The following is an 84,195-nucleotide window of genomic DNA, read 5'->3' as shown; positions in this document are numbered from 1 at the left end:
CGCTACAGGATCGAGAATGTGGTGATCTGATCCTGATTACGGCAAAAAGTTCGATTTATTCAACAAAGCCGTTTGACTATTTCAACAGGAGCGACTTCAGTAATGACTTTATTTAAGCGGTCGACATTAAAATCTGCATTCGGGTCATTATTATAATTTATGACCTCATATTGTGTACTGTATTTAGCGTTAGTCCCGAAAGTGGCATTTTCGAACCAGCCAAGGTGAGTCACGCTGGTGACATAGTTAGCCCCGATAACAGTCGCATAGCCCGCAGTACTTGCGCTGGCAAAGTCCGGCAGAGAGAAGGGAAGGATCCCCGCAGGGGTTCCATCAAGGTTAAATACCTGCACGTTATTGGCGCCAGGCTGATATTTTCCCAGGTTTTCCGCGAAGTCGCGATAGTCCTGTACATCAATGTTCTCGTTCATTACACCGGCACTGGCATTGAATATGCAAAGTGATATCACTCCGCTCAATAATTTAACTTTCATATATTCGTGTCCTTGAAAATAAATCCATCTGATTTAAGTATGTTTATTTTTCTTTGATAGGGTTAATTAATTAGTTGACGTTGTAAATAGCCCATTAAATGAATTTAAGGTGAATTTGATGCTAATGAATTAGGTGTTCGTGTTAATTGTTTAGTTTTTTTTATTTTATGAAAAAAAGAGGAGTGGTGTTTTCTTGCAGGCAGTCTAGAGGGAATAAATTTTCTAATCAAACAGGATTTTGAAAATTGTTATTCATGTCTCTATAGTTTGATGATTTAAATAATAAAACAGAGAAAACGCTAAACATCTGCTTTGGTATGACGGACTTGTTTACCTCAATAATGTGCGTAGTCTACAGTTAGATGTGGCAGATGATGAGTCAGGTTAAGCAGGAAAGCTCAAATATTCTGATTCATCGGAATCCAACACAAACCGGTGGGTACCGGAAATAACAGGAGTTTCTCGTTCGTGTTAACCCTTTTGCATCTTTTGTCTGCTATTTCTTTGCTCGTATGGGGGACGCACATCGTGCGTACCGGCATCATGCGCGTTTTTGGCGCCAATCTGCGCCGTGTTCTGAGTAACAGCGTGGAGAAAAAGCCGCTGGCGTTTGTCGCCGGTATTGGCGTGACCGCACTGGTGCAAAGCAGTAATGCGACGGCACTGCTGGTAACGTCGTTTGTGTCGCAGGGGCTGGTTGCCCTGGCACCGGCGCTGGTGATTATTCTCGGCGCGGATGTCGGGACCGCCGTGATGGCGCGTATTCTGACTTTCGATCTCTCCTGGCTTTCTCCGCTGCTGATTTTCGTCGGCGTGGCCTTTTTCCTCAGCCGTAAACAAACCCGCGCCGGGCAGATGGGGCGCGTCTGTATCGGGCTTGGCCTGATTTTACTGGCGCTGGAACTGATTGTGGGCGCGGCAACGCCAATCATGCAGGCGTCGGGCGTGAAGGTTTTATTCTCTTCTCTGACCGGCGATGTGCTGCTGGATGCACTGACCGGCGCAGTGTTTGCCATTATCAGTTATTCCAGCCTGGCGGCGGTGTTACTGACGGCAACGCTTGCGGCGACCGGCGTTATCTCGCTGAAAGTGTCGTTGTGTCTGGTGATTGGCGCAAACCTTGGCAGCGGGCTGCTGGCGATGATCAACGCCAGTAAAATGAATGCAGCCGGTCGCCGTGTGGCGCTGGGCAGCACGCTGTTCAAACTCATTGGTTTAGTGATTGTGCTGCCGTTTGTCGGGCCGCTTTCCGTGCAACTGGCGCGTCTGGGCATACCGGATGAAGAACTGGTCATTTATTTTCACATGTTCTACAACCTGATCCGTTGTCTGGCGATGGTGCCGCTGACCGCGCCGATGGCGAAGATTTGTCAGCTGATGATTGCTGATGTGCCGGAAGACGATCCACGTTTGCGTCCGCGCCATCTGGACGTCAGCGCGATTGATACCCCGACGCTGGCGCTGGCCAATGCCGCCCGCGAAACCCTGCGTATGGGCGATGTAGTGGAACATATGCTGATCCTCAACCGGGAAGTAATGCACGGAAAACTGGCGCAGGATCGCGAGGTACGGCGTCTCGATGACGATGTCGATGTGCTGTATACCGCCATCAAACTGTATCTGGCGCAAATCAACAAAGAAGGGCTGGGCGAAGACGATTCACGCCGCTGGGCGGAAATCATCGAAATGGCGCTGAACCTGGAACAGGCCGGTGACATTATCGAGCGCATGACCGGCGATATCACCGCAAAATCTCACGCCACACGCCGCGCATTTTCACCGGAAGGGCTGGTGGAGCTGGAAGCATTGCATGAGAAATTGCTCGACAACCTGCGTCTGAGTCTGGGGGTTTTCCTGTCGAACGACCTGACCAGCGCACGTCGTCTGCGCCGCTCCAAACACCGTTTCCGTATTCTTGACCGGCGCTATGCGCACGCCCACGTCGATCGCCTGCATCAGCATAACGTGCAAAGTATCGAAACCAGTTCGCTGCACCTCGGGTTGCTGGGTGATATGAAACGTCTTAACTCGTTGTTCTGTGCGGTGGCGTATAACGTGCTGGATCAGGATGAGCAGGAAGATGAACAGCGTGAAAATAATGATGATATGAAGCGGGTATGAGTTTCTGGAGCGGGTATAAACAATGAACCGGACGCGAACGATGCGTCCGGTTTTTTTGGCTTATCAGTCTTTTTTAACCGGTTTACCCGACCAGTAACCGGCCAGCAACGAGCCGGAAAGATTGTGCCAGACCGAGAACAGTGCGCCCGGCAGTGCGGCCAGCGGGGTGAAATAGATTTTCCCCAGCGTCGCCGCTAAGCCTGAGTTTTGCATCCCGACTTCCATCGCCAGCGTGCGGCAGGTGGTTTCGTCAAACCCGAACAGCTTCCCGCCCCAGTAACCGCTCAGCAGACCAATGCCGTTGTGCAAAATCACCGCCACAATCACGATCAGGCCGACGGAACCGATAAAGCCCTGACTGCCGGCCACGACGGCGCTGATTATCGCCACGATACACACCATGGAAAACAGCGGCAGCAGCGGCTCGATGCGTTTCACGGTTTTGGTGAACAGATGATGAATAATCAGACCCGCTAAAATCGGGATAACCACGATCTGCAAAATGCTCAGCAGCATGCCTTCAACGTCCACTTTGATATGCGTATCAACGTACAGACGCGTCAGCAACGGTGTGGCGAAAACACCGACCAGCGTAGAGACGGCAGAAATTGTCACGGACAGCGCAACGTCACCTTTGGCGAGGTAAATCATCACGTTAGAGGCAGTGCCGCTGGCGACGCTGCCGACTAAAATCATCCCGGCGGACAAATCAGGTGGCATATGGAACAGTTTCGCCAGCACCCAGGCGGCCAGCGGCATCACCAGATAGTGCAAAAAAGTAGCGGCGGCGACCGGGCCCGGACGCGACAACACGCGTTTGAAATCACCGAATTCGAGGGTAACGCCCATCGCGAACATAATCAGCATCAGCAGGGTGGAAACATGCGGGCCAATCGGGGTGAACGTGCCGGGCGAATAATAGGCCGCGACGGATAACAGCACAGCCCACAGCGGGAACAGGCGGGTTATTTTGGCTAACATTGAGGATGATCCTTGTCTTTGTTGTTTTGCAAAAGGTACAGACAAAAAAAGACCGGGCACATGGCCCGGTCTTTTCAGATACCGCGCCCGTCGTTATTCGAATAGGTTGCGGTGTAGTGTTTTTACGACCTGATCGGCATCATTGCCCGGCACCAGGAAGCACAGGTTGTAGCTGCTTGCGCCGTAGCAAATCATGCGGATGTTGAACGGATCCAGCACGCCAAACACTTCTTTGCCGACGCCACAGGCCTGCGACAGCTTGTTGCCGATAATAGCGACCAGTGCCAGATTTTCTTCCACTTCCACGCGGCACAGTGAGGATAATTCTGTCAGCAGCGAAGTGGTCAGCAGGCTGGCATCGGAAGAGGTGGAGCCGGTGGTATCCAGCGTCAGCGCCACGCTGACTTCTGACGTGGTGATAAGATCCACGGAAATGCTGTGACGTGCCAGAATGCCAAACACTTCGGCGAGGAAACCGCGTGAATGCAACATGCTCAGGCTGTGCAGCGTGACCAGCGTTTGCCGGCGGCGCAGGGCAATTGCGCGGAACAGCGGCGGACTGTCGGTGGTATCGCACACTAACGTGCCGCCGCCCGATGGGTCTTTGCTCGAGCCGACAAACACCGGAATACCGCGGCGTACCGCAGGCAGTAATGTGGCCGGGTGCAGAACTTTCGCGCCAAAGGTCGCCATTTCAGCGGCTTCTTCGAAAGCGATACGATCAATGCGTTTTGCTGCCGGAACCAGCCGCGGATCGGTGGTGTAAATCCCCGGTACATCGGTCCAGATATCCACACGAACAGCGCTGAGCGCTTCACCCAGCAACGCCGCCGTGTAATCGCTGCCGCCACGGCCCAGCGTGGTCGTGCGGCCTTTGCCTTCAGAGCCGATAAAGCCCTGCGTGATCACCAGCGCGTCCTGCAGGCGCGGTTGCAGCTGTGAAACGGTTAACTCGCTCAGTGTCTGTGTGTCCGGTTCTGCACGACCAAAACGATCGTTGGTGCGCATGATTTTACGCACGTCGAACCATTCCACCGGCACGTTGCGCTGGCGGATGATTTCAACAAACAGAAGGGTAGACATCAGCTCGCCGTGGCTGACCAGTTCGTCGGTCAGCGCCGTTGATGTCGCGAGGCTGGCGGCTTCGGACAGCATAGCGATGTTTTCCAGCATGCGGCCCAGCTCTTCGCGGATCACCGTCGGATTGTCCAGACGGTCGATAATGGCATTCTGGATACGGCGAATTTCATCAAGCAGGAACGCCCGGCGCTCAGCTTCTTTGCCTTCGGCCAGCTCGACTAATAAATTGGTGACGCCCGCAGAGGCGGAGAGAACAACCAGACGCACTTCAGGGCGCGACAGAACGATATCTGCGCTGCGATTCATGGCGTCGAAATCCGCTACGCTGGTACCGCCGAATTTGGCGACGATAACGTTGCCCAGAGGCTGCGGGTTGGCGTTGCGGGTTGCTGCGTAATTCATGTAAAACCTCGTGTCAGGGTCGTCATACCAGACGGCCATCTATTCCATAAACTCTAAGAATTGGCACAAGGGGAGAGCGGGGAGGGGGCAGACGTAGAAATGCTACGATACACCCAGAAGCGCTCCACCTTGTCGACATCCTCACGGATGCCCGGTGACAACCCAGGGGATTCAGCCCCTGTAGCCGATCTTATGCCTGCCGAAGGCTTCAGACCTCGGCGTCGCTCCCCCTGATGTACCCTCGCAGGATTTCGGTTCCTCCGATACACTTCCTGGGCGACGCGCCTCTTCTGGCTCACGCGACACGCGCGCGAGTTAGGTGCTTAGGAATAACGGGTTCTCGCCTTTCTGTCAACGGCAACAGGCCGCTAACGCCACATTTTGAACGATTGTCATCTAATATTGTTCTCTGTCATTGTGATTTAGCAGATCTGACCTATCGCAAGAAAAGGCATCTCATCTCGGGAACTTCAGGATACAATCGGGACAGTTACCTCATATTTATTCTCAGCCTAAGAGCATTGCTATGAAAAATATCAATCCAACTCAGACCGCTGCCTGGCAAGCCCTGCAGCAGCATTTCGACAAGATGAAAGATGTGCAGATTAGCCATCTGTTTGCTGAAGATGGTGATCGTTTCTCCAAATTCTCTGCCACGTTTGAAGACCAGATGCTGGTCGACTTCTCTAAAAACCGTATCACGACAGAGACGCTGGACAAACTGCAGGCGCTGGCCAAAGAAACTGACCTTCAGGGCGCCATCAAATCGATGTTCTCTGGCGAGAAGATCAACCGTACTGAAGACCGCGCGGTGCTGCACGTTGCCCTGCGTAACCGCAGCAACACGCCAATCGTCGTGGACGGCAAAGATGTGATGCCGGAAGTCAACGCGGTTCTGGCGAAAATCAAAGGTTTCACCGAACGCGTTATCGGCGGCGAGTGGAAGGGTTATACCGGCAAAGCCATCACTGATGTAGTAAACATTGGTATCGGCGGTTCAGACCTTGGCCCGTTCATGGTGACTGAGGCACTGCGTCCGTACAAAAACCACCTGAATATGCATTTCGTCTCCAACGTGGATGGCACGCACATCGCCGAAACGCTGAAAGATTTGTCACCGGAAACCACGCTGTTCCTGGTGGCATCAAAAACCTTCACCACTCAGGAAACTATGACCAACGCCCACAGCGCGCGTGACTGGTTCCTGAAAACCGCGGGCGACGATAAGCATGTAGCGAAACACTTCGCGGCACTATCGACCAACGGTAAAGCGGTGAGTGAATTTGGTATCGACACCGACAACATGTTCGAGTTCTGGGACTGGGTCGGCGGCCGTTATTCACTGTGGTCCGCAATCGGTCTGTCTATCGCCCTGTCCGTTGGTTTTGATAACTTCGAACAACTGCTGAGCGGCGCTCACGCGATGGATAAACACTTCGCCAATACTCCGGCAGAGAAAAACCTGCCGGTTCTGCTGGCGCTGATCGGCATCTGGTACAACGATTTCTTCGGCACCGAAACTGAAGCTATCCTGCCATACGACCAGTACATGCACCGCTTTGCTGCTTACTTCCAGCAAGGCAACATGGAATCAAACGGTAAGTTCGTTGACCGTAACGGCAATCCGGTGGATTACCAGACTGGCCCGATCATCTGGGGCGAGCCGGGTACTAACGGTCAGCATGCGTTTTACCAGTTGATCCACCAGGGTACCAAAATCATCCCTTGTGACTTCATCGCGCCAGCTATCAGCCATAATCCGCTAAGCGATCACCACGCGAAACTGTTGTCTAACTTCTTTGCACAGACGGAAGCGCTGGCATTCGGTAAATCTCTGGACGTCGTCGAGAAAGAATTCGCCGATCAGGGTAAAAAACCGGAAGACGTTAAACACGTTGCGCCGTTCAAAGTGTTCGAAGGCAACCGTCCGACCAACTCTATCCTGCTGCGTGAAATCACGCCTTACAGCCTGGGTGCGTTGATTGCGATGTATGAGCACAAAATCTTTACTCAGGGTGCAATCCTGAACATCTACACCTTCGACCAATGGGGTGTGGAACTGGGTAAACAACTGGCGAACCGTATTCTTCCTGAACTGGAAGGCAGCGAAGATGTGACCGGCCACGACAGCTCGACCAATGGCCTGATTAACCGCTTCAAGAACTGGCGCTAATCCCTCGTCATCCTTCAGGTTGTTTCAGCGTTGGCTGCGTGAACTCACCCCGGTCACTTACGTATGTAAGCTCCCGGGGCTTCGTTCCCTTGCCGCCTTGATCCAGCCCCAATGATTTAGAGGGACAGGTCGAAATATTTCTAAATAAAAGGGTTAGCCTCAACGGGCTGGCCCTTTTTAATGCCGCTTTTCCGGCACAGACTCTGTGGTATTCTGCGGGTATTCATAACAAAAGTGGGATGTAGATCACATGGCAGGATCAAAACGCGCAATGATGATATCCGTCATTATGCAGCGAATCTTGAACGTTTTCTTATTGGGACTGGCCGCGATCCTGATGATTTTTATCGGGCGCGAAACCTATCATCTGGCGATGGTATTGTTCGTTAATAACGACCAGTCTTCGTCGTATCTGCTGATAGAGGGGATTGTGATTTACTTCCTCTATTTCGAGTTTATTGCGCTGATTATCAAATACTTTTCCTCGGGTTATCACTTTCCGCTGCGCTATTTTATTTATATCGGTATCACCGCAATTATCCGCCTGATTATCGTCGACCATAAAAGTCCTTATGACACGCTGGTTTACGCCTGTGCGATCCTCGTGCTGGTCGTAACGCTGTTCCTGGCAAACGGCGAACGTCTGCGTCGCGAATAAAACAGGCCATTACTGACCCGCATTCATGCGCTAGAATGCGGGGCAGATAATTCATTGGAGGTATGAATACCTTCATTACGGAGCCGTTGATGTCTGATTCCCATTCCTCTGAACAATCCCCAATCCACTGGTTTGACGACCCTTCGCAGGTCCCTGCGGATGTTGCCGACTGGCTGATGGAAATGGGATCCATGACCCGCCGGTTTGAAAAGCAGGGTGTTACCGTCACCGTAAAGCCACAAAACGAATGTTTTGTCAGCCGGGGGGAACTGGGTGAAAGTGAAGCGCAGCAGTTACCTGAAAGTGCCCGTTACTGGATCCGCGAAATTGTGTTGTTTGGCGATGCCGAACCCTGGCTGCTGGGCCGCACGGTCATCCCTGAAGAAACGCTGACCGGACCGGATCTGGCGCTGGTTGATTTAGGCACCGTCCCGCTTGGACGCTATCTTTTCAGCGGCAATAACCTGACCCGCGATTACATTCATTTAGGGCAATTGCAGAGTGAAAATGGTGACTTATGGGCACGTCGTTCCCGCCTGCGTTTGTCAGATAAACCCCTGCTGCTGACTGAAATTTTCCTGCCAGACTCGCCGGTACATCGCCCCGAGGGCAAAGTGAGTAAGGCATGAGCCAGACTAATCAACAAGGAGAGCAGAGAGTGTCAGGAAGTATGACTCAGGGCACATGGCGTGATTACTGCCGCCTGATGCGTATTGATAAACCGATCGGCTCGCTGTTGCTGCTGTGGCCCACATTATGGGCGCTCTGGGTGGCCGGTGGCGGAATGCCTTCGGCAAAAATTTTGCTGGTTTTCGTGCTGGGCGTGTTTTTTATGCGCGCAGCCGGTTGCGTGGTGAATGACTACGCCGACCGTAAATTTGACGGTCATGTCAAACGTACCGCGAACCGTCCGCTGCCAAGCGGTGCGATTTCCGGTAAGCAGGCGAAAATGCTTTTTGCCGGGCTGGTGCTGGTTTCGTTCCTGCTGGTTCTGCTGCTTAACCGCATGACGATTTTGCTGTCTCTTGCCGGGCTGGCGCTGGCATGGATTTATCCGTTTATGAAGCGGGTCAGCCATTTGCCTCAGGTCGTTTTAGGCGCGGCGTTTGGCTGGGCCATTCCGATGGCGTACGCGGCGGTGAGTGAAAGCGTACCGCTCAGCTGTTGGCTGATGTTTGCCGCTAATATCTGCTGGACGGTTGCGTACGACACGCAATACGCCATGGTTGACCGCGATGATGATTTGAAAATCGGTGTGAAATCGACAGCGATTCTGTTCGGTCGTTTTGACACGCTGATTATCGGCCTGCTGCAACTGGCGACGTTAATACTGATGGGCATTGTCGGCCATCTTTCCCAGCTTGGCGCGCCGTTCTACTGGTCGCTGCTGCTGGCCGCTGCGCTGTTTGTGCATCAGCAAAAGCTGATTGCTAAACGCGAGCGTGACGCCTGTTTCCTGGCTTTTCGCCAGAACAACTATGTCGGACTGGTGCTGTTCCTTGGCATTCTGATGAGTTTATCTGCTTTCAGCTTCTGAGCCTTTCAGGCAATAAAAACGCCCGGTCTTTTTATAAGCCCGGGCGTTTTGCTTTATGGCGTTACCGCAATGATTTTAACGTCAATCAGTGATCGGTATCGCGCACGTCCATTTTAGGCTCAGCCGGAGGTTCTGTCGGTTGCGGCAGTTCCGAAGGCATACCTGCGCTTTCAATGGTGAGCTTGATATCCGGCGTCATCAAATCGCTGAGCATGATGTAAATCTCTCGCGTTTGCTCCTGAATCGCATCACCGCTGTCACTGATATAGCCCTCAGCGCGTAACGTGCCGACGAGCGTCGAGAACACCGCTTTGTCGAAGAATTCTGGCGCATTGATACCGTGAAGTACGGACAAACGCTGCGCCATAATCCGGCTCTCTTTTTCCAGCGCACCACGGTTGATGCTTGGATTATTGGTGAGCAGGGAGAAGGTGATCGCGTAGCGTTGCAGCGTTTCACGCACACCTGCGGCCAGCAGTTGCAACGTGCGGATACGCGCCGGGTTAAGCGTCAGTTCGTCGTCTTCCAGATGAATGATTTGCTGACGAGCCAGTTCCAGCGTCAGGACATCCAGCACCTGCGGCAGCTCCGACTTATCGAAATACATAAACAGTTCAGCTTTGAGCATCGGGTAAATCAGCTCTACCTGACGCAGCAATTCAGCACGACTCACATGGCGGTGGTGCATCACGATACTTGAAATCAGCGACGGCAAAACCAGCATATGGTGGATGTTGTTGCGGTAATACGTCATCAGCACCGCTTGTTCGCGCGGCAGAACGATGATGTCGCCGATATTGTCTTTCTCGACCTGGAACTTGTTCATGTTCAGCGCGTGATCGAGCAGCTGATCGGCGCTCAGATCAGGCACAGTCGAATCCGCGTTATAAGGTACGTTACGCAGCAATTGCAGATAGCAGTCGATTTGTTCGATCAGCTGTTCGCGGGTCAGTGAGCGCTGTCGTGATGCCAGCAGCGCGGTACAACACAGGTTCATGGCATTGGCTGCCGCTGAGTTGTTGATACGCACCATGATCTGCTCTGCCAGATCCTGCACCGTTGGCGTCAGCCAGCTTGGACGTTGCGCTTCGATAGGATCGATTGCTTCACGCCAGGTCGGCACATTCTGGTTCAGGTACGTGGTCAGATGCAGCGGCTCACCGAAATTGACATAACCCTGGCCAAGGTTGCGCAGTTTGCGTAGACCATTGAGCATCTGGGTCAGGCTTTCTTTTTCTTTGGTCGCACCGCGCAATTCTTTAGCATACGTGCCCACTTCCATCACGTGCTCATAACCGATGTAAATCGGCACTAACGTAATCGGACGTGAACCGCCGCGCAGCATGGCCTGAATGGTCATCGCCAGCGTACCGGTTTTGGGTTCCAGCAGGCGTCCGGTGCGTGAACGACCCCCTTCGACAAAGTATTCGACCGAATAACCACGGCTGAACAACTCGCCCAGATATTCACGGAAAACGGTGGAATAGAGTTTGTTGCCTTTAAAGGTACGACGAATGAAGAACGCGCCAAGACGGCGGAAAATCGGACCGGCTGGCCAGAAATTCAGGTTGATACCGGCAGCGATATGCGGCGGCACCAGCCCCTGGTGATAGAGCACGTAAGACAACAGCAGGTAGTCCATATGACTGCGGTGGCAGGGCACATACACAATTTCCTGACCATCCAGCGCCAGCTGACGGACACGCTCAGCATTGTTGACGTTGATGCCTTTATATAAGCGGTTCCACGTCCAGCTCAGCACACGGTCCGACAGACGCACGGCCTCATAAGAGAAATTCGCCGCGATTTCTTCCATCAGCGCGATAGCATTCTGCTGGGCTTTTTCATGGGAAATTTTCTTGCTGCGGGCTTCGTCTTCAATCGCTTTTTCGATGGCCTTGGAAGCCAGCAGCTTATTGAATAAATCCTGACGAGCTGGAAGGCGCGGGCCAACTGCCGCCAGACGCTGGCGGGAGAAATGCATGCGCGCCACGCGTGCCAGTTTCTGAGCGATAGTTTTGTCTGTACCGTGTTCCGTCGCCATATAGCGCAGGGAAACGGTATTAGAGAAACGAACAAAACTGTCACGTCCGAGCCACAGCACGGCGAAGAATTTCTGGATGCCATTCAGCACGCGCAGATGCGGCGTATCATCCTGACCTTCCCGGCCCGGCGCACGACCAAACATCACGGAAACTGGCAGCATTTGAATGTCTAAATCCGGATTGTTGCGATGCAAATCCAGATAGTCGTGGAACAGCTTTACGGATTCCTGCTTCGGCGTGTAATAAGAGAATACGCGCGGGCCTTCAGCAATGAAAACATGGCTTGGCAGCAGGGTTCCGTCGATTTCCAGCGGAATAAGAGGGTCGGGCAGATTCTCGGCCAGACATTGCGCACGCAACGTCAGCAAGTCTGCTTTGGAGTTATAAGGCAATACGTACAAAATCGGGCGCGTCGGGTCTAAATGCAACTCGGTAACCGGATCTGAAGGTATGACCTTGCTCTTTACCAGCAATGAGAGTGGTAAATTCAATAATGTGTAATAAAGTCTACGCCAACCTGACATAAAAACGTGAAGCCTCTTGTTAGCAATTTCGCCGCAAGGATACCAGAAAGCTCAGATGAGATCTGTGGTGATGCGATACCATATAACAGCTAAAATGCTGCAAACACTCAAAGGATCAGTACCCGAAATGGCGAACCAAGTCACCGGATTTACCCGAATTTATAAAGCAGCCGGATATTCCTGGAAAGGATTGAAAGCCGCATGGCAAAATGAAGCGGCTTTTCGCCAGGAAGCCAGCGTCGCTATCCCGCTAATTTTGTTATCTTTCTGGCTGGATGTCAGCAGTATAGAACGTATCCTGCTGATTGGCTCCGTCGTGCTGGTGTGTGTGACTGAACTGCTTAACAGCGCCATTGAATCCGCGATTGACCGCATCGGGCCTGAGTTTCACGTCCTGTCTGGACGTGCGAAAGATATTGGCTCCGCCGCCGTACTTCTGACCATCATATTGGCGATTTTTGTCTGGGTCAGCATCTTTTGGCCGCGATGGTTCTGATCTGGAACCTGTATTCCAGGAATTGTCGTTATGCCCTGTTTTTATTCAATCTTAGGTTTTCATTGCCCGTTTAGCTGTATATACTCACAGCAAGACTGTATAAACAACCAGGGGGCGGAATGAAAGCTTTAACGACCAGACAACAAGAGGTCTACGACCTTATTCGCGATCATATCTCCACCACCGGTATGCCACCGACCCGCGCAGAGATTGCATCCCGTCTGGGGTTCCGTTCCCCGAACGCGGCGGAAGAACACCTGAAAGCGCTGGCGCGTAAAGGCGTTATCGAGATCGTTTCCGGTGCTTCGCGCGGTATTCGTCTGCTGATGGAAGAAGAAGAAGGTTTACCGCTGATTGGCCGCGTTGCCGCCGGTGAACCGCTGCTGGCTCAGCAGCACATCGAAGGACATTACCAGGTCGATCCGGCCATGTTTAAACCGAGTGCGGATTTCCTGCTGCGCGTCAGCGGGATGTCGATGCGTGATATCGGTATTCTGGATGGTGACCTGCTGGCAGTACACAAAACGCAGGACGTCCGTAACGGGCAGGTTGTCGTTGCGCGTATTGATGATGAAGTCACGGTCAAACGCCTGAAGAAACAGGGCAGTGTTGTTCAGCTGTTGCCTGAAAACAGCGAATTCCAGCCGATTGTGGTTGATTTGCGTGAACAGAATTTCAGCATTGAAGGTCTGGCGGTTGGCGTTATCCGCAACGGCGACTGGATCTAATCTGCGCTTAAGTTCTACGTTGCAGGTGCATTGGCCGCCTCTGACGCGCCTGTAAATATCAGTATCTCATCGCCCCGTTTTGGGGCGATATTGTTTGAAGCTGCTAATAAACTTTCCCGATAAAATCCTTTTTCTCACGTGTTATCCGCTGCGTTGCCTGTTTAGAGCAAATACCGGATTTGCACTCTCTGTGCTCTGAATTACCGGCCTTTTTCAGTCAGACAGATTCCAATTCCACGTTATATCCTGCTTTGGATTAATCCTAATAGTGGTTTTTATCCCTGTTTTGGGAAGACGAATCCGCATTCTCTACTAAGCTTTGAAGTGTTAAGGACGGGCTGCCAGCAAACGTGCAGCTCCACAACCCAAGGTAACAGGAGATATTTATCATGAATAAGGACCAAGCCGACGGTAACTGGAAGCAGTTCAAAGGGAAAGTGAAAGAACAGTGGGGTAAGCTGACTGATGACGACCTGACAGTCGTTGAAGGTAAACGTGATCAGCTGGTAGGTAAGATTCAGGAGCGATATGGCTATCAGAAGGATCAGGCCGAGAAAGAGCTCAAGGATTGGGAATCGAAAAACAAATATCACTGGTAACACGCGACTCCCCCTCGCGTATCAGTGACGTATCCTGAGTTATTGCTGCTCCTACCCGGAACACTTTCAGGATACGGGTACAAGGATGTACCCAACCTTCAACATCTTCCTTCTACACCTTAAATTATCCGTTCAGCTGCGTTAAAACCCTTCCGCTTTACGCCTTTTGAAATTCCATCAAAAACACCTGATTTCTCAGCGTTTTTTTACCACAATACTGTGGTCGTGTTCGCAATGATCGTGGCTGTCGCAGGTTTCAACAACTTTGCATTCGGCACATAAGCCATGTGCTTCAACGACCGAATGACGCAACTCAAAACCAGATTCAAGCGCCAGTTTCGCCAGACGTTCTTCAATGCCGTCTGTGGTTTTTTCCGTGACCAGCCCGCAGCGGTCACAGATAAACAGCGCTGAAGTGTGGCTCGGCTCTTCGAAATGATGGCAAAGCACATAGCTGTTAGCCGATTCAACCCGATGAATAAACCCTTGTTCCAGCAGAAAATCCAGCGCCCGGTAAACCGTTGGCGGTTTGGCCTGTGGTTCGCTGACGCGCAGCAGATCCAGCAAGTCATAGGCGCTGATCGCACCGGGTTGTTGCGCCATCAGTCGCAAAACTTCCAGCCGCTGCGGTGTAAGACGAACATTGCGCTGCTGGCAAAGTTCTTCAGCTTGTGAAAGTAATTTTTCCGGATTATTCAGGGTCATAGCAACATTCTCTGAGCGCAGATTGGGATAAATAGGCCACATCATGCAGCCATTCTTAATTTTATCATGCTTCAGCCAGATCGACGAATTATGCGCCGCTCAGCCCGCCATACCTTCCAGCGCTTTTTCCACATACAGGTAACCAATACCCATAATTTGCTGCTCGCGGCTTAGCGTGCCGGGCGCAATGTGTGTCGCCTGCGTTTTGACATGATCGGTTCTGTCAAACGGGTTCAGCCCGCTCTGTGCGCGGACGGCGTTCAGCCAGACGTCGCCGAATCCGCAACTGCGACCGTACAGATAAATACGGTTAATGTTCAAAATATTGAGGAAATTATACAGGCTCAGTCCCAGCGCCCGCGCACCCTCCATCACCTGCGCGCAAAGTGCCGCGTCGCCCTGATGAAACCGGTCAATCAGCTCCTGCGTGCCCGGTGTGCGTGGTGGCTGCAAAGGATTCTCTGTCACGATAAGCTGCCGGGCTTTTTTCTTCAGCGCCGACAGCGAAGCCAGCGTTTCCAAGCAACCGTAGCGACCACAGGCGCAGCGGCTGCCCTGCGGATCGACAATCGTGTGCCCGAGTTGCCCGCTGCCAAAAAGGCTGCCGCGATAAATCTGCTGATTGATCACGAAAGAAGATCCGATGCCGTAATCGACGTTGATCACGCAAAAATCATGCTGGTCGTTCGCGTGCTGCCACTTCTCGGCCAGCGCCAGCATGATGCAGTCGTTATCCATCAGGATTTCGGTTTGCAACTTCTCTTCGAGCAAATATTTAATCTCGATTTCGCCGGTCCACGGTGCTTGCGGCATGCGCTGAGACACGCCAGTAGTCGGATTCACCTGCCCGTGGATCGCCAGTGCCAGCCGGATTTTAAGGCCGGGGAATTTCTTCCGATACTGATGAAAACAGGCTTCGATCTGCGCCAGCATCGCTTCCGGCGTTTTGACCGCAATATCCGTCAGCTGGTAGCCGCTCAGCGGCAAAATCAGCCGGTTCACCAGAATGCTCTCGATGCGATAAGGCGTGATGTTCATGCACAAGATCGTGCTGTCATCCGTGGCGACCTGATAACTTCCTCCGCCAAGCCCGCGGGAATGCAAATTCACCGGATTATGGGTGATCAGTCCGTCGTTTTGCAGATCATCAAGGATCTTGCTGATAGCCGGGATCGACAGATGTGAAAGCCGCGACAGCGTTGATTTACTGGTATTTTTCTCCCGGTAAAGCAACGTCATCAGCACCTGCTTATTAAACTGACGTACCCGCAGATTGTTCAATCCTTCCATCGGCATTTACTAAACCCCGTTTACTGAATTGCGTGACCGTAGCGGATCCGCGTCTTTTGTACGTTGCGTAGACTCTCGAAATTGATATTTCGGTATGACGTATTGAGGACAAATCATGAGCGGAACAGTAAAAGTCTGGCAGGAAGCGGTGGATTTACCGACCTGGTTAACAGGGAAACAGGACACGCACCCGATGTTTCTGGCGCACCGGGTGTATCAGGGCTCGTCCGGCGCGGTCTATCCGTACGGCGTGACCGATACGCTGACCGGTGAGAAAGTCATGAAAACCTATCAGGCGCTGTATCTGGAAAATGATTATATCAAAATCATGTTGTTACCCGAGCTTGGCGGGCGTGTACATCGCGCCTGGGACAAAGTAAAACAGCGTGATTTTGTCTATTACAACGAAGTCGTGAAACCGGCACTGGTCGGCTTGCTCGGGCCGTGGATTTCCGGCGGCATTGAATTTAACTGGCCGCAACATCACCGCCCGACCACTTTTATGCCTATAGACTTCACGATTGCCGAGCAGGAAAACGGCGCGAAAACGGTCTGGATGGGCGAGGTTGAGCCGATGCGCGGTTTGCAGGTGATGACCGGTTTCACGGTGTATCCGGACAAAGCGTTGCTGGAAATCAGCGCGAAAATTTACAACGGCAATCCAACGCCGCGCCATTTCCTGTGGTGGGCGAACCCCGCGGTCACCGGCGGCGACGGTCATCAGAGCGTATTCCCGCCGGACGTCACCGCGGTTTTCGATCACGGCAAACGCGACGTCTCGTCATTCCCGATAGCCACCGGCACTTACTATAAAGTGGATTACTCGGCAGGCACCGATATCTCGCGCTACAAAAACATCCCGGTGCCGACTTCATACATGGCGGATAAATCTGACTACGACTTTGTCGGCGCGTATGACCACGATCAGCAGGGCGGATTACTGCACATCGCCGACCATCATGTTTCGCCGGGCAAAAAACAGTGGACGTGGGGGAACTGCGATTTTGGCCGTGCGTGGGACAGAAATCTCACTGACAACAACGGGCCGTACATCGAACTGATGACCGGCGTCTTCACCGATAATCAGCCGGACTTCACCTGGCTGGATGCATATGAAGAGAAATGTTTTGTGCAAAACTTCCTGCCTTACAGCGGGTTAGGTACGGTGCAGAATGCTTCTGAGCAGGCAGTAGTTAAGCTTGAACGTCACGGAGATACACTCAAGTGGGGCGTGTACGCCGTCAGTCCGTTGCAGGCCGCACGACTGGAAATCGCCGGTGAGAAGGACAGCGAACTTGTGTTCGAAGACGCGATAAACCTGCAACCGGGCGAAGTGATTCAGGGCGAGCTGCGCGGCGAATTTCCGGCGCGCCTGCGGTTACGTTTGCTGGATAAACAGGGTGCTGAATTGCTGACCTATCAGGAGCATCAGGCCGAAGAAATGCCGCTGCCCTCGCCGGCAACCGCGCCGTTGCCTGCGGCGGAGGTTACTTCTGCCGATGAAGCCTGGTTTATCGGCCAGCATCTTGAGCAGTATAACCACGCCAGTCAGGGCGCAGAGAACTACTACCGGCGCGGCGTGGCGCTCGATCCGCTGAATTATCGCTGCAATCTGGCGCTGGCGACGCTGGAATACAACCGGGCGAATTTTTCTCAGGCTGTCACTCTGGCGGATGCCGCACTGAGCCGTGCGCACCGGCTGAATAAGAATCCGCAATGCGGCCTGGCGAGCCTGATCCGCGCCAGTGCGCTGGCACAAACCGACGATTTTGATGCCGCGTTTGACGGTTATTACCGTGCTATATGGAGCGGTAACGCCAAACCGGGCGGGTACTTCGGGCTGGCGCAGATTGCGACCCGCCGCCAGCAGTTCACGCAGGCGCTGAATTTCTGTGAGCAGGGGCTGGCGACGCAGGCTAATCATTACGGGCTGATTGGCCTGAAAGCTTTGTTGCTGTGCCTCAGCGGGCAGGATGCGCGTCCGTTTATCGACACACATTTGCAGCAATATCCGCTTCACTACCTTCTGCATTTTTTACGCTATCACCTTGCGCCGGACACCGGCGCTGCGACTGAGCTGCACCGTGTTACCGGGCGTCGTGGTGAAAATGCCATGAATATCGCCATCCAACTTAAGGAGTGCGGGCAGGATTTGCTGGCGCGGGAAGCCCTGCGTGTGCTCGACAGTCAGGAAACACTGCCGCTGTATTTACGTGCGAGCCTTGAGGACGAAGGGCGCGAAGCCTTGTGTCAGGCGGCGCGGCGCGTTTTCCCGGACAGGGTTCGTTTCCCGCAATGGCTGGCGGAAGTTCGCCTGCTGGGTGCATTCCCCGATGACGCCTTTGCCCTGCATCTTCTGGCCTCTTTCCATTACAGCAAAGGCAATACCTCTGCCGCCGTGACCTGCTGGCAGCGCTGTCTGACGCTTGAACCAGACTTCGCCGATGCATGGCGCGGGCTGGGAATTTATGCGTGGAACCACCAGCACGATGCCGCCGAAGCGCGCCGCTGTCTTGAAGAAGCCTGTCGGTTACAGCCGCAGGATGCGCGTTTGTTATTTGAATCTGATTTGCTGAACCGGCTGGCCGGTATCCCGCCGCAAATCCGTCTCGCGCGGCTGGAGAAGTTACTGCCGGTGGCGACACAACGTGACGATCTGACCGCCGAATTGCTCGGCCTGTATAACCTCAGCGGTCAGTTACAGCCCGCGAAAGCTCTTCTGGCCGACCGGCAGTTCCATCCGTGGGAAGGTGGCGAAGGGCGGATCACCGGACAATATCTGATAAATAAACAGCTGCTGGCCTTTGAAGCGCTGAATGCCGGAAACGCAGTTGCAGCGCAGGCTTTGCTGCTGTCGGCGCTGGAATATCCGCATAACCTCAGCGAAGGGCGGCTGGTCGGGCAGACCGACAATGACATCTGTTTCTGGCTGGGCGTCTGCGCGCAAAAACTACAGCAGCATAAGCAGGCGCAGGCGTGGTTTGAGCGCGCGGCGGCCGGTGATAAAGGCATGGGCGAGCGGCGCTATTACAACGATCAGCCGGTCGATTATCTGTTCTATCAGGGAATGGCGCTGCGCAAACTTAACGATCCGGCGCAGAGTCGTCAGGTCTTCACGCAGATGCTGGAATGGGCCGCCAGTGCGGAAACACAGCCGGTCACCGACGACTTCTTTGCTGTGTCATTGCCGGATTTGGTGGTGCTGACCGGCGACCGTCAGAAAGACCATCGCATCCACTGTTTGCTGGTGAAAGCGCTGGCGCTGCGCGGGCTGAACGACGACGGTTCCGATGATGTGCTGCAACAGATTTTTGCGCTGGATCCGTCCTGTGCGAAAGCGCATCTCTTCTCGCAACTGCCTGACTGTTAACCGGAGAAAATCATGCGGCTCTGTTCTCTGGAAAACCACCATCTTGCGCTGACTGTGTCGTCTTCGGGCGGCACGATTTTACAGCTTAGCGCAAGACGCTCCGGCGGGGATTTTCCGCTGCTGCGCCCGGCCATGCTCAGTGACGAAACACCCGCGGCGCAGTCTGCGTGTTTTCCGCTGGTGCCGTTCGGCAACCGGCTGAAAGGGAATGCGTTCAGCTTTGAAGGGAAAACGTACTGTTTGTCGCCCAATACCGCCGATGCGCATTACCTGCACGGCGATGGCTGGCTGGCGGAGTGGGACTGTATTTTTCAGGGCGCGGAGTCACTGACGCTGGCTTTTGAGCATCACAGCGACAGCTATTGTTATCGCGCCGAACAGCGTTTTTTGCTCGCCGGCGACCGGCTGGAGGTGACGATGACCGTCACCAATCTGGCCGATTATGCACTGCCTTTCGGACTGGGCTGGCATCCGTTTTTCCCGCTGACGGCGTCCACCCGTTTGCAGGCTGTCGCTTCGGGTTACTGGCAGGAAGAGGCGCAATGTGTGGCGGGGAAACATCATCAAAATTTGCCCGCTGATCTGGATTTTTGTACATCCCAGCCCTTGCCGCGCCGCTGGGTGAATAATGGATTTTCCGGCTGGAATGGTTCGGCTGATATCGTCTGGCCGGATGCCGGACAGCAATTACGGCTGACCACTCAACCGGCCTGCCCGGTGTATTTCCTGTTTATGTCAGATACCCGTTTCGACCCCGGCTATCAGCACGATTTTTTCTGCATTGAACCCATGACCCATGCGGCAAATGACCATCATTTGCCGGGCGGTGGCTCGCTGACGGTTTTATCTCCGGGCGCTCACCTGACACAGCAAATGTCGCTGCAGTGTATTGCACTGTGCGGCGACGAACATGCCTGAATGAGGAATGATTATGTCTGACTCACAAGCTTTGAATATGCCCTACGTATGGATGATTTGCCTGGTGGCTGCCTGCGGCGGCTTGCTGTTTGGTTATGACTGGGTGGTGATCGGGGGAGCCAAGCCTTTTTACGAGGCGTATTTTGGCATCACCGACGCCGCGATGTCCGGCTGGGCGATGAGCTCCGCCTTGCTGGGCTGCGTGCTGGGCGCCGCGGTTTCCGGTTCGCTTTCTGACCGGTTTGGCCGTCGCCTGCCGCTGATTATCGCTGCGGTCTTATTTACCGCTTCCGGTATCGGCACGGCACTGGCATTCAATTTCGACTCCTTTGTTTTCTGGCGTATTGCGGGCGGTGTCGGTATCGGTCTAGCCTCCGCGCTGGCACCGGTTTACATCGCCGAAATCAGCCCGGCAGAAAAACGCGGCCGCTTTGTCGCCGTCAATCAGCTGACCATTGTGCTCGGCGTTCTGGCCGCACAACTGATTAACCTGATGATTGCTGAACCCGTGGCATCTGCCGCCGCGCAGGCCGATATTTTGCAAAGCTGGAACGGACAAACCGGCTGGCGCTACATGTTTGGTGCGGAAGCCATTCCGGCGGCAGTCTTTTTAGTGCTGATGTTTGTGGTGCCTGAATCCCCGCGCTGGCTGGCGAAAGCGAACCGTTATGCGCAGGCCGAAAAGGTTTTGGGCCGCATCGGTTCTGCCGGATATGCGCGTTCAACGCTGGCGGATATCCGCCGTTCTCTCGGTTCTGAAAGCCAGAAAGTGCCGTTCTCGGCGCTGTGGGAACCGCGCGTCCGACCGATTGTGCTGATGGGTATTGTGCTGGCGGTTTTCCAGCAGTGGTGCGGCATCAATGTGATATTCAACTATGCGCAGGAGATTTTTGCGTCTGCCGGATTTGATATCAACGACACGCTGAAATCGATTGTCGCCACCGGCCTCATCAACCTGATTTTCACGCTGCTGGCGTTGCCGCTGGTGGACAAAATCGGGCGTCGTCGTCTGATGCAGCTCGGTTCAGCGGGCCTGACCGTGATTTATATTCTGATCGGGCTGGCCTACACCTTTGGCGTGATGGGATTACCGGTGTTGCTGCTTGTGCTGGTGGCCATCGCGATTTACGCCATGACGCTCGCGCCGGTAACCTGGGTATTGTTGTCTGAAATCTTCCCGAACCGTGTGCGCGGCAACGCTATGGCGGTCGGTACGCTGGCGCTCTGGATTGCCTGTTTCTTCCTGACGTATACCTTCCCGCTGATGAACGCGGCGCTGGGCGCGGCGGGCAGCTTCTTTATCTACGCGGTGATTTGTCTGGCGGGCTGGATTTTCATTCAATGCAAAGTGCCGGAAACGCGCGGTGTCACGCTGGAAGTGCTGGAGCAGCGTCTGAGCCGTACCGCCGCAGAGCGAAAAACCGACGATGCGGCCGTGTCGCAAAGCCGCTAAACCGGGCAAGATGCCGAATGTTTGTTCTGTGGTATAATCAGCGATTAACTTCCCTCTGGCCGCCGTGCCGGAGGGAGCGCCATGAACCCTCAGCGAATGTCAGGCCGATGTCAGAAACTCAACACGCAATGCCCCAAAACGCCATGTCCACAACCCAGCCATATTCCGCTCAGCGTTTTTCCGTTGCGCCTATGCTCGACTGGACCGACCGACACTGTCGCCATTTCCACCGACTGATGACTGGCCAGACATTGCTGTACACCGAAATGGTCACTACCGGCGCGATTATTCATGGCAAAGGTGATTATCTGGGCTTTGGCAATGAAGAACATCCGGTGTCTTTGCAGCTGGGCGGCAGCAATCCGGCCGATCTGGCGCACTGCGCGAAGCTGGCAGAAGAACGCGGCTATGACGAGATCAACCTGAACGTCGGTTGTCCGTCGGATCGTGTGCAGAACGGTATGTTCGGTGCCTGCCTGATGGGTCAGGCGTCGCTGGTGGCGGACTGCATTAAAGCGATGCGCGATGTGGTGTCGATTCCGGTCACTGTCAAAACCCGTATCGGGATTGACGATCAGGACAGCTACGAATTCCTCTGCGATTTCATCCGTCAGGTGTCTGAAAACGGCGGCTGCGATACCTTTATCATTCATGCCCGTAAAGCCTGGCTTTCCGGCCTGAGCCCGAAAGAAAACCGTGAAATCCCGCCGCTGGATTACCCGCGTGTTTATCAGCTCAAGCGTGATTTCTCTCATCTGACGATGGCGATTAACGGCGGCATCAAAACGCTGGAAGAAGCCAAAACGCATCTGCAACATATGGACGGCGTGATGGTGGGCCGCGAAGCTTATCAGAATCCCGGCATGTTGCTGAATGTGGATCGCGAGCTTTTTGGTTCCGACGCGCCGCTGAAAACCGGGCCGGATATTATCCGCGCACTGTATCCGTATATCGAAGCGGAGCTCAGCAAAGGCACGTATCTCGGCCACATTACCCGCCATATTCTGGGCCTGTTCCAGGGCGTGCCGGGTGCGCGTCAGTTCCGCCGTCATCTCAGCGAAAACGCGCATAAAGCGGGCGCCGGCATTGATATCGTTGAGCAGGCGCTCTCGATGGTGAGCCAGCAGCAGGAAGCCCCCGTTCAGGCGTAAGCGTCTTCAAACCGACGTGAGCAAATTCACTATCAGTTAGTCAGATTAACTATTTTTTCGCAGGCCGTTTGCGCCTGCGAAAAAATTCCCCCTGTTAAATCAGTTAATTATCAATCCCGTCACACTGGCACGTTTCTTGTAATAGCTTACCCGTGTTCTGACATCACGTCTTATTGCACATGGCTTATTAAGGAGCACCCGATGCTGGAAATTCTCTTCGTGCTTGGTTTTTTCTTTATGCTGATGCTGACCGGCATTTCCCTGCTGGGCATGGTGGCAGCGCTGATCGTGGCATTTGGTCTGATGATGTTGGGCGGCTTCTTTGTGATTGTTATTAAAATGTTGCCGTGGCTGATTTTAGCGGTCGCTGCAGTCTGGATTTACCGGACATTTATCCGGCCTGACGAACCAAAATATCGCCGTCGCCGCCTGCCATAAAAAATTCGCAAGATAAGTCGTTTTCATAACTTCATGAAATAGAAAAGGTTGATGGCGGCGTTTTGAGCACAAAAAAATGTAAACGTTACATCTATAACTTTTACTTATGTGCTAGCGATCACAAGCTGGATCAGAATGTGCGGTCGAAATGCATAAATCATATTTTTTAACATGGGTGACTGTTAGGATGGAATTCATACGTGGTCAGCAGGCCGCAAACTGAATTCATCAAGTCCGGTGAGGCACACAATAGTCACACAAGTGACACCGCCCTCCGGATTTACCCGGCAGTACCCTACAGCAGTACCCGTCTGAACTCAGAGGTCGTCTGTATCAGGCAGTAAAAAAGGCTTCCATCCGGAAGCCTTTTTTGCGTCTGTTACTTGCCCGGGATCAGCAGGCTTGAGCCTTGCGTGATGCGGCTTTCCAGCGTTTCGTGGGCGCGTTTAGCTTCGGAGAGCGGGAATTTCTGCGCGTCGCTGACGTCCACTTTTATCGCGCCGCTGGCAATCAGCGAAAACAGCTCGCCGCTGGCCTGGGCCAGTTCTTCGCGATTGGTTACGTAGCCATTAAGCGAAGGGCGCGTGACGAACAGCGAACCTTTCTGATTCAGGATCGCCAGATCCACGCCTTTCACCGGCCCGGACGCATTCCCAAAGCTCACCAGCAAACCGCGGCGCTTCAGGCTGTTCAGGGATTTTTCGAAGGTGTCTTTGCCGACAGAATCATAAACCACGCCGACTTTCTCGCCGTTGGTCAGTTCGGCCACGCGGGTGGCGATATCTTCTTTCTGATAGTTAATCGTCGCCCAGGCACCGGCTTCTTTGGCGCGAGCGGCTTTTTCATCAGAACCGACAGTCCCGATCAGTTTTACGCCCAGCGCTTTTGCCCACTGGCTGGCAATCAGCCCGACACCGCCTGCGGCAGCGTGGAACAAAATGGTTTCGCCCGCCTGCACTTCATACGTCTGGCGCAGTAAATAGTAAACCGTCAGCCCTTTCAGGAATGACGCCGCCGCCTGTTCAAAGCTGATGGCATCCGGCAGCAGGGCGATTTTCTCCTGCGGTACGTTATGGATTTCGCTGTAAGCGCCGAGCGCTGACTGCGCATACACCACGCGGTCGCCCGGTTTAATGCCGGTCACGTCGCTGCCGATTTTGGTGACAACGCCTGCCGCTTCGGTACCCAAACCGGCCGGGAAACTGGCTGGCGGATACAAACCGCTGCGCACATAGGTATCGATGTAGTTAATACCAATGGCTTTGTTCTCAACCTGAACTTCACCGGCCTTAGGTTCTTGTGGCTGATAATCAACGTATTGCAGAACGTCAGGTGTACCTGTTTCAGAAAACTGGATGCGCTTTGCCATGTTTTTCCCTCGTGATGGAGTCTGATTTCAACCCTAGGCTAAATGGCCGGGACAATCCAGATTTTAGGCACAGCCGGTTAATACCCTTTTGAAATGAGACATGACAACCTATACTAACGCGCACGTTGCGCTTCTGATTTTCGGAAGTCCGACGCTCATAAAACAGGCGCTTACAGCAGGAACAAATCCACAGATGGCAGCAAAAAAACCGACCAATCAACAGAACGAAACCCGCGATCGTCAGATGGAAGGCCTGAAGCTTCCGCCGCATTCGCTGGAGGCTGAGCAATCCGTTCTGGGCGGGCTGATGCTGGACAACGAACGCTGGGATAACGTCGCGGAGCGCGTGGTCAGCAATGACTTCTTCAGCCGTCCGCATCGCCTGATTTTCACCGAAATGCAGCGTTTGCTGGAAATGAGCAAACCGATCGACCTGATTACGCTGTCCGAATCGCTCGAACAAAAAGGCGATTTAGACTCGGTCGGTGGTTTCGCTTATCTGGCAGAACTCTCTAAAAACACCCCAAGTGCGGCAAACATCGGGGCTTATGCCGATATCGTGCGCGAACGTGCCGTTGTGCGTGAAATGATTTCAGTCGCCAACGAAATCGCCGACGCCGGTTATGATCCGCAAGGTCGCAGCAGCGAAGACCTGCTCGATTTAGCCGAGTCCCGCGTATTCCAGATTGCCGAAAGCCGCGCCAGTAAAGACGAAGGCCCGAAAAGCATCGACCGCATTCTGGAAAGTACCGTTTCGCGTATCGAAGAACTGTTCCAGCGCCCGCACGATGGCGTGACGGGCGTATCGACCGGTTATGCGGATCTCGATAAGAAAACCGCCGGTCTGCAAAAATCTGACCTGATTATTGTGGCGGCGCGTCCGTCGATGGGTAAAACCACGTTTGCGATGAACCTCGCCGAAAACGCAGCGATGATGCAGGATAAACCGGTCTTAATCTTCAGTCTGGAGATGCCCGGCGACCAGATCATGATGCGTATGCTGGCGTCGCTTTCCCGCGTCGACCAGACCAAAATCCGTACCGGCCAGCTCGACGATGAAGACTGGGCGCGTATTTCCAGCACCATGGGAATTTTGCTCGAAAAACGTAACATGTATATCGATGATTCCTCCGGTCTGACGCCAACTGAAGTCCGTTCCCGCGCACGCCGTATTTTCCGTGAGCACGGCGGTCTGAGCCTGATCATGATCGACTACTTACAGCTGATGCGTGTTCCGGCGCTGTCCGATAACCGTACGCTGGAAATCGCCGAAATCTCCCGCTCGCTCAAAGCACTGGCGAAAGAATTGCAGGTGCCGGTGGTGGCGCTGTCGCAGCTGAACCGAAGTCTGGAGCAACGCGCCGACAAACGTCCGGTCAACTCCGACTTGCGTGAATCCGGCTCCATCGAGCAGGACGCCGACTTAATCATGTTCATCTATCGTGACGAGGTTTATCACGATAACAGTGAAGAAAAAGGCATTGCGCAGATCATCCTCGGTAAGCAACGTAACGGCCCGATCGGCACCGTTCGCCTGACGTTTAACGGGCAATGGTCGCGGTTTGATAACTATGGCGGCCCGCAATACGACGAAGACTAATTGTGCGGGGCTATCTTGCTTGCCATTTTGCCTTCGGGCAGTGCTCACTTGTTGTGGCAAAACCAGCTCATGTACTTGCGTGTACACTCTGGTTTTTCCGCGCTGGCCGAATGCAAACTTCGCCCCTTTAGCCTGTTAAAACCCCAAAAAATTCACATTAAAGGACTCAAAATGAAAGCGGCTACGGCTGTCATTGATCGCCGCGCTCTGCGACACAATCTGCAACGGGTGCGTCATCTGGCGCCACAAAGTCGTCTCGTTGCGGTCGTGAAAGCAAACGCTTATGGGCACGGTCTACTGGAAACGGTGCACAGCTTGCAGGATGCCGATTATTACGGCGTGTCCCGGCTCAGCGAGGCGTTATCGCTGCGCAAATCCGGCATTGTTAAACCCATTCTCCTGCTCGAAGGTTTCTTCTCACCGGATGAATTGCCGCTGCTGGTGGAACATCAGCTCGATACCGCCGTTCACAGCATCGAACAGCTCGACGCTCTGGAAAACGCGCAGCTGGCGCGCCCGCTGAATGTCTGGCTGAAACTCGATACCGGAATGCACCGTCTGGGCGTGAGCCCGGCGCAGGCAGAGACGTTTTATCAGCGCCTCAGCGCCTGCAAAAATGTTGTTCAGCCGGTCAATATGATGAGCCATTTCTGCCGTGCCGATGAGCCGGAAAGCGATGCCACGCCGAAGCAACTGGCCTGTTTTAATGCGTTTGCCGCCGGTAAGCCGGGGCAAAAATCGATTGCCGCTTCCGGCGGGATCCTGCTCTGGCCGCAGTCGCATATGAGTCTGGTGCGTCCGGGGATTATCCTTTACGGCGTATCGCCGCTGGAAACCGGAGACGCCAGCGATTTTGGCCTGCAACCGGCGATGACGCTGACCTCCAGCCTGATTGCGGTGCGCGAGCATTTCGCCGGTGAACCGGTCGGTTACGGCAGCACCTGGACCAGCGATCGCGACACCCGTCTGGGCGTGGTGGCGATGGGGTATGGCGACGGTTATCCGCGCAGTGCGCCGAGCGGAACGCCGGTGCAGGTCAATGGCCGCATCGTGCCGCTGGTCGGACGCGTTTCGATGGACATGATCACGGTGGATTTAGGGCCGGACGCGACGGATAAAGTCGGCGATGAAGTCATCTTCTGGGGGCCAGTTCTGCCGGTTGAACGCGTTGCGCAGGCAACCGGCATCAGTGCGTATGAACTGGTCACGCAGCTCAGCGAAAGGGTTTGCCGCCAGTATATTGGCGACTGACATTTACTTCTTCACCGCCAGCCACTGGCTGACAATTTGCTGATATTCGCCGGTGGCTTTACTCAGGTGAAGCCACTGGTCGACATACATCTTCCAGCTAATATCATCACGCGGCAGCATGTAGGCTTTCTCGCCATATTGCAGCGGCTTTTTCGGGTTCACCGCACACAGTTTCGGATAGCGTTTCTGCTGATACAACGCTTCGGACGCATCGGTAATCATCACGTCTGCTTTCTTATCCACCAGCTTCTGGAAAATCGTCACGTTATCGCTCAGCGTCAGCGTGCCTTTTGGCAGATGGCTGTGAACAAACGCTTCATTGGTGCCACCCGCCGGTTCAATCAGGCGAACGGAAGATTTATTCAGCTGCTCAACGGTCTGGTATTTCCGCACGTCTTCGCAACGCACCAGCGGAATTTTCCCGTCCTGATCCAGCACATTGGCGAACCATGCTTTTTGCTGGCGTTTCAGCGTGACTGAAATACCGCCCATCGCGATATCACAATGCCCGGCGTTCATTTCATCTGGCAGCGATTTCCAGGTGACCGGCACCCAGGTCGGTTTTACGCCCAGACTGGCCGCCAGTGATTCTGCCATGGCGATATCAATGCCTTCGTACTGGCCGTCTTCTTTCAAAAAGGTGTACGGTTTGTAATCGCCGGTGGTACAGACATTCAGCGAGCCTTTCTGTAATACACGTTCAAGACGGGATGACGTGGCGTCTGCGTGGGCGAGTGCGGGTATTACGGCAAGAAATGCGAGAGGGTAGAGGATTTTTTTCATTATTCTTTCCTTGAGTTTAAATCACGCGCAAGTATAAGAAAAAACAGCCGATAAGTAATTAACCGATATATACCCGTCATACTTCAAGCTGTTTATGCGTTGGCTGCACCTGCTCACCCCAGTCACTTACTTGAGTAAGCTCCTGGGGATTCACGGCTTTGCCGCCTTCAAACAACTTGAATTAATTTGGGTATAGTCTTTGCAAAGTTAAATCACTTTATACAAAAATTAAAACGACAGGAAAGGTGCTATGTACAGCGTTGATGATTACGACCTGAAAATTCTGACCTTATTACAAGCTAACGGAAGACTGACTAATCAGGAATTAAGCGAACTGGTAGGATTGTCCGCATCACAATGCTCACGTCGCCGCATTGGTCTGGAACAGGCGCAGTTAATCCTCGGTTATCATGCACGTCTGGCTCCGGAAGCGCTCGGTCTGGGTATGATAGGTTTGATTGAAGTCAGACTTATCAACCATTTACCTGCGCAGGTTGACGCTTTCCACAGCATGCTCGGTGAAGTCGATGCCATAATCGACGCCTATAAAACCACCGGTGATGCGGATTATCTGCTGAAAGTGGCCGTCAAAGATTTGGCCGGTTTGAGCACATTGATCAGCCAAATCCTGTCTGTACACAAAAGTGTGGCGCACGTGAAAACCTCGGTTGTGCTTAACCGTTTAAAAGAAAACGGTCTTTTAACCTTAGCCTGATAAAAATAACGCCAGCGTAATAAATAAAACCCTCTGTTTATTACGCACTATTATGGTGACTTATTTTGGTGCGAATTCCCGTTTCTGGTGCATGAAAATGAATTAAAATGCGCAATCTGTGCATGTAAAGATTAATTAACGCGTCACAAAATCTTATTTTCGTTTTTTAATGCAAATTACGTGCGTAATTATTGCCTTAATTCCCCGTCTCCTTAATTATCACGAAAAGACTTTTGAGTATTTTTTTTTCGGGGAAAGGGGAATTATGGCAAGTTTAGACAATCTTAAGCCCGTCGCTGAACAACCGCACAGCGGGCACACGCTGGTTGAAGATGCGCTGGCGATTATCATCGGCACGCTGATGGTCTCGTTTGGCGTGGTGATGCTGCGTCAGGTCGGCGCGCTGACCGGCGGTACGGCGGGGATGGCGTTTCTGGCGCATTATATTTCGCACGTCTCATTCGGTACGGCTTTCTTTATTATCAACTTACCGTTCTATTATTTATCCATCCGCCGCATGGGCTGGCAGTTCACGCTGAAAACATTTGCGGCGGTGGCGCTGGTCTCGGTGTTCTCTGATTTGCACCCGCTGTTCGTTCACTTCGATCATCTCCAGCCTTTCTACGCCACGCTGTTTGCCAACGTCATCATGGGGATTGGCTTTATCGTCCTGTTCCGCCACAAAGCCAGCCTCGGCGGCGTGAATATTCTGGCGCTGTTTCTTCAGGATAAATACGGCATCCGCGCCGGTAAATTCCAGATGGGCGTCGACTGCTGCATCGTGCTGGCCTCGCTGTTTGTGGTCAGCTATGAAATGCTGATCGCCTCCATTCTGGGCGCGGTGATCGTCAATCTGATTATCGCCATGAACCACCGGCCGGGGCGTTACAGCGTCTGACGCAAAAAAAACGGCGCAGATTTCTGCACCGTTTTTGCTTTGTTTTTATGCCCGTCGTCGCCCTGTTATGCAGCGAAACCGCCGTCAATAGTCAGGCTGGAACCGGTGATATATCCCGCTTCCGGGCCAGCCAGATACGCGACGAAACCGGCGATTTCACTGTCTTTACCGTAACGATCCAGCGCCATAAAGCTCAGCATGCCTTCCGCCATTTCGCCGTCAGCCGGGTTCATATCAGTATCAACCGGGCCGGGTTGCAGGTTATTGACGGTAATGCCGCGCGGGCCTAAATCACGCGCCAGGCCTTTTGTCAGGCCGACGATCGCTGATTTGCTCATGGCATACACCGCGCCGCCCTGGAACGGGACGCGATCTGCGTTGGTACTGCCGATGGTGATGATGCGACCACCGTCAGGCATATGGCGCGCGGCCTGCTGGCTGGCAACGAAAACGCTGCGTACGTTAACCGCAATGGTGCGGTCGAAATCGTCAATGGTCAGCGCGTCCAGCTCCCCAAACGCCAGAATACCGGCGTTGTTGACCAGAATATCGATTTTACCGAAAGCCTGAGCGGCGTTGTCGATAGCTGAACGCACGCTGCTTTCATCGGCGCTGTCGGCTTTAATCGCAAGGGCTTTACCGCCGCTGGCTTCGATGGATTTCACCAGCGCCTGCGCTTTTTCGTCGGAAGAAACGTAGGTGAAGGCGACGCTGGCACCGTCATGGGCCAGACGCTTAACGATAGCGGCGCCGATGCCGCGTGATCCGCCCTGAACAAAAGCGGCTTTGCCTTGCAGTGATGGTTGAGTGGTCATTTTTGTGTGCTCCAAAACAGATGAGTTAATCGGGCTAGTGAACCGAGTATTCACCTGATCCGTGCGGTGAACTAGCCGGTAAACGCTATAATCATTTCAAACTAAAAGTTTGAAATCGGAGTCAACGGATGCTTGTTCACCTTGATTGTTTTGTGATCAGTGCAGATACCGGAAGTTTTTCTGCCGCCGCCCGACAGTTAGGGCTGACCTCCGCCGCCGTCGGGAAAAATGTCACCACGCTTGAAACTCAACTCGGCGTGCGTCTGTTTCAGCGTAGTACACGCAAGCTGAGACTGACGGAGGCCGGAGAGCGTTTTTTGCAGGAAGTTCGCGTCGGGCTGACCACGGTAAAAATGGCGATGAAAGGGCTTTCCACATCGACCGAACGTCCTTCCGGCGTCCTGAAAGTCAGCATGGGAACCTATTTTGGGATGCATTTTATTCTCCCGCTTCTGCCGGAATTTCTTCAGCGTTACCCGGATATTCAGCCGGACTGGGAGTTTGATAACCGCAAGATTGATCTGATTGGCGAACGCTATGACGCGGCGATTGGCGGCGGTTTCGATCTGCCGCAGGGTATTGTGGCCCGTGAACTTGCGCCGGTTCATGCCGTGCTGGCGGCGGCACCGGCCTATCTGAGCCAGCATCCGCCTTTTCTTGAGCCTGATGACCTGGCGCGCGGTGACGGAATCCGCATTCGCTCACCGCAAACCGGTAAGATCCGCAACTTTATGCTGCGCAATGCCGGTGGTCAGCAATCTGCCGTCGGGCTTCCCGTGTGCATGACGTTTAACGAGCCGGAGGCCTGCTGCCGGGCGGCAGAAATGGGGCTGGGAATTGTAATGGCAAATATACCGGATCTGCTTCCGGCGCTGGAAAGCGGCTCACTGGTGCGTGTACTTCCAGACTGGTATGCGGATGCGGGCGGGATTTTCCTTTACTTTCCGACACATAAATTGCTGCCTGCAAAGACCCGGGTATTTGTTGATTTTATTATTGAGAAATTTCGTGAGCACCATATTGCACGGCGCATTGATGCCCGCAGCAGCGGGCAAAAAACGCCCGAAAATTGACAACAATGTTGTCATCTTTTTTAACGAACTTTGATAGTCTGTGAAAGAGCAGCGATGCGCCGGTATGACTGGCGTGGATTGCCGCGCCACTCAACCAAACCAAGGAGATGTATACCGTGTTCCAACATGTTGATGCCTATGCCGGTGACCCGATTTTGTCGCTGATGGAAAGCTTTAAGACCGATCCAAGACAAGACAAAGTGAACCTGAGCATCGGTCTCTATTACGACGAGCAGGGTATTATCCCGCAACTGGCTGCGGTGGAAAATGCAGAAAACCAGCTGAACGCCGGGCCGCAATCTGCGTCAGTGTATCTGCCGATGGAAGGTCTGCCGGCATACCGCGCAGGCATTCAGGAACTGCTGTTTGGCGCGGAACATGCGGCGCTGAAACAACAGCGTATCGCCACCATTCAGACCGTCGGCGGCTCCGGCGCGCTGAAAGTCGGTGCGGATTTCCTGAAGTTCTACTTCCCGAATTCGGAAGTTTACGTAAGTGACCCGACCTGGGAAAACCACGTGGCTATCTTTGGTGGCGCAGGCTTCAAAGTGCATACGTATCCGTACTTTGACGCAGAAACACTGGGTGTGAATTTCACCGCGATGGTCGAACGCCTGAAAACCTTACCGGCGCAAAGCATCGTGCTGCTGCACCCGTGCTGCCATAACCCGACGGGTTCTGACCTGACGCCCGCGCAGTGGGATCAGGTGATTGAAGTCACCAAACAGCGCGAGCTGATCCCGTTCCTCGACATCGCTTATCAGGGCTTTGGCGCAGGTATTGATGAAGATGCTTACGCGATCCGCGCGATGGCGTCTGCCGGTGTGAACTGCTTCGTCAGCAACTCCTTCTCGAAGATTTTCTCCCTGTACGGTGAACGCGTAGGCGGATTGTCCGTGGTGTGTGAAGACAGCGAAGCCGCTGGCCGCGTACTGGGTCAGCTGAAAGCGACCGTGCGCCGCAACTACTCCAGCCCGCCGAATTTTGGTGCGAAAGTGGTGGCGAAAGTCCTGAGCGACAGCGCGCTGAACGCGCAGTGGAAAGCCGAAGTAGAGAAAATGCGCACCCGTATTCTCGAAATGCGCCACACGCTGGTCGACAGCCTGAAAGTCGCCTTGCCGGGTCGTGATTTCAATTACCTTCTGCAACAGCGCGGCATGTTCAGCTACACCGGTTTCAGCGAAGAACAGGTTGTCCGTCTGCGTGAAGAATTCGGCGTTTACCTGATCCTCAGCGGTCGCGTGTGCATGGCAGGCCTGAATCACCATAACGTGAAACAGGTGGCTGAAGCCTTCGCCGCCGTGCAGTAAATCCCCGTCATAATTCGGGCTGCTGCGGCGTGGGTTGCGCTCACTCACCCCGGTCACAGGGTACGTCCCTGTTTCCGGGGCTTCCTGAGCTTACCGCCTTGCTTCAGCCCGAATTATTTAGGGGAGTAAGCGTTGTTTAGGGCTGACAGCGATGTCGGCCCTTTTTTGTATTTGCGATCTCATCCCTTTCTTTTTCGCCATGTTGCTGCACACTAAATAGACGATTTCGGTAATGGAATTGTTCACCTCAGAGACGGAGAAAGGCAAAAATGACCAGTCTGGAATTGCTCGACTACTGCATGGGAAAACCCGGAGCAGAGCAAAGTACGCAGAACCCATACGGTGCGAATCAGATAAAAGTGGGCGGTGTGATGTTCGCGATGTTCTGCGATTGTCAGGGATTTGAAGCCGTTTCGCTGAAAACCAGCCTCGAAATGGCCGGAAAATTGCGGGCGGAACACACCTGCATTCTGCCCGGCGAGAACCTCAATAAAGCGCACTGGAATACGGTCGTGCTTGACGGTAGTTTGCCGAACTCTCAGCTTTATTCCCTGATCGACAGTTCCTACAAAATGGTCGTTTCCGCTTTGCCGGAGAACACCCGTCAGGAATTTGGCGTCTGATCGCCGGGCCACTGGCCGGTGCCCAGCGTCGCAGGTGAATAATCAGGCGCTTCTCCGCGCCACGGCAACGCTGCGCGAAAACGCCATACGCGGGTGATATCCAGGCTCCAGTAACGTTCCGCACCTGACGGACCGGGGATTTCTTCCGGCTGCCAGTGAATTCTGGTGTGCCCCTGTAAATGCAGAATATCGCCGCTGGCGAAATCGATAAACAGCAGCGCGGCGCGGGGCTCGGCCAGCAGATTTCCCAGCGTATTCATATACTGATTGCCCCGGTAGTCAGGCACCCACAGCCGGTTTCCCACCAGATGCGCAAACCCCGGCTGACCACCGCGATGCGACACATCGGTTCCACCATGCGCGTGGCTGGCGATGAAAAAAGTATCGGCACGCGCAATCAGCGCGCGGGCGTCTTCGTCCGGTTCCGTCATATCTTCCCGCGCGGGCAGTGGTTTGTGTACCGGGACGTCCGTCAGTTTGCGGATCTGAATATACTTCGGACAGTTGCCAAAACTCTGATCGATGAGGATCTCGATCCGGTTTTTGTCCATGCGGCCGATCCTGCCGTTTGCCCGGTTTCGTCTGCGGTTGGAGAAATCGATCCCCAGCGTGCCGACCTGTTTCCCAGGTTCCAGCGCGGCCTGCGCCGGATCGTCGGGGCGACGTGGCGCATTCACCCGCAGATGTTTGTCATCCGGGGCGCGGATAAAACCGGCGGGACCGGTCAGGATCGTCGCCACCGGCCAGCCATTTTGATCCAGCGTGGCGACAAACAGATAAGGCAGTGCGGCAAAAAACAACCGGTGCTGTTCCGGCATCGCCTCGCGTATTCCGTGCGAGGAAACATCAAACCCCGCCAGATCCTGCGCAAGGATTTCATCGGCATGGAATACGCTGTTCATGGCGGCTTACAACGCTCTTTCGGGCAACGGCGACGCAGGAAGCGGCGTGAAGCCCGGCAGATTTTCAATCCGTTTCAGCCAGCGGCGGATCGCCGGATAATCTTCCAGTGAAACACCGCCTTCCGGTGCCGCGGCGATATAGCTGTAGCAGGCCAGATCGCCAATTGTGACGCGGTCGGTCGCCAGAAACTCATGCGCTTCAACATGCTTTTCCAGCTGCGGCAGGAATTTTGCCGTCAGCGCCAGCGCGTAATCATAAGGTTCCGGTGCAGAAAATTGTTTCACCATCCGCGTTGAAGCCGGGCCAAAACGCACTTCACCGGCGGCGCGGGACAACCATTTCTGCACTTCCGCCGCTTTCAGCGGATTTTCCGGCAGCCAGTGACTGTCAGGCGCATAGCGTTTCACCAGATACACCAGAATGGCGTTGCTGTCGGTGATGATGTGTTCACCATCGACTAAAACAGGCACCTGTTGCAAAGGATTCAGGTGAGCAAATTCTTCGGTTTTGCGTTCGGCGGCACCGGCTTCTTTAAACTCAAAAGGCAGATTGAGCATCTTAAGCAATAAGGTGACGCGGTGGCAGTGGCCGGAAAGCGGCGTGCCGAAAAGCTGGATGGCGGGCATGGAATGTCTCCTTTGTCTGTGTCGTATAAACATTACTCTTGCGCAAAATGATTGTGATCCACGAAGATTGAAATTGAGTGTTTCACTTTGTGGAAGAATCTATGGACCGTTTGGATGAAATGGCGATTTTTGTCGCCGTACTTCAGTATGGCAGCCTGGCGGAAGCTGCCCGTAAACTTCACCGTTCGCCACCGGCGATCACGCGCGCGATTGCCTCGCTGGAACACCGATTCGGTGCGCGGCTGGTCGAGCGCACCACCCGGAGCCTGGCGCCGACAGAAGCGGGCGCACGTCTGGCCGAAAAAGCACGGTTGTTGCTCAGCCACTATCAGGACGCCGTGGAAGACACTGCTGAAACCCAGCTGAGCGGCCTGTTGCGGCTGACTGCGCCGGTTCAGTTCGGGCGTAAACACGTTGCGCCGCTGGTGATGGAATTTCTCGAACAGAACCCGGACATGCAGATTGAGATGATGCTCAGCGACCGGAATCTGGATCTCATCGATGAAGGGTTGGATCTGGCGGTACGCATCGGGCATCAGGAAGACTCGGGCAAAGTGGCGCGTAAAGTGGCGGAAGTTACCCGCGTGCTGGTCGCCAGCCCGGCGTATCTGGCGCAACACGCTCTGCCGCAGCATCCGTCAGATCTTGCGACGCATCAGACCATCATGGGCACGCTGCGCACGCAAATCCGTGAATGGCGGTTCGGGCCGCACGAAGACGATCTGCGCGTCCGGCTTTCGCCGCGTTTGCTGCTCAATGATGTCGAATCTCAGCTGCTGGCGGTGCGCAGCGGACGCGGAATTGCGCGGTTGTTGTCGTATCAGGTGAGCGAAGATTTGCAGGCTGGAAGCATGGTCCGGCTTCTGACGGATTTCGAACCGCTGCCACTGCCGGTTCAGCTGGTCGCGCAACAGGTACAGCAAATGCCACGCAAAGTCCGGACATTCTGGGATTTCGCCCTCCAGCGCCTGAGCGTGCTGCCGCAACTGCATCCTTTAAAGGGTGACGCGGGTCACGATCCTTTGTTGTAAAAATAACCTACTCTGAGAGTTGTGCAAAAACAGTGAGTTACTTCAGGACAGGTCGTCCGTCTGCTCACGCCAACCCAGAAGGAAAGGATGATGACCCGCAACAGGCTGAATCTTGCCACGCTTTTGATACTGGCGCTTAGCGCGCCGTTCCCCCTGACCGTTTTCGCGCAAAGCCTGCCGCAGGACGCCGACGCGTCTGTTCCGGCGAGGAACTACATCACGGCGGTGAACCCGGATCTCACGATTACCTACCGGCTTTATGCGCCTGGTGCGGAGCATGTGGACGTGGTGACCGGTGCAACGCCGGTGACGTACATTCCGCATCAGATGACCAAAGACGAAAAAGGCGTCTGGAGCTGGACGTCGGACGCGCAGAAACCCAATCTCTACGAATATTTCTTTAACGTTGACGGCCTGCGGATTGCCGATCCGGGCAGCGCCATACCGAAACCGCAGCGTCAGGTGAACACCAGCCTGATACTGGTGCCGGGCAGCATTCTGGATGTGAAAAACGTGGCGCATGGCGAAGTGCGCACATTGACCTATCATTCTGCGGCGCTAAATTCTGAGCGTCAGGTCGCGGTCTGGACGCCGCCGGGGTATACCGATGCGTCACAGCCGCTGCCGGTGCTGTATTTCTATCACGGTTTTGGCGATACCGGCCGCTCGGCGCTGGATCAGGGGCGCATTCCGCAAATCATGGATAACCTGCTGGCAGAGAAAAAAATCGTACCGATGCTGGTTGTCATTCCTGATACGGAAACCGACGCCAAAGGCGTCGTGCCGGAAGATTACGTCACCAAAGATCGCCGCAAGGAATTCTATCCGCGCAACGCTGCGGCGGCAGATAAAGAACTCACCGGGGACATTATTCCGCTGATTTCGAAAAACTTCCGCGTGCGCGATGACGCGGCAGGGCGGGCGTTAGCCGGACTTTCGCAGGGCGGTTATCAGACGCTGGTCAGCGGCATGACACATCTTGATCAGTTCGGCTGGCTGGCAACATTCAGCGGGGTCAGCACGACGACCGTACCCAATGCAGATGTCGAAAAGCGTTTCGCCGAACCCGATAAAATCAACGCGCAGCTGAAAAACTTCACGTTAGTGGTAGGTGAAAAAGACGTGGTGACGGGCAAAGATATTGCGGGACTGAAATCTGAGCTTGAGCAACGCAAGATTAAGTTCGATTACCACGAATATCCGAATCTCGGTCATGAAATGGACGTCTGGCGCCCGGCGTACGCGGAGTTTGTGCAGAAGATATTTAAATAAGTTATAGCTGGAATGTGAATTGGTTTTAGCTCCTCCCCCTGGCAGGGGAGGAAGCCAAAAACATTAAGCCGTTTTCTTCGCCTGCTGGCTGTGACGTTCCAGCAACGGTTTCAGGAAACGTGCGGTATGCGATTCTTTGCATTCCGCGACGGTTTCCGGTGTACCGGCAACCAGAATCTGACCGCCGCCTGCGCCGCCTTCCGGCCCGAGATCGACAATCCAGTCCGCAGTTTTAATCACGTCCAGATTGTGTTCAATCACCACGATGGTGTTGCCCTGATCGCGCAGCTGGTGCAGCACTTCCAGCAGTTGCTGAATATCAGCAAAGTGCAAGCCGGTGGTCGGTTCGTCGAGAATATACAACGTCTGACCGGTGCCGCGTTTGGACAGCTCACGCGCCAGTTTAACGCGCTGTGCTTCACCGCCGGACAGCGTGGTCGCTGACTGGCCGAGGCTGATATACGTCAGACCGACGTCGATTAACGTCTGCAATTTACGCGCAAGGGCAGGGACAGCGTCGAAGAAATCACGGGCTTCTTCAATCGTCATTTCCAGCACTTCGTGAATGCTCTTGCCTTTGTATTTAATTTCCAGCGTTTCGCGGTTATAGCGTTTGCCTTTGCACTGATCGCACGGCACATAAATATCCGGCAGGAAGTGCATTTCAACTTTGATCACGCCGTCGCCCTGACAGGCTTCACAGCGCCCGCCTTTGACGTTGAAACTGAAACGCCCCGGCGTATAGCCGCGTGAACGTGATTCCGGCACACCGGCAAACAGTTCGCGAACCGGCGTGAAAATGCCGGTGTACGTCGCCGGGTTAGAGCGCGGCGTACGGCCAATCGGGCTCTGGTCGATGTCGATCACTTTATCGAAATGCCCCAGACCTTCGATTTCGCGATACGGTGCCGCTTCGGCAATCGTCGCGCCGTTCAGTTCGCGCTGTGCCAGCGGGAACAGCGTGTCGTTGATGAGCGTCGATTTACCCGAGCCGGACACGCCGGTGATGCAGGTAAACAGGCCTACCGGCAGCGTCAGCGTCACGTCTTTCAGATTGTTGCCTTTCGCGCCGGAAAGCTTCAGCACTTTGGTGGCATCCGCAGGCACACGTTGCGCCGGTACTGAGATTTCACGTTTACCGCTCAGGAACTGGCCGGTCAGCGACTCTTCGTTTGCCATGATGTCTTCTGCGGTGCCTTCAGCCACCACTTCGCCGCCATGCACGCCAGCGCCCGGGCCGATATCGATAATATGGTCGGCGGCGCGAATGGCGTCTTCGTCGTGTTCTACCACGATGACCGTATTGCCAAGATCACGCAGATGGATCAGGGTTTCCAGCAGACGTTCGTTGTCACGCTGATGCAGGCCGATGGACGGTTCGTCCAGCACGTACATCACGCCCACCAGACCGGCACCAATCTGGCTCGCCAGACGGATACGCTGGGCTTCACCACCGGACAGCGTTTCCGCAGAACGGGACAGCGAGAGGTAGTTCAGGCCGACGTTCACCAGGAATTTCAGGCGATCGCCGATTTCTTTCAGCACTTTTTCAGCGATTTTTGCGCGCTGGCCGCTGAGTTTCATATTGCGGAAGAAATCCATCGCATGGCCGATGCTGAAATCAGAGATTTCCGGCAGCGTGGTTTCTTCGACAAACACGTTACGCGCTTCTTCGCGCAGACGCGTGCCTTTGCAGGACGTACAAGGGCGGTTGCTGATGTATTTCGACAACTCTTCGCGCACGGCGCTGGATTCCGTTTCTTTATAACGGCGTTCCATGTTGTGCAGCACACCTTCGAACGGATGGCGACGGATTGATGTGTCACCGCGATCGTTAATGTATTTGAATTCAATCGTGGTTTTGCCGGAACCGTGCAGGATTGCATGGCGCACGTCGCTGCTCAGTTCGTTAAACGGCGCTTCCACATCGAAATCGTAATGCTCGCCCAGTGAGCGCAGCATCTGGAAATAATAGAAGTTACGCCGATCCCAGCCGCGGATTGCGCCACCGGCCAGGGAAAGTTCAGGGTTTTGCACCACGCGTTCCGGATCGAAGAACTGCTGCACGCCCAAACCATCACAGGTCGGGCAGGCACCGGCCGGGTTGTTGAACGAGAACATCCGTGGTTCAAGTTCGCGCATGCTGTAGCCACACACCGGACAGGCGAAGTTGGCAGAGAACAGCATTTCGTCGGCTTTCGGGTCATCCATATCGGCGACCACCGCCGTACCGCCGGACAATTCCAGCGCGGTTTCGAAGGATTCTGCGAGGCGCTGAGCCAGATCATCACGCACTTTAAAGCGGTCAACGACCACTTCGATGGTGTGTTTTTTCTGCAATTCCAGCTTCGGCGGATCCGACAAATCACACACTTCGCCGTCGATACGCGCACGGATATAGCCTTGTGATGCCAGATTTTCCAGCGTTTTGGTGTGCTCGCCTTTACGGTCTTTCACGATTGTCGCGAGTAGCATCAGGCGCTGGCCTTCCGGCTGTGCGAGCACGTTATCTACCATCTGGCTGACGGTCTGCGCGGACAGCGGAATATTGTGGTCCGGGCAGCGCGGCTCGCCCACACGGGCAAACAGCAGACGCAGATAGTCGTGGATTTCGGTGATCGTCCCGACGGTGGAACGCGGGTTATGCGATGTAGATTTTTGCTCAATCGAAATCGCCGGAGACAGACCTTCAATATGGTCGACGTCCGGTTTTTCCATTAAGGATAAAAATTGGCGTGCATAGGCAGACAGCGACTCGACGTAGCGGCGCTGGCCTTCGGCGTACAGCGTATCGAACGCCAGAGAGGACTTGCCTGAACCGGATAAGCCGGTGACAACAATCAGTTTGTCGCGCGGGATAATCAGGTTGATATTCTTGAGATTATGGGTGCGTGCGCCCCGAACTTCGATCTTATCCATTCATCATTCCCGGATTAACTTGATAGCTCACCGTGCCGGTGACCGTCGGAAAGTGTGGCATCGCGCCGGTCAGCGAATCAGGCACAGAGAAGAACGTAACGCGCAATTATGACACAAATCACAGCCCATGCCACCCCAAAACCTGAATGTATATCCAGTACTCGATGTAACAGTGGAGTGTTTACTGAACATTCTGGAAAGAATGCCACAACGTTTTACATCCGTGGTACGGAGTAATCGTTTTGTGGTTATAATGTCGCGAAGTGAGTCCCCTCACATCTAACACTGTGGTTTCAACCACGACATACATCATCAGGAGAATCCACATGGCCAGCAGAGGCGTAAACAAAGTTATTCTCGTCGGTAATCTCGGACAAGATCCAGAAATCCGCTATATGCCAAACGGCGGCGCCGTTGCCAACATGACGCTGGCAACCTCCGAAAGCTGGCGTGACAAAGCCACCGGCGAGCAGAAAGAGAAAACAGAATGGCACCGCGTTGTGCTGTTCGGCAAATTAGCCGAAGTTGCCGGTGAATACCTGAAAAAGGGTTCACAGGTTTATATCGAAGGTGCACTGCAAACCCGTAAATGGACCGATCAGGCTGGCGTAGAAAAATACACCACCGAAGTCGTTGTTAACGTGGGCGGCACCATGCAGATGCTCGGCGGCCGTACCGGCGGCGGCGCACCAGCAGGTGGCGGTCAGGCATCAGCAGGTGGCGGCCAGCAAGGCGGTTGGGGTCAGCCTCAGCAGCCACAAGGCGGCAACCAGTTCAGCGGCGGCCAGCAGGCTCGTCCGGCTGCGCAAAACAACGCGCCAGCACAGAATAACGAACCCCCAATGGATTTCGATGACGATATCCCGTTCTGATTTTGTGCCTTCGGGCGTCAAAATCTGAAACTAAAAAGCCCCTCGCGGGGCTTTTTGCTTTTCTGCGCCAGACATTCTCTGACTCTTACACTTTCTCTACCGCGCCAAACACCAGCCTTCCCTGATGGAATGTCGCTTTCACGTCGGACACCCGTGCGACTGCTTCGGCTGAACAGCTGGCGTCGACCAGAATCATCTCAGCGTTGTCGTTGAGTGCGGGCCACTGGCGTTTGCCACTGTCGTCGAGCGGCAGGACGTTGCCGGTAGCAATCGCGAGGGAGCGCGTCAGGCCAAATTCGTCGGAATTGCCGTAGAGCTGGGCGTACAGGCTGGCTTTTTCCAGCATGCTGCCGGTGCCGAACGGGGACCAGTGGTCGATCACGCTGTCGGTGCCGGTCATGACAAATACGCCTTTCTGGCTCAGCTGCGGCAGCGGCATGTTCAGTTTGCCGAGCGGAATGGTGGAGGCCACGGTGAACTGCTGTTCGGACAGCCCGTTGATGACTTCATCCAGCTCCGCGCCCTGCATCATTGCCAGCGCAAAACCGTGGCTGAGTGTCACTTTACCTTTCAGTTGCGGGTTTTTCTCCACGGTCTGAATCATGTATTTCACTGCGGCGATCCCGGCAGGCGTCGTTTCATGCAGATGAATATCCACGCCTTTATTCGTGTCGAGCGCGATCTGGAACATCGCGTCCAGCGACTTTTCCATTGCGCCGTCAACGTTGGTTGGATCCAGCCCGCCGACGTATTGCACGCCCATTTGCATCGCTTCACGCATCAGGCCGTCCACTTTCGAATGCAGCAAACCGTGTTGAGGAAACGCCACAATCTCACAGCTGAAATCCTGCTGATGTTTTTCCAGCGCGATTTTCAGGTGCTCGAGACTTTTCAGGCCGCTGACCGGGTCGATATTGCAGTGGCTGCGCGCCACGGTGGTGCCTTTGGAATGCAGCAACCCGATGATCGCTTCGGCGTGTTCGACCGACGTCGGCAGCAGTTTCGGGATCAGCACCTGCTCGCGGGCAATCATATCCATGATGGTTTTGCCTTTACGCGGGCGCGGCGCTTCCCATTTGCCGCCGTAAAAGGTTTTGTCGAGGTGGATGTGCATGTCGCGCGTGGCGGGCAGAAGCAACAGCCCTTTAGCGTCAAAGGCCGGTAACGTGCTGGCCGGGGCGTCTTTTGCAGGCTGGATCGCCACAATTTTGCCGTTATTGATATCGAGATTGTACAGGCCGGTTTGCGTACCAGTCACCATGTCGCCTTCGCGCTCGAAACCTTCTTCCAACCGGACATTCCGCAGCTGGTAGTGCGTGGCCGAAATCGTTGTCGCCTGACGGGGATCGTCACAGGTTTCAATGTTCTGACTGGCGCGGACGGTAGAAGCCGAGGTCATGCCGGAGGCCAGCAGGGCACCGGTGGCCGTGACTTTTGCACTGTTTGAGAGAAAGTTTCTGCGGCTTTGTTGCTGAGGGTTTTGCACGTCGAATTCCTTATTCATGATACTCAGAGGATGCTGCTTTTCTCTTCACCCTAAAAGATCTCTCCGGTTCCGGCTGCGATTTTTCCCACTGCCTGTCAGTGGGAAACGCAATGCTCAGCTGAGCTGGCAAAACTCGCGCAATTTTCCCGCCAGCGCGATTTGCGCCGCCGTGGCGTCCGGGCGGTAAAACAGCGCCAGCTCGACGTTATCCACGGTGGGTAAGCCGCTATCTGCGCCGAGAATACGGTGTTCCGGCGTGACACAGCTGGCGGGCAGAAGCGTGATGCCCAGTCCGGTGGCGCTGGCGGCGACCAGCGCGGCGAGGCTGGCACTGCTGTAGCTGATCCGCCAGCTGCGCCCGATGGCGTCCAGCGCCTGGCACAATTCTTCACGATACAAACCGTTGAGCGGGAACAGCACCAGCGGCACCGGGTCGCGCTCAAAAGCCGGAAACCCGGCGCTGTCGAGCCACAGCATCGGCTCGGGACGCGACGCATTGGCTTTCTCGCCGGTCAGCTGTTTCACCAGAATAATATCCAGCATGTCCTGCTGCCATGCGCGGCGCAGTTCATGGCTCAGGCCGCTGGTCACATCCAGCCGGATATGCGGATGTTCACGGCAAAACTGCGCCAGCAAAGACGTGGTGGCGGCCGCAAAATCTTCCGGCACGCCGAGACGCACAATGCCGTCCGGCCACTGATCGCTCAGCGCGTCGTGCGCCTCGCCGTTGAGCGCGATAATTCGCCGCGCATAGCCGAGCAGCCGCTCGCCTTCTTCGGTGAGCTGAACCTGATGCGACGTGCGCTCGAGCAAGGGTTTCCCCAGCGCTTCTTCGAGACGCCTGACCTGCTGGCTGACCGTCGATTGCGAAAGATAAACGCGGTCGGCGGCGCGGGTAAAACTGCCGGTTTCGCAGACGGCCACAAAACTGAGCAACTGTTGCGGGCTGAACATGGGATAGCGATTCATTTCATCACTACTTCTGGTTGTGGTATTTGAAATCCGAATAGCCAGAAGAGTATCAACCTTCGCGCTCACGCACCAGACTGGCTTGTTGCGCTCCGTTTGCGCTAAAAGAGTGCCTTGTTTTAGCGCATTCCAGCCTGGCTTCGGCGGGTATTTATTTGCCTTAAGATTGTATACAAGGCTTATTGCGCAAATCCGCTTTCTGGTACAGAAATTGCTTTTTCCTTGTGAGACCTCAAGGAGAAAAATATGAAAGCGATCGTGATTGGTGGCGGTATTGGCGGGGCATGTGCGGCGATTGCGCTCAAGCGTTTTGGCATCGAAACGGCGGTATACGAGGCGGTGAAAGAGATCAAACCGGTGGGCGCGGCGATTTCTATCTGGCCGAACGGCGTGAAATGTCTGAATTATCTCGGGATGAAAGAACCGTTGCGCAAGCTGGGTGGGCAGATGCGTTTTATGGCCTACAAAGATTATCAGCAGGGCCAGACGATGACGCGCTTCTCGATGGATCCGCTGATTCAGAGCGTCGGTGAGCAGCCGTATCCGGTGGCGCGCGCGGAACTTCAGTCGATGCTGCTCGACACCTATGGCCGCGACGAGGTGCAGTTTGGCAAACGCGTTACGCACGTAGAGGAATCCGCAGACAGCGTCACCGCCTGGTTTGACGATGGGTCATCTGCAACAGGCGATGTGCTGATTGCCGCCGATGGCACGCATTCTGTGATCCGTCAGCATGTTCTGGGCTACGCCACCGAGCGCCGTTATGCCGGTTACGTTAACTGGAACGGGCTGGTGGAAATCGATGAAAGTATCGCGCCTGCCGATCAGTGGACGACATTCGTCGGTGAAGGTAAGCGTGTTTCGCTGATGCCGGTAAGCGACAACCGTTTCTACTTTTTCTTTGACGTTCCGCTGCCCAAAGGCCTGCAGGAAGATCGCGTCACGGTGCGCGACGATTTACAGCGCTACTTTGCCGGCTGGGCAGAACCGGTGCAGAAACTGATTAGCCTGATTAATCCTGACACCACCAACCGGATTGAAATCCACGATATCGAACCGTTTATGCAACTGGTGAAAGGGCGGATTGCGCTGCTGGGTGACTCCGGCCACAGCACGACGCCGGATATCGGGCAGGGCGGCTGCGCGGCAATGGAAGACGCCGTGGTGCTGGCCAATGTGTTGCAAACCAATTCGTTAGGGATTGAAGATGCGCTGCTGCGTTATCAGGAAAAACGCGCGTATCGCGTGAAGGATCTGGTACTGAAAGCGCGTAAACGCTGCGATGTTACGCACGGAAAAGAAATGGCCGTGACCGAACAATGGTACGAAGATTTAAAAACCGAAACTGGCGAACGCATTCTTTCCGGAATGTGCGAAACCATTCTGGGTGGCCCGCTGGAATGAGCTAACGCCGGGCGTCGTTGTTCGTTTTTTCAGAAACAGACTTTTACATATCCTTAAAGTTTCCTGTGGTTTTGCCGAAAATAGCATCAGAAGGATCAGGGTATCCACTGGCGCTATGGCGCAAAACAAGGGAACTATCAGGATGACAATCATTTCTGCGACAGGCAATCAGTCAGCCACTACGCTGCTGGCCGCCACCAAAACCACGGCAACGGTGACCGCTGTCGCCAGCCAGCAAGCGGCGGCGACGCAATCGACTTCCGTGACGATCGGGCAGGCGACCAGCAGCACGCCGGTTTACGCCATCACCAAACCGGCGCTGGTGTGGGAAAATGCATCTGCCGATCTTATCTCGTCGAAGCTGGCGGGAAATTTCAGTTCTGCGGGCAATGCGGCGCGTTTTGCCGGGCTGGGTGCGGCGCTGCTGGAGCGCTTTACCACGGAGGCAGGCAGTTATTCGCAATCTGTCTTAAAGCAGACGGCGGGTCAGGCTTCCTCCGTCAACATTGCGCAATCGCAACTTCATACCAAAGCGGATAACCAGATCACCCTGAGCGTGAAAACGGCCAGCGGTGCGCGGGTGGATATCACGCTGGGCAGCGATGCCGACGGTCTGGGCGTGCAGGTGAACGTCACCAAAGGCACGCTCAGCGACGCCGATCGCACGGCGCTGGCCGGTCTGGCCGACGGTTTTCAGAAAGCCATCGACGGGCTGACCGCGCAACCGCCAAAGCTTGATCTGAGCGGATTAACAAAATTCGATACCTCAGTGCTGTCTTCCGTTGATTTGCATGCCACGCTGGGCACCAAAAACAACGTTCAGACGCTGGATTTCCACGCCGACGCCAGCACGCGTTCGGTGAAATCTACCGGCGAGCTGGGCACGGTGGATATCAGCGTCGACATGAGCAAACGCGCACTTCTCGGTACCGACTCACAGCAGAAACAGGCGCTGAATCAGTATCTGAAACAGTTAAGCAGTGCGGGAACGCGGGGCAATGCCGACTCTTCGCTGATGGACATGTTCAAAGACGCATTTACTGCGCTTAACAGCAATTACGGCGCGTCGGCGACAACGTACAAAAGCAGCGGACCAGAACCGGTTCACTTCTCGCTGACTAAAACCGACAAAAACATGATGTCCGGGCTGGCCGATTTCACGGCATCAGTGACGCAGACGCCAACGGATAAAACCAACCCGATGCGCCCTGACGAAGTGGATACTTTCTCTTATCAGGTTTCGCAGGCCAGCACGATCACCGGCGACAGCACGCAGAACCGCAATATTACGCAAAAGCAGCAGTCGCATCTGGTCGCGAGCTTCCACCAGTCATTAACACCGGGGCTTCAGCTGAATCTGACCAGTGACCGGGATTCGCAGAATTATCTCTTCTATCAGATTGATGATAAAGCCGAAAGCACGACGTCGGTGCAGTACCACAAAGGGGCGCTGGTGAGTGCGTCTGTGGATCAGTCGGCCAGCACCTCAACGCATATTCAGAAGTATGTGAAAGGCTGGCTGGAATCAGACACGACGACGCCGGTGGAAACGTCAAAAACCACTGATTTGCTCGGCAAGCTGCAATCCGCGTGGCAAAACGATGCGCCGCGCATGTCGTTCCGGGATTATCTGGCGCATCAGTCGCTGCCGGATCTCAGCGGTCTGGTGTTGCTGGAATCGGACCCGGTGCAGCTGAAAAACACGTCGGCCTGAATCTGAGTCCCTCAAAGTAACAGCCTCGGAGGAGGCTGTTACTCTTTCTGCTTACATCTCAAATTTCGTTCCCTGCACGGTGATTTCTGCAAATTGCAGATGGTGCATGAACTCGCGCAAAATCAGCAATGTGGCCGCGAAATCATTGCCATCCGGCAGCCCTTCAAAGTGCGCAGGACGCCCGTTAATCACCAGTGCCAGCCGGTCAAACGTCCGTTCGACGGCGTCGAGCGACAGCGTCATCACCTCGTTTTCTGCCACACCGGCAATGCGTGCCAGCGCGCGGATGTCGTTGTCGGTGCTGAACAGCGCCGCGCCTGCGGGAATGTCGTGCCGGATACGAATAATTTCATCTTCCACCACCATAATGGCGGTTTCCATTTCGTCCGGCGTGGGCGGCGTGTGGCGGAAATAGCCCACAGACGTCAGCTGTGAGCCCAGCGTCAGCGGCAAAATCTTGTCTTCAGCTGCGGAATTTCTGACGACAATTTGCGTCTCTTCGTGGCCGATATGCAGTAATACAGCGGGTGTGGTCATCGGTTTCTCCCAATCGATAGATTTCTAACATACTCCCGGCCAGCAGGATCAGGCAATCCTCAGGCAGTATTGGTCTATCTTCCTTTCGCCCGCCGGTCTTAGCATGAAGACTCACAAACCGGAGGCATTCATGAAACAGATTAATCAAATCTATATTAACGGCGAGTTCGTCACCCCGCACGGCACCGAAGTGATGAACCTGATCAATCCGGTGACTGAACAGGTCGCGGCGCAGGTTCGTCTTGCCGATGAAACCGATACCCGCCAGGCGATCGCTTCAGCAAAAGCTGCTTACGTTTCTTTCTCACGGACCAGCAAAGCGCAGCGCATTCAGTATTTACAACAACTGCATGACGCAGTACTGGCGCGGACAGACGCGCTGGAAGCAGTGATGAGCGCCGAATATGGCGGCTCGCTGGCGATGGTGCGCGGCACCGTAGCGCGGGCGTCCGGCGCATTTTTGCAGGCGATAAAGCTGCTCAGCGAGTATGAATTTGTCCGCCAGATTGGCAGGGCGAAAGTGGTGATGGAACCGCTGGGCGTCGTCGGGCTGATCACGCCGTGGAATGCCAGCTACGGTTTCATCTGCAACAAAATGGCGACCGCGCTGGCGGCGGGCAGCACGGTGGTGATCAAGCCCAGCGAGCTGAGCGCGGGCCAGACGCAGTTGCTGACAGAGTGCCTGCACGCTGCAGGTTTACCGGCGGGCGTGTTTAACATTGTCACCGGACGCGGCGACGTGGTCGGGGCAGAAATTACCCGTCACCCTGATATCGCGAAAATCTCTTTTACCGGGTCGACGGCGGTGGGCAAAGCGATTGCCCGCGGCGCGGTAGATACCCTGAAACGCGTGACGCTGGAGCTCGGCGGCAAGTCGCCTAACATTCTTCTGCCAGATGTTAATCTCGAAAAAACTATTCCGCTGGCGCTGGCGGTTGGCACGATGAATAACGGCCAGGCATGCATCGCCGGCACCCGTTTGCTGGTGCCGGAGGAACGGCTGGAAGAAGTGAAAGCGCATCTGGTGCGCGCGGTGGCGAACGTCAAAGTGGGCAACCCGCAGCAGACGGATACGCAAATCGGCCCGCTGGTGACGGCAAAACAGTACGACCGCGTGCAGAATTATATCCGTCTGGGCATTGAAGAAGGCGCGGAACTGCTGTGCGGCGGCGAAGGGCGTCCGGAAGGTTTAAACAGCGGTTATTTCGTCAAACCGACGGTATTTGTGAACGTCACGCCCGATATGACTATCGCCCGCGAAGAGATTTTCGGGCCGGTGATTTCAGTGCTGACCTACCGCACTGTCGAAGAGGCGGTGCAGATGGCGAACGATACGGTGTACGGCTTGCAGGCGTATGTCAGCGGGGAAAATCGTCAGCAGGCGCGGGAAGTCGCGGCGCAGATTGTGGCTGGACGGGTATTCGTCAACGGCATGTATGACGCGCCTGATGCGCCGTTTGGCGGTTTCAAACAATCCGGTTTAGGGCGCGAATTTGGCACTTACGGGCTGGAAGCGTATCTTGAGCCGAAGACCCTGATCGACGATGAGTGAAGAGACTATGAACCCCCTGATGTCCCTGAGCGCGCGCGTTTTGCGCGCCTTTTCAGCCCTGCCGCCGGATGAAAATTCCTGTCCGACGGCGCTGCCGTGGCTGTCGTTTATCCGTTTCACGCATCCGACGGCGCTCAATAAAGGCATGCTTTCTCCGTCGATGTGCCTGATTTTACAGGGCCAAAAAAAGGTGCTGATTGGCGCGGAAGTGGTGGAATACGGCGCGGGCAGTTATCTGCTTTCGGCGATTGATATGCCGGTTTCCGGGCAGGTGACGCAGGCGACGGAAGAGACGCCGTATCTGGGGATCCGTATCGATCTGGATCTGAAAGAAATGGCCGATCTGATGATCGACATGCAGCTCGATCCGCTCCCGGCTGCGCGATCCGGCGGCGTCACGTACGTGGCAAAATCCGATGACTGTCTGGCAGACGCCTTTTTGCGGCTGGTCGTTATGCTGGATATTCCGCAGGATTTACAGGCGCTCGGGCAACTGGTGAAAAAAGAGATTTTCTACCGGCTGATCACCGCACCGGAAGGCGGCCATTTTTATCAGCATTTGCTGTCGTATTATCAGGGGAAAGGCGTGAGCGAGGCGATTGTGTGGATCAAAGCCAATTTCGCGCACCCGCTGCGGATGGATGAACTGGCAAAAATTGTCGGCATGAGCGTTTCGAATCTGCATCACCGTTTCAAGGCGCTGACGGTCATGAGCCCGCTTCAATACCAGAAACAGATCCGTTTACTGGAAGCGCGCCGTCTGCTGCTGAGCGGCAATATCGACGCGGCGACCGCAGCATTTCGTGTGGGCTACGAAAGCCCGTCGCAGTTTAACCGGGAATACCGCCGCTCGTTTGGCGCGCCGCCGTTGCAGGATATCGGCCAGCTCAGACAGCAGGGTGTAACGCTGTAGTGTGCGGCGGGCTGCGCCGCGCAAACTCCTTCACCATCCAGTCAATAAACACCCGCACGCGGGGCGAAAGCTGACGGTTACGCGGATAAAGCAGCGCTACAGGCAACGCGCCGACCGGGAAATCCGCCAGAATTTGCACCAGCGTGCCCTGCGCCAGATCGTCGGTTAACCCGTAATGCGGCACCTGCATAATGCCCATTCCGCGCCGCGCCGCTTCTTTCATGCTTTCCGCACCGTTGACCGACAAACTGGTTGGCAACATCACTTCCCGCGCTTTCCCGTTCTGATGAAAAATCAGCGGCAACAGGCCGCCGGTCGCGCTTGAGCGGTAACCAATCATCCGGTGATTAGCGAGATCGTCCGGCGTTTCCGGTATACCAAAACGCGCAAGATACGCCGGGCTGGCGCAGGTGATTTCCGACAGCGTTCCCAGCGGACGCGTCACCATATCGCTGTCTTTCAGTTCGCCCGCGCGGATCACGCAGTCGATACCTTCACGAACCAGATCGACGAAGCGGTCGCCTTCGCTCAGATAAAATTCGATCTCAGGATATTGCGCCAGAAAATCCGGCAGGCCGGGCAAAAGAAAATGCCGGGCCAGCGAACCGTGGACGTCCACCCGCAACAACCCTTTGGGCTGCGCACCGGCGAAATCCATCTCGGCATCTTCCACGTCGGCCAGAATGCGCAGACAGCGCTGATAATACGCCTCGCCGTCCAGCGTCGGGCTGACATGGCGCGTAGTGCGTTGCAACAACCGAGCCTTCAGCCGCACTTCGAGCTGCTTAATGGCGTCGGTCACCGTCGAGCGTTTCAGGTTCAGATCCTGCGCAGCCTGCGTAAAACTGCGCAGCTCTACCACGCGGGTAAACAACCGCATACTGTCGAGTTTATCCATGATGATTGTTCGCCTTTTCCGGATAGTGATAACGAATATCAGGGAATTATCCGGCGGCGTCAATCGGCTACTCTTTCTTCAGCGACACCAACTCCGAATCACTCAAAAGGAAACGCATGATGACTTCATCCAAACAGAAAGTCGCGCTGGTCACCGGCGCATCACGCGGTATTGGCGCGGCCATCGCAGAACGCCTGGCACGCGACGGGTTTACCGTGATAGTGAACTATTCCCGCGGCGCGGCAGAAGCCGACGCGGTGGTGAGTAAAATTGAACAGGCAGGTGGAAAGGCCATCACCGCGCAGGCCGATGTCAGTGATGGCACCGCGGTCAGCCGTATGTTTGCCAGCGCACAGCAAGCCTTTGGTGGTGTGGATGTGCTGGTGAATAACGCCGGGATCATGACGCTTTCCGCTGTCGCCGACACCGACGATGCGGCGTTCGACCGCCTGATCGCCATCAACCTGAAAGGCACGTTTAACACCCTGCGCGAAGCGGCAAAACACCTTCACAACGGCGGGCGCATTATCAATTTCTCCTCCACTGTGGTGGGTTTGTATCAGCCAACCTACGGCGTCTATGCTGCGACCAAAGCCGCCGTCGAAGCGCTGAGCCGCGTACTGACCAAAGAAATGCGTGGCCGTCAGATCACCGTCAACACCGTCGCACCCGGCCCGACGGCAACGGATTTATTCCTCAGCGGAAAATCGGATCAACTGGTGGAAACCATCGCTAAAACGTCACCGCTTGAGCGCCTCGGTCAGCCGGAAGATATCGCCTCCGTCGTTGCATTCCTCGCCGGTCCCGATGGCGCCTGGGTCAACGGCCAGACGCTGAAGGCCAATGGCGGGATTATTTAATCTGATGAGTTCACACGTACTGCGCTTCGCCGTTGCCGAAGGACCAGTTTTCTTTCGGCACTTCGACCAGACTGATGAATACGTCTTCGAGGCGTAGTCCGGCTTTTTCGTGCAGACCGTACGCTACGGCGTGATAGAACGCCTTTTTCATCTCTGTCGTGCGGCCTGCGTTCAGGGTTATCTGGATAACGATGCAGTTCGGGCTGCGCTGGATATCCAGATAGTCCGGTGAAATCATCATTTCTGCCGGAGAGTGTTCGGAGATAACAATAAACTTGTCGTTTTCCGGCACACTGAGTGTGTTGCGCATGGCGTCGTACACCACATCGCCAACGGTTTTGCGGTAGGTTTCGGGTTTTCCTTCAACCATATCAATACGTACAAAAGGCATTTTATTCTCCTCATTATTTTCTGTAGGGCGCGCATCTCTCAGGATGCGGCCTTTCAGGTATGCAACACGAGGAGCCGGTCTGTCGAGCGATTTTTTGTACGCACCGGTAACCTGTTTTACGCCGTAGCCGCTTTGCGCCTGAACATCTCCAGCCAGGCCGGACGGCAGAACATCACCAGATTCCCCAGCAGAATAAGCGCCAGTCCGACAATGGCATTGATATGCCACTGATAGCCTTCGTAGAAGGTGGAAACGGTCAGCGCGACCAGCGGGAACAGCAGGGTGCTGTAAGCCGCCTGACTCGCGCCGATGCGTCCGACCAGCGTGAAATACATGCCAAAAGCCAGCACCGAGCCAAATACCGAAAGATAAACCAGCGAACCGAGGTATTGCGGCCTCAGGTCGATGGCGAAGGACGCGCCCTGAACCAGACTCAGTGCACCCATCACCGCGGTGCCGTAAAACATCGCGTAAGTATTAGTGGAAAGGACATCCAGGCCGTGGCGCTGATGGCGCGAGCTGATCATATTGCCGAGCGAGAATCCGTAGGTACCGAGCAGGCTGAGGCCGATGCCTTTGAGTAATTCCGGTGCGATATGAGTCGCGCTCAGGTCGTGCCAGAACAGGGTCACAATGCCCGCCAGCCCGAGGAGGGAGGCGGGAATGACCGCCGGTGCCAGTTTCTGGCGAAAAAACAGCATGCCGTTGAAGGCGTTAAACAGCACGGCCATCGAAAATATTACCGATTCCAGCCCGCTGGTGATGTACGCGGCGGCGTGGTAGAAGCAGTAAAAGTTGAAGCAAAAAACACAGCACCCCTGCACCATGCAAAACAGATGATCTTTCAGCGCCAGACGGCGCAAACGGCGGGCGGCCAGCAGCGCCACCAGCATAATCACGGCAGAAAGCAGGAAGCGGTAAAAAATCGAAACTGTCACCGGTACAGCGCCCTGTTGCAGATAAATGGCAAACCAGGTGGTGCCCCAGATAATAATCACAGAGATATACAAAAACACATTCATGGACTTCTCTCACGCAAAGTATTGATTGAACGAGATTCTGCCGGAATATGGCGCGACGGGATTTCAGCGGCTTGCGGTGAGTTGCATATTCTTGCGCATTTTTTGCGGTTCAGTGGCAGCAAAATCTGGCTCAACCTGTATCTGAAAACGTAAACTGGATCTCCTCTTTCCTCCACTCGGTGCTCATCATGGCGAAGGTTTATCAGGCTTTCGAAACGCTGCGTAAGCATAAAGCGGTTCTGCACGACAGTGTGGCGCTGGGCTCCGGCATTCAGCTGGCGGCCTGGTCGAACAAAAACGACATCGTGACGCAGGAAAGCCCGGACCATCACACGCTGAGTCTTTACGTCGCCGACGGTTATGAGTGTTATCACAAAACCCGCGGCGGGTGGCGTAACGGCGGCGGGCCAGATCGTTTTTGCCTGATGCCAAAACACAGCATGTCGAGCTGGGATGTGCGCGACGATTTGTCGTTTGTGCATCTGTATTGTTCTGACGATCATCTGCGGCATCTGGTGGAGCAAACGTGGGATCGCAGCCCGGCGTCGATTCAGGTGGAAGAGCGCACGTTTGAGGAGGATCCGCAGATTACGTTGCTGTATCGCCACTTTTTGCTCAGCAGCCAGTGGCAAGAAAACAGCAATCAGCTGATGCTGAGCAGTGCGGCAAATCTGCTGATGGCGCATCTGGTCAAAAATTACACCCATCTGCAATGGGCGCTGCCGGTAGTGCGCGGCGGGCTCGCGCCGTACATTCTCAACCGTGTAAAAGACTATATCCACGCGCACCTGGCGGAGCCGTTATTGCTGCCGGAACTGGCGCTGCTGGCGGAACTCAGCGAGTTTCATTTTGCCCGCATGTTTAAACTCAGCATGGGCATGGCACCGCACCAGTATGTGATGAATGCGCGGTTGATTCAGGCGGAAAATCTGTTAAAGAACAGTACACTGGACATCACTTCCATTGCGCTGGAATGCGGATTCAGCTCCGCCAGCCATTTCAGTAACCGCTTTAAATCGGTGCGCGGCTTGACGCCTTCGGCGCTGCGCAGCGGCATTATTGTCTGATTTCCTTTTCCGGCTAAAAACCCCTCTTTCCGACCGAACAATTCCAATGCTAAGTTAATGGTCATCGGAATAAATCAGAAAAACTCAAAGGAAAATTATGCTGACTCAGACGCCTGTTCTTGAAACCGAACGTTTGATTTTGCGCGGGCATCGCGTGGAAGATTTCGACGATATCGCCGCACAGTGGGCCGATCCGGCCGTTGTGAAATATATCGGCGGCACGCCGTCCACCCGCGAGGCCAGCTGGAGCCGTTTGCTGCGTTATCCCGGCCACTGGCAGATGCTCGGTTTTGGCTACTGGATTGTGTTTGAAAAGCACAACGGTGCGGAAGGGGCGTTTGTCGGGGAAATTGGTCTGGCAGATTATCAGCGCGATATCTCGCCTTCGCTGAACGGCATGGCGGAAATGGGCTGGGTGGTTTCGCCAAAATTTCACGGCAAAGGCTATGCTTCTGAGGCCGCACAGGCGGTGCTGAACTGGGCAGAAGCCAGCATTGATCGCCAGCTGTGCTGCATTATCGAGCCGGAACATCACGCGTCAATCCGGCTGGCGGAGAAGTGCGGTTTTGTCGCGCAAACAGACACGACGTATCACGGTACAAAAACGCGGATTTTTATCCGCCGGTAATCGTTTCCACATTGAGGGGAAGTCATGCTGAAAATTCTGGGTAAATCACCGTCAATCAACGTGCGTAAAGTCTTGTGGACCTGTTTTGAGCTGGGACTGGAGTTCGAACAGGAGCAGTTTGGTTCGGGGTTTCAGTCCACGCAGACACCGGAATTTAAGGCGCTGAACCCGAATGCGATGGTGCCGGTGGTGCTCGACGGTGAGTTTGTGTTGTGGGAATCCAACGTGATTTGCCGTTATCTGGCCGCGCGGGAAGGGCGCGAGGATTTGCTGTCTTCCGACCCGAAACGCCGTGCTCTTACGGAACAGTGGATGGACTGGCAGGCGGGTGAGCTGAATAATTCGTGGCGTTATGCGTTTCCGGCGCTGGCGCGCAACAGCCCGCAGCATCAGGATCCGGCACTGATTGATGCCGGTGTCAGCGAATGGAACCGCCACATGCAAATGCTCGAAGAACAATTGCAGCGCAGCGGTGATTACGTGCTGGGAGATAATTTTACGCTGGCAGATATTCCGCTCGGGCTGGCGGTAAACCGCTGGTCGATGACGCCGATGTCGCGCCCGGCTTTGCCTGCGGTGGCCGCCTATTATGACCGGTTAAACCAGCGTGAAGGTTTCCGGCTTTATGGAAGAAACGGCCTGGTCTGAGCCGCTCACACCACGAAAAATACGACGCCGCAATGTCCTTCGCGGCGTCGTTGTATTCTAAACCGTTCCCTTTATCTTTCGGGCAGAGATAAAAGATAAAGGGCCGTTTGATGACTCAAACAGACGCATCGGTTTATTTAAAATCAACCCTCATCAGTTCAGATATTGTCTGACCACGGGTGGAAGAAACACATTTATCAATATAACTTTTGAAGGCGGCGGGTTTAGGAATACCCATATTCAGCAAACGCGAATTATCAAACTTCACATTTAATTGCGCAAAGCCGCCGTAAAGTTTAATCGCACGCAAAATTATCTTGTCATTACACGGCCCGAGCACGTCTTTAAACTGTTTACGGATACCGGTAAATTCCTGATAACTGATCTGCTGATATTCACTGATAATACGCGATGTATTATTGGCTTTTGCCACAGACGTATCTATTTCATGGAATGGCGTACACATTTCTTCACCGGAAGAAATATGATAGAAACTGTGGTTCAGTTCAGCCGCAAGGCACAATTTCACCAGCACCATGGCGCAATAATCAACCGGAATAACATCTACCTGATCGTCGAGCGTACAGGTAAATTTCTTCAGTTTAATCGCCATCATGAAGACCCAGAAAATGCTGCTGGACGGCTGGCAGCCATACTGTGTGTGACCCACAATGATTGACGGACGGGCGACCACAAACGGCAGGTTCGGGCATTCGGTACGAACCAGGTTTTCGATGGCGCGCTTGGAAGCGGTGTACTGCACCAGATCTTCGTTGTGTTCGTTGTCCGGCATGCCTTCATAGAAGACGCTGTCTTTGTCCGGCATGGATGCCATCGCGGTGCCGACGTGGACAAACCGTTGCAGGCCTTTGACCTGCGCCATGCGTTTGGCGAAAATCAGTGAACCTTCAACGTTGACACGCCACATCGCCGGATTATTACCAAATGACGCAATCGCGGCGCAGTTAATAACATGTGTGACATGATCTAAACGCGGATCCTGAATAAAGCTCTCAGGTTCAGAAAGGTCACCGGTTAATATTGATTGCTCATTAATCGCGGCAAGTTGTTCATCCGACAATTCAAACTTTCTCAAATTGTCGATAATTCTGGCGAGTCCCGTCGCACTATCGTCAGCCCTGACTAAAAGTAATAATTGGTTTTTAGAACTTAATTGTTGACGAAGAATATATTCAACAACCGCTCCGCCCACGAAACCTGTAGCGCCGGTAATTAAAATGGTGTTCATAACGATGACCTGCAACGGGAAATTAACGGCACAGTATCACCCCTATTCTAAACGGAACGTATACCAGATTTTGCCGCAAGTAAACGCAACCTCAACAGCACGAAAAGCTTAAAATATTTAAAAAGTTCCGTTGTCATGAAAATTAAATAATCGGGCATCATTACTTACAATGGGAAATAATTATCAGGTGTGAACAAAATAATTAAGTCAAATTAACGCGGGGTGTTTATGCGATATCGGCGGGCGCCGGAGGGCATTTTCATCGCAGAATGAGAAGAACCTGTGCGCAGAAAGTATCCACTACTGCGCCACTACGTTAAACTGTAGCCTTGAGTATAGTGAGAAAGAAGGATTAAGAAAGGATGACGCGAACGGCGTGTCTGGTGTGTAATGCAGGGAATATTGCGCAGGTCATTCCCTCATGCGCTGAAATAAGGTACAAGGCTGCATGAAAATCCCAAATAGAATCCAACCTCTGGTGGATGACGGCCTGATCGACGATGTGGTCCGTCGTTTGAAAAGTGGCAAAGAAGCCGACGTGTACACCGTTTTATGCGGTGAAGAGATTCGTTGTGCCAAAGTTTATAAAGAAGCCACACAGCGTAGTTTCAAGCAGGCCGTGCAGTATCAGGAAGGCCGAAAAGTCCGGAACACCCGCAACGCGCGTGCGATGCAAAAAGGGTCAAAATTCGGGCGCAAGCAGCAGGAAGAATCCTGGCAAACGGCAGAAGTGGATGCGCTGTTCCGTCTGGCAAACGCCGGGGTACGCGTGCCGCAGCCTTACATTTGTCTTGATGGCGTGTTGCTAATGGAGCTGATCACTGACGCTGACGGCGTGGTAGCGCCGCGTCTGAGCGACGTTATCCTGACCGAAGAAGAAGCCGTGGCGGATTTCGAAACCATGATCCGCAATATCGTGCGCATGCTGTGCGCGGGTATCGTTCACGGGGATTTGTCAGAATTTAACGTGCTGATGGATGCCGACGGGCCGGTGATTATCGACCTGCCGCAGGCCGTGGATGCCGCCGCGAACAATCATGCCGAATCGATGTTTGAGCGCGATGTGAATAACATGACCGAATATTATGGTCAGTTCGCGCCGCAGCTGCTGGAAACGCGTTATGCGAAAGAAATCTGGGCGTTATATGAAGACGGCAAACTGACGCCGGAAACGCCTCTGACCGGTCAGTTCGCCGAAGATACGCATAAAGCGGATGTGGATTCCCTGCTCGATGAAATCATCGCCGCTGAAGATGAGTACTATGATCGTCAGCGCGCAATGAAAGAACGGGATTTATAATACCCTTCATACTTCGAGCTGCAGATGCGTTGGCTGCAATCCGTAACCCGAATCACTTACTTGTGTAAGCTCATCGGGATTACATCGTTGCCCGCCTTCCTGCAACTCGAATTATTTGGGTATTTTTGATTATTCCTGCATCACCGAATGTTTTCCGCAAAAACCGGCATTCTGCAAAATGTGCTGGCCGGTTTCTGAAAGAATAAATTCTGCCAGCGGTTTGCCCTTTTCTGTACACGTCGCGAGTGCATAGCGCGCCCGCACGTTGTAATCGGCCGGTACGTTGAACACTTCCAGCGCATCATTTTCCCGCAACAGCGTGGCATAACTGGTATAGCCGATAAACACATCGGCTTGTCCGCTGCAAATCAGCCATTCTGCCGCCAGTTTGCCTTCCGGAACTTTGGCCGATTTCGCGCCACCGACCAGCCGCAGCGCTTTATTACGCAAAGCCTCGCCCGCGCCCGGATGACGCCGCTCAATCAGCTCAAACATCTGCCAGGTGTAATCGCCGGAAGGATCGCTTTGCGGCGTGGAGGTCGCCAGACGAAAACGCGAGTCGAGCAACACATTCAGCCAGTTCAGTTTTTCAAGCTCCGGCCCTTTGCGCGCCGTCACGCACAGGCTGTTTCCGCAGAAAACGTCCACTTCCAGCGCCTTGCCATGTTGCTGCAACGCCAGTGGATGCGCGGTGTTGGCCGAGGCGAATAAATCGACTTTTTCGCCCTGTTCAATTCTTTCGCGCAGCAGCCCGGCGGGGCCGAATTCGGTCACCACTTTGCCGCCGGTTTTATCCTGAAAAGCCTCACACAGCGGTGCCCATGCGCGGCGCAGGCTACCTGCGGCCAGCACTTTGATCGAGTTTGTCATCAGAGCTCCTTGTCACATTACCCCAAAAAAGTACGGCACCGGGATGAGGTTATTTCCCCGCGTGCGTCGCTTCTGCGGCAGGTTTGAAATCTGTCCGGTAGAAGCGCTGATAATAGGCGTCAGCCTGTTTTTGCATATCGATGTCGGCGAATTTTTGCGGATACAGTTTTTTCGCCATCCACAATTCACCAATCGCCAGCGCTTCAGGCATCGGGTAGCCCCAGGCTTTGGCGTATTCCGGCATCAGATAAACGCGGTGATTTTTGACCGCATCAATGCTCTGCCATTTCGGATCATGGTTGATCTGACCGACGACTTCCGGATACCTGTCCTGCACGAAGATCACCTGCGGATTCCAGGCGATCACCTGCTCAAGTGAAACCTGTTTGTAGCCTTTCACGGTCGCGGCGGCCACGTTGAGCGCGCCGGCATGGGACATCATCAGCCCGGTATATTTGCCGGAACCGTAGGTGGTCAGGTCAGGATTGGCCATATAAGTGCGAATGCGCTGGTCAGCCGGAACGTTTTTCAGGCGCGTGCTGGTTAACTGGCGCTGAGCAAAAGTATAGTCGATCAATGACTGCGCCTGTTTCTGGCGGTTGACCACTTCCCCGATCAGCTGGATCCCTTTCTTCAAACCTTCGGTATATGCCTGATCTTCATCCGGTAGCACCGGATTCATCTTATGTTCCTCACCTTTCGGATCATCACGTAAAGAAACGGCGACGACTGCGATGCCGGTCTGGCTGATCTGGTCGATCATTTCCTGCGGCGCATAGTTGGTGACGAATACCACCTGCGGATGCAGGGCAACCACGCTTTCCAGATTCACGCTGGTTAAATCGCCCACCACCGGCGTTTTTTCCAGAGATGGCGCGAGACGCACATAACCACTGCCCAGTTGCTGTTGCCAGTTGTTGAGCACGCCGACGATATCTTTGGTCGCATCAAGCTGAACCAGAAGATTGAGCGTCTGGTGTTGCAGCACAACCACGCGGTCAACCTGATCGGGAAGGGTTACCTGACGCCCGAGCTGATCGGTGATCTGGCGTGAGGCCAGAGCGGATTGTGAGGAGAAGCTCAGGACAAGGCCGAGCAGCAAAGCGGATGGCAGTAATTTGGATGAAAATGCGCGCACGAAGGAATTCCTCTGTTTTCGTTGTGCAGAGGATTATATAGCGTTAATAAAGGACTGAATATGACCACAGACAAAGCCGCTTTCAGAAACGGCTTTATCTGTTTTATGGCGCTATTTACGTCCTTCGAGCAGCATACGCACCGCCAGTCCGCCCAGCACCGCGCCCATAAACCAGCGCTGAAGCACCATCCACAACGGGCGACCGGCCAGAAACAGGGCAATATATCCCGCTGAGAGTGCGATCAGGGCATTGAAGGTAAAGCTGACGATGATTTGCGTGATGCCCAGCACCAGAGATTGTGTGAGGACGTGGCCTTGCTCTGGAACGATAAATTGAGGCAATAAGGTCAGGTACAACACTGCGGCTTTCGGATTCAGTAAATTGGTCACCAGCCCCATGGTAAACAGCTTTCTGTTGCTGTCGCGCGGCAAATCTTTGACCTGAAACGGCGAGCGCCCGCCGGGTTTCACTGCCTGCCACGCCATATACAGCAAATACGCCGCACCGCCGATCCGCAGGGCGTCATAGGCAAACGGCACCGCCATGAGCAGCGCGGTAATGCCGAGTGCCGCAAACAGCATATAAAACAGAAAACCCAGCACCACGCCGCCAAGGGAAATCAGCCCGGCTTTCGGGCCCTGACACAGCGAGCGCGAAATCAGGTAAATCATGTTCGGGCCGGGCGTTAACACCAGGCCAACACAAATCAGTAAGAAGGGGATCCAATGGGCGGCGTCTGGCATGGTTTTCTCCGGCATCACGCTGAAAAGTTAAGCACACAGATATAGAAGGTTTTACGCTGTTTTGGCAAGCGGCAGGTTGTCATTTTTTATTCATCAATTCCGGTGCATTCTATGACCGTGTATTTTTTCTTCAGACTGAAAAATCAGGATTTATGATGACTCACAATACGATGTCCGCAAAACTGGTGCTAGCCAGCCAGATTACGGCTCAGGCGGCAGAACTGGCGCTGGGTTTTTTCAACCGCCGGGACAGTATCGAAGTCAGCAGTAAACGAACGCAGGATTTTGTTTCAGAAGCCGACGTGGCGGTAGAGCAGTTTATCCGCGCGCAGCTGGCGCAGCATTTTCCGCAGGACGCGATTATCGGCGAAGAGCTGGGCGGCGTGCTGACTGATGCGTCCTGCTGGGTGATTGATCCAATCGACGGTACGTCGAATTTCCTGCGCGGTTCGCCGCTGTGGGGCGTTTCGCTCGGGCTGGTCGAACGGAAAAAACCGGTGATCGGCGTGGTTGCGTTGCCGGTGCTGAACGAACTTTTTGCCGCAGGATCCGGACAGGGCATTTTCCATAACGGCAAACCTTTCCGCCGTGACGACCGTTTTGGCGATGTCCAGATCGTGTCGCTGGGCGACAGTTCGGATGACAAACTGGATGAGGCGTCATCGTTTTATCAGGGGCTGCGCGCGGCAGAATGGTCGGTGCATTGTTACCGCTGCACCACCGTCGGCATGGTGTTTGCCGCCAAAGGAATTATCGACGGGCATTTGCAACGCCGCACCACGCTGTGGGACATCGCCGGCGGCGCGGTGATATGTCAGGAAGCCGGGCTGGAAACTAGGGTGAATTTCACTCAGTTGCCGGACGGCACCGATAATTACCGCCACATGTCCGTGGCCGCCGGAACGGCAAACCTGCTGTCCGTGGTTCAGCCGTTATGGCCGGATTTCTCCCCGAAATAACCTTCTGGCGTTATTCTCCGCATAAATGAGCGTAACGCCAAAAATGCCTGCCACATCAAGTTTTCAGCCCCTGCGGGTAACACGAAAAATTCGTCCGGTAACCCGCGAATTACATTTTGAAAGTCAGTGTTTAACAAACTGAAATATAGTTTCATTTATCCTAAAGTTATCCCTTCGCTTGCCGTTATCAGAGTTTCAAGTCACTGAATTAACGAAGTGTCCGAATGAAAAAAATAACCAATCTCTCTGTCCTGACGCGTTTACTGGGGGCGTTCGCGCTCGTACTGGGTCTGATGCTGATCCTCGCGGCGATGTCCGCCTGGCTGCTCAACAGCAGCAATCAGCAAATTGAAAGTTACCGCGCCTACCGGCTTCCCGGCGTTCAGTATCCGCTGGTAATGCGCGGCACGCTGGCCGAACTGCGCCTGCAACAGGTGCAGTACATTGCCTCACCGCAAGGTGCGCCGCGCGACGGTCACCGGAGTGAAATCATGCAGGCCGTGGCGACGTTTAAAGAAGCCGAAAACGCCTATCAGAAGCTGGACAGCGGCGGCAGTAAATCTGCGCTGTTTACGCAAATCATGAATAACTTTGCGCAGTTCTCGCTGGCGAACGACGCCGTCATTGCTGCCGTTGAGCGCAACGATATTGCGCAGGCGACGCAAATCAGCGGCGATAACTCACGTAAATACCGCACGCAGCTGATGGCTGATCTGGCGACGCTGGTCAGCGACGAACTGGCGAACAGCGAAAAGGCTGCCGCGCAGGCCCGCAACAGTTATCACAATGCCAGCATGATGTTCCTGGCGCTGGTGGGATTTGCTTTCCTGGTTTCGCTGGCGATGGCGTTACTGCTGGCGCGTAATCTGGTGAAACAACTGGGCGGCGAACCGGCGTATGCGGCGTCGATCATGCGTGAAATCGCCGCCGGAAATCTGGCGGCGAAAATTGAGTTGAAACCGGGTGATACCGGCAGCCTGCTGGCCTCGCTGGAAGGCATGAATCAGCAGCTCAATAAAACCATTAATCAGATTATGGAAGGCAGCGAATCCATCAGTCACGCGGCGAGTGAAATCGAGCAGGGCAATACTGATTTGTCGCAGCGCACAGAAGAACAGGCGGCGTCGCTGGTGCAGACCAGTTCAAACATGCAAAACCTGACGACGACCGTCAGCCAGAACGCCGAAAATGCCCGCGAAGCCAGCGCGCTGGCGCATGAAACCTCGAAAACGGCTTCTCAGGGCGGCGCGATTGTGACCGGCATGCAGGCGCATATGCGCGATGTTTCCGGCAGTTCCCGCGAGATTATCAACATTATCAGCGTGATTGAGGGCATCGCGTTTCAGACCAACTTGCTGGCGCTGAATGCTGCCGTTGAAGCCGCCCGTGCCGGAACGCAGGGGAAAGGGTTTGCCGTGGTCGCCAGCGAAGTGCGCGTGCTGGCGCAAAAAAGCGGGCAGGCGGCGAAAGAAATAAAAGACCTGATCCAGGGGACGGTCAGCAAAATCGCCGAGGGGTCGCAGCAGGCAGATCGCGCGAGTAAAGCGATGCAGGAAATTGTCAGCTCGGTGAATAAAGTTGCCGGTATCGTCAGTGAAATTTCGACCGCGAGTTCGGAGCAGCACACCGGCATTCATGAAGTGGGAATTGCGGTCGACCAAATGGATCAGGTCACGCAGCAGAATGCGGCGCTGGTTGAACAGGCCGCTGCCGCCGCGCAATCCCTGACGGAACAGAGCATCGAGTTGCGCAATGCCGTGCGTTATTTCCGCACGGCGGCGCTTCAGGGCTGAACGTCAGGGCAGAACACCATCAGACTTTATCGATGATGTTCAGCCGGGGTTCCCAGTCAGAATCGGGATGCTGGGCAATCTGTTGTGGTGTCATCGGACGCCCCAGCAGATAGCCCTGCAACGTGTCACAACCCAGTTGCGTCAGGAAATCCTGCTGCTGGGTAGTTTCCACGCCTTCGGCCACGACCTTAAGATTCAGCGTCTGGCCCAGCGCAATAATCGCCGAAACAATGCTGGCATCTTCACTTCCGGCAATCAGATCGTTAATAAACGCGCCGTCGATTTTCAGCTCGCTGGCGGGAAGTCGTTTGAGATACAGCAAGCTGGAATAGCCGGTACCGAAATCATCAATCGACGCTTTGACGCCGTACTTCGTCAGGCGTTCGAGGATTTCTACGCTGACATCCGGGTTGCGCATCGCGGTCGTTTCGGTGACTTCCAGCGTCAGCATTTCCGGCGGGATCTGATGACGCTCAACGGTATCAATCACCATTTCCACCAGATTGGCCTGCTCAAACTGCAAAGTGGAGAGGTTTACGGCAACGGTCCAGTTTGTGTGTCCGGCAAGATGCCATTCACGCAGCTGGCGGCACGCTTCGTTAAGCACCCATTCGCCAATCGGAATGATCAGACCGGTTTTTTCCGCCAGTGGCAGGAAAACATCCGGGCTCAGCGTGGTGCCGTTGCGTTCCCAGCGCAGCAGTGCTTCAAACCCGCAAACCGGCCCGTAAGGCGCAATAAATTTCGGCTGATAATGTAAGCGCAGTTCGTGGTGTTCAATCGCCAGACGCAAATCATTGAGCATCTGTAACTGATTTTGCGCATTAGCGTTCATCGACGGCTGGAAGAAACTATGCCCGTTACGGCCTGAATTCTTGGTGTGGTACATCGCCGCATCGGCATTGAGCATCAGCTCGCGCTCGTTTTCGCCGTCGCCCGGATACACCGCAATACCGACACTGGCCGACACCAGCAATTCATAGCGGGAAACGTAAAACGGACGCGCAATCAGATGCACCAGCCGGTCGGCCAGCTGAGAAGCGTCACCCGGTTCGGTGATTTCCACCAGCAGGATAAATTCATCGCCACCCAGACGCGCCAGCGTATCCGTCGCGCGCAGCTGGGATTGCAGGCGTTCCGTCACCGAGATCAGCAACTGGTCGCCGATATGGTGGCCGAACGCGTCATTGACCGCTTTAAAACCGTCGAGATCGAGAAAAAGCACGGCAAACTGAGATTCACCGCGTGATGCTTTCTGAAATGCCTGGCTGAGACGGTCTTCCAGCAGCAAACGGTTTGGCAGCCGCGTGAGATTGTCGTGCAGCGCCAGCTGCGTCAGTTCGCGGTTTGCTTGTGCCAGCGACGACGCCAGAATGGAGGTGCGCGCCTGCATACGGCCGTCGAGAATCGAAATAATAAGCGTGATCGCCAGAATCGCCAGCGTTACCACGATCACCAGCAGCGCCAGCCAGTTGTTATCTACGCCACTGAACGCTGCCATACTGTGGCTGTCCATCGGAAATTGCGCCGCCGCCATGCCGATGTAATGCATGCCGACAATCGCCGTGCCCATGATCACCGCCGCGCTGATGCGCAACAGCCGGACATTCGGGGATTGCTGACGAAGATGAAACGCCATCCACAGCGCCGCGCCCGAGGCGACAATCGCCACAACCACGGACAGCGCAACCCACCAGTAATCGTAAACAATGGGTGGCATCATCAGCATCGCGGCCATCCCGGTGTAATGCATGGCGGAAATTCCGCCGCCCATCAGCAATGCCCCGGCCAGTAAGCGCCCGGTCGGTAAATTCGGCAGGCAAACCAGCCACAGCGCAAAGACGGAAGAGATAATGGCGATGACCATGGAAAGCAGCGTAATAACCGGGTCGTAACCCATTGGCATGGCCGAATTAAAGGCCAGCATGCCGATAAAATGCATGGACCAGATACCGATGCCCATCGCAATGGCGCCCCCGCTCAACCAGAGACGGGAAGCCTTTCCCTCTGTCGTGGCAACCCGGCCCGCCATATCAAGCGCGGTATAAGAGGCAAGCATTGCAACAATGAACGAAAACATTACAAGCACATTGTTGTAATTACTGGAAAACATGTAAGGCTCCACACAGGCAGGGGGTCTATTTTAGATTCGGCGATAATGGCATTAAGATTTATTAAAGGCGAATGAAGTTACGATAATTTTTTTCGTGTAATTAAGATTAATCCGTAAGTGATTTTAATCAAATAAAAATAATTTCCGGCTTAATCTGCGGCTAATAAACCCGATAAACATCATGGTTTTTAAATGAATATGTTCCGGCTATTCAGGCCTTGTCTATAGTTAACAAATAATTAAATGAAACAGAGCGGAAGGTATTTATGATCACAGTGCATCATTTGGATAATTCACGTTCGCAGCGAATCTTATGGATGCTTGAGGAATTGAGTGTCCCGTATGAAATTCAGCATTATCAACGGGATAAAAAGTCGATGCTGGCGCCTGCTGCGCTGAAAAAAGTGCATCCTCTGGGCAAGTCGCCGGTGCTGGAAGACAACGGGCTGATCCTTGCGGAGTCCGGCGCCATCATTGAATACTTGCAGGAAGTTTATGATGAAGGCAGCACGCTTAAACCGTCGGCCTTCGCTGAACGTCAGCAATACCGCTACTGGATGCATTATGCGGAAGGTTCCCTGATGCCGTTGCTGGTGATGAAACTGATTTTCAGCCGCTTAGGCAAACCGCCGATGCCGTGGCTTATCCGTCCGCTGGCGGGCGCAATCGGACAGGGTGTGCAGAAAAATTATCTGGATAAACAAATTTATACCCATATGGATTATCTGGAGAAACATCTCGCCACCCATCCTTATTTCGCCGGGTATCAGTTCAGCGCGGCGGATATTCAGATGAGTTTCCCGATAGAAGCTATAAATGCCCGCGCCGGACTCGGACAATACCCACACTTAAATGCATGGTTATCGAATGTGACCGCGCGTCCGGCTTATCAGAAGGCGCTGGAAAACGGCGGACCTTTCACGATATTGCGTTAAGTCCGGGGTATTTTGTTGCGTTCGTGCGTGCCGTGATTGTCGTCATGAGCGCAATATCATCAGCCCGTGAAATAATCCTGTTCTTGTCCGTTTTGCTTTTGCCGTTCATCGCCGCAAAAAAACTGATGCGCAACCGATACCGCACAGCAAATCGCCAGCCGGCTGAATTTACATCACAACCGCGTTTTTATTGACCGAACAACGGTAAATTGTCGTCGATCGTAGTTGAAATGTGGGGTTTAAAGGCCGGATAATCGTTTGCTTAATTTTTCAGACCCGCCATACGCGATGTGAGTTAAACGTTTGCCTTGTAGATCTGACGCTGATTTCGGCGGTTTCAGGCTACGGGTAAGGAAGCGAACGTGCAGAAACGATTTCATAATGACCACGCCGGCTAATCAGTAAAGACATTCAGAGGATTTTCCATGTCGAGTCAACACCCTCAGACGGGCAGCGCTGTTGCGCCAAAAGGCCCGTTTGATGCATTTTTCAAAATCAGTGCGCGTGGCAGCAACGTCCGTCAGGAAGTGATCGCCGGTTTAACGACGTTTCTGGCGATGGTTTATTCGGTGATTGTGGTGCCGTCCATGCTGGGTAAAGCCGGATTTTCGCCGAGCGCGGTGTTTGTCGCGACCTGTCTGGTTGCCGGTTTTGGCTCGCTGCTGATGGGCTTGTGGGCGAATCTGCCGCTGGCGATTGGCTGTGCGATTTCACTGACGGCGTTCACGGCATTCAGCCTGGTGCTCGGCCAGCACATCAGTGTGCCCGTGGCGTTAGGCGCAGTATTCCTGATGGGCGTGCTGTTCACGATTATCTCGGTCACCGGGATCCGGTCGTGGATTTTGCGCAACCTGCCGACCGGCGTTGCGCATGGCACCGGCATCGGTATCGGCCTGTTCCTGTTGTTAATCGCTGCCAACGGCGTCGGCCTGGTGGTGAAAAACCCGCTGGACGGTTTACCGGTCGCGTTGGGCGCATTTACCTCTTTCCCGGTTGTGATGACCTTGCTCGGCCTGGCGGTGATTTTCGGCCTTGAGAAACTGCGCGTTCCCGGCGGCATTCTGCTGGTGATCATCGCGATTTCCGTGATTGGTTTGATTTTCGATCCTGCGGTGAAATATCAGGGCCTGTTCGCGATGCCTTCCCTGGCGGGCGCAGACGGCAAATCGGTCATTTTCGATCTCGATATCATGGGCGCGCTGAAAGCCGCCGTGCTGCCAAGCGTTCTGGCGCTGGTCATGACGGCGGTCTTTGATGCTACCGGCACCATCCGCGCCGTTGCCGGGCAGGCAAACCTGCTCGACGAAAACGGCCAGATCATCAGCGGCGGCAAAGCTCTGACCGCGGACTCCGTAAGCAGCATTTTTGCCTCTCTGGTCGGCGCTTCACCGGCAGCGGTCTACATTGAATCGGCAGCGGGTACAGCGGCAGGCGGCAAAACCGGCCTGACCGCCACCGTCGTCGGAGTTCTGTTTCTGCTGATGTTGTTCCTGTCACCGTTATCTTATCTGGTTCCGGCTTACGCGACCGCGCCAGCGCTGATGTACGTCGGCCTGCTGATGCTCAGCAACGTGACCAAACTGGATTTCAACGACTTCGTTGATGCGATGTCCGGCCTGTTGTGCGCGGTATTCATCGTGCTGACCTGTAACATCGTCACCGGCATCATGCTGGGCTTCAGCGCGCTGGTGATTGGCCGTATCTTCTCCGGAGAATGGCGCAAGCTGAACGTCGGAACGGTGGTTATCGCTGTGGCGCTCGTGGTGTTTTATGCGGGCGGATGGGCGATCTGAATGCCAGGCCGGGCATCAGGCGGCTTTGGCCGGTTGCACCGGCGGGCTGACTGAGAAAATTTCGGTTTCTCACATGCGGTGATCGCTTAACGCGCTGCGCCCAAACCGCCCAAAGGAGGAAAGTGCTTTTCCTCCTTTGGATTCCTCCTCGCTTTTTTACTTCGCGCTGTCGCTCGCTGGCTATGTTTCAGCAACCGCTGCGACAGGCTGGAAATCTTGCCGCTGCGCGGTTCCCTCTCTCGGTCCTGAAGCCCTGGGTCTTCAGGCCGCTCCGTTCGGCAAGATTTCTGAATCGCCCGCACAATCTTAAATTTAAAACCGATCTGCTTTTCAGAGAGTGAAATGGCGTGATTAAAAATTTTGCTGAACGGAGCGGCTTCGAGACCTGTGGCTCGAAGACCGAGAGAAGGAACCGCGTAGCGGCGAGATTTCGCGCCACACGCGGAAGCAACAGAGCACGTCCATCGACCCAGCGATAGCGCGCAGTTAAAAAAACGCAGGAATCCAAAGGGTTTCGTTTAAAACCCTTTGTGCCAGTTTGGGCGGCGAGCCCAAGGTTTTGACCTTGTCATAAACGTCAGTGCGTCGTAACCGCACGCATCGATTTAAAACATGTCCTCTTTTGATCTACTATTCCCTCTGTATGTGTCAGACCCCGTCTGATTGAAATCATAAAAACAAGAGTCTAAGGAAAGCATGGAAATCTTCTTTACCATTCTGATTTTGATTCTGGTGGTGTCGCTCTCCGGTGTCGTCACCAGAATGTTGCCGTTTCAGGTTCCTCTTCCATTAATGCAGATTGCTGTCGGTGCTTTGCTGGCCTGGCCGAATTTTGGTCTGCATGTGGATTTCGATCCGGAACTGTTTCTCGTCCTCTTCATCCCGCCGTTGCTGTTCGCCGATGGCTGGAAAACTCCGACCCGTGAATTCCTCCACCACGGGCGCGAAATTCTCGGGCTGGCACTGGTGCTGGTGTTGCTCACCGTCGTCGGTATCGGTTATCTGATTTATATGATGGTGCCGGATATTCCACTGGTTGCGGCGTTTGCGCTGGCGGCGGTGCTGTCTCCGACCGATGCCGTGGCATTGGGCGGAATTGTGGGCAAGGGCCGCATTCCGAAGTCGATCATGGGCGTGCTGGAAGGTGAAGCGCTGATGAATGACGCGTCCGGCCTGGTGTCCCTCAAATTTGCGATTGCCGTGGCGATGGGCACCATGATTTTCACCGTCGGCGGCGCGACCGTTGAGTTCCTCAAAGTCGCCATCGGCGGCCTGATGGCGGGTGTCGCGGTGACGTGGCTGTACAGTAAATCGCTGCGCATCATGAGCCGCTGGAGCGGCGATGACCCGGCGACACAAATCGTTTTCCTGTTGCTGCTGCCGTTCGCGTCTTATCTGATTGCTGAACACATCGGCGTGTCGGGCATTCTGGCCGCCGTGGCTGCCGGTATGACCATCAGCCAGTCGGGCATTATCCGTAACGCGCCGCTGGCTATGCGCCTGCGTGCGAACAGTGTCTGGGCGATGCTGGAATTCGTATTCAACGGCATGGTGTTCATCATGCTGGGCCTGCAATTGCCGGGCATTCTGGAGAACTCGATTGATCAGGCCACGCATGACCCGTCAATCGTCACCTGGCACCTGTTTGCGGACGTCGGGATTATCTATTTTGCGCTGCTGATCCTGCGTTTTGTCTGGCTGTGGGTGATGAAGAATTTCAGCAACCGTTTCCTGAAAAAGAAACCGCTGCTGTTTGGCAGCTACAGCACGCGTGAGTTGTGGGTGGCGTCGTTTGCCGGTGTTCGCGGGGCGATTACGCTGGCTGGTGTGCTGTCAATTCCGTTATTCCTCGCAGACGGTTCGGCCTTCCCGTCGCGTTATCAGCTGGTGTTCCTGGCGACGGGCGTCATTTTGTTCTCCCTGATTGCCGGTGTGATTGCTTTGCCGTTCCTGCTCAAAGGCGTGGTCGTGGCCGACGGAACGACCTATCGTGAAGAAGAGCGCATGGCGAAATCCATCGCGGCAGAAGTGGCGATCGAAAGCCTGCATAAGATGGAAGAACGTCTGGCGGCGGATACCGAAGAAAACATTGATGAACAGACGCTGAAGGAAATCAGTTCCCGCGTGATAGGCACACTGCGACGGCGGACGGCGAATCGCGATGATATGGAAACCGCGCTGAAGCTCGAAAACTTAGAGCGTCGCTTCCGTCTTACCGCACTGCGGGCCGAACGCGGTGAGCTTTATCATCTGCGCGCAACCCAGAAAATCAGCAATGAAACGCTGCAAAAACTGCTGCACGACCTCGATTTGCTGGAAGCGTTGCTGGTCGAAAAAGAAGTCTGAAACAACGGTTTTCCGGCATTAATCTGCCATAAAAGGCTTCCCGCGAACGTTGCGGGAAGCCTTTTTTTAATAGAGATTATGCGGGGCGTAAGTGCCGTGGTGAGACGTTCTGAACACCGTGCGCTGCGGACGTTCTGCCTCAGCGCGTAAACACGCCAGAAACTCAGACGCCCACCAGTGGCAATCATAGCGATTTACCTTGTTAAGCAACTGGCTGTGCCGGCGCTTTCTTTCATGCAAAGGCATGGTGAGTGCGGAATGGAGGGCTTCGCTGGTCTCGTGAGCATCGTACGGATTGATCATTAACGCTTCCGTCAGCATCTCCGCCGCGCCGGTAAATTCCGACAGCAGCAAAACCCCCGGATCCTCCTTATTCTGCGCAAGAATAAACTCTTTTGCCCCCAGGCTCATGCCCTCAGAAAGCGGCGTAAACATCGCCACCCGCGCTTTGTTATAGAGCGCAAAAATCATCGCCCTCGAGCACTGGTTATTGTGGATGTAGTTGACCGGATACCACGATAAATCGCCATATTGCCCGTTAATTTCTCCGCATAGCCGCTCCAGACGCGAACTCATGTCGCCCGTTGACGCTGGATATTCGCCGGAAGGATCTGAAATCTGGAGCAAACTGACATCGCGAAGGTATTGCGGATAGAGCGCCAGAAACTTTTTCATGGCGTTCAGGCGGCAATCTACGCCGCTTATTTCATTTACGATGTCGTTGCTGATAATGATCTGCCGGTGATAATGACGAACATTCTGTATCTCCTGCTGATTTTGAAATTCGGTATTCTTATCGATACCGCACGGCAAAACGCAGACTTTAATAATCCGGCCATTCACTTTGATCGCGTCTTTCGAAATTTGTCCGGCGCGGTAATGACGTAATGCATAGGAAATAAAGTTATTAATATCGCCGGACGACTGAAATCCAATGCAGTCATAATGCAGCAATGACTGAAATAGCCAGTCGTGTTCCGGCACAGACCGCAATACATCTCCCGGCGGAAAGGGCTGATGCAAGAAGAAACCGATCTTATTCCGGTGGCTGTCTTCCTGGAGCATTTTAGCGACAGGGAGTAAGTGATAATCATGAACCCATATCACATCATCGTGCGTTATAAAGGGAGAAACCTTGTTTTTAACATCATTATTATAGTTTTTCCAGGTGATGAAATATTCTCTTTTATAGGCCGTTAGATCAGGTCTGTTATGGAAGACGGGCCACAGCACGTTGTGTATATAACCCTGATAAAAATTATCATATTCGTTAGGGGATAAATCCCATGACACTTTTCCGACGCCTTCACTTTTTATCTGACGATAAGGTTCTTTTCTTTTACGCGCAGAGACATTCCCGTTCCATCCAAACCACAGAGCAGCATGCTGTCGGGATATTTCAGAAAGGGTATGAAATAACATGTCATCCGAACTGCCGGTATAGGGTTCACAGCGATTAGATAAAATGATCAACCGGGACATAATCACCTCAGCGAAATAAATAACAGAGCGGTACGGGTTTCATTAATTAATCAATTGTTTAATAAAAAAAGGGTTTAATAAGAAAATACGCTTTCCTCCGGAGTAACGATACTTTCGAACCACGTCAGTTCAGAGAGTTTGGTTTGGATCCACTGTTGGGAAAATGCCTCGCCCAGCGCCGCGGTTAAATACGGACATTGCCGGAATTCATCAAGGGCGTGCTGCTGGAATAAAGGCAAAACGGGCGAGCAGGCCGTCAGATCGGCAACCGGGTCGTCCTCTATTTTTTCCAGCCCGTAAAGCATGCCCGTCAGTAGGGTGGCCATCGCCAGATAAGGGTTGGCATCCGACCCCGCCAGACGGTATTCAATGCGGCGATGCGCTTCGCCTGAACAGGGAATGCGTAATGCCGCAGAGCGCTGATTAAAGCCCCAGGAACTGAACAGCGGCTCATTGAGGTTTTTCCTCAGCCGTCTGAATGAATTGACGTTGGGAGCCAGAATCGCCATAGACGCGGGCATCAGGTTAAGCATGCCGGCGAGACACAGACGCATCATTTCATTCAGGTTTTTGTCGCCGGAGGCAAAAACATTATTGCCCTGTTCGTCGTTCAGGCTGATATGAAAATGCAGGCCGCTGCCCGACATCAGCGAATACGGTTTAGCCATAAAATTGGCGTTGAATCCAAACCTTTGGGCGACGGTGCTGGTTAAGCGGCGAAGCGCCAGCACGTTCTCGCAAATGTCGACGACCTGCCCGGAGTGTTGCAGGTTTAATTCAAACTGACCGGCTTCTGCCTCACATACAATGCCCGATAAAGGCAGGTTTTGCCGCGTCGCCATCGTCTCAAGTTCTTCAATAAACGCAGTATGTTCTGACGGAACCGCCAAATGAAAACACCCGGAATTCTGAATGTTACGGTTCTGGGCGTCTTCGAGATAAAACTCAATTTCGGGTGCAATCACCGGGTATAAACCATGCTCATGGAATTTACTCAGCACGTATTCCAGGATAACGCGCGGCTCAAGCGAATAGGGATTTCCCTGATCGTTTTTCATCGTCAGTAATATTTGTGCATTTTCAGCCGGATGATGGCCGCACGGACGCAGGGTGCCTGCGACAGGAAAACATATTCTGTCCGGCTCATTCACAGCCAGATCATCATTCAGCGTACTCTGCACTTTGCCTTCTTTATCCATGGAGTAAACTGACTGAGGAAAATACGCGCCTTTTTCCAGTGAAAGCAGCGAGGTGATATTCATCCTTTTCCCCCTGAACGAACCGTTGATATCATTAAGATAAATATCAATATGTTTCGTGTTCGGGTTGTTTGATAAATAACGTTCTGCTTCCTGACGGAAAATACTATTATTTCCCGACGTCGTATTTTCAAGCTTCAGCTGGCTTTCATTGGCCACTGATTTTGAAATTACCGGAGAACTGAATAAAGCAGATGAGTGTTTTAATAATGAAGGCTTGAATGTCGGATTCATATTTTTCTTTCACGCATACCTTTCGGCGATAAATTGAGATTAATTTATACGCAGAAAAAAGGATATATCGGCAACATAAAGATTAAAGTTGCCGCTGTAAAAAAAGTATAAATACCGCGTTCAGGGCTGCGGCCAGTAATCCCGGCACAGCGCAATCCACGCCTGTGCGCTGTGAGAAAGATAACTTCCCTGATGCCAGATCAGCCCCAGTTGCCACGGCATCAGCGGTTCAAGCGGCAGCCACAGCAGCGTGTTTTTATCCAGCCGCTGACAGACAGGTTCCGGTAATATCGCCACGCCCATGCCGGTTTGTACCATGGCGGCTAAAAAATCCCACTGGCCGCTGCGGGCGGCAATTTTGGGCGTAAAACCGTGTGCGGAAAAGGCGTCCATCAGCTGGCGGTATAGTGCGAAATCTTCGTTGTAAATCAGGATGCTTTCTTCTGCCAGTTCGCTGAGAGCGATGCGCGTCCGGTTCAGCCAGTGCGGCGTGCGCGGAACCACCACGCACAGCGGATGGCTGAAAAGTAGCAATGAAGCGATCGAAGGCACCGCGTCGGCGGGCAGTGCGGTCAGCGCCAGATCCAGCTCACCGGAGATGACCGCCTGCTGAACGGTCAGCCCGCCAAATTCGGAAATGATCAGCTCGATACCCGGATATTGCTGGCGGAAACTGCCGATCAGCGGCGCGATTTGAGTACCCACCATCGGCGGGATCCCCAGCCGCAAATGGCCGAGCTTAAGCGTATTAATGTCTTCCAGTTCGGCTTCGAGCTGGCGGAATTCTTCCAGGATATTTAGCCCGCGCTGGTAGAGCGCCTGACCGCTGTCGGTGAGCCGCAAGCGCCGTCCTTCGCGGATGATCAGCGTGCATTCCAGCTCTTCTTCCAGATGGCGCAGCATCTTGCTGATGGTCGGCTGCGTGACGAATAATTTTTCCGCCGCGCGGGTGAAGCTCTGCTGGCGTACCACTTCGACAAAATAGCGTAATGTGCGAACGTCCATTCACTGACTTCCCCGCTGAGATTGGTAAGTAACGAAGTATTCCAGATTGGAATTATTTTTATGATTTTAATTCATTTCTTTACCGGTTTCCTGCGAGCGTATACTGAATCTTGTCCCTTTTTTGTCCTCTGAGGTCGTTCCCATGTTGCTGGCGTTGCGCACGAAAGCGCCGTCCCTGCTGACCCGCTGTCAGATCCCCGTTCAGGTGGTGCTGTATGCGGTGTTATTTGTTATCGCCGATCGTCTTGTCACTTTCCTGCATCTGCCTTTACCGGCCAATATCGTCGGTATGCTGATGCTTTTGCTGCTGATTATGTTCCGCGTTCTGCCGGTAAAATGGGTGAAAGCCGGTTCACGCTGGTTGCTGGCCGAAATGCTGCTGTTTTTCGTTCCGGCGGTGGTGGCCGTAGTGAATTACGCCCAGTTGCTGATGATCGAAGGCTGGAAAATCTTTCTGGTGATTGGTGTCAGTACGATTCTGACACTCGGCGCGACGGCGCTAGTTGTCGATAAAATGTACCGGCTGGAGCAGCGTCTGGCGGCGAGGAAGGCATCGCGTGACTGATCTTCTTATTAGCATTTTATGTTTCGTGATCACGCTCGGGCTGTATTACGCCAACAAAAAACTCTACCGCCAGCGCCGCACGTTGTTGCTGATGCCGCTGGTGTTTACGCCCATCGTGCTGGTGATGTTACTGGTCGTGACGCACACGTCGTATCAGGATTACATCGGCGAAACGCACTGGTTGCTGTGGCTGCTTGGCCCGTCGACTATCGCGTTTGCTGTGCCGGTCTATGAAAATATGGCAGTCATCCGCCGTCACTGGTTATCGCTAAGTGCGGGCGTGCTGACGGCCATTGTGGTGGCCGTCAGCAGTTCGGTCTGGCTGGCGAAAATACTGACGTTGCCGGAAGAAGTGCAGCGCAGCCTGGCGGTGCGGTCCATCACCACGCCGTTTGCGCTGGCTGCGGCGAAGCAAATGGGCGGGCAGCCGGATCTGGTGGCGCTGTTTGTGGTGATCACCGGCGTATTCGGTATGGCGGTCGGCGACATGTTATTCCTGCGGCTTTCGGTGAAAAGCGGTCTGGCGAAAGGCGCCGGGTTGGGTGCGGCGTCGCACGGCGCGGGGACGGCGCGCGCTTATGAATTAGGAGCCGAAGAAGGGGTGGTGGCGAGTCTGGTGATGATGCTGGCGGGGGTTGTGACGGTGGTGACGGCTCCGGTGATTGGGATTGTGATGTGGTGATGATCTTTTGAAAAAGATCTGAAACTTTAAGTTCAAATTCAAATTCAAATTCAAATCCAAATTCAAGGTCGTGGGCGTCGGCCCACACCGACCAGAGACCCGGTAACGCGCGGGCCTCTGGACTCCGCGCTTTTTTAACTGCGCGCTTCGCTCGCTGGCCATGTTTCAGGTACCGCAGCGACAGCCGCAAAATCCCGCCGCTGCGCGGTGCCCTCCGTTCGGGTTACAACCCGCGCAAAAAGACGCGCGGTTTTCCACCTCTCCTCCGGCGATATTTTGGAACCGGCCTCAACGTTAACTTCACAACCTCACTGATTTTGATATGAAAAACCTATTGGTTTTGAATCTAAGAACGTGCGGGCGTTTCAGAAAGCTTGCTGAATGAGAGGTTGCAGACCTGAGGCTGCAATCCCGAAATGAAGGAACCGCGCAGCGGCAAGATTTCCAGCCTGTCACTGTAGTGGCTGAAACATGGCCAGCGAGCAATAGCGCGTGTTGAAAAAGCGGCGGGAAATCCAAAAGAGGGAAAGCACTTCCCTCTTTTGGTCGGTTTCGGCACAGCGAGTTGAGCGATCACCGCACGTAAGAAACTGAAACTTTCACCTTTCCAGCCTGAAAAGCCGCTTCAAGCTGCGGCCTCAGCTTAATGAATAACCTGCGATAAGAACTCCCTCGTCCTCGCTGACTTAGGATTGGCAAAGAATTCCAGCGGCGGCGCCTCTTCGACGATCTCCCCGCGATCCATAAAGATCACCCGGTCGGCTACCGTTCTGGCAAAACCCATTTCATGCGTAACGCACAACATGGTCATGCCTTCTTCGGCCAGTGTGATCATGGTGTCGAGCACCTCTTTCACCATTTCCGGATCGAGCGCAGACGTTGGCTCATCAAACAGCATGATTTTCGGTTTCATGCAAAGCGAACGGGCGATCGCCACGCGCTGCTGCTGACCGCCGGAAAGCTGGCCGGGGAATTTATTGGCATGTTCGGCAATACGTACACGTTTGAGATAATGCATCGCCAGTTCTTCGGCTTCTTTCTTCGGCATCTTGCGCACCCAGCAAGGGGCCAGTGTGCAGTTTTGCAGAACGGTCAGATGCGGGAACAGATTGAAGTGCTGGAACACCATGCCGACTTCCGTACGCACGCGTTCGATATTGCGCAAATCGTCATTCAGTTCGGTGCCGTCGACCACAATGCGCCCCTGCTGATGCTCTTCCAGATGGTTGATGCAACGAATGGTCGTTGATTTACCGGAGCCGGAAGGGCCGCACAGGACAATACGTTCACGCGGTTTGACGCTCAGATTAATGTCTTTCAATACGTGGAACTGTCCGTACCACTTATTCACGTTTTCCAGCGTGATCATCATATTTTGTTTTTCAGTGACGTGATGGTCGCTCATGGTTTACCTCAGTGTGCGGAACGTCCGGTGTGAAAGCGTCTTTCCAGATGCTGGCTATAACGCGACATGCTAAAACAGAAAATCCAGTAGACGGCGGCGGCGAAGACGTAGCCTTCGGTCGACATGCCGAGCCATTCAGGATCGACGGTGGCTTGCTGAACGCTGCTGAACAGGTCGAACAGGCCGATAATGATCACCAGACTGGTGTCTTTAAACAGCGCGATGATGGTGTTGACCAGACCCGGTATCACCATTTTCAGCGCCTGCGGCAGAATGACTAAACCCTGCGTTTTCCAGTAACCCAGCGCCAGTGATTCGGCGGCTTCGGTCTGGCCTTTCGGCAGAGCCTGCAAACCGCCGCGCACCACTTCCGCGACATACGCCGACTGGAACAGCACCACACCCACCAGTGCGCGCACCAGTTTGTCGATATTGGTTCCTTCGGTCATAAACAGCGGCAGCATCACCGAGGACATGAAAAGCACGGTAATCAGCGGCACGCCGCGCCAGAATTCGATGAAAATCACCGACAGAATGCGCACGATCGGCAGACGGGAACGGCGGGCCAGCGCCAGCATAATTCCCAGCGGTAAAGCTCCGGCAATGCCCACGGCAGCGATGATCAGTGTCAGCGTCAGGCCGCCCCACTGGCGGGTTTCGACGCGGCTCAGGCCAAAGAATCCGCCATAAAGCATGAACCAGGTGAAAATCGGGAACAACACCATCCAGCAGGCGATATAACGTCCCCGGCGTGGTGTGGCTTTAAAGAAGATTGGCGCAAGGGTCAGCAGACCGACAATCAGCGTGACGTTGATGCGCCAGCGTTGATCAAACGGATACAGCCCGTACATGAATTGCCCGAAACGTGCGTGGATAAATACCCAGCAGGCTCCGGCTTTGGTGCAGTCCGTTCTTGCGGTCCCGACCCAGTTGGCCTGGAAAATCACCCAGTTCAGCAGCGGAGGGATCACCAGCCACATCAGCCATAAACAAAACAGCGTCAGCAGGCTGTTAAACCAGCTGGAGAACAGGTTTTTACGCGCCCAGAGCACGGCGGTTCCCAGTGGCGTACCGGGCTTCACGGCTCTGACTCCGGGAGGAAGAGTTGTCATCGTCATGGGTTTCCCTTAACGCTCGACCAGCGCGATACGCCGGTTGTAAATATTCATCAGGAACGAAATCACCAGACTGATGATCAGGTAAACCGACATCGTGATGGCAATGGTTTCAATCGCCTGACCGGTCTGATTGAGCACCGTACCGGCGAATAACGACACCATATCCGGATAGCCAATTGCGGCCGCCAGAGAGGAGTTTTTCACGATATTCAGATACTGGCTGGTCAGCGGCGGGATGATCACCCGCATCGCCTGCGGCAAAATCACCTGGCGCAGCGTGACCGGATTCGGCAGGCCGAGCGAACGGGCGGCTTCATGCTGACCGTGCGAAACAGACTGAATGCCGGAGCGGATCACTTCGGCGATAAATGTCGAGGTGTAGACCGACAGCGCCAGCGTTAACGCCGCCAGTTCCGGAATAAGCACCATGCCGCCACGGAAGTTAAAACCGCGCAGTGCAGGAATATCCCAGTGCAGGGCTGGCCCGAAAATCAGGTGCGCCAGCGCCGGAAAGACAACCAGCATGACAATCGCCCACGGCCAGATATGCCAGACGCGTCCGGTGTGGATCTGGCGGAAATGGTTGTAACGTTGCAGCGCGACGATGCCGAAAATGGCCAGCAGCAGGGCGATAAAGCCCGCCAGGCTGCCGGGTGCCAGTTCCGGTGACGGCAAATACAGGCCGCGGTTGCTGACGAACGCCAGATCAAATGCGTTCAGGCTCTGACGCGGGCCAGGCAGGTTACGCAGTACGGCGAAATACCAGAAGAAGATTTGCAGCAGCGGGGGAATATTACGGAAAGTCTCGATGTAGACCGTCGACACTTTACGGATCAGCCAGTTATCGGAAAGACGTCCTAACCCGATAATGAACCCGAGAATCGAAGCAAAAACGATACACAGTGCGGAAACCAGCAGCGTATTCAGCAGACCGATAACAAAAACGCGGGCGTAAGTGTCGCCTTCCTGGTAGTCGATAAGATGCTGAACAATGCCGAAACCGGCACCTTTTTCAAGAAAGGCAAATCCCGAGGTGATCCCTCGTGTAGTCAGATTGGTAATGGTGTTGTGGAGCAGGTAACCCAGACAGGCTACCAGCAACACCACCGCGAAAATTTGGTAAATCCAGGCACGTACCGCTGGGTTGGTCAGCGAGAACGAGACTTTTCCGGTTGGGCGTTGCGACATTTTAACCTCGACCTGCAGGTAAAACAGGGGAAGTGAAGCACCGGGGAACGACCGGTGCTTCAGCTTCCTTAAACACTTTTCAACTTCTTGTAGAAAGGATATTTAGCGGACAGGTGGTGCGTACTGGATGCCGCCTTTATTCCACAATGCGTTCTGACCACGCTTGATTTTCAGCTCGCTGCCCTGACCGACGTTACGCTCGAAGCTTTCGCCGTAGTTGCCGACCTGTTTAACGATTTTCACTACCCAGTCATTTGGCACTTTCAGGTCAGCGCCATAAGTGCCGGTTTTGCCCAGCAGGTTGCTCATGTCAGGCGTGGTTGGATTGGCTGCCAGCTGATCGACGTTGGCAGAGGTGACGCCCATTTCTTCGGCGTTGAGCATCGCGAACAGAGACCAGCGCACGATAGCCAGCCAGTCTTCGTCGCCACGACGAACAACCGGCCCCAGAGGTTCTTTAGAAATGACTTCTGGCAGAACGATGAAGTCATCCGGTTTGCCCAGTTTGATACGCAGTGCGTACAGCTGGGACTGGTCGGAAGCCAGGGTATCGCAACGGCCGGAGTCCAGCGCTTTGGCGCTTTCATCTGAACGGTCGAAGGTGACCGGAGTGTAGGTCATTTTGTTGGCTTTGAAGTAATCGGCTACGTTCAGTTCAGTATCCGTACCGGCTTGCAGGCAGACGGTTGCGCCATCCAATTCTTTCGCGCTTTTCAGACCGGCTTTCTGGTGTGTCAGGAAGCCGATACCGTCGTAATAGTTTACGCCGGCGAAAATCATGCCCATGCCCGCGTCGCGGGAAGAGGTCCAGGTGGTATTACGTGACAGGATGTCCACTTCGCCAGACTGCAGGGCGGTGAAACGCTCTTTTGCGGTCAGCGGGGTGTATTTCACTTTCTCAGAATCACCAAATACGGCAGCAGCCACCGCGCGACAGACGTCAACGTCGATACCGGTGAATTTGCCTTTGGAGTCAGCGTAGGAGAAACCTGGCAGGCCGTCGCTGATACCGCATTGAACAAATCCTTTCTTTTTAACAGCATCCAGAGTGGCACCTGCGTGGGCCTGACCAGCCAGTGTCACGAAGCTTGCTGCGGCAATCAGCGTTGAGAGCAATATTTTTTTCATAAAGCGTCCTGTGAGACAAAACTGAGAATTATTATTGTGTGAGTGCCGGAGCACCCTGTCTGTTTATGGGGCAATGCCCTCTGCACCTGTCTTTGCAAAGGGAGTGCCAACATGGAAAACGCCCGATCAATCAAGTCACGCACTGGAATTGCACAGTAACATTGACGGGCGTTATAAAATTTATTGCCCTGTTTGAGTGCGCGGTCAATGTGACTGCTTTAAAAGGGTGCGGATTATTTCAATATTGGAGTGCAGATCGCGGTCTTTGAAGGTAAGAGAAATGCGGTGACATATTTGGTAAAAAAATGAGGCAAAACGGTGAGTAAATCCCTCAGACCGGATGGCCTGAGAGACATTTAGAAAAGGAATGACTCAGAGCAGGGACTTTATCAGTGCAGCTACCAGTGGCGGAAGCTGACCTTTTAGTGCGGCGCGCTCCGGCTGAAACAAGGTCGCGACAAAAAATGGATGACCGGGTAATTCGATAGCGCGAACTTCGCCGGTGGCATCGTGACCGACCATTTTCAGTGGCTGTGCGTCCAGCGCGGCCTGAAACTCAGTATTGATGCCATAGCGGCAATGGTAGCCTTCTTCCACTTCCAGCTTGCCGTAAGCGCGCGCCGGAATACTGCCCGGCACAAAGGTAATTTCGCTTTTGACTTCCACCATTTCACATGACAGCGCGCTGATGACCAGACGGCCTTCGGTGTCGGTTTCGCCGTGTCCGGCATCCTGCCAGTCCATCACATTTCGCGCGTATTCAATGATGGCGTGCTGGAATCCTCCACAGGTTCCCAGAAACGGTTTGCGATTTTCCCGCGCAAAACGGATGGCACTCAGCGCACCTTCGGTTGAGCGGTACGGGCTGCCGGGCACACACCAGAAGGCATCGTAATTCTTGAGAATTTCAGGGGTGATTGTGTCGGTTGCGATCCAGTCGGCGTGGATTTCAATGCTGAAATTTTGTGCTGCGAGGTCGATGGCAAGGGGAATGGCTTGGTGGGCAGTGATCGCGGAGTGGTAGTCTCCGGCCAGCGCCAGACGTACAGAGTTTTTCATCACTTCTCTCCAGGGCAGGTAAAAAGAGAGGTTACAGAAATGTCATTACATTGTCGTTTGAAAAATTCTCATCAGGCATTTTGTCGGTACGAAAGACATTAAAAAACCCACGCGAGGTGGGTTCGCCAGGCGCGGTTTTACATCTTCATTCGGCCTGCGTTTTACTGCCTTTAATAAGTTTACGCGCGGCGGCAATCTGCTCATTGTCCGGTGCTTTCGGTTTGGCTTATTGAGCGCTGTGCTGAGGCCTGAACGGCCCCACAGATCGAAGCTGTCGTCATCTTTGAGGTGATCAAAGATGGAAGGTGTCGCATCGGTTTTTTTAGCCATAAGAAGAGGTATCTCGAGTTGAAGGTTTCTCAAAGAAAAAGCCCGATGCGGGGGCACCGGGCCTGATATCTTATTGCGTTTGCGGCTATCGATAAAGCGAAGGTGTTCCCGCCGGTCGCGTTTTGAAGCGGCGGTGCAGCCAGAGATACTGATCGGGCGCACGCATGATTTCTTTTTCAATGACGCGGTTCATGTAAGCCGCGGCGGCCATTTCGTCGTCAATCGGGTAATCTTCTAACTGTGGCTGAATCACCAGTTCGTAACCTTTACCGCCGGCTTTACGCACCAGAACCACGGTCACCAGCGCAGGTTTTGCCAGACGTGCCAGCATGAAAGTCCCGCTGGTCGTTGCGGCCTGATCAACGGCAAACAACGGTGCGAAGACGCTGCCGCGCGGGCCATAATCCTGATCCGGTGCAAACCAGACGGCTTCGCCCTTTTTCAGCGCGTGAACCATACCGCGTAAATCTTTGCGATCGAGCATGGCTTTGTTGGAGCGCATACGCCCCCATGTCTGCACGAATTCCATCGCTTTATTGTTGTGCGGGCGGTACATCGCCATCATCGGCTGACATAACCCCATCGCACGGCCACCCAGTTCCAGTGACATAAAATGTACGCCGATAACCAGCACGCCTTGATTGTTTTCCTGCGCCTTTTTCAGATTATGCAGGCCGCTGACGTCAAACCAGCGTTTAACGCGGGCGTCAGACCAGAACCAGGCCATGCCGGTTTCCAGCAAGCCCATGCCGAGAGATTCAAAGTTACTAATGATCCGGGCTTCAACCTGATCGGCAGGCAAATCCGGGAAACACAGTTGCAGGTTACGGCGGGTGATCGACACGCGGCGTTTGAGAAAGCGCATAGACGTGCGGCCAAGCCAGATGCCCAGACGGTAAAGTACCGGATAAGGAAGCTGAACCAGCAGGAACAGGACACCGAGCCCAAACCAGGTGAGCCAGTAGCGCGGATGTAAGAACGATGCACGAAAGCGAGGAGAAGTCATAAAAGCCTAATCATCTGCATAAAAAAACCGGGGGTAACGCGTAACGAGATAGCTCAGCCGCGGTACGGATTGTCTGGTAAATATTGGGACAACTGACGATCAAAAATGTTTTGAGAAAGACACAAGTTGACGCAATTTTTACTGTCTACAGACATTGTTAAAAGGCGGGATCGCGAAGCTGAAGGGCTATCCGTAGGCGTTGAGCGGGGCGAATACGACTCTTGATGTGAGTATAACATGGCGGACTCTCTAACCAGAGAGGGGAGTTGTCCTATAAACCCCCTCTTTACCGTTTTTTTACGTCCATTATTGGATGTTTCAATGAAAACCCAGTGGAAAGAAGGGGCTGGGTTTTTGGAAAGGTGAATCACATTTACAGAAACTCAGCGTGCCTCGTTAGCGAAACACGCTGAGAGAGAAAATCAGCGGTATAACGGGTTACTCATCACGGAATAACGGCCACTGCCGAACAGCGCAATAACGACGGCTGCCATGAAGTAATACACGATATCTTCAATCGCCCAGGCGCCGACCGGTGACAGCGCAAAAGTATGGTGGATGCCGACCATCAGCCACGCAACAACCATGGTGGCTGCGGCTGACAGCGCGGCAAGACGGGTGAAAATCCCTAACATCATCATGATCGGGGCAATCACTTCACCGATGATCACGCCATACGCCACGAACGCCGGAATGCCGTAGCCTGCCAGCATGCCCTGAATGCCCCCGAGCCCGTCATGTAGCTTATGCCAGCCATGAAAAATCAGCAGGCCGTAGGTGATCCTCAGCAGTAAAATGGCCAGATCAGGTTTGTTCAGCGCTGTGGTAAAACGGATATAAAGTTGCTTCATCATTGTCACTCCCAGAGACGTTTTCTTGTCTCTATAAAGTAATTCCTAATCGCGAAACGAGTGGAGAATTATTCTCATTTGGGTTGATCTGGGTTAAGTTTTGTTCAGTTAATTCGCAGGCATAAAACGGCATCAGAATGAGCGGGGATTTTGCGGGGCTGGCGCACTGGGGAGGAACTAAGACTTCCGGTTATTAAGAAGCATTTTTAGACTTTCGACTTATTTATTTTTGGAATGCATATCAGAAATACGGCAGGACTGGCTTTGTTGAATAAATCGGATTTAGATAAAAGCTCCCCTCGTCGCCGACTTCCTCAGGTAATCCGTACAC

Annotated in this window: 73 protein-coding genes and 1 riboswitch; of the genes, 39 read left to right on the top strand and 34 right to left on the bottom strand. The window is 54.1% G+C overall.

The features are described 5' to 3' along the window. Positions 1-59: 59 nt before the first annotated feature. Positions 60-494, bottom strand: a complete 435-nt coding sequence (locus J8X26_RS03915; protein ID WP_208950211.1) for a S6 family peptidase — start codon at positions 492-494, stop codon at positions 60-62. 468 nt (positions 495-962) lie between these two features. Here J8X26_RS03915 and J8X26_RS03910 point away from each other — a divergent pair, with 468 nt between their 5' ends. After that, the gene (locus J8X26_RS03910; protein ID WP_152327442.1) at positions 963-2,615 is read left to right on the top strand and encodes a Na/Pi cotransporter family protein; all 1,653 of its coding nucleotides are present in this window, start codon (positions 963-965) and stop codon (positions 2,613-2,615) included. A gap of 63 nt (positions 2,616-2,678) precedes the next feature. Here J8X26_RS03910 and panS read toward each other — a convergent pair whose 3' ends face one another. Beyond that, complete coding sequence (gene panS / locus J8X26_RS03905) at positions 2,679-3,596, bottom strand: ketopantoate/pantoate/pantothenate transporter PanS (protein WP_152327441.1); 918 nt, start codon at positions 3,594-3,596, stop codon at positions 2,679-2,681. A gap of 93 nt (positions 3,597-3,689) precedes the next feature. Next, positions 3,690-5,078 carry a lysine-sensitive aspartokinase 3 gene (lysC, locus tag J8X26_RS03900; RefSeq protein WP_152327440.1) on the bottom strand — a complete coding sequence of 463 codons (1,389 nt, stop codon included), beginning with the start codon at positions 5,076-5,078 and terminating at the stop codon, positions 3,690-3,692. Between the two features lie 109 nt (positions 5,079-5,187). Continuing rightward, positions 5,188-5,376: riboswitch (Lysine riboswitch) on the bottom strand. A 228-nt stretch (positions 5,377-5,604) separates the two neighbouring features. On the opposite strand from lysC, the gene pgi reads away from it, so the two are divergent. The 4 genes from pgi to ubiA all read left to right on the top strand — a co-directional run bounded on the left by pgi (position 5,605) and on the right by ubiA (position 9,446). Further along, positions 5,605-7,251, top strand: coding sequence for a glucose-6-phosphate isomerase (gene pgi / locus J8X26_RS03895; protein ID WP_208950210.1), 1,647 nt, complete (start codon positions 5,605-5,607; stop codon positions 7,249-7,251). A gap of 250 nt (positions 7,252-7,501) precedes the next feature. Beyond that, positions 7,502-7,909: a phosphate-starvation-inducible protein PsiE gene (gene psiE / locus J8X26_RS03890; protein ID WP_095924316.1), complete on the top strand. Its 408-nt coding sequence runs from the start codon at positions 7,502-7,504 to the stop codon at positions 7,907-7,909. An 89-nt stretch (positions 7,910-7,998) separates the two neighbouring features. Then, on the top strand, positions 7,999-8,538 hold the full coding sequence (ubiC, locus tag J8X26_RS03885; protein WP_165061223.1) for a chorismate lyase: 540 nt from the start codon (positions 7,999-8,001) through the stop codon (positions 8,536-8,538). A 41-nt stretch (positions 8,539-8,579) separates the two neighbouring features. Beyond that, positions 8,580-9,446, top strand: a complete 867-nt coding sequence (gene ubiA, locus J8X26_RS03880) for a 4-hydroxybenzoate octaprenyltransferase (RefSeq protein ID WP_193333198.1) — start codon at positions 8,580-8,582, stop codon at positions 9,444-9,446. A gap of 85 nt (positions 9,447-9,531) precedes the next feature. On the opposite strand, the gene plsB is transcribed toward ubiA, so the two are convergent. Next, a complete protein-coding gene (gene plsB / locus J8X26_RS03875; RefSeq protein ID WP_152327436.1) occupies positions 9,532-12,015 on the bottom strand; it encodes a glycerol-3-phosphate 1-O-acyltransferase PlsB in 2,484 nt (827 codons plus the stop codon). A 127-nt stretch (positions 12,016-12,142) separates the two neighbouring features. Between plsB and J8X26_RS03870 the strand changes: the two genes are divergently transcribed. From J8X26_RS03870 to J8X26_RS03860, 3 genes are all read left to right on the top strand, one after another. Then, positions 12,143-12,511, top strand: coding sequence for a diacylglycerol kinase (locus tag J8X26_RS03870; RefSeq protein WP_152327435.1), 369 nt, complete (start codon positions 12,143-12,145; stop codon positions 12,509-12,511). Positions 12,512-12,630: 119 nt separating this feature from the next. After that, entirely contained in the window at positions 12,631-13,239 is a 609-nt protein-coding gene (lexA, locus tag J8X26_RS03865) for a transcriptional repressor LexA (RefSeq protein ID WP_047605531.1), read from the top strand. A gap of 389 nt (positions 13,240-13,628) precedes the next feature. Further along, positions 13,629-13,838 carry a CsbD family protein gene (locus J8X26_RS03860; protein ID WP_101074856.1) on the top strand — a complete coding sequence of 70 codons (210 nt, stop codon included), beginning with the start codon at positions 13,629-13,631 and terminating at the stop codon, positions 13,836-13,838. A 195-nt stretch (positions 13,839-14,033) separates the two neighbouring features. Here J8X26_RS03860 and zur read toward each other — a convergent pair whose 3' ends face one another. Together zur and J8X26_RS03850 are read right to left on the bottom strand one after the other, a co-directional pair. Beyond that, positions 14,034-14,543, bottom strand: a complete 510-nt coding sequence (gene zur / locus J8X26_RS03855) for a zinc uptake transcriptional repressor Zur (protein ID WP_152327434.1) — start codon at positions 14,541-14,543, stop codon at positions 14,034-14,036. 99 nt (positions 14,544-14,642) lie between these two features. Beyond that, positions 14,643-15,839: an ROK family transcriptional regulator gene (locus J8X26_RS03850; RefSeq protein ID WP_208950209.1), complete on the bottom strand. Its 1,197-nt coding sequence runs from the start codon at positions 15,837-15,839 to the stop codon at positions 14,643-14,645. A gap of 109 nt (positions 15,840-15,948) precedes the next feature. Here J8X26_RS03850 and J8X26_RS03845 point away from each other — a divergent pair, with 109 nt between their 5' ends. From J8X26_RS03845 to pspG, 5 genes are all read left to right on the top strand, one after another. Then, positions 15,949-19,203 carry a DUF5107 domain-containing protein gene (locus J8X26_RS03845; protein WP_208950208.1) on the top strand — a complete coding sequence of 1,085 codons (3,255 nt, stop codon included), beginning with the start codon at positions 15,949-15,951 and terminating at the stop codon, positions 19,201-19,203. 12 nt (positions 19,204-19,215) lie between these two features. Continuing rightward, positions 19,216-20,121, top strand: coding sequence for an aldose 1-epimerase (locus tag J8X26_RS03840; protein ID WP_208950207.1), 906 nt, complete (start codon positions 19,216-19,218; stop codon positions 20,119-20,121). Between the two features lie 13 nt (positions 20,122-20,134). Beyond that, complete coding sequence (locus J8X26_RS03835; RefSeq protein ID WP_208950206.1) at positions 20,135-21,574, top strand: sugar porter family MFS transporter; 1,440 nt, start codon at positions 20,135-20,137, stop codon at positions 21,572-21,574. A gap of 107 nt (positions 21,575-21,681) precedes the next feature. Further along, a complete protein-coding gene (gene dusA, locus J8X26_RS03830) occupies positions 21,682-22,725 on the top strand; it encodes a tRNA dihydrouridine(20/20a) synthase DusA (protein ID WP_374101265.1) in 1,044 nt (347 codons plus the stop codon). Between the two features lie 201 nt (positions 22,726-22,926). Next, positions 22,927-23,163: an envelope stress response protein PspG gene (gene pspG / locus J8X26_RS03825; RefSeq protein ID WP_152327427.1), complete on the top strand. Its 237-nt coding sequence runs from the start codon at positions 22,927-22,929 to the stop codon at positions 23,161-23,163. A gap of 379 nt (positions 23,164-23,542) precedes the next feature. Here the strand turns inward: pspG and J8X26_RS03820 are convergent, their stop codons facing one another. Continuing rightward, on the bottom strand, positions 23,543-24,532 hold the full coding sequence (locus J8X26_RS03820) for a quinone oxidoreductase (RefSeq protein ID WP_152327426.1): 990 nt from the start codon (positions 24,530-24,532) through the stop codon (positions 23,543-23,545). Positions 24,533-24,725: 193 nt separating this feature from the next. Between J8X26_RS03820 and dnaB the strand changes: the two genes are divergently transcribed. Together dnaB and alr are read left to right on the top strand one after the other, a co-directional pair. Then, the gene (gene dnaB, locus J8X26_RS03815) at positions 24,726-26,132 is read left to right on the top strand and encodes a replicative DNA helicase (protein ID WP_101074864.1); all 1,407 of its coding nucleotides are present in this window, start codon (positions 24,726-24,728) and stop codon (positions 26,130-26,132) included. Between the two features lie 171 nt (positions 26,133-26,303). Continuing rightward, positions 26,304-27,383 (top strand): alanine racemase, encoded by a 1,080-nt coding sequence (gene alr / locus J8X26_RS03810; protein WP_208950205.1) that lies wholly within the window; start codon positions 26,304-26,306, stop codon positions 27,381-27,383. Between the two features lie 3 nt (positions 27,384-27,386). Here alr and J8X26_RS03805 read toward each other — a convergent pair whose 3' ends face one another. Further along, the gene (locus J8X26_RS03805) at positions 27,387-28,166 is read right to left on the bottom strand and encodes a transporter substrate-binding domain-containing protein (RefSeq protein ID WP_165061239.1); all 780 of its coding nucleotides are present in this window, start codon (positions 28,164-28,166) and stop codon (positions 27,387-27,389) included. A gap of 250 nt (positions 28,167-28,416) precedes the next feature. On the opposite strand from J8X26_RS03805, the gene J8X26_RS03800 reads away from it, so the two are divergent. Continuing rightward, entirely contained in the window at positions 28,417-28,881 is a 465-nt protein-coding gene (locus tag J8X26_RS03800; RefSeq protein WP_165061242.1) for an Lrp/AsnC family transcriptional regulator, read from the top strand. Positions 28,882-29,146: 265 nt separating this feature from the next. Further along, the gene (locus J8X26_RS03795; RefSeq protein ID WP_165061245.1) at positions 29,147-29,779 is read left to right on the top strand and encodes a YitT family protein; all 633 of its coding nucleotides are present in this window, start codon (positions 29,147-29,149) and stop codon (positions 29,777-29,779) included. A 65-nt stretch (positions 29,780-29,844) separates the two neighbouring features. Here the strand turns inward: J8X26_RS03795 and J8X26_RS03790 are convergent, their stop codons facing one another. Next, positions 29,845-30,594: a 3-oxoacyl-ACP reductase family protein gene (locus tag J8X26_RS03790; protein WP_152327420.1), complete on the bottom strand. Its 750-nt coding sequence runs from the start codon at positions 30,592-30,594 to the stop codon at positions 29,845-29,847. A gap of 128 nt (positions 30,595-30,722) precedes the next feature. Between J8X26_RS03790 and J8X26_RS03785 the strand changes: the two genes are divergently transcribed. From J8X26_RS03785 to J8X26_RS03775, 3 genes are all read left to right on the top strand, one after another. Beyond that, complete coding sequence (locus J8X26_RS03785; RefSeq protein WP_165061249.1) at positions 30,723-31,667, top strand: LysR family transcriptional regulator; 945 nt, start codon at positions 30,723-30,725, stop codon at positions 31,665-31,667. A 116-nt stretch (positions 31,668-31,783) separates the two neighbouring features. Continuing rightward, positions 31,784-32,977 carry an amino acid aminotransferase gene (locus tag J8X26_RS03780; protein ID WP_152327418.1) on the top strand — a complete coding sequence of 398 codons (1,194 nt, stop codon included), beginning with the start codon at positions 31,784-31,786 and terminating at the stop codon, positions 32,975-32,977. 269 nt (positions 32,978-33,246) lie between these two features. Continuing rightward, on the top strand, positions 33,247-33,600 hold the full coding sequence (locus J8X26_RS03775) for an MmcQ/YjbR family DNA-binding protein (protein WP_152327417.1): 354 nt from the start codon (positions 33,247-33,249) through the stop codon (positions 33,598-33,600). Here J8X26_RS03775 and J8X26_RS03770 read toward each other — a convergent pair. Further along, positions 33,582-34,502 carry a pyridoxamine 5'-phosphate oxidase family protein gene (locus J8X26_RS03770; RefSeq protein WP_208950204.1) on the bottom strand — a complete coding sequence of 307 codons (921 nt, stop codon included), beginning with the start codon at positions 34,500-34,502 and terminating at the stop codon, positions 33,582-33,584. The genes J8X26_RS03775 and J8X26_RS03770 overlap by 19 nt on opposite strands. Before the next feature lie 6 nt (positions 34,503-34,508). Continuing rightward, positions 34,509-35,129, bottom strand: coding sequence for a glutathione S-transferase family protein (locus J8X26_RS03765; RefSeq protein ID WP_208950203.1), 621 nt, complete (start codon positions 35,127-35,129; stop codon positions 34,509-34,511). A 101-nt stretch (positions 35,130-35,230) separates the two neighbouring features. Here J8X26_RS03765 and J8X26_RS03760 point away from each other — a divergent pair, with 101 nt between their 5' ends. Beyond that, entirely contained in the window at positions 35,231-36,160 is a 930-nt protein-coding gene (locus tag J8X26_RS03760) for a LysR family transcriptional regulator (protein WP_152327414.1), read from the top strand. 90 nt (positions 36,161-36,250) lie between these two features. Beyond that, positions 36,251-37,432, top strand: a complete 1,182-nt coding sequence (locus tag J8X26_RS03755; RefSeq protein WP_165061605.1) for an alpha/beta hydrolase-fold protein — start codon at positions 36,251-36,253, stop codon at positions 37,430-37,432. A gap of 63 nt (positions 37,433-37,495) precedes the next feature. On the opposite strand, the gene uvrA is transcribed toward J8X26_RS03755, so the two are convergent. After that, positions 37,496-40,351, bottom strand: coding sequence for an excinuclease ABC subunit UvrA (gene uvrA, locus J8X26_RS03750; protein ID WP_152327413.1), 2,856 nt, complete (start codon positions 40,349-40,351; stop codon positions 37,496-37,498). Between the two features lie 326 nt (positions 40,352-40,677). On the opposite strand from uvrA, the gene J8X26_RS03745 reads away from it, so the two are divergent. Continuing rightward, the gene (locus tag J8X26_RS03745) at positions 40,678-41,223 is read left to right on the top strand and encodes a single-stranded DNA-binding protein (protein ID WP_152327412.1); all 546 of its coding nucleotides are present in this window, start codon (positions 40,678-40,680) and stop codon (positions 41,221-41,223) included. Positions 41,224-41,308: 85 nt separating this feature from the next. On the opposite strand, the gene J8X26_RS03740 is transcribed toward J8X26_RS03745, so the two are convergent. Next, entirely contained in the window at positions 41,309-42,727 is a 1,419-nt protein-coding gene (locus tag J8X26_RS03740; protein ID WP_208950202.1) for an amidohydrolase family protein, read from the bottom strand. A 96-nt stretch (positions 42,728-42,823) separates the two neighbouring features. Beyond that, on the bottom strand, positions 42,824-43,678 hold the full coding sequence (locus J8X26_RS03735; protein WP_208950201.1) for a LysR family transcriptional regulator: 855 nt from the start codon (positions 43,676-43,678) through the stop codon (positions 42,824-42,826). A gap of 246 nt (positions 43,679-43,924) precedes the next feature. Here J8X26_RS03735 and hpxO point away from each other — a divergent pair, with 246 nt between their 5' ends. Together hpxO and J8X26_RS03725 are read left to right on the top strand one after the other, a co-directional pair. Next, positions 43,925-45,082: an FAD-dependent urate hydroxylase HpxO gene (gene hpxO, locus J8X26_RS03730; RefSeq protein ID WP_208950200.1), complete on the top strand. Its 1,158-nt coding sequence runs from the start codon at positions 43,925-43,927 to the stop codon at positions 45,080-45,082. A gap of 142 nt (positions 45,083-45,224) precedes the next feature. Next, a complete protein-coding gene (locus J8X26_RS03725) occupies positions 45,225-46,796 on the top strand; it encodes a hypothetical protein (protein ID WP_208950199.1) in 1,572 nt (523 codons plus the stop codon). A 51-nt stretch (positions 46,797-46,847) separates the two neighbouring features. Here J8X26_RS03725 and J8X26_RS03720 read toward each other — a convergent pair whose 3' ends face one another. Continuing rightward, positions 46,848-47,333: a hypothetical protein gene (locus tag J8X26_RS03720; protein WP_165061269.1), complete on the bottom strand. Its 486-nt coding sequence runs from the start codon at positions 47,331-47,333 to the stop codon at positions 46,848-46,850. 130 nt (positions 47,334-47,463) lie between these two features. Here J8X26_RS03720 and J8X26_RS03715 point away from each other — a divergent pair, with 130 nt between their 5' ends. Further along, entirely contained in the window at positions 47,464-48,885 is a 1,422-nt protein-coding gene (locus tag J8X26_RS03715) for an aldehyde dehydrogenase family protein (protein WP_208950198.1), read from the top strand. After that, positions 48,878-49,798 (top strand): AraC family transcriptional regulator, encoded by a 921-nt coding sequence (locus J8X26_RS03710; protein ID WP_208950197.1) that lies wholly within the window; start codon positions 48,878-48,880, stop codon positions 49,796-49,798. The genes J8X26_RS03715 and J8X26_RS03710 overlap by 8 nt, the downstream gene beginning before the upstream one ends. Here the strand turns inward: J8X26_RS03710 and J8X26_RS03705 are convergent. Continuing rightward, positions 49,773-50,696, bottom strand: coding sequence for a LysR family transcriptional regulator (locus tag J8X26_RS03705; protein ID WP_165061278.1), 924 nt, complete (start codon positions 50,694-50,696; stop codon positions 49,773-49,775). The genes J8X26_RS03710 and J8X26_RS03705 overlap by 26 nt on opposite strands. Before the next feature lie 119 nt (positions 50,697-50,815). Here J8X26_RS03705 and J8X26_RS03700 point away from each other — a divergent pair, with 119 nt between their 5' ends. After that, on the top strand, positions 50,816-51,556 hold the full coding sequence (locus J8X26_RS03700) for an SDR family oxidoreductase (RefSeq protein WP_208950214.1): 741 nt from the start codon (positions 50,816-50,818) through the stop codon (positions 51,554-51,556). Between the two features lie 10 nt (positions 51,557-51,566). Here the strand turns inward: J8X26_RS03700 and J8X26_RS03695 are convergent, their stop codons facing one another. Continuing rightward, complete coding sequence (locus tag J8X26_RS03695) at positions 51,567-51,947, bottom strand: tautomerase family protein (protein ID WP_208950196.1); 381 nt, start codon at positions 51,945-51,947, stop codon at positions 51,567-51,569. Between the two features lie 116 nt (positions 51,948-52,063). Then, a complete protein-coding gene (locus J8X26_RS03690; RefSeq protein WP_152327401.1) occupies positions 52,064-52,969 on the bottom strand; it encodes a DMT family transporter in 906 nt (301 codons plus the stop codon). Between the two features lie 188 nt (positions 52,970-53,157). Between J8X26_RS03690 and J8X26_RS03685 the strand changes: the two genes are divergently transcribed. The 3 genes from J8X26_RS03685 to J8X26_RS03675 all read left to right on the top strand — a co-directional run bounded on the left by J8X26_RS03685 (position 53,158) and on the right by J8X26_RS03675 (position 55,312). Then, positions 53,158-54,036, top strand: coding sequence for an AraC family transcriptional regulator (locus J8X26_RS03685; RefSeq protein ID WP_152327470.1), 879 nt, complete (start codon positions 53,158-53,160; stop codon positions 54,034-54,036). 97 nt (positions 54,037-54,133) lie between these two features. Continuing rightward, positions 54,134-54,664 carry a GNAT family N-acetyltransferase gene (locus J8X26_RS03680; RefSeq protein ID WP_208950195.1) on the top strand — a complete coding sequence of 177 codons (531 nt, stop codon included), beginning with the start codon at positions 54,134-54,136 and terminating at the stop codon, positions 54,662-54,664. A 24-nt stretch (positions 54,665-54,688) separates the two neighbouring features. Beyond that, the gene (locus J8X26_RS03675; protein ID WP_165061287.1) at positions 54,689-55,312 is read left to right on the top strand and encodes a glutathione S-transferase family protein; all 624 of its coding nucleotides are present in this window, start codon (positions 54,689-54,691) and stop codon (positions 55,310-55,312) included. A gap of 133 nt (positions 55,313-55,445) precedes the next feature. On the opposite strand, the gene J8X26_RS03670 is transcribed toward J8X26_RS03675, so the two are convergent. After that, positions 55,446-56,561, bottom strand: a complete 1,116-nt coding sequence (locus tag J8X26_RS03670; protein WP_208950194.1) for an SDR family oxidoreductase — start codon at positions 56,559-56,561, stop codon at positions 55,446-55,448. Positions 56,562-57,009: 448 nt separating this feature from the next. Between J8X26_RS03670 and J8X26_RS03665 the strand changes: the two genes are divergently transcribed. Then, the gene (locus J8X26_RS03665) at positions 57,010-57,861 is read left to right on the top strand and encodes a PA4780 family RIO1-like protein kinase (RefSeq protein ID WP_152327397.1); all 852 of its coding nucleotides are present in this window, start codon (positions 57,010-57,012) and stop codon (positions 57,859-57,861) included. 129 nt (positions 57,862-57,990) lie between these two features. On the opposite strand, the gene modA is transcribed toward J8X26_RS03665, so the two are convergent. The 3 genes from modA to J8X26_RS03650 all read right to left on the bottom strand — a co-directional run bounded on the left by modA (position 57,991) and on the right by J8X26_RS03650 (position 60,613). Next, the gene (gene modA, locus J8X26_RS03660) at positions 57,991-58,731 is read right to left on the bottom strand and encodes a molybdate ABC transporter substrate-binding protein (protein WP_152327396.1); all 741 of its coding nucleotides are present in this window, start codon (positions 58,729-58,731) and stop codon (positions 57,991-57,993) included. Positions 58,732-58,780: 49 nt separating this feature from the next. Then, positions 58,781-59,869: an ABC transporter substrate-binding protein gene (locus J8X26_RS03655; protein WP_152327395.1), complete on the bottom strand. Its 1,089-nt coding sequence runs from the start codon at positions 59,867-59,869 to the stop codon at positions 58,781-58,783. Positions 59,870-59,980: 111 nt separating this feature from the next. Further along, positions 59,981-60,613 (bottom strand): LysE family translocator, encoded by a 633-nt coding sequence (locus J8X26_RS03650; RefSeq protein ID WP_152327394.1) that lies wholly within the window; start codon positions 60,611-60,613, stop codon positions 59,981-59,983. A 152-nt stretch (positions 60,614-60,765) separates the two neighbouring features. Here J8X26_RS03650 and J8X26_RS03645 point away from each other — a divergent pair, with 152 nt between their 5' ends. Together J8X26_RS03645 and J8X26_RS03640 are read left to right on the top strand one after the other, a co-directional pair. Next, on the top strand, positions 60,766-61,572 hold the full coding sequence (locus tag J8X26_RS03645) for an inositol monophosphatase family protein (protein WP_244370325.1): 807 nt from the start codon (positions 60,766-60,768) through the stop codon (positions 61,570-61,572). 224 nt (positions 61,573-61,796) lie between these two features. Beyond that, positions 61,797-63,365 carry a methyl-accepting chemotaxis protein gene (locus tag J8X26_RS03640; protein WP_208950193.1) on the top strand — a complete coding sequence of 523 codons (1,569 nt, stop codon included), beginning with the start codon at positions 61,797-61,799 and terminating at the stop codon, positions 63,363-63,365. Between the two features lie 19 nt (positions 63,366-63,384). On the opposite strand, the gene J8X26_RS03635 is transcribed toward J8X26_RS03640, so the two are convergent. Beyond that, a complete protein-coding gene (locus J8X26_RS03635; RefSeq protein ID WP_165061299.1) occupies positions 63,385-65,478 on the bottom strand; it encodes a bifunctional diguanylate cyclase/phosphodiesterase in 2,094 nt (697 codons plus the stop codon). Between the two features lie 266 nt (positions 65,479-65,744). Between J8X26_RS03635 and J8X26_RS03630 the strand changes: the two genes are divergently transcribed. The 3 genes from J8X26_RS03630 (at position 65,745) to J8X26_RS03620 (ending at position 70,552) form a co-directional block, all read left to right on the top strand. Continuing rightward, complete coding sequence (locus J8X26_RS03630) at positions 65,745-66,413, top strand: glutathione S-transferase family protein (RefSeq protein WP_152327391.1); 669 nt, start codon at positions 65,745-65,747, stop codon at positions 66,411-66,413. Positions 66,414-66,838: 425 nt separating this feature from the next. Further along, the gene (locus tag J8X26_RS03625) at positions 66,839-68,206 is read left to right on the top strand and encodes an NCS2 family permease (protein ID WP_165061302.1); all 1,368 of its coding nucleotides are present in this window, start codon (positions 66,839-66,841) and stop codon (positions 68,204-68,206) included. A gap of 696 nt (positions 68,207-68,902) precedes the next feature. Then, positions 68,903-70,552: a Na+/H+ antiporter gene (locus J8X26_RS03620; RefSeq protein WP_152327388.1), complete on the top strand. Its 1,650-nt coding sequence runs from the start codon at positions 68,903-68,905 to the stop codon at positions 70,550-70,552. A gap of 66 nt (positions 70,553-70,618) precedes the next feature. Here J8X26_RS03620 and J8X26_RS03615 read toward each other — a convergent pair whose 3' ends face one another. The 3 genes from J8X26_RS03615 to J8X26_RS03605 form a co-directional block, all read right to left on the bottom strand. Continuing rightward, on the bottom strand, positions 70,619-71,974 hold the full coding sequence (locus J8X26_RS03615; protein ID WP_244370323.1) for a trehalose-6-phosphate synthase: 1,356 nt from the start codon (positions 71,972-71,974) through the stop codon (positions 70,619-70,621). A gap of 134 nt (positions 71,975-72,108) precedes the next feature. Continuing rightward, complete coding sequence (locus J8X26_RS03610; RefSeq protein ID WP_307803318.1) at positions 72,109-73,296, bottom strand: glutamine synthetase family protein; 1,188 nt, start codon at positions 73,294-73,296, stop codon at positions 72,109-72,111. A gap of 351 nt (positions 73,297-73,647) precedes the next feature. Next, positions 73,648-74,532: a LysR family transcriptional regulator gene (locus J8X26_RS03605; RefSeq protein ID WP_152327383.1), complete on the bottom strand. Its 885-nt coding sequence runs from the start codon at positions 74,530-74,532 to the stop codon at positions 73,648-73,650. Between the two features lie 142 nt (positions 74,533-74,674). On the opposite strand from J8X26_RS03605, the gene J8X26_RS03600 reads away from it, so the two are divergent. Both J8X26_RS03600 and J8X26_RS03595 read left to right on the top strand, forming a co-directional pair. Beyond that, entirely contained in the window at positions 74,675-75,097 is a 423-nt protein-coding gene (locus tag J8X26_RS03600) for a CidA/LrgA family protein (RefSeq protein WP_152327382.1), read from the top strand. Next, positions 75,090-75,779, top strand: a complete 690-nt coding sequence (locus tag J8X26_RS03595) for an LrgB family protein (RefSeq protein ID WP_152327381.1) — start codon at positions 75,090-75,092, stop codon at positions 75,777-75,779. Before J8X26_RS03600 ends, J8X26_RS03595 begins: the two co-directional genes overlap by 8 nt. A 643-nt stretch (positions 75,780-76,422) precedes the next feature. Here J8X26_RS03595 and J8X26_RS03590 read toward each other — a convergent pair. The 8 genes from J8X26_RS03590 to J8X26_RS03555 all read right to left on the bottom strand — a co-directional run bounded on the left by J8X26_RS03590 (position 76,423) and on the right by J8X26_RS03555 (position 83,867). Further along, on the bottom strand, positions 76,423-77,184 hold the full coding sequence (locus tag J8X26_RS03590) for an amino acid ABC transporter ATP-binding protein (RefSeq protein WP_152327380.1): 762 nt from the start codon (positions 77,182-77,184) through the stop codon (positions 76,423-76,425). Positions 77,185-77,192: 8 nt separating this feature from the next. Continuing rightward, positions 77,193-78,302 (bottom strand): amino acid ABC transporter permease, encoded by a 1,110-nt coding sequence (locus J8X26_RS03585; protein ID WP_193333197.1) that lies wholly within the window; start codon positions 78,300-78,302, stop codon positions 77,193-77,195. Positions 78,303-78,311: 9 nt separating this feature from the next. Then, the gene (locus J8X26_RS03580; RefSeq protein WP_152327379.1) at positions 78,312-79,490 is read right to left on the bottom strand and encodes an amino acid ABC transporter permease; all 1,179 of its coding nucleotides are present in this window, start codon (positions 79,488-79,490) and stop codon (positions 78,312-78,314) included. A 102-nt stretch (positions 79,491-79,592) separates the two neighbouring features. Continuing rightward, positions 79,593-80,618, bottom strand: a complete 1,026-nt coding sequence (locus J8X26_RS03575; RefSeq protein ID WP_208950190.1) for an amino acid ABC transporter substrate-binding protein — start codon at positions 80,616-80,618, stop codon at positions 79,593-79,595. A gap of 372 nt (positions 80,619-80,990) precedes the next feature. After that, complete coding sequence (locus tag J8X26_RS03570; protein ID WP_208950189.1) at positions 80,991-81,677, bottom strand: CTP synthase; 687 nt, start codon at positions 81,675-81,677, stop codon at positions 80,991-80,993. A gap of 45 nt (positions 81,678-81,722) precedes the next feature. Next, positions 81,723-82,007: a hypothetical protein gene (locus tag J8X26_RS27605; protein ID WP_244370321.1), complete on the bottom strand. Its 285-nt coding sequence runs from the start codon at positions 82,005-82,007 to the stop codon at positions 81,723-81,725. A gap of 85 nt (positions 82,008-82,092) precedes the next feature. Continuing rightward, complete coding sequence (gene lpxP, locus J8X26_RS03560; protein WP_152327375.1) at positions 82,093-83,013, bottom strand: kdo(2)-lipid IV(A) palmitoleoyltransferase; 921 nt, start codon at positions 83,011-83,013, stop codon at positions 82,093-82,095. A 422-nt stretch (positions 83,014-83,435) separates the two neighbouring features. Beyond that, entirely contained in the window at positions 83,436-83,867 is a 432-nt protein-coding gene (locus J8X26_RS03555; protein WP_374101264.1) for a DoxX family protein, read from the bottom strand. Between the last annotated feature and the right edge of the window lie 328 nt (positions 83,868-84,195).

It is taken from the genome of Rahnella sp. ChDrAdgB13 (assembly GCF_017655185.1).
Lineage (GTDB): Bacteria > Pseudomonadota > Gammaproteobacteria > Enterobacterales > Enterobacteriaceae > Rahnella > Rahnella contaminans.
The sequence above is the reverse complement of the archived record's forward strand: the minus strand, read 5'-3'. Positions and strand labels throughout refer to the sequence as shown.

Coding starts and splice junctions, on each gene's coding strand:
- J8X26_RS03915 (WP_208950211.1), bottom strand. CDS start 494: ATGAAAGTTAAATTATTGAGCGGAGTGATATCACTTTGCATATTCAAT.
- panS (WP_152327441.1), bottom strand. CDS start 3,596: ATGTTAGCCAAAATAACCCGCCTGTTCCCGCTGTGGGCTGTGCTGTTA.
- lysC (WP_152327440.1), bottom strand. CDS start 5,078: ATGAATTACGCAGCAACCCGCAACGCCAACCCGCAGCCTCTGGGCAAC.
- pgi (WP_208950210.1), top strand. CDS start 5,605: ATGAAAAATATCAATCCAACTCAGACCGCTGCCTGGCAAGCCCTGCAG.
- psiE (WP_095924316.1), top strand. CDS start 7,502: ATGGCAGGATCAAAACGCGCAATGATGATATCCGTCATTATGCAGCGA.
- ubiC (WP_165061223.1), top strand. CDS start 7,999: ATGTCTGATTCCCATTCCTCTGAACAATCCCCAATCCACTGGTTTGAC.
- ubiA (WP_193333198.1), top strand. CDS start 8,580: ATGACTCAGGGCACATGGCGTGATTACTGCCGCCTGATGCGTATTGAT.
- plsB (WP_152327436.1), bottom strand. CDS start 12,015: ATGTCAGGTTGGCGTAGACTTTATTACACATTATTGAATTTACCACTC.
- J8X26_RS03870 (WP_152327435.1), top strand. CDS start 12,143: ATGGCGAACCAAGTCACCGGATTTACCCGAATTTATAAAGCAGCCGGA.
- lexA (WP_047605531.1), top strand. CDS start 12,631: ATGAAAGCTTTAACGACCAGACAACAAGAGGTCTACGACCTTATTCGC.
- J8X26_RS03860 (WP_101074856.1), top strand. CDS start 13,629: ATGAATAAGGACCAAGCCGACGGTAACTGGAAGCAGTTCAAAGGGAAA.
- zur (WP_152327434.1), bottom strand. CDS start 14,543: ATGACCCTGAATAATCCGGAAAAATTACTTTCACAAGCTGAAGAACTT.
- J8X26_RS03850 (WP_208950209.1), bottom strand. CDS start 15,839: ATGCCGATGGAAGGATTGAACAATCTGCGGGTACGTCAGTTTAATAAG.
- J8X26_RS03845 (WP_208950208.1), top strand. CDS start 15,949: ATGAGCGGAACAGTAAAAGTCTGGCAGGAAGCGGTGGATTTACCGACC.
- J8X26_RS03840 (WP_208950207.1), top strand. CDS start 19,216: ATGCGGCTCTGTTCTCTGGAAAACCACCATCTTGCGCTGACTGTGTCG.
- J8X26_RS03835 (WP_208950206.1), top strand. CDS start 20,135: ATGTCTGACTCACAAGCTTTGAATATGCCCTACGTATGGATGATTTGC.
- dusA (WP_374101265.1), top strand. CDS start 21,682: ATGTCAGAAACTCAACACGCAATGCCCCAAAACGCCATGTCCACAACC.
- pspG (WP_152327427.1), top strand. CDS start 22,927: ATGCTGGAAATTCTCTTCGTGCTTGGTTTTTTCTTTATGCTGATGCTG.
- J8X26_RS03820 (WP_152327426.1), bottom strand. CDS start 24,532: ATGGCAAAGCGCATCCAGTTTTCTGAAACAGGTACACCTGACGTTCTG.
- dnaB (WP_101074864.1), top strand. CDS start 24,726: ATGGCAGCAAAAAAACCGACCAATCAACAGAACGAAACCCGCGATCGT.
- alr (WP_208950205.1), top strand. CDS start 26,304: ATGAAAGCGGCTACGGCTGTCATTGATCGCCGCGCTCTGCGACACAAT.
- J8X26_RS03805 (WP_165061239.1), bottom strand. CDS start 28,166: ATGAAAAAAATCCTCTACCCTCTCGCATTTCTTGCCGTAATACCCGCA.
- J8X26_RS03800 (WP_165061242.1), top strand. CDS start 28,417: ATGTACAGCGTTGATGATTACGACCTGAAAATTCTGACCTTATTACAA.
- J8X26_RS03795 (WP_165061245.1), top strand. CDS start 29,147: ATGGCAAGTTTAGACAATCTTAAGCCCGTCGCTGAACAACCGCACAGC.
- J8X26_RS03790 (WP_152327420.1), bottom strand. CDS start 30,594: ATGACCACTCAACCATCACTGCAAGGCAAAGCCGCTTTTGTTCAGGGC.
- J8X26_RS03785 (WP_165061249.1), top strand. CDS start 30,723: ATGCTTGTTCACCTTGATTGTTTTGTGATCAGTGCAGATACCGGAAGT.
- J8X26_RS03775 (WP_152327417.1), top strand. CDS start 33,247: ATGACCAGTCTGGAATTGCTCGACTACTGCATGGGAAAACCCGGAGCA.
- J8X26_RS03770 (WP_208950204.1), bottom strand. CDS start 34,502: ATGAACAGCGTATTCCATGCCGATGAAATCCTTGCGCAGGATCTGGCG.
- J8X26_RS03765 (WP_208950203.1), bottom strand. CDS start 35,129: ATGCCCGCCATCCAGCTTTTCGGCACGCCGCTTTCCGGCCACTGCCAC.
- J8X26_RS03760 (WP_152327414.1), top strand. CDS start 35,231: ATGGACCGTTTGGATGAAATGGCGATTTTTGTCGCCGTACTTCAGTAT.
- J8X26_RS03755 (WP_165061605.1), top strand. CDS start 36,251: ATGACCCGCAACAGGCTGAATCTTGCCACGCTTTTGATACTGGCGCTT.
- uvrA (WP_152327413.1), bottom strand. CDS start 40,351: ATGGATAAGATCGAAGTTCGGGGCGCACGCACCCATAATCTCAAGAAT.
- J8X26_RS03745 (WP_152327412.1), top strand. CDS start 40,678: ATGGCCAGCAGAGGCGTAAACAAAGTTATTCTCGTCGGTAATCTCGGA.
- J8X26_RS03740 (WP_208950202.1), bottom strand. CDS start 42,727: ATGAATAAGGAATTCGACGTGCAAAACCCTCAGCAACAAAGCCGCAGA.
- J8X26_RS03735 (WP_208950201.1), bottom strand. CDS start 43,678: ATGAATCGCTATCCCATGTTCAGCCCGCAACAGTTGCTCAGTTTTGTG.
- hpxO (WP_208950200.1), top strand. CDS start 43,925: ATGAAAGCGATCGTGATTGGTGGCGGTATTGGCGGGGCATGTGCGGCG.
- J8X26_RS03725 (WP_208950199.1), top strand. CDS start 45,225: ATGACAATCATTTCTGCGACAGGCAATCAGTCAGCCACTACGCTGCTG.
- J8X26_RS03720 (WP_165061269.1), bottom strand. CDS start 47,333: ATGACCACACCCGCTGTATTACTGCATATCGGCCACGAAGAGACGCAA.
- J8X26_RS03715 (WP_208950198.1), top strand. CDS start 47,464: ATGAAACAGATTAATCAAATCTATATTAACGGCGAGTTCGTCACCCCG.
- J8X26_RS03710 (WP_208950197.1), top strand. CDS start 48,878: ATGAGTGAAGAGACTATGAACCCCCTGATGTCCCTGAGCGCGCGCGTT.
- J8X26_RS03705 (WP_165061278.1), bottom strand. CDS start 50,696: ATGGATAAACTCGACAGTATGCGGTTGTTTACCCGCGTGGTAGAGCTG.
- J8X26_RS03700 (WP_208950214.1), top strand. CDS start 50,816: ATGACTTCATCCAAACAGAAAGTCGCGCTGGTCACCGGCGCATCACGC.
- J8X26_RS03695 (WP_208950196.1), bottom strand. CDS start 51,947: ATGCCTTTTGTACGTATTGATATGGTTGAAGGAAAACCCGAAACCTAC.
- J8X26_RS03690 (WP_152327401.1), bottom strand. CDS start 52,969: ATGAATGTGTTTTTGTATATCTCTGTGATTATTATCTGGGGCACCACC.
- J8X26_RS03685 (WP_152327470.1), top strand. CDS start 53,158: ATGGCGAAGGTTTATCAGGCTTTCGAAACGCTGCGTAAGCATAAAGCG.
- J8X26_RS03680 (WP_208950195.1), top strand. CDS start 54,134: ATGCTGACTCAGACGCCTGTTCTTGAAACCGAACGTTTGATTTTGCGC.
- J8X26_RS03675 (WP_165061287.1), top strand. CDS start 54,689: ATGCTGAAAATTCTGGGTAAATCACCGTCAATCAACGTGCGTAAAGTC.
- J8X26_RS03670 (WP_208950194.1), bottom strand. CDS start 56,561: ATGAACACCATTTTAATTACCGGCGCTACAGGTTTCGTGGGCGGAGCG.
- J8X26_RS03665 (WP_152327397.1), top strand. CDS start 57,010: ATGAAAATCCCAAATAGAATCCAACCTCTGGTGGATGACGGCCTGATC.
- modA (WP_152327396.1), bottom strand. CDS start 58,731: ATGACAAACTCGATCAAAGTGCTGGCCGCAGGTAGCCTGCGCCGCGCA.
- J8X26_RS03650 (WP_152327394.1), bottom strand. CDS start 60,613: ATGCCAGACGCCGCCCATTGGATCCCCTTCTTACTGATTTGTGTTGGC.
- J8X26_RS03645 (WP_244370325.1), top strand. CDS start 60,766: ATGATGACTCACAATACGATGTCCGCAAAACTGGTGCTAGCCAGCCAG.
- J8X26_RS03640 (WP_208950193.1), top strand. CDS start 61,797: ATGAAAAAAATAACCAATCTCTCTGTCCTGACGCGTTTACTGGGGGCG.
- J8X26_RS03635 (WP_165061299.1), bottom strand. CDS start 65,478: ATGTTTTCCAGTAATTACAACAATGTGCTTGTAATGTTTTCGTTCATT.
- J8X26_RS03630 (WP_152327391.1), top strand. CDS start 65,745: ATGATCACAGTGCATCATTTGGATAATTCACGTTCGCAGCGAATCTTA.
- J8X26_RS03625 (WP_165061302.1), top strand. CDS start 66,839: ATGTCGAGTCAACACCCTCAGACGGGCAGCGCTGTTGCGCCAAAAGGC.
- J8X26_RS03620 (WP_152327388.1), top strand. CDS start 68,903: ATGGAAATCTTCTTTACCATTCTGATTTTGATTCTGGTGGTGTCGCTC.
- J8X26_RS03615 (WP_244370323.1), bottom strand. CDS start 71,974: ATGTTATTTCATACCCTTTCTGAAATATCCCGACAGCATGCTGCTCTG.
- J8X26_RS03610 (WP_307803318.1), bottom strand. CDS start 73,296: ATGAATATCACCTCGCTGCTTTCACTGGAAAAAGGCGCGTATTTTCCT.
- J8X26_RS03605 (WP_152327383.1), bottom strand. CDS start 74,532: ATGGACGTTCGCACATTACGCTATTTTGTCGAAGTGGTACGCCAGCAG.
- J8X26_RS03600 (WP_152327382.1), top strand. CDS start 74,675: ATGTTGCTGGCGTTGCGCACGAAAGCGCCGTCCCTGCTGACCCGCTGT.
- J8X26_RS03590 (WP_152327380.1), bottom strand. CDS start 77,184: ATGAGCGACCATCACGTCACTGAAAAACAAAATATGATGATCACGCTG.
- J8X26_RS03585 (WP_193333197.1), bottom strand. CDS start 78,302: ATGACGATGACAACTCTTCCTCCCGGAGTCAGAGCCGTGAAGCCCGGT.
- J8X26_RS03580 (WP_152327379.1), bottom strand. CDS start 79,490: ATGTCGCAACGCCCAACCGGAAAAGTCTCGTTCTCGCTGACCAACCCA.
- J8X26_RS03575 (WP_208950190.1), bottom strand. CDS start 80,618: ATGAAAAAAATATTGCTCTCAACGCTGATTGCCGCAGCAAGCTTCGTG.
- J8X26_RS03570 (WP_208950189.1), bottom strand. CDS start 81,677: ATGAAAAACTCTGTACGTCTGGCGCTGGCCGGAGACTACCACTCCGCG.
- J8X26_RS27605 (WP_244370321.1), bottom strand. CDS start 82,007: ATGGCTAAAAAAACCGATGCGACACCTTCCATCTTTGATCACCTCAAA.
- lpxP (WP_152327375.1), bottom strand. CDS start 83,013: ATGACTTCTCCTCGCTTTCGTGCATCGTTCTTACATCCGCGCTACTGG.
- J8X26_RS03555 (WP_374101264.1), bottom strand. CDS start 83,867: ATGATGAAGCAACTTTATATCCGTTTTACCACAGCGCTGAACAAACCT.